At 31.9% G+C, this 115,343-nt stretch carries 110 protein-coding genes and 2 tRNA genes (1 of these 112 only partly in view); 54 read left to right on the plus strand and 58 right to left on the minus strand.

Annotated features, from left to right (window positions below; translation table 11 throughout):
- Nucleotides 1-94: 94 nt before the first annotated feature.
- Together BUC03_RS08210 and BUC03_RS08215 are read left to right on the plus strand one after the other, a co-directional pair.
- Entirely contained in the window at nt 95-862 is a 768-nt protein-coding gene (locus tag BUC03_RS08210) for an exodeoxyribonuclease III (RefSeq protein WP_073150239.1), read from the plus strand.
- A 6-nt stretch (nt 863-868) separates the two neighbouring features.
- On the plus strand, nt 869-1,831 hold the full coding sequence (locus tag BUC03_RS08215; RefSeq protein ID WP_073150242.1) for an OmpA/MotB family protein: 963 nt from the start codon (nt 869-871) through the stop codon (nt 1,829-1,831).
- Nucleotides 1,832-1,906: 75 nt separating this feature from the next.
- Here the strand turns inward: BUC03_RS08215 and radA are convergent, their stop codons facing one another.
- From radA to panC, 5 genes are read right to left on the minus strand one after another with little or no spacing between them, the layout of a single operon-like run.
- On the minus strand, nt 1,907-3,274 hold the full coding sequence (radA, locus tag BUC03_RS08220; RefSeq protein ID WP_073150245.1) for a DNA repair protein RadA: 1,368 nt from the start codon (nt 3,272-3,274) through the stop codon (nt 1,907-1,909).
- 5 nt (nt 3,275-3,279) lie between these two features.
- A complete protein-coding gene (locus BUC03_RS08225) occupies nt 3,280-4,428 on the minus strand; it encodes an alpha/beta hydrolase (protein WP_073150248.1) in 1,149 nt (382 codons plus the stop codon).
- A gap of 44 nt (nt 4,429-4,472) precedes the next feature.
- Nucleotides 4,473-5,393 (minus strand): lysylphosphatidylglycerol synthase transmembrane domain-containing protein, encoded by a 921-nt coding sequence (locus BUC03_RS08230; RefSeq protein WP_073151002.1) that lies wholly within the window; start codon nt 5,391-5,393, stop codon nt 4,473-4,475.
- A gap of 48 nt (nt 5,394-5,441) precedes the next feature.
- A complete protein-coding gene (gene panD, locus BUC03_RS08235) occupies nt 5,442-5,792 on the minus strand; it encodes an aspartate 1-decarboxylase (RefSeq protein WP_073150251.1) in 351 nt (116 codons plus the stop codon).
- A 24-nt stretch (nt 5,793-5,816) separates the two neighbouring features.
- Nucleotides 5,817-6,671, minus strand: a complete 855-nt coding sequence (panC, locus tag BUC03_RS08240) for a pantoate--beta-alanine ligase (RefSeq protein WP_073150254.1) — start codon at nt 6,669-6,671, stop codon at nt 5,817-5,819.
- Between the two features lie 113 nt (nt 6,672-6,784).
- Here panC and BUC03_RS08245 point away from each other — a divergent pair, with 113 nt between their 5' ends.
- The 4 genes from BUC03_RS08245 to BUC03_RS08260 all read left to right on the plus strand — a co-directional run bounded on the left by BUC03_RS08245 (nt 6,785) and on the right by BUC03_RS08260 (nt 11,471).
- A complete protein-coding gene (locus BUC03_RS08245) occupies nt 6,785-7,606 on the plus strand; it encodes a glycogen/starch synthase (RefSeq protein ID WP_073150257.1) in 822 nt (273 codons plus the stop codon).
- 53 nt (nt 7,607-7,659) lie between these two features.
- Nucleotides 7,660-9,507 (plus strand): glutamine--fructose-6-phosphate transaminase (isomerizing), encoded by a 1,848-nt coding sequence (glmS, locus tag BUC03_RS08250; RefSeq protein WP_073150260.1) that lies wholly within the window; start codon nt 7,660-7,662, stop codon nt 9,505-9,507.
- A gap of 126 nt (nt 9,508-9,633) precedes the next feature.
- Complete coding sequence (atpD, locus tag BUC03_RS08255; RefSeq protein ID WP_073150263.1) at nt 9,634-11,145, plus strand: F0F1 ATP synthase subunit beta; 1,512 nt, start codon at nt 9,634-9,636, stop codon at nt 11,143-11,145.
- A 47-nt stretch (nt 11,146-11,192) separates the two neighbouring features.
- Nucleotides 11,193-11,471, plus strand: a complete 279-nt coding sequence (locus BUC03_RS08260) for a F0F1 ATP synthase subunit delta/epsilon (protein ID WP_073150266.1) — start codon at nt 11,193-11,195, stop codon at nt 11,469-11,471.
- 61 nt (nt 11,472-11,532) lie between these two features.
- Here the strand turns inward: BUC03_RS08260 and BUC03_RS08265 are convergent, their stop codons facing one another.
- The 4 genes from BUC03_RS08265 to BUC03_RS08280 form a co-directional block, all read right to left on the minus strand.
- On the minus strand, nt 11,533-12,879 hold the full coding sequence (locus tag BUC03_RS08265; RefSeq protein WP_073150268.1) for a deoxyguanosinetriphosphate triphosphohydrolase: 1,347 nt from the start codon (nt 12,877-12,879) through the stop codon (nt 11,533-11,535).
- Between the two features lie 225 nt (nt 12,880-13,104).
- On the minus strand, nt 13,105-15,564 hold the full coding sequence (locus BUC03_RS08270; RefSeq protein WP_073150271.1) for a ribonucleoside-diphosphate reductase subunit alpha: 2,460 nt from the start codon (nt 15,562-15,564) through the stop codon (nt 13,105-13,107).
- Nucleotides 15,565-15,674: 110 nt separating this feature from the next.
- Entirely contained in the window at nt 15,675-16,652 is a 978-nt protein-coding gene (locus tag BUC03_RS08275; RefSeq protein WP_073151005.1) for a ribonucleotide-diphosphate reductase subunit beta, read from the minus strand.
- A 243-nt stretch (nt 16,653-16,895) separates the two neighbouring features.
- On the minus strand, nt 16,896-17,465 hold the full coding sequence (locus tag BUC03_RS08280; RefSeq protein WP_073150274.1) for a DUF3109 family protein: 570 nt from the start codon (nt 17,463-17,465) through the stop codon (nt 16,896-16,898).
- A 146-nt stretch (nt 17,466-17,611) separates the two neighbouring features.
- On the opposite strand from BUC03_RS08280, the gene BUC03_RS08285 reads away from it, so the two are divergent.
- Both BUC03_RS08285 and BUC03_RS08290 read left to right on the plus strand, forming a co-directional pair.
- Entirely contained in the window at nt 17,612-18,187 is a 576-nt protein-coding gene (locus BUC03_RS08285; protein ID WP_073150276.1) for a MarC family protein, read from the plus strand.
- The gene (locus tag BUC03_RS08290) at nt 18,188-18,385 is read left to right on the plus strand and encodes a hypothetical protein (protein ID WP_073150278.1); all 198 of its coding nucleotides are present in this window, start codon (nt 18,188-18,190) and stop codon (nt 18,383-18,385) included.
- Here BUC03_RS08290 and BUC03_RS08295 read toward each other — a convergent pair.
- Nucleotides 18,382-19,971 (minus strand): S41 family peptidase, encoded by a 1,590-nt coding sequence (locus BUC03_RS08295; protein ID WP_073150281.1) that lies wholly within the window; start codon nt 19,969-19,971, stop codon nt 18,382-18,384. The genes BUC03_RS08290 and BUC03_RS08295 overlap by 4 nt on opposite strands.
- A 6-nt stretch (nt 19,972-19,977) precedes the next feature.
- Entirely contained in the window at nt 19,978-20,427 is a 450-nt protein-coding gene (locus tag BUC03_RS08300) for a deoxycytidylate deaminase (protein ID WP_262493970.1), read from the minus strand.
- A gap of 53 nt (nt 20,428-20,480) precedes the next feature.
- On the opposite strand from BUC03_RS08300, the gene BUC03_RS08305 reads away from it, so the two are divergent.
- Nucleotides 20,481-20,828, plus strand: coding sequence for a hypothetical protein (locus BUC03_RS08305; RefSeq protein ID WP_073150284.1), 348 nt, complete (start codon nt 20,481-20,483; stop codon nt 20,826-20,828).
- 6 nt (nt 20,829-20,834) lie between these two features.
- Here the strand turns inward: BUC03_RS08305 and BUC03_RS08310 are convergent, their stop codons facing one another.
- The gene (locus BUC03_RS08310) at nt 20,835-21,419 is read right to left on the minus strand and encodes a HupE/UreJ family protein (protein ID WP_073150287.1); all 585 of its coding nucleotides are present in this window, start codon (nt 21,417-21,419) and stop codon (nt 20,835-20,837) included.
- Between the two features lie 197 nt (nt 21,420-21,616).
- Between BUC03_RS08310 and BUC03_RS08315 the strand changes: the two genes are divergently transcribed.
- The 3 genes from BUC03_RS08315 (at nt 21,617) to BUC03_RS08325 (ending at nt 25,907) form a co-directional block, all read left to right on the plus strand.
- Nucleotides 21,617-23,116 carry an ankyrin repeat domain-containing protein gene (locus BUC03_RS08315; RefSeq protein ID WP_073150289.1) on the plus strand — a complete coding sequence of 500 codons (1,500 nt, stop codon included), beginning with the start codon at nt 21,617-21,619 and terminating at the stop codon, nt 23,114-23,116.
- A 76-nt stretch (nt 23,117-23,192) separates the two neighbouring features.
- Nucleotides 23,193-23,699 carry a DUF2271 domain-containing protein gene (locus BUC03_RS08320; RefSeq protein ID WP_073150292.1) on the plus strand — a complete coding sequence of 169 codons (507 nt, stop codon included), beginning with the start codon at nt 23,193-23,195 and terminating at the stop codon, nt 23,697-23,699.
- A 12-nt stretch (nt 23,700-23,711) separates the two neighbouring features.
- Nucleotides 23,712-25,907 (plus strand): PepSY domain-containing protein, encoded by a 2,196-nt coding sequence (locus BUC03_RS08325; protein ID WP_073150295.1) that lies wholly within the window; start codon nt 23,712-23,714, stop codon nt 25,905-25,907.
- 61 nt (nt 25,908-25,968) lie between these two features.
- Here BUC03_RS08325 and BUC03_RS08330 read toward each other — a convergent pair whose 3' ends face one another.
- A complete protein-coding gene (locus tag BUC03_RS08330) occupies nt 25,969-27,384 on the minus strand; it encodes an MBL fold metallo-hydrolase (protein ID WP_073150297.1) in 1,416 nt (471 codons plus the stop codon).
- A gap of 232 nt (nt 27,385-27,616) precedes the next feature.
- Here BUC03_RS08330 and BUC03_RS08335 point away from each other — a divergent pair, with 232 nt between their 5' ends.
- From BUC03_RS08335 to BUC03_RS08350, 4 genes are all read left to right on the plus strand, one after another.
- The gene (locus BUC03_RS08335) at nt 27,617-30,061 is read left to right on the plus strand and encodes a TonB-dependent receptor (protein ID WP_073150300.1); all 2,445 of its coding nucleotides are present in this window, start codon (nt 27,617-27,619) and stop codon (nt 30,059-30,061) included.
- 4 nt (nt 30,062-30,065) lie between these two features.
- On the plus strand, nt 30,066-30,890 hold the full coding sequence (locus BUC03_RS08340; RefSeq protein WP_073151011.1) for a DUF4249 domain-containing protein: 825 nt from the start codon (nt 30,066-30,068) through the stop codon (nt 30,888-30,890).
- Nucleotides 30,891-30,976: 86 nt separating this feature from the next.
- Nucleotides 30,977-31,168 carry a hypothetical protein gene (locus tag BUC03_RS08345; RefSeq protein ID WP_073150302.1) on the plus strand — a complete coding sequence of 64 codons (192 nt, stop codon included), beginning with the start codon at nt 30,977-30,979 and terminating at the stop codon, nt 31,166-31,168.
- Between the two features lie 25 nt (nt 31,169-31,193).
- Nucleotides 31,194-31,676: a hypothetical protein gene (locus BUC03_RS08350; protein ID WP_143159163.1), complete on the plus strand. Its 483-nt coding sequence runs from the start codon at nt 31,194-31,196 to the stop codon at nt 31,674-31,676.
- Nucleotides 31,677-32,041: 365 nt separating this feature from the next.
- On the opposite strand, the gene BUC03_RS08355 is transcribed toward BUC03_RS08350, so the two are convergent.
- The 4 genes from BUC03_RS08355 to BUC03_RS08370 form a co-directional block, all read right to left on the minus strand.
- Nucleotides 32,042-32,914: a hypothetical protein gene (locus BUC03_RS08355; RefSeq protein ID WP_073150308.1), complete on the minus strand. Its 873-nt coding sequence runs from the start codon at nt 32,912-32,914 to the stop codon at nt 32,042-32,044.
- A 304-nt stretch (nt 32,915-33,218) separates the two neighbouring features.
- Nucleotides 33,219-34,100, minus strand: a complete 882-nt coding sequence (locus tag BUC03_RS08360; RefSeq protein ID WP_073150311.1) for a hypothetical protein — start codon at nt 34,098-34,100, stop codon at nt 33,219-33,221.
- A gap of 48 nt (nt 34,101-34,148) precedes the next feature.
- Nucleotides 34,149-35,090 (minus strand): hypothetical protein, encoded by a 942-nt coding sequence (locus BUC03_RS08365; RefSeq protein WP_073150314.1) that lies wholly within the window; start codon nt 35,088-35,090, stop codon nt 34,149-34,151.
- Nucleotides 35,091-35,256: 166 nt separating this feature from the next.
- Nucleotides 35,257-35,338, minus strand: a tRNA-Leu gene (locus BUC03_RS08370).
- Nucleotides 35,339-35,486: 148 nt separating this feature from the next.
- Here BUC03_RS08370 and BUC03_RS08375 point away from each other — a divergent pair.
- The 3 genes from BUC03_RS08375 to pth all read left to right on the plus strand — a co-directional run bounded on the left by BUC03_RS08375 (nt 35,487) and on the right by pth (nt 37,787).
- Nucleotides 35,487-36,428 carry a ribose-phosphate pyrophosphokinase gene (locus BUC03_RS08375; RefSeq protein WP_073150317.1) on the plus strand — a complete coding sequence of 314 codons (942 nt, stop codon included), beginning with the start codon at nt 35,487-35,489 and terminating at the stop codon, nt 36,426-36,428.
- Nucleotides 36,429-36,455: 27 nt separating this feature from the next.
- Nucleotides 36,456-37,088, plus strand: coding sequence for a 50S ribosomal protein L25/general stress protein Ctc (locus tag BUC03_RS08380; protein WP_073150319.1), 633 nt, complete (start codon nt 36,456-36,458; stop codon nt 37,086-37,088).
- Nucleotides 37,089-37,166: 78 nt separating this feature from the next.
- The gene (pth, locus tag BUC03_RS08385; RefSeq protein ID WP_073151014.1) at nt 37,167-37,787 is read left to right on the plus strand and encodes an aminoacyl-tRNA hydrolase; all 621 of its coding nucleotides are present in this window, start codon (nt 37,167-37,169) and stop codon (nt 37,785-37,787) included.
- 58 nt (nt 37,788-37,845) lie between these two features.
- Here pth and BUC03_RS08390 read toward each other — a convergent pair whose 3' ends face one another.
- Complete coding sequence (locus BUC03_RS08390) at nt 37,846-41,127, minus strand: zinc-dependent metalloprotease (protein WP_084112868.1); 3,282 nt, start codon at nt 41,125-41,127, stop codon at nt 37,846-37,848.
- 88 nt (nt 41,128-41,215) lie between these two features.
- On the opposite strand from BUC03_RS08390, the gene BUC03_RS08395 reads away from it, so the two are divergent.
- The 12 genes from BUC03_RS08395 (at nt 41,216) to mfd (ending at nt 55,138) form a co-directional block, all read left to right on the plus strand.
- A complete protein-coding gene (locus tag BUC03_RS08395; RefSeq protein WP_073150326.1) occupies nt 41,216-42,121 on the plus strand; it encodes a bifunctional riboflavin kinase/FAD synthetase in 906 nt (301 codons plus the stop codon).
- Between the two features lie 8 nt (nt 42,122-42,129).
- The gene (locus BUC03_RS08400) at nt 42,130-43,449 is read left to right on the plus strand and encodes an HTTM domain-containing protein (protein WP_073150329.1); all 1,320 of its coding nucleotides are present in this window, start codon (nt 42,130-42,132) and stop codon (nt 43,447-43,449) included.
- Between the two features lie 54 nt (nt 43,450-43,503).
- A complete protein-coding gene (serS, locus tag BUC03_RS08405) occupies nt 43,504-44,775 on the plus strand; it encodes a serine--tRNA ligase (protein WP_073150332.1) in 1,272 nt (423 codons plus the stop codon).
- Nucleotides 44,776-44,822: 47 nt separating this feature from the next.
- A complete protein-coding gene (locus tag BUC03_RS08410; protein ID WP_073150335.1) occupies nt 44,823-46,613 on the plus strand; it encodes a tetratricopeptide repeat protein in 1,791 nt (596 codons plus the stop codon).
- Nucleotides 46,614-46,645: 32 nt separating this feature from the next.
- Nucleotides 46,646-46,954, plus strand: coding sequence for a DUF4286 family protein (locus BUC03_RS08415; protein ID WP_073150337.1), 309 nt, complete (start codon nt 46,646-46,648; stop codon nt 46,952-46,954).
- Entirely contained in the window at nt 46,951-47,811 is an 861-nt protein-coding gene (gene rsmA / locus BUC03_RS08420; RefSeq protein WP_073150340.1) for a 16S rRNA (adenine(1518)-N(6)/adenine(1519)-N(6))-dimethyltransferase RsmA, read from the plus strand. Before BUC03_RS08415 ends, rsmA begins: the two co-directional genes overlap by 4 nt.
- Nucleotides 47,795-49,147, plus strand: a complete 1,353-nt coding sequence (gene mgtE, locus BUC03_RS08425) for a magnesium transporter (RefSeq protein ID WP_073150343.1) — start codon at nt 47,795-47,797, stop codon at nt 49,145-49,147. Before rsmA ends, mgtE begins: the two co-directional genes overlap by 17 nt.
- A 159-nt stretch (nt 49,148-49,306) precedes the next feature.
- The gene (locus BUC03_RS08430) at nt 49,307-49,708 is read left to right on the plus strand and encodes an acyl-CoA thioesterase (RefSeq protein WP_073150346.1); all 402 of its coding nucleotides are present in this window, start codon (nt 49,307-49,309) and stop codon (nt 49,706-49,708) included.
- A gap of 113 nt (nt 49,709-49,821) precedes the next feature.
- A complete protein-coding gene (locus BUC03_RS08435) occupies nt 49,822-50,763 on the plus strand; it encodes a 2-hydroxyacid dehydrogenase (protein ID WP_073150349.1) in 942 nt (313 codons plus the stop codon).
- Between the two features lie 79 nt (nt 50,764-50,842).
- The gene (locus tag BUC03_RS08440; protein ID WP_073150351.1) at nt 50,843-51,298 is read left to right on the plus strand and encodes a DUF1801 domain-containing protein; all 456 of its coding nucleotides are present in this window, start codon (nt 50,843-50,845) and stop codon (nt 51,296-51,298) included.
- Nucleotides 51,298-51,684 (plus strand): VOC family protein, encoded by a 387-nt coding sequence (locus BUC03_RS08445; protein ID WP_073150354.1) that lies wholly within the window; start codon nt 51,298-51,300, stop codon nt 51,682-51,684. Before BUC03_RS08440 ends, BUC03_RS08445 begins: the two co-directional genes overlap by 1 nt.
- Before the next feature lie 76 nt (nt 51,685-51,760).
- On the plus strand, nt 51,761-55,138 hold the full coding sequence (gene mfd, locus BUC03_RS08450) for a transcription-repair coupling factor (protein ID WP_073150357.1): 3,378 nt from the start codon (nt 51,761-51,763) through the stop codon (nt 55,136-55,138).
- Between the two features lie 112 nt (nt 55,139-55,250).
- Here mfd and BUC03_RS08455 read toward each other — a convergent pair whose 3' ends face one another.
- The 21 genes from BUC03_RS08455 to hemA all read right to left on the minus strand — a co-directional run bounded on the left by BUC03_RS08455 (nt 55,251) and on the right by hemA (nt 73,505).
- Nucleotides 55,251-56,513 (minus strand): porin family protein, encoded by a 1,263-nt coding sequence (locus tag BUC03_RS08455; RefSeq protein WP_073150360.1) that lies wholly within the window; start codon nt 56,511-56,513, stop codon nt 55,251-55,253.
- Nucleotides 56,514-56,578: 65 nt separating this feature from the next.
- Nucleotides 56,579-56,938, minus strand: a complete 360-nt coding sequence (locus tag BUC03_RS08460) for a YraN family protein (protein WP_073150363.1) — start codon at nt 56,936-56,938, stop codon at nt 56,579-56,581.
- 6 nt (nt 56,939-56,944) lie between these two features.
- Nucleotides 56,945-57,844: a S66 peptidase family protein gene (locus BUC03_RS08465; RefSeq protein ID WP_073150366.1), complete on the minus strand. Its 900-nt coding sequence runs from the start codon at nt 57,842-57,844 to the stop codon at nt 56,945-56,947.
- An 11-nt stretch (nt 57,845-57,855) separates the two neighbouring features.
- On the minus strand, nt 57,856-58,569 hold the full coding sequence (locus BUC03_RS08470; RefSeq protein WP_073150368.1) for a 3'-5' exonuclease: 714 nt from the start codon (nt 58,567-58,569) through the stop codon (nt 57,856-57,858).
- A 12-nt stretch (nt 58,570-58,581) separates the two neighbouring features.
- Entirely contained in the window at nt 58,582-60,309 is a 1,728-nt protein-coding gene (locus BUC03_RS08475; RefSeq protein WP_073150371.1) for a DUF4153 domain-containing protein, read from the minus strand.
- A complete protein-coding gene (locus BUC03_RS08480) occupies nt 60,309-61,451 on the minus strand; it encodes a serine hydrolase domain-containing protein (RefSeq protein WP_073150373.1) in 1,143 nt (380 codons plus the stop codon). Before BUC03_RS08480 ends, BUC03_RS08475 begins: the two co-directional genes overlap by 1 nt.
- A 36-nt stretch (nt 61,452-61,487) precedes the next feature.
- Nucleotides 61,488-61,961 carry a methylated-DNA--[protein]-cysteine S-methyltransferase gene (locus BUC03_RS08485; RefSeq protein ID WP_073150376.1) on the minus strand — a complete coding sequence of 158 codons (474 nt, stop codon included), beginning with the start codon at nt 61,959-61,961 and terminating at the stop codon, nt 61,488-61,490.
- A gap of 2 nt (nt 61,962-61,963) precedes the next feature.
- Entirely contained in the window at nt 61,964-63,052 is a 1,089-nt protein-coding gene (locus BUC03_RS08490; protein WP_073150379.1) for a CNNM domain-containing protein, read from the minus strand.
- 118 nt (nt 63,053-63,170) lie between these two features.
- Nucleotides 63,171-63,620 carry a hypothetical protein gene (locus tag BUC03_RS08495; RefSeq protein ID WP_073150382.1) on the minus strand — a complete coding sequence of 150 codons (450 nt, stop codon included), beginning with the start codon at nt 63,618-63,620 and terminating at the stop codon, nt 63,171-63,173.
- 117 nt (nt 63,621-63,737) lie between these two features.
- Nucleotides 63,738-64,100 carry a hypothetical protein gene (locus BUC03_RS08500; RefSeq protein ID WP_143159164.1) on the minus strand — a complete coding sequence of 121 codons (363 nt, stop codon included), beginning with the start codon at nt 64,098-64,100 and terminating at the stop codon, nt 63,738-63,740.
- Between the two features lie 48 nt (nt 64,101-64,148).
- Nucleotides 64,149-65,141: a porphobilinogen synthase gene (gene hemB / locus BUC03_RS08505; protein ID WP_073150387.1), complete on the minus strand. Its 993-nt coding sequence runs from the start codon at nt 65,139-65,141 to the stop codon at nt 64,149-64,151.
- A gap of 94 nt (nt 65,142-65,235) precedes the next feature.
- Entirely contained in the window at nt 65,236-65,367 is a 132-nt protein-coding gene (locus tag BUC03_RS15420; protein WP_262493972.1) for a hypothetical protein, read from the minus strand.
- 61 nt (nt 65,368-65,428) lie between these two features.
- Complete coding sequence (gene hemF / locus BUC03_RS08510) at nt 65,429-66,331, minus strand: oxygen-dependent coproporphyrinogen oxidase (RefSeq protein ID WP_073150389.1); 903 nt, start codon at nt 66,329-66,331, stop codon at nt 65,429-65,431.
- Entirely contained in the window at nt 66,328-66,732 is a 405-nt protein-coding gene (locus BUC03_RS08515; RefSeq protein WP_073150392.1) for a hypothetical protein, read from the minus strand. Before BUC03_RS08515 ends, hemF begins: the two co-directional genes overlap by 4 nt.
- A gap of 3 nt (nt 66,733-66,735) precedes the next feature.
- The gene (locus BUC03_RS08520) at nt 66,736-67,221 is read right to left on the minus strand and encodes a DUF6973 domain-containing protein (protein ID WP_073150395.1); all 486 of its coding nucleotides are present in this window, start codon (nt 67,219-67,221) and stop codon (nt 66,736-66,738) included.
- The gene (gene hemE, locus BUC03_RS08525; RefSeq protein ID WP_073150397.1) at nt 67,222-68,250 is read right to left on the minus strand and encodes a uroporphyrinogen decarboxylase; all 1,029 of its coding nucleotides are present in this window, start codon (nt 68,248-68,250) and stop codon (nt 67,222-67,224) included. It lies immediately after the preceding gene.
- The gene (locus BUC03_RS08530) at nt 68,243-68,893 is read right to left on the minus strand and encodes a uroporphyrinogen-III synthase (protein WP_073150400.1); all 651 of its coding nucleotides are present in this window, start codon (nt 68,891-68,893) and stop codon (nt 68,243-68,245) included. Before BUC03_RS08530 ends, hemE begins: the two co-directional genes overlap by 8 nt.
- Nucleotides 68,871-69,575 (minus strand): potassium channel family protein, encoded by a 705-nt coding sequence (locus BUC03_RS08535; RefSeq protein ID WP_073150403.1) that lies wholly within the window; start codon nt 69,573-69,575, stop codon nt 68,871-68,873. The genes BUC03_RS08530 and BUC03_RS08535 overlap by 23 nt, the downstream gene beginning before the upstream one ends.
- A 12-nt stretch (nt 69,576-69,587) precedes the next feature.
- Nucleotides 69,588-71,333, minus strand: coding sequence for a TrkH family potassium uptake protein (locus BUC03_RS08540; RefSeq protein ID WP_073150406.1), 1,746 nt, complete (start codon nt 71,331-71,333; stop codon nt 69,588-69,590).
- Complete coding sequence (gene hemC / locus BUC03_RS08545) at nt 71,333-72,247, minus strand: hydroxymethylbilane synthase (protein WP_073150408.1); 915 nt, start codon at nt 72,245-72,247, stop codon at nt 71,333-71,335. Before hemC ends, BUC03_RS08540 begins: the two co-directional genes overlap by 1 nt.
- 1 nt (nt 72,248) lies before the next feature.
- Nucleotides 72,249-73,505 (minus strand): glutamyl-tRNA reductase, encoded by a 1,257-nt coding sequence (gene hemA / locus BUC03_RS08550; RefSeq protein ID WP_073150411.1) that lies wholly within the window; start codon nt 73,503-73,505, stop codon nt 72,249-72,251.
- A gap of 198 nt (nt 73,506-73,703) precedes the next feature.
- Between hemA and BUC03_RS08555 the strand changes: the two genes are divergently transcribed.
- The 8 genes from BUC03_RS08555 to BUC03_RS08590 all read left to right on the plus strand — a co-directional run bounded on the left by BUC03_RS08555 (nt 73,704) and on the right by BUC03_RS08590 (nt 82,812).
- A complete protein-coding gene (locus BUC03_RS08555; protein ID WP_073150414.1) occupies nt 73,704-74,609 on the plus strand; it encodes an AraC family transcriptional regulator in 906 nt (301 codons plus the stop codon).
- Nucleotides 74,610-74,702: 93 nt separating this feature from the next.
- On the plus strand, nt 74,703-75,740 hold the full coding sequence (hemH, locus tag BUC03_RS08560; protein WP_073150417.1) for a ferrochelatase: 1,038 nt from the start codon (nt 74,703-74,705) through the stop codon (nt 75,738-75,740).
- The gene (locus BUC03_RS08565; protein ID WP_073151017.1) at nt 75,740-77,113 is read left to right on the plus strand and encodes an MATE family efflux transporter; all 1,374 of its coding nucleotides are present in this window, start codon (nt 75,740-75,742) and stop codon (nt 77,111-77,113) included. The genes hemH and BUC03_RS08565 overlap by 1 nt, the downstream gene beginning before the upstream one ends.
- Nucleotides 77,114-77,130: 17 nt before the next feature.
- The gene (locus BUC03_RS08570) at nt 77,131-77,685 is read left to right on the plus strand and encodes a CopD family protein (RefSeq protein WP_073150419.1); all 555 of its coding nucleotides are present in this window, start codon (nt 77,131-77,133) and stop codon (nt 77,683-77,685) included.
- A 53-nt stretch (nt 77,686-77,738) separates the two neighbouring features.
- Nucleotides 77,739-79,193, plus strand: a complete 1,455-nt coding sequence (locus BUC03_RS08575) for a sensor histidine kinase (RefSeq protein WP_073150422.1) — start codon at nt 77,739-77,741, stop codon at nt 79,191-79,193.
- Between the two features lie 3 nt (nt 79,194-79,196).
- The gene (locus BUC03_RS08580) at nt 79,197-79,979 is read left to right on the plus strand and encodes an enoyl-CoA hydratase/isomerase family protein (protein WP_073150425.1); all 783 of its coding nucleotides are present in this window, start codon (nt 79,197-79,199) and stop codon (nt 79,977-79,979) included.
- Between the two features lie 115 nt (nt 79,980-80,094).
- A complete protein-coding gene (locus BUC03_RS08585; RefSeq protein ID WP_073150428.1) occupies nt 80,095-81,663 on the plus strand; it encodes a hypothetical protein in 1,569 nt (522 codons plus the stop codon).
- 75 nt (nt 81,664-81,738) lie between these two features.
- Entirely contained in the window at nt 81,739-82,812 is a 1,074-nt protein-coding gene (locus BUC03_RS08590) for a PA0069 family radical SAM protein (protein ID WP_073150430.1), read from the plus strand.
- Here the strand turns inward: BUC03_RS08590 and BUC03_RS08595 are convergent.
- From BUC03_RS08595 to BUC03_RS08615, 5 genes are all read right to left on the minus strand, one after another.
- A complete protein-coding gene (locus tag BUC03_RS08595; RefSeq protein WP_073150433.1) occupies nt 82,809-83,465 on the minus strand; it encodes an HD domain-containing protein in 657 nt (218 codons plus the stop codon). The two genes, BUC03_RS08590 and BUC03_RS08595, sit on opposite strands and share 4 nt — an antisense overlap.
- 11 nt (nt 83,466-83,476) lie before the next feature.
- On the minus strand, nt 83,477-84,079 hold the full coding sequence (locus tag BUC03_RS08600) for an outer membrane beta-barrel protein (RefSeq protein ID WP_073150436.1): 603 nt from the start codon (nt 84,077-84,079) through the stop codon (nt 83,477-83,479).
- A gap of 96 nt (nt 84,080-84,175) precedes the next feature.
- Nucleotides 84,176-85,168, minus strand: a complete 993-nt coding sequence (locus tag BUC03_RS08605) for an acyl-ACP desaturase (RefSeq protein ID WP_073150439.1) — start codon at nt 85,166-85,168, stop codon at nt 84,176-84,178.
- A 10-nt stretch (nt 85,169-85,178) separates the two neighbouring features.
- Nucleotides 85,179-85,916 carry a lysophospholipid acyltransferase family protein gene (locus BUC03_RS08610; RefSeq protein ID WP_073150442.1) on the minus strand — a complete coding sequence of 246 codons (738 nt, stop codon included), beginning with the start codon at nt 85,914-85,916 and terminating at the stop codon, nt 85,179-85,181.
- A 174-nt stretch (nt 85,917-86,090) separates the two neighbouring features.
- Nucleotides 86,091-86,501, minus strand: a complete 411-nt coding sequence (locus BUC03_RS08615; RefSeq protein ID WP_073150445.1) for a BrxA/BrxB family bacilliredoxin — start codon at nt 86,499-86,501, stop codon at nt 86,091-86,093.
- A 212-nt stretch (nt 86,502-86,713) separates the two neighbouring features.
- On the opposite strand from BUC03_RS08615, the gene BUC03_RS08620 reads away from it, so the two are divergent.
- On the plus strand, nt 86,714-87,472 hold the full coding sequence (locus tag BUC03_RS08620; RefSeq protein ID WP_073150448.1) for a TerB family tellurite resistance protein: 759 nt from the start codon (nt 86,714-86,716) through the stop codon (nt 87,470-87,472).
- Between the two features lie 77 nt (nt 87,473-87,549).
- On the opposite strand, the gene BUC03_RS08625 is transcribed toward BUC03_RS08620, so the two are convergent.
- Both BUC03_RS08625 and BUC03_RS08630 read right to left on the minus strand, forming a co-directional pair.
- On the minus strand, nt 87,550-88,023 hold the full coding sequence (locus BUC03_RS08625) for a thioredoxin family protein (protein ID WP_073150450.1): 474 nt from the start codon (nt 88,021-88,023) through the stop codon (nt 87,550-87,552).
- Between the two features lie 97 nt (nt 88,024-88,120).
- On the minus strand, nt 88,121-90,481 hold the full coding sequence (locus BUC03_RS08630) for a TonB-dependent receptor (RefSeq protein WP_073150453.1): 2,361 nt from the start codon (nt 90,479-90,481) through the stop codon (nt 88,121-88,123).
- A gap of 92 nt (nt 90,482-90,573) precedes the next feature.
- On the opposite strand from BUC03_RS08630, the gene BUC03_RS08635 reads away from it, so the two are divergent.
- The 4 genes from BUC03_RS08635 to BUC03_RS08650 all read left to right on the plus strand — a co-directional run bounded on the left by BUC03_RS08635 (nt 90,574) and on the right by BUC03_RS08650 (nt 93,749).
- On the plus strand, nt 90,574-91,230 hold the full coding sequence (locus tag BUC03_RS08635) for a metal-dependent transcriptional regulator (protein WP_073150456.1): 657 nt from the start codon (nt 90,574-90,576) through the stop codon (nt 91,228-91,230).
- 2 nt (nt 91,231-91,232) lie between these two features.
- Nucleotides 91,233-92,057, plus strand: coding sequence for a ZIP family metal transporter (locus tag BUC03_RS08640; protein WP_073150459.1), 825 nt, complete (start codon nt 91,233-91,235; stop codon nt 92,055-92,057).
- A gap of 18 nt (nt 92,058-92,075) precedes the next feature.
- Nucleotides 92,076-92,486: a hypothetical protein gene (locus tag BUC03_RS08645; RefSeq protein ID WP_073150462.1), complete on the plus strand. Its 411-nt coding sequence runs from the start codon at nt 92,076-92,078 to the stop codon at nt 92,484-92,486.
- Between the two features lie 63 nt (nt 92,487-92,549).
- Nucleotides 92,550-93,749, plus strand: coding sequence for an acyltransferase family protein (locus BUC03_RS08650; protein WP_143159165.1), 1,200 nt, complete (start codon nt 92,550-92,552; stop codon nt 93,747-93,749).
- 113 nt (nt 93,750-93,862) lie between these two features.
- Here BUC03_RS08650 and BUC03_RS08655 read toward each other — a convergent pair whose 3' ends face one another.
- The 5 genes from BUC03_RS08655 to BUC03_RS08670 all read right to left on the minus strand — a co-directional run bounded on the left by BUC03_RS08655 (nt 93,863) and on the right by BUC03_RS08670 (nt 97,554).
- On the minus strand, nt 93,863-94,246 hold the full coding sequence (locus BUC03_RS08655; protein ID WP_073150465.1) for a VOC family protein: 384 nt from the start codon (nt 94,244-94,246) through the stop codon (nt 93,863-93,865).
- Between the two features lie 75 nt (nt 94,247-94,321).
- On the minus strand, nt 94,322-94,462 hold the full coding sequence (locus BUC03_RS15110) for a FeoB-associated Cys-rich membrane protein (protein ID WP_143159166.1): 141 nt from the start codon (nt 94,460-94,462) through the stop codon (nt 94,322-94,324).
- Between the two features lie 6 nt (nt 94,463-94,468).
- Nucleotides 94,469-96,568, minus strand: coding sequence for a ferrous iron transport protein B (feoB, locus tag BUC03_RS08660; RefSeq protein ID WP_073150468.1), 2,100 nt, complete (start codon nt 96,566-96,568; stop codon nt 94,469-94,471).
- Nucleotides 96,568-96,798, minus strand: coding sequence for a FeoA family protein (locus BUC03_RS08665; protein ID WP_073150471.1), 231 nt, complete (start codon nt 96,796-96,798; stop codon nt 96,568-96,570). Before BUC03_RS08665 ends, feoB begins: the two co-directional genes overlap by 1 nt.
- A gap of 78 nt (nt 96,799-96,876) precedes the next feature.
- Entirely contained in the window at nt 96,877-97,554 is a 678-nt protein-coding gene (locus BUC03_RS08670; RefSeq protein WP_073150474.1) for an SCO family protein, read from the minus strand.
- A 166-nt stretch (nt 97,555-97,720) separates the two neighbouring features.
- On the opposite strand from BUC03_RS08670, the gene rseP reads away from it, so the two are divergent.
- From rseP to asnB, 4 genes are all read left to right on the plus strand, one after another.
- Nucleotides 97,721-99,064, plus strand: a complete 1,344-nt coding sequence (gene rseP, locus BUC03_RS08675) for an RIP metalloprotease RseP (protein WP_073150477.1) — start codon at nt 97,721-97,723, stop codon at nt 99,062-99,064.
- A gap of 87 nt (nt 99,065-99,151) precedes the next feature.
- Nucleotides 99,152-99,225 (plus strand) — tRNA-Asn (locus BUC03_RS08680).
- A 381-nt stretch (nt 99,226-99,606) separates the two neighbouring features.
- Nucleotides 99,607-99,783: a hypothetical protein gene (locus tag BUC03_RS15185; RefSeq protein ID WP_159432709.1), complete on the plus strand. Its 177-nt coding sequence runs from the start codon at nt 99,607-99,609 to the stop codon at nt 99,781-99,783.
- 361 nt (nt 99,784-100,144) lie between these two features.
- Complete coding sequence (asnB, locus tag BUC03_RS08690; RefSeq protein ID WP_073150482.1) at nt 100,145-101,830, plus strand: asparagine synthase B; 1,686 nt, start codon at nt 100,145-100,147, stop codon at nt 101,828-101,830.
- Nucleotides 101,831-102,047: 217 nt separating this feature from the next.
- Here asnB and BUC03_RS08695 read toward each other — a convergent pair whose 3' ends face one another.
- Nucleotides 102,048-102,593: a hypothetical protein gene (locus tag BUC03_RS08695; protein WP_073150485.1), complete on the minus strand. Its 546-nt coding sequence runs from the start codon at nt 102,591-102,593 to the stop codon at nt 102,048-102,050.
- Between the two features lie 99 nt (nt 102,594-102,692).
- Between BUC03_RS08695 and metG the strand changes: the two genes are divergently transcribed.
- Genes metG through BUC03_RS08710 form a run of 3 tightly spaced genes read left to right on the plus strand, consistent with a single transcriptional unit; the run spans nt 102,693 to nt 107,132 of the window.
- Complete coding sequence (gene metG / locus BUC03_RS08700) at nt 102,693-104,771, plus strand: methionine--tRNA ligase (protein WP_073150488.1); 2,079 nt, start codon at nt 102,693-102,695, stop codon at nt 104,769-104,771.
- A gap of 9 nt (nt 104,772-104,780) precedes the next feature.
- Nucleotides 104,781-106,223 carry a hypothetical protein gene (locus BUC03_RS08705; protein WP_073150490.1) on the plus strand — a complete coding sequence of 481 codons (1,443 nt, stop codon included), beginning with the start codon at nt 104,781-104,783 and terminating at the stop codon, nt 106,221-106,223.
- Between the two features lie 6 nt (nt 106,224-106,229).
- Nucleotides 106,230-107,132, plus strand: a complete 903-nt coding sequence (locus BUC03_RS08710; RefSeq protein ID WP_073150493.1) for a histone deacetylase family protein — start codon at nt 106,230-106,232, stop codon at nt 107,130-107,132.
- 106 nt (nt 107,133-107,238) lie between these two features.
- Here BUC03_RS08710 and BUC03_RS08715 read toward each other — a convergent pair whose 3' ends face one another.
- The 3 genes from BUC03_RS08715 to BUC03_RS08725 form a co-directional block, all read right to left on the minus strand.
- The gene (locus BUC03_RS08715) at nt 107,239-108,081 is read right to left on the minus strand and encodes a ferritin-like domain-containing protein (RefSeq protein ID WP_073150496.1); all 843 of its coding nucleotides are present in this window, start codon (nt 108,079-108,081) and stop codon (nt 107,239-107,241) included.
- A gap of 42 nt (nt 108,082-108,123) precedes the next feature.
- Nucleotides 108,124-108,864, minus strand: a complete 741-nt coding sequence (locus BUC03_RS08720) for a ferritin-like domain-containing protein (protein ID WP_073150498.1) — start codon at nt 108,862-108,864, stop codon at nt 108,124-108,126.
- A 134-nt stretch (nt 108,865-108,998) separates the two neighbouring features.
- Entirely contained in the window at nt 108,999-109,331 is a 333-nt protein-coding gene (locus tag BUC03_RS08725) for a single-stranded DNA-binding protein (RefSeq protein ID WP_073150501.1), read from the minus strand.
- A gap of 174 nt (nt 109,332-109,505) precedes the next feature.
- On the opposite strand from BUC03_RS08725, the gene BUC03_RS08730 reads away from it, so the two are divergent.
- The gene (locus BUC03_RS08730; protein ID WP_073150504.1) at nt 109,506-110,282 is read left to right on the plus strand and encodes an amidohydrolase; all 777 of its coding nucleotides are present in this window, start codon (nt 109,506-109,508) and stop codon (nt 110,280-110,282) included.
- Here the strand turns inward: BUC03_RS08730 and BUC03_RS08735 are convergent.
- Both BUC03_RS08735 and BUC03_RS08740 read right to left on the minus strand, forming a co-directional pair.
- Nucleotides 110,269-111,885 carry an Ig-like domain-containing domain gene (locus BUC03_RS08735; RefSeq protein ID WP_073150507.1) on the minus strand — a complete coding sequence of 539 codons (1,617 nt, stop codon included), beginning with the start codon at nt 111,883-111,885 and terminating at the stop codon, nt 110,269-110,271. The two genes, BUC03_RS08730 and BUC03_RS08735, sit on opposite strands and share 14 nt — an antisense overlap.
- 37 nt (nt 111,886-111,922) lie before the next feature.
- A complete protein-coding gene (locus BUC03_RS08740) occupies nt 111,923-112,600 on the minus strand; it encodes a ComF family protein (RefSeq protein ID WP_073150510.1) in 678 nt (225 codons plus the stop codon).
- Between the two features lie 52 nt (nt 112,601-112,652).
- On the opposite strand from BUC03_RS08740, the gene BUC03_RS08745 reads away from it, so the two are divergent.
- Both BUC03_RS08745 and BUC03_RS08750 read left to right on the plus strand, forming a co-directional pair.
- Nucleotides 112,653-113,534: a hypothetical protein gene (locus BUC03_RS08745; RefSeq protein ID WP_073150513.1), complete on the plus strand. Its 882-nt coding sequence runs from the start codon at nt 112,653-112,655 to the stop codon at nt 113,532-113,534.
- A 50-nt stretch (nt 113,535-113,584) separates the two neighbouring features.
- The gene (locus tag BUC03_RS08750; RefSeq protein WP_073150516.1) at nt 113,585-115,123 is read left to right on the plus strand and encodes a glycine--tRNA ligase; all 1,539 of its coding nucleotides are present in this window, start codon (nt 113,585-113,587) and stop codon (nt 115,121-115,123) included.
- Between the two features lie 64 nt (nt 115,124-115,187).
- On the opposite strand, the gene BUC03_RS08755 is transcribed toward BUC03_RS08750, so the two are convergent.
- Nucleotides 115,188-115,343 carry the end of a toxin-antitoxin system YwqK family antitoxin gene (locus BUC03_RS08755; RefSeq protein ID WP_317041162.1) on the minus strand. It continues 198 nt past the right edge of the window, so the window shows 156 of its 354 coding nt (coding positions 199-354); its start codon lies off the right edge, out of view — the gene reads right to left on this strand; it ends in the stop codon at nt 115,188-115,190.

Raw genomic sequence — 115,343 nt, forward strand, 5'->3', positions numbered from 1 at the left:
ATGCTTTTAGCTTAAAATGAATTTATTTTTATGAATAATACCTAGTCAAGGTGAAGCTTATTAAAAAATTCTATTTTTGTTTAAAAAACAATTCATGGTAATTATCTCTTATAATGTTAACGGAGTTAGAGCAGCACTACGTAAAGATTTTGCAACCTGGCTTTCTCAAGCAAATCCAGATGTAGTTTGTCTTCAAGAAATTAAAGCCAATCCAGATCAATTTGATGAGTCTGTTTTTCACGATTTAGGCTATAAATATTGTTATTGGTATCCTGCGCAAAAAAAAGGATATAGCGGAGTAGCTATTTTAAGTAAAATTGAGCCAAACAAAGTAACTTATGGTACTGGGATAGATTATATGGATTTTGAAGGTAGAAATATTAGAGCAGATTTTGATGGCGTATCTGTAATGAGTCTTTATTTACCGTCTGGCACTAATATTAAAAGATTAGAGCATAAGCTACAATACATGGCAGATTTTCAAGAGTACATTAACACACTTAAAGTAGAAAAACCTAATTTGGTAATTGGAGGAGATTATAATATTTGTCACGAAGCTATAGATATTCACGATCCTGTAAGACTAAAAAACACCTCTGGGTTTTTACCTGTAGAAAGGGAGTGGATAGGTAATTTTATAGATAGCGGATTTGTAGATTCTTTTCGCTATTTAAATTCAGAAAAAATAGAATACTCTTGGTGGAGCTATCGTGCAAATGCGCGTGCAAATAATAAAGGTTGGCGTATAGATTATAATATGGTATCTGCTCCTTTACAAGAAAAAATAAAAAGAGCCGTTATATTACCAGAGGCATATCATAGTGATCATTGCCCTATATTAGTAGAATTAAATAATTTATAATAAATAATGATGAAAAAAGCTTTTATTATTCCTGCAGTTGCTTTTGCGTTAACCACTGCTTGTGTGCCAGCTAAAAAATATAAAGAATTAGAAGACCGTTTAGCAGTAGCTACAGAAGAAAACTCTAGTTTAAAAAATAATCTTAATGATTGTGAAGATGTAAATAATGTACACTCAGAAGAGTTAGCGGTGTTAGGAGAGCAATTAACAGAGTTGAAAAATGAATATGATAAATTAGCTAGCGCTAACACTTCTACACAGGCAAAATATGAAAACTTGCAAAATTCTTATAATGCTTTAGAGAAAAATAGCTCATCTGCATTGGCAGAAAACTCAAAGCAAAATAGAGAACTTCTTAAAGAATTAGAAGAAAAACAAAAGGCTTTAGGTAGAGAGAAAGAAGAGCTAGAAAGAATAAGTAAATCTTTACAACAAAAATCTAGAAGAATAGATGAGCTTGAAGCTATGATTGAAGAAAAAGAGGCAAAAATGAACTCTCTTAAAAACAGTCTTTCTGCGGCACTTACCAATTTTGAAGGTAAAGGTTTAACTGTAGAAAGAAGAGATGGTAAAGTTTATGTTTCTATGGAAAATAAATTATTGTTCGATTCTGGTAGTTGGGCTGTAGGTAGTCAAGGTCAGCAGGCAGTAAAACAGTTAGGGTATGTATTAGCAGAGAATAAAGATATAGATATTTTAATAGAAGGACACACAGACAATGTACCTTATGGAGGTAATGGTGCTTTAAGCGATAATTGGGATCTTTCTACTAAAAGGGCTACTGCAATTGTACATATATTAGAAGAAAACAAAGGTATAAGTCAAGAAAGGTTAACTGCAGCAGGTAGAGGAGAGCATAACCCTATTGCAACTAATGAAACTGCAGAAGGAAAAGCAAAAAACAGAAGAATAGAGGTGATATTAACCCCTCGTCTAGATGAAATTTCAAGACTACTTACAGAGCAGTAAGAGTATTCATATTAAAAAAAAGCCACTCATTTTAAGAGTGGCTTTTTTTATTTTATGTCTGTAAATATTTACTGCTTACCCAAATAAATATTCTACGACTTCTTCTATACGAGAAACTTTTTGAATATGAATATTAAAATTTTTCTTTGGAAGTTTAACTTGTTTAGAAACCATAATGGTGGCAAAACCTAATTTTTCTGCTTCGATAATGCGTTGGTCAGCTCTAGTTACAGGTCTAATTTCTCCTGCTAAACCTACTTCTGCAGCAAAACAAATATCTCGTGCTATAGAAATATCTTCATTAGAAGATAATATGGCGGCAATTACAGCTAAATCTATTGCGGGATCATCTACAGAAATTCCGCCAGTTATATTTAAAAATACATCTTTTGCTCCTAATCTAAATCCGGCACGCTTTTCTAATACAGCTAGTAACATATTTAGCCTTTTAGCGTTATACCCAGTGGTAGATCGTTGCGGAGTACCGTACACAGCGCTACTTACTAAGGCTTGAATTTCTATCATTAGAGGGCGCATACCTTCTAAAGTTGCGGCAATTGAAGTACCACTAAGTTCTTGATCACTTTTAGATATTAATATTTCTGAAGGATTGCTTACTTCGCGTAAGCCTTCTCCTTGCATTTCATAAATTCCTAATTCATTAGTAGAGCCAAAACGATTTTTGTGCGCACGCAAAATTCTATATACGTGATTACGGTCACCTTCAAATTGAAGAACAGTATCTACCATATGTTCTAAAATTTTAGGCCCAGCTATACTTCCTTCTTTAGTTATATGTCCAATTAAAAGAACAGGAGTATGCGTTTCTTTAGCAAATTTAATAAGCTCTGTTGTACATTCTCTAATTTGAGAGATACTACCAGGAGAGCTTTCAATAAAATCACTATGCAAGGTTTGTATAGAATCTATAATCACCACTTCTGGTTCTATTGTTTCTACTTGCCTAAATATATTTTGTGTTTTTGTTTCTGTAAGAATGTAGCAGTTTGCAGGGTTGGGGTTAATACGTTCTGCTCGCATTTTAATTTGCTGTGCACTTTCTTCTCCAGAAACATAGAGAGTTTTATGTTTTAAGTTTAATGATATTTGAAGAAGCAATGTACTCTTCCCAATACCTGGTTCACCTCCAAGAAGTGTTAACGAGCCAGGAACAAGCCCTCCGCCTAATACACGATTTAACTCATTATTATTAGTGTTTAAGCGAGATTCTTGCTCGTATTTAATTTCATTTACTAAAGTTGGTTTAGCAACTCGTTTAGCATTTGAGCTAGATGAGGATGCTTTCCAATCTTTCTTGTCTTCTTTTTGTATTACTTCTTCAGCAATAGTATTCCATTGTTTGCAAGAAGAACATTGCCCCTGCCATTTAGCATATTGCGCACCGCAATTTTGACAATAAAAAGACGTTTTAGTTTTTGCCATATATTTTATTCTCCGAAATCTGCTTTAATTTGATCCATTTTTTCAATCATAAAATCTTGGTTCAAAAATGCAATTTTTTCTTTAGAATAAGCGGCTTGGTATTCTTTTAATGCTTTTTTAGGTTTTCCTTCTTGTTCATAATAATATCCCATTAAATAATTACCTAACATAGTTTCACCGTGTTCTCTTTCTGCAACTTTAGATAAATCTTTTAATTGCTCCCATTTTTCTTTTTCTATAATTATGTTTGATATCCCTAAAATATCATTTGGTCTTACTTTTATACTTAAACCATACAAGTCCTGTATCTCTTTGTATTTATTTTCTAAAAAATTACAATACTCTGTTATTTTTTCATTTTCTCTTAGTTTTTTATAATCATACTGAGTAATAGGTCTGTATACAGAAAATATTTGCTCTAAAGACGAGGGGATAGCATTACCAACTAGATTGTAGTGGTTTTGGCCTTCAAAATCATCATAATAATAATTGACAAGGTCGTTATTTAAACCAGATAGTCTAGTGTTGAGTTTTGTGATGTCTGTTCTTAGTTTACCTACATCTTGGGTTCCCGTAGCGATGTAGTACCATATTTTTTCTTGAGAAGTTTCTAAGATATTGAAAATTCTATCATGCATTTCTGGTGCATAGTCAGGACTTAAGTTAATGTAGCCTTTAAATAATGGATTTTCTTTAAACAAATAGTAGTTTATAAAGTTTGCAGTAAGGTCATGGCCAATTGCAATAGAGAATTTTGCGGTTCTATACTCTTCATCTATCAATGGCATTAACTCCATCCCCAAAAATTCAAAAAAATTAGCACCTCCGTCTACAGGCAAGTAACTAGATTGATCGTATGTAGTATCGTCTAATCTTAATCCGTTTTGGTTAATACCTACTACAATAGCTTCAGGAATATCTTCCCAATAGCTATAATAATCTACGTTACCTGCCACGGGTTCGAATAAGTAATCACCGTCTAGAACATAAACTACAGGGTACGATTTTTTTGTATTGTAGCTGTAATTCCTTGGTAATTGTATTTTTATGTTTCTTTTTTGATTAAGTATTTTTGATTCAACAGATAAATATTTGGGCTGAGAAACAGCTAAAACTGGTATAGCCAGAATTAGCAAGAGTAGATATTTTTTCATAATATAAATTGCTTATTTCTTACCTAGCAATTTAAGAAAAATAATTATTTAATTTTGTTAAGAAGAGGCAAAAATAACAACGACAAACTACCTAAAACCACGTTTAAAAGGGTTTGAGAGCCCCATACTAGCCAACCAAACGCCTCGCCGTCTTGTTGAGGTACCTCAAAAAATATTAAAATAGCACCAATAGCAATTGGGAATACTCCAATACCGCCATTGGTTAAAGAAATTGCAAATGAGCCTACAATAAAAGCAATTAAAATATATGAAAAACTAAGGTTCTCTGTGCCTGGTACAGCAAATTTTATAATCCAAAACATGGCAATGTACATTACCCAGATAAAAACAGTATGTATTAAAAAAGCGGCAGTATTTTTAATTCTAAAAATACTAGTTACTCCTTCTAAAATACCATTAAGAAAGTTTCTTAGTTTAGCGAGTTTATTGCTTTTAGAGCCTTTAATTAGTTTAAGAGTGTATATGCCTATAAAAATAAGGAAGATTAAAGCAGTAAGACTTAAAATAGGATTGATATTGTACTCGTTAAAAAAGAAGAATAATAAATCATATTGAAAAAATAAAGCTAGCATTATAACTAGAAGTAACATGATTAAATCTGCAACTCTTTCAGAAATAATAGTTCCAAAAACTTTTTGAAAAGGTATATTTTCATAAGATGCTACTGTAGCACCTCGTAATACCTCTCCAGATCTAGGTATACCTAAGTTGGCAAGGTAGCCAGCCATCACAGCCATAAAGCTATTAGATAGTTTTACTTTATAACCAAGCGGTTGTAGTAAATATTTCCAACGGTAAGCGCGAGAAAGATGAGAAAAAACTCCAAAAATTAGAGATAAACCAATCCATAAAGGGTTAGCTTGTTTTATGTTTCTCCATAAAATTTGTCGTTCTTCTGGAGTGGCACTTTGAAAAGAATATATAACGAAAAAAACTCCCAGCATTAGTGGGAGTATAGTTTTTAATAGCTTTATTAATTTCTTTCTCTTCAATTAATTTAAAAGATTGTTTTCTTCATTAGGGAAAAGAATAGCTGGTTTAAATTTCTTAGCCTCTTCTATATCCATTATAGCGTAAGTAATTAAAATCAAAACGTCACCTTTAGCTACTTTTCTTGCTGCAGCACCATTAAGAGTGATTTCTCCACTATTTCTAGGTCCAGGAATAGCGTAAGTCTCTAAACGCTCTCCGTTATTGTTATTCACAATCTGAACTTTTTCACCTTCAACAATGTTGGCTGCATCCATTAAATCTTCATCTATAGTGATACTTCCAATATAGTTAAGATCTGCTCCTGTAACCTTAACGCGATGAATTTTAGATTTTACAACGTGTATTTGCATTTTCTTTTTTTTAAACTTTCGTTTTTAATTTAGTGCAATATTATCAATTAACCTTACATCATTTGCATATGCAGCAATAAATGCTCGGTATTTTTTATTACTATCAATAGTTTCTCCCACGGGTTCTAATGTGTTGGCATCAGAAATTTCAAAATATTCTAGCTTTAAAAAGTCTTGTTCACTTTTAAAAAGATTTTCTATCTCTTCTTTTAAAACTAGTGCATTTTTTGTGCCAAATTCACTTCTAGCTTTTTCTAGAGTTTTATAGATAAACGTAGCTTGGTCTTGTTCTTTAGAAGTAAGCCTTTTGTTTCTAGAACTTCTTGCTAAACCATTTTCTTCCCTGCTTATTGGGCAGCCAATAATCTCCACATCTTGCTGTGTTAATTCTATCAGTTTTTTTACGATTTGCAATTGCTGATAGTCTTTTTCTCCAAAAAATGCTTTATCTGGATTAGTGACGTCAAATAATCGTTTTAAAATTGTGCCAACACCATCAAAATGACCGCTTCTGTGTTTGCCTTCCATTTGAGTTTCTAGGTTTCCAAATTCAAACTTTTCAGAAAGAATATCGTTGCCATAAATCTCTTTTTCTGAAGGGGCAAATATGATTAAATCATTAAAATTTTGTTTCAGTAACTTTAGGTCTTCCTCTAAAGTTCTAGGGTATTTTTCTAAATCTGACGCATTATTAAACTGTGTTGGGTTTACAAAAATACTAATCACAACCTGATCACAAACATGTTTAGCTTGTCTAATTAGTGAGAGGTGGCCTTCGTGTAAAGCCCCCATAGTTGGTACTAACCCAACGATTTTAGAGTTTTTTTTAAACTCTTGAATAGTGCTTTGAACACCCTGTTTATCTTGATATACTTGCAAAACGCTTTATTTTAGCTCGGGCAAAATTAATACAATAGTGGCAAACTGCATAAATTTTTGTAATTTTGCCTGTTATTTATCGTTAATATTAATAATCAAGAGTACAACATTTTATGAAAGATAAGCGCATTTTGTACGTATCATCAGAAGTTATTCCTTATTTACCAGAAACAGAAATATCATCAATGTCTTTTGAGGCGCCAAGAATGGTAAACAGCCAAGGAGGTCAAATACGTATTTTCATGCCTCGATTTGGAAATATTAATGAGAGACGTCACCAATTACATGAAGTAATTAGGCTTTCTGGGATGAACTTGGTGATTAATGATTTAGATATGCCATTAATTATTAAAGTAGCTTCTATTCCAAAAGAAAGAATGCAAGTTTACTTTATAGATAATGAAGATTACTTTAAAAGAAAAGCCACTTTTACAGATGAAGATGGTAATTTGTTTGAAGATAATGATGAGAGAGCTATCTTTTTTGCTAAAGGTGTAATAGAAACGGTAAAAAAATTAAACTGGTCTCCAGATATTATTCACGTTCACGGTTGGCTTGCTTCTTTATTACCATTGTATTTAAGAAATTACTATGGTAATGAGCCATTATTTAAAAATTCAAAAATAGTAACTTCTGTATATAGTAAAGGTTTTGAAGAGACCTTAGATGAAGAAATGCAGAAAAAAGTACTTTTTGATGGTTTAGAAGATGATACTGTAGCGCATTTGGCAACACCAGATTATGTAAACATCATGAAAACAGCAATAGATAACTCTGATGCAGTAATACAAGGAAGTGAAGAAATTCCTGAAGAGTTAAAAACCTACATAGCAGGTCTAGATAAGCCGAGTTTAGAATTTAAATCTAAAGAAGAATTTGGGCAAGCTTACCAAGATTTTTATACAAGAGAAGTGTTAAATGAAGAAGTAGAGTAGTATTGTTTCATTATTGATACTACACATTTTACAGAAAAGAATAATCAAACAATATGTGCGGAATAGTAGGTTACATAGGTCATAGAAAAGCTTATCCAATAGTTTTAAAAGGATTACAAAGATTAGAATATAGAGGGTATGATAGTGCAGGAATTGCACTTTATGATGGAGAGCAATTAAAACTAAGCAAAACCAAAGGAAAAGTTGCAGACCTTCAAGAAAAATTAGAAAATGAAATCTCTACAGATGGTACCGTAGGTATTGGTCATACTAGATGGGCAACTCATGGAGTGCCTAACGATGAAAACTCTCATCCGCATTATTCAAATTCTGGAGATTTAGTTATTATTCATAATGGTATTATTGAAAATTATGATACTATTAAAAAAGAATTAATAAAAAGAGGTTACGAGTTTCATTCAGATACAGATACAGAAGTATTAGTAAATCTAATAGAAGATGTACAGGTAAAAGAAGGCTTAAAATTAGGAAAGGCGGTGCAAATTGCCCTAAATCAAGCAGTAGGTGCTTATGCAATAGCTGTTTTTGATAAGAAAAAACCAGACGAAATTGTGGTTGCTAGACTAGGAAGTCCATTAGCAATTGGAGTTGGAGATAATGAGTTTTTTATTGCATCTGATGCTTCACCGTTTATAGAATATACTAGTTCTGCTATTTACTTAGAAGATGGAGAAATGGCTGTAATTAGAAGAGGTAAAGAGATAAAGATTAGAAAAATAAATAATGACTCTCTTGTAGATCCATATATTCAGAAATTAAAAATTAATTTAGAGCAGATTGAAAAAAATGGTTACGATCATTTTATGCTGAAAGAAATTTACGAGCAACCAGATGCTATAACAGATACCTATAGAGGTAGAATGTTGGTAGATCAAGGCATTGTAAGAATGGCTGGAGTAGATGATAATATCTCTAAATTTTTAAATGCAAGAAGAATTTTAATTGTAGCCTGTGGTACTTCTTGGCATGCAGGTTTGGTAGCAGAGTATATTTTTGAAGATTTTGCTAGAATACCAGTAGAGGTAGAGTACGCTTCAGAATTTAGATACAGAAACCCAGTTATTTATAGAGATGATGTGGTAATTGCAATTTCTCAATCTGGAGAAACAGCAGATACCATGGCGGCTATTAAATTAGCAAAAGAAAAAGGCGCATTTGTATTTGGAGTATGTAATGTAGTAGGTTCTTCTATTTCAAGAGAAACTCATGCAGGAGCTTATACGCACGCCGGTCCAGAAATTGGAGTAGCATCTACAAAAGCATTTACAACACAAATAACAGTATTAAGCTTAATCGCTTTAAAATTAGCAAAAGAAAAAGGAACCATAAGTAATTCTGATTTTCATTTGTATTTAAGAGAATTAGAGCTTATTCCTAATAAAATCAAAGAAGCTTTACAGTCTAATGAGCACATTACAGATGTTGCTCGTAAGTATAAAGATGCTTCTAACTTCTTGTATTTAGGTAGAGGGTTCAACTTCCCTGTTGCTTTAGAGGGAGCTTTAAAACTAAAAGAAATATCTTATATTCATGCAGAAGGTTATCCAGCAGCAGAAATGAAGCACGGACCAATAGCATTGATAGATGAAATGATGCCTGTGGTAGTTATAGCAACACGTAAAGGGCATTATGAAAAAGTAATAAGCAATATTCAAGAAATAAAATCACGTAAAGGTAAAATTATTGGTATTGTTACTAAAGGAGACAAAGAAGTACGTGAATTAGCAGATTATGTAATAGAGGTACCAGAAACAGTAGAGGCATTTACTCCATTGTTGACAACCATACCTTTACAGTTACTATCATACCATATAGCATTAATGCTAGATAAAAACGTAGATCAACCAAGAAACCTTGCAAAATCAGTTACTGTAGAATAGGATTTTTGGATAAAAATTTTTTTCAAAAATTAGGAGAAATTATTTAAGAAAAATAACCTATCTTTGCAGCCGAAAAAAGTAAGTCCTTTTTTCTACATTACAAACTATAAATTAAACAATTAGATAATGTCTAAAGTTACAGGTAAAGTTGCACAAATTATTGGCCCTGTTGTTGATGTTGAGTTTAACACAGAGAATGCTGAATTACCAAAAATTTACGATTCATTAGAAATTAACCGTAAAGATGGATCAAAGCTTGTTCTAGAAGTTCAATCTCATATAGGGGAGAACACAGTTAGAACTATTGCGATGGATTCTGCTGATGGTTTAAGCCGTGGAGTAGAAGTAATAGCAACAGGAAATCCTATACAAATGCCAATAGGTGGTGATGTATACGGACGTTTGTTCAATGTAACTGGAGATGCTATCGACGGTTTAGGTGATTTACCTAAAACTGGTGAAGATGGACTTTCTATACATAGAGATGCTCCAAAATTTGAAGATTTATCTGTTTCTACAGAAGTACTTTTTACAGGTATTAAAGTAATTGACCTTATTGAGCCTTATGCAAAAGGTGGTAAAATTGGTCTTTTTGGTGGTGCCGGTGTTGGTAAAACAGTACTTATACAAGAACTTATTAATAATATTGCAAAAGGTCACGGTGGACTTTCTGTATTTGCAGGAGTTGGAGAACGTACACGTGAAGGAAATGACCTTTTAAGAGAAATGCTAGAATCTGGTATTATTAAATACGGAGACGATTTTATGCATTCTATGGAAGACGGTGGATGGGATCTTAAAAAAGTAGATAAAACTGCTATGAGAGATTCTAAAGCTACTTTCGTATTTGGACAAATGAATGAACCACCAGGAGCACGTGCTCGTGTGGCATTATCAGGTCTTACTATAGCAGAATATTTCCGTGATGGAGCAGGAGAAGGTCAAGGGAAAGATGTACTTTTCTTTGTAGATAATATCTTCCGTTTTACACAAGCTGGTTCAGAGGTATCTGCATTACTTGGGCGTATGCCTTCTGCAGTAGGTTACCAACCAACTTTAGCTACAGAAATGGGAGCTATGCAAGAACGTATTACTTCAACTAAAAGAGGATCTATTACTTCTGTACAGGCAGTTTATGTACCTGCAGATGATTTAACAGATCCAGCACCAGCAACAACGTTTGCTCACTTAGATGCTACTACAGTACTTTCTCGTAAAATTGCTGAGCTTGGTATTTACCCAGCAGTAGATCCGTTAGATTCTACCTCTAGAATTTTAACTGCAGATATTTTAGGTGACGCACATTACGATTGTGCTCAAAGAGTAAAAGAACTTTTACAGCGTTATAAAGAATTACAAGATATTATTGCTATTTTAGGTATGGAAGAATTATCTGAAGAAGATAAACTAGCTGTATCTAGAGCAAGACGTGTACAACGTTTCTTATCTCAACCTTTCCACGTTGCAGAACAATTTACTGGATTAAAAGGAGTTTTAGTAGACATTAAAGAGACTATCAAAGGTTTTAATATGATTATGGATGGTGAGTTAGATCACATCCCTGAAGCTGCTTTTAACTTAAAAGGTAATATTGACGAAGCGATAGAAGCTGGTGAAAAAATGTTAGCTGAAGCTTAAAAATTAATTAATACCCTTTAATTAGGTTATTATTTAACTCAAAAACTATGTATTTAGAAATTGTATCTCCAGAAAAGGTTTTATTAAGTGCTGAAGTAGACTCAGTAACTGTTCCTGCCATAGAGGGAGAGTTTCAAATGCTTAACAATCACGCTCCAATCATTTCTGTATTAGAAAAAGGAGTAATTAAGGTTGAAGGTAATATTGAAATTTCAAAAGATTTAAAAGAAGTTGTTAATAAAGCACAAGATGGAAAGTGGCACTTCCCTATAAAAGGTGGTGTGCTAGAAATGAAAAACAATAAAGCTATTGTTTTAGCAGATTAATACTTTAAATAATATCTAAAAAGCCCGTTATTTTCATAACGGGCTTTTTTTATAATTCTTTCTATCCTAACTTAGTTCCTGATAATTTTTGAAAGGTTCTTAAAGCATTGCCATCTGTAAGTGCAGCAACTTCAGAGCTTAATTGTATTAGCCACTCATAAGTACTTTTATTTTCGGTCTCAAAATCTTTTAAGAAACTCTGTAATATAAGTTTATCATAATTTGTGGTATTGCCGTGCACTGCATTTTCTATGGCTTTGGTATACGTATCTAATAATGTAGAAATCATTTTGTAGCCAGCAATCTCTTTTTCAATTACCTCTTGGCTTTGGTATATTTTCTCAATACTAAGGGTAATAATATCTTTAATTTGTGCGGTATAATTAGATCTGTCTAATAGAGAATCATGAAAATCTCCAGCTAAAATAGCCTCTTCATTTTCAATAAAAACTCTAGCAGCATCTTGTATTAAAGTGTTAATAGCTAGTGATCTTAGGTAGCTAACCCTACTTTCTGTATTGGTAAGTGAGTGAAATTTTTCTGTATTAATATTATCTTTTACTAACTTAATTAAGTATTCTAAGGCATAACTTTCATCAATTAAGCCAAGATTAATACCATCTTCAAAATCAATAATCGTGTAACAAATATCATCTGCCGCTTCTACTAAAAAAGTTAATGGGTGTCGTTTGTAATGTATATCTCCATCTTTTCCAGATTGTTCTAAGCCTAAGTCTTTAGCAATATCTCTAAAAACTTCTTTTTCACTCTGAAAGTAGCCAAACTTTTTATCTGCAATTTGCTTTGTAGGTTTATGTGGTAAAGACTCTTTTGGGTATTTAGTAAATGCACCTAGTGTTGCGTAAGACAAGCGTAAACCATCTAGATTGCCGTTTTTTGTTTCTGTAAGTAACTTAAAACCGTTGGCATTTCCTTCAAAATGAGTTAAATCATGATATTGTTTTTCAGATAAATATTCTTTAAAACGTTTCCCGTTTCCTGTTTTAAAATACTCGCCAATTGCTTTTTCACCAGAATGACCAAATGGCGGATTACCAATATCGTGCGCTAAAGCAGCTGCAGCAACAATAGCCCCAAAATCGTTAAAATGGTATCCGTGCGTAACAGAAAGTTGCGGATGTTTTTCAATAATTTTTTTCCCTACAATTCTTCCTAAAGACCTTCCCACTACAGAAACTTCTAAACTATGTGTTAATCTAGTGTGTACAAAATCTGTTTTAGAAAGTGGTATAACTTGAGTTTTATCTTGCAAGCTTCTAAAAGCAGAAGAGAATATAATTCTATCATAATCTACCTCAAAACCTAACCTGGTATCATCTTGGTCTGCGCGTAATCTTTTAGTAGTATCTCTGTATCTTTTTAAAGAAAGTAATTGTTCCCAATTCATGAATATTATTTTGAACGCTAAAAATAGTAAACCTGTTTTTAATGAAAGAGTAAATCTACTTGTCTTTTTGGGCGTGCCTTACTGGCCGCGCTATTCGCTTTATCTTTTTTTACCATATATCAAAGTAAAAAAAGGATGCCACTACTATCGCTCACGCAAAAAAAAAGGCTAGTTAATAAAATGATTTAGTTATTAACTAGCCAAAATTATATAATTAAAAATCTATTAAGACCCGCACATTAAGCAATCATCTCCCTCAGCTTCTTTAGATTGTTGTATAATAGCTTTTAATTCTTCAGGAGATAAAGAACTACTATCTGGAGCAACTGGCTGAGCAATTAACTCTTCATTTCTATTTTTAGCCATTAATGTTTCTGCAGCTTTGGCAGCAACTTGCTGTTGAGGTTCTAATTTTTTTTCATTTTTTAAAGTAAACTTAATGGCATCTACTGCAGATTTTGTTCTTAAATAATACATACCTGTTTTTAAACCACTTTTCCAGGCATAGAAATGCATAGAAGTTAATTTTGCCATCGTAGCGCCTTCCATAAATAAATTAAGTGATTGTGACTGGTCTATAAAGTAACCTCTATGGCGAGACATATCTATAATATCTTTCATAGACAGCTCCCAAACAGTTTTGTAAAGCTCTTTTAAATTATCAGGTATAATATCTATATTTTGTACAGATCCGTTGGCGCGCATAATAGCATCTTTCACTTCGTCTGTCCATAATCCTAAATTTACCAAATCTTCTAATAAATGCTTGTTAACCACGATAAACTCTCCAGAAAGTACTCTTCTGGTGTAAATATTAGAAGTATAAGGCTCAAATGCTTCGTTATTACCTAAAATTTGAGAAGTAGAAGCAGTAGGCATTGGTGCTAGCAATAAAGAGTTACGTACTCCATTTTCTTTTACTTTAGCTCTTAATTCTGCCCAATTCCATCTTCCGCTTAAATCTTCATCTTTAATTCCCCATAAGTTGTATTGAAACTCTCCCATACTAATAGGAGAACCATTATAGGTAGAATAAGGTCCCTCAATAGTGGCAAGCTCCATAGAAGCAGTTACGGCACCAAAATATAAGGTTTCAAAAATCTCTTGGTTTAACTTTTTAGCTTCGTCACTAGTAAACGGTAATCTTAGTTTAATAAAAGTATCTGCTAAGCCTTGTACACCCAAGCCAACTGGACGATGACGCATATTAGAGTTTTCTGCTTCTACAACTGGGTAGTAATTTCTGTCTATTACTTTATTTAAGTTTTTAATAACCCTTTTTGTAATTTTAAAAAGCTCATTGTGATCAAATTTACCATCTTTAATAAACATTGGTAAAGCAATTGAAGCAAGGTTACATACAGCTACTTCGTCTGGGCTAGTGTATTCTAATATTTCGGTACATAAATTAGAAGACCTTATTGTACCTAGATTTTTTTGATTAGACTTTCTGTTAGCCGAATCTTTATAAAGCATATAAGGAGTACCTGTTTCAATTTGAGATTCTAAAATTTTCTCCCAAAGTTCTCTTGCTTTTATGGTCTTTCTTCCTTTGCCTTCTGCTTCATATTTTAAATAAAGTTGGTCAAATTCTTCTCCGTGTATATTGTATAAATTCGGACATTCATTTGGGCACATTAGCGTCCAATTAGCATCTTCTTCTACACGTTTCATAAACAAATCTGGAATCCACATAGCGTAGAATAAATCTCTAGCACGCCTTTCTTCTGCTCCGTGGTTTTTCTTTAAATCTAAAAAGTCAAAAATATCTGCATGCCAAGGCTCTACATACATAGCAAAAGAGCCTTTACGTTTACCGCCACCTTGGTCTACATAACGAGCAGTATCATTAAATACACGTAGCATTGGTACAATACCATTAGAGGTGCCGTTGGTGCCAGAAATATAAGAACCTGTAGCTCTTACATTGTGAATAGATAAACCAATACCTCCTGCAGATTGAGATATCTTAGCGGTTTGTTTTAAGGTATCGTAAATACCATCTATACTGTCATCTTTCATTGCTAATAAAAAGCAAGAAGACATTTGTGGCTTTGGGGTACCAGAATTAAATAATGTTGGGGTGGCGTGCGTAAAGTATTTTTTAGACATTAACTCATACGTCTCTAAAGCAGCCTCTAAATCTTTTAGATGAATACCAATAGAAACCCTCATTAGCATATGTTGTGGTCTCTCTGCAATCTTGCCGTTTAGCTTTAATAAATAAGAGCGTTCTAGAGTTTTAAAACCAAAATAATCGTAGCCAAAATCTCGGTTATAAATAATTCTAGAATCAATAAAATCTTTATTTTCTATAATTACTTGGTATACGTCATCTGCAAGTAATGGTGCTTTTTTTCCTGTACGTGGATTAACATATTCATACAAATCTGTCATTACTTCAGAAAAAGTTTTCTTCGTGTTTTTATGAAGATTAGAAACAGAAATTCTAGCTGCAAGTTGTGCATAATCTGGATGAGAAGTAGTCATAGTAGCAGCAACTTCTGCAGCTAAGTTATCTAACTCGCTAGTAGTTACCCCATCATAAAGCCCTTCAATAACGCGCATAGCAACTTTGGTAGGCTCTACCAACGGATTAAGGCTGTAACATAGTTTTCTTACTCTAGCGGTAATTTTGTCAAACATTACCGGCTCTTTTTGTCCATTTCTTTTAATTACATACATGCTGCTACGGTTTTAAAGGTTGAGTGTTAGAAATAGTTTTACCTTTTTCTAATAAAAAATTGATTAGTGGTGTGTTTTATACTTAAAGTGATGAAGAGTTTTTAAAATGCTTAAAAATCTGCATCAAAACTTATTTTGTTATCATCTTTATCTTTATTCATTACCCCTGCTTTTTGATATTCTCCTACTCTTTTTTCAAAGAAGTTGGTTTTACCTTGAAGACTAATCATCTCCATAAAATCAAAAGGGTTAGCGGTGCCGTATTCTTTTTCACACTCTAATTCTACCAAAAGTCTATCGGTAACAAATTCTAGGTATTGAGTCATTAATTTAGAATTCATTCCTATTAAACTAGCGGGAAGAGATTCTGTAATAAACTCTCGTTCTATATTGAGTGCATCTACTATAATTTCTCTAATTCTTTCTTTAGGTACCTTGTTTACCAAATGATTGTTGTGTAAATGCACAGCAAAATCACAGTGAACGCCTTCGTCACGAGAAATTAATTCGTTAGAAAATGTTAAGCCTGGCATTAAGCCACGTTTTTTTAGCCAAAATATAGAGCAAAATGCACCAGAGAAGAAAATACCCTCTACTGCTGCAAATGCAATTAAACGTTCTGCAAAAGAATCTGACTCTATCCATTTTAAAGCCCAATCTGCTTTTTTCTTAATGGCAGGGAAATTTTCTATAGCGTTAAAAAGTTTATCTTTTTCTTGGTCGTTTTTTACGTAAGTATCAATTAGAAGAGAATAGGTTTCAGAATGAATATTTTCCATCATTATTTGAAAACCATAGAAAAATTTAGCTTCAGAGTATTGCACTTCATTAACAAAGTTTTCTGCTAAATTTTCATTTACAATACCATCAGAAGCTGCAAAGAATGCTAAAATATGTTTGATAAAGTATTTTTCATCATCATTTAATTTGTTTTCCCAGTCTGTAATATCTTGGTGCAAGTCTATTTCTTCCGCAGTCCAAAAACTAGCTTCCATTTTTTTGTACCACTCCCAAATATCTTGGTGCTGTATAGGAAAAATTACAAAACGGTCTTTATTTTCTTGAAGAATAGGTTCTACTTGCGCCATTATTTTAGTCTTTTGGTTAAAGTTCTCTAAGTGAGCTTCTAACAAAGATGTAAAATAAAAAGCCTACTTGTTAAAAAAAGAGTTTTGTGTTTTCAACAAGTTTTTAACATCGTTTTTAAGCAAGTAAAAATAAGGGCTTGCTTAAAATTGGGGTCGCTTTTTTATCACAAAATATGTGATAAAAGCAGAATTTATAATAAGAATTTTAATAAATTTTGAAGGGAAATATTCTAGACAGAAACATTACTTTTTATAATTTTCTGCAATCTTTTCTAATTCTATATACCAATCTTCTCCAAATTTTTTAATGAGTGCTTCTTTAACAAATTTGTAGATGGGAGTTTGTAATTCTTTCCCTAAGCTACAGGCGTCACTACAAATAGGCCATCGGTGATAATTAACTGCAGCAAATTGAGAGTAACTTTGTACACGAACAGGGTAAAGCTCACAAGAAATAGGTTTTTTCCAGTCTATTATACCAGCTCTGTAAGCACCTTCAATTCCGCATAAAGCAGTGCCTCTATCATCAAAAGTTACATAAGCACACTCGGCACCATTTACTAGCGGTGTTTCAAACTCACCAAAGTCGTTTTCAATATGTGTGCCTTGTTCTTCTATAGCGCGAATACCTTCTTCTCTTAAAAAAGGTTTTACCTTGCTATAAATATCTTTTAAAATATTTATTTCTTCTTTTTCTACGGGAGCTCCAGCTTCTCCTTCTACGCAGCAAGCGCCTTTACAAGCAGAAAGATTACAAGCAAAATCTTTCTCAATAATATCTTCTGAAACTATGGTTTTTCCTATCTGAAACATTTGACAAAGGTAATATGATTTTTTTGTAAGTATCAAAAATTAAAGCGACAATCTTATCTGAAATTTTTAGAAAATATTTTATCATAAAATTATTGCAAAGGTTTGAAAATTAAATACTTTTGACCGCATTTTGAAAATTATTGGTTATGGGTTTTGACTTGAAAGAAATTTTTACTGCCGGAATGATCCTTTTTGCTGTTATAGATATCATAGGAAGCATCCCGATTATTGTTGATTTAAGAAAAAAAGTAGGGCATGTAGAGAGTGAAAAAGCCTCTGTAGTGGCGGCTATTTTAATGATTTTATTTCTATTTGTTGGAGAAGAAATTTTGAATTTAATTGGGATAGATGTTAACTCTTTTGCGGTTGCAGGATCATTTATTCTATTTTTTTTAGCTATAGAAATGATTTTAGGTATACAACTTTACAAAGATGATGCTCCAGAAACTGCAGCAATAGTACCGTTGGCTTTTCCATTAATTGCGGGAGCTGGTACCATGACTTCTATACTTTCTTTAAGATCAGAATACCATACTATAAATATTATAATAGCTATTTTAGTAAACATTATAATTGTTTATTTGGTTCTAAAATCTTCAGGAAAAATAGAAAGAATACTAGGAAAACAAGGAATTAATGTGATACGTAAAATATTTGGTGTAGTTTTGTTAGCCATTGCAGTAAAGTTATTTGCTGCTAACATTCAAAACTTGTTTAATTAAATGAAGTATTTTATTTATTTTTTGATGTTATCTGCATTGGGATTATTAATCTACAACATCACTCTAATCGATTTTAATGACATTATGGGAGAAAACAGTAAAATTGCTGTTGCTTGCGTTCTGTCTTCTCTTTGTGTAATAGTGCTTATGCTAATTTTGCTTATTTCTAGAGAAATAAAAAAGAAAACAGAAGCTTAGAGATTGTCTAATTCTATAATTTTTTGAATCATTAAATCATCTTCGCTTATGATTTTTTGATATGCATTGCTGCCAAAAAGTTGCTCTGCTACGGTTGCTTTTAGATACTTTTTGAGTAAATATTTGTAATTTTTTGTTTTAAAGTCAAAATTAAACTTCATTAAGTAATCTATAAAATCGGTTAAAATTTGATCTGTAATAATTTCTTGCTGATTAAATTCTTCTAACGATAAGTTATTGTAGTAATCTCTGTCTTCTTCAAGAATATTAAAAATAAACCTATCCATTACTCCGCCTTTAAGCATGTAGTTTAGGCTTTCTTTTTCATAATCTGTTACTTTGGCTACAAATACATCTGGAATAATACCACCACCACCATATACAATTTTACCTTTTGGGGTTTTGTATTGCAAAGAGTCGTTAACACTTATACTGTCTTTACTCAATAACTCCCCATTATTATATCTGGCTAGATATTCTTCAAAATATTTGTCATTGCTACCATGAGAATATGGTTTTTGGATAGACCTACCGGTGGGAGTGTAGTATCTAGCAACGGTTAACCTTACTGCACTGCCATCACCTAAATTCATTTCTCTTTGCACTAAGCCTTTACCGTAAGATCTTCTACCTATAATAGTACCCACATCGTTATCTTGTAAGGCACCTGCTACAATTTCACTTGCAGAGGCTGAGTTTTCATTAATAAGTACAAATACTTTTGTGTTTTCAAAACGCCCTTTTTTACTAGCAAAGGTTTTATTAATTTCTCCAGATTTATTTTTTGTAAATACTATTAATTTACCTTCTTTTAAAAATTCGTCCGCTATTTTAACCGCTTGATCTAGGTAACCGCCACCGTTATCCCGTAAATCTAAAGCAAGTTCTGTAGCTCCCTGTGCTATTAAATTGGTAATAGCTTTCTCAAATTCATTATAAGTTGTTTCTGCAAACCTATTTACTTTTACGTAACCAAGTTTATTATTAAGCATATATGCTGCATCTACACTTTTTATAGGAATAAGGCCTCTCTTTACGGGAATATCTAATAAATTTTTAACGCCGTTTCGTTTAATTTTTAAATTTACCGTTGTGTTTATTTCGCCTTTTAGTAAAGAAGAAAGAGAATCTGTATCTATTTCTTTTTGAGCTAGCTCTATTCCGTTAGCATATAAAATTCTATCTCCAGCTTTTATTCCTGCTTTTTCACTAGGTCCGTCTGCTAAAGGTTTAATTACCGCTACGGTATCATTTAAAGTATAAAAACTCACGCCAATTCCTACAAAATCACCTTTCATGTTTTCTGCAAGAGCGTCGTATTTTTGTTTAGGAATATAAGTAGAATGCGGATCTAAATCTTCTAAAATACTATTTACCGTTACATCTACTATGCTATCTGTATTTACATCATCTACATATTCATAGTCAATATAATCTATAAGCCTGTTTAATTTTTCTTTTTTGGCATTTGCAGTAAATAAACCCTCAGAAGAGTCTGAGAAATCTAATGCAGAGCCAATAAAAACACCAATGGCACAAGCAGCACCTATGATGAGGGGTAAATATTTTTTAGAGTAGCCTTTCAAGAATTTTTATTCGTTTAATTCTGTTATTTGTTCAATTTCTACTCCAGCTTTTTCAAGAAAAACGAGACCAGAATCATCTTTATATCCATTTTTATACACTACACGTTTTATGCCAGCTTGATGAATTAGTTTACTACATTCTTTACAAGGAGACATAGTAATGTATAAAGTAGCGTCTTGGCAAGATTGGGTAGAGCCAGCAACCTTTAAAATAGCGTTAGCTTCTGCATGTAAAACATACCATTTAGTATAACCCTCTTCATCTTCACAACAATTTTCAAATCCGCTTGGAGTGCCATTGTATCCGTCAGAAATAATCATTCTGTTTTTTACAATAATGGCACCAACTTGTTTACGTTTGCAATGAGATAATTTACCCCATTCTACAGCCATTCTTAAGTAAGCTTTATCAAATTTTAATTGCTTATCTGGGTTTTCTTTAGTTGAAGTATTCAATTTTATACATTAAAGTTTATATTGTACCAAATTAATAAAAATCAAGGTATTTTATGGAAGTACTTAGTTTATTCTTTGTATCTAATTTACAGTATATCTTAATTGTTGCTATTCTATTTGCTTCTTATCAACGCTTCCGTGATAATTCTAGTGTAATTGCAAAAATTAAATTTGGTAAGTTTTTATATTTTATAATAACAATCTTAAGCATTGCAGTAGCATATACATTACTATCTACTAAACCTGGTTGGCTGTTTTTGGCATTACTTTTACCTTTAATTTTAACCAGCTTTTGGTTTTATTACCAATTTTACAAAATTAAAAATAGCATACAAGAGTTTATTTACCATACGTGTTTTTACGGTATGGCAATAACTGCTATTTTCTATTTATATAAATAGAAAGTTTTAAAATATATTGTTTGCTAATAGTATAGGGATAACTAAACCAATAACAATAGAAGAAACAACAAGCACCCAATCTCTTTTAGAGAAATTAAATATTGACTGAAAAATTAGCGCAAGAATTAATACACAAGTAACTACAATTGCTTGCGCAGCTTCTATACCTAAGGCAAACTCCATTAGCCATACAAATTTATCTTTACCAGAACCAACAGACCCCATAAAGAAAGAAGAGAAACCAAGACCGTGTATTACACCAAAAAATAAGGTAGTAACTATTAAAATACTCACACCTCCTTCTTTGTTAGATTTTCCTGCTCTAAATATGTTGTAAAGTGCGGTAATAAAAATGGTTATCGGTATTAATAGTTCTACATAAGTAGAATTTACTCTAACAATATTAAAAGTAGCAAGAATTAATGCTAAGGTGTGACCTAGAGTGAAGGTGGTTACTAACCAAAAAACTCTTTTCCATTCTAAAAAAGTATAAGAAGCTACAAGAACAATTAAAAACAAAACGTGATCGTAAGCATTCCAATCTAACACGTGACTTAATCCAAGATTAAAATAGATTAAAAATTCATTCATAAAAATAGTGGTTAGCGATTATTCAAAATTACACTTTAACAATTATAACAAAAAGCAACGGAATAAAACAAGTTGTTATACACGGATATTTCATTCTGAAGCAAATTTATTTAAAATAAATCTAAATAAGTTTTATAATTTCTAATCTGTTATTATTTTTGTCATTCAATTAAAAACTAAGTCTTAACTAAACTATAATGAAAAAACTATTAGTCACTTTTACTCTAGCTTTATTTGCTTCAGGTTTATTTGCACAAGAAAACGTATTTCTTACTCGTGATTTTTGGGGAGAAAAACCATCTGTAGAAGATGTAAAAGTAAAAATAAAAGAAGGGAATGACCCTTTAGAGTTTAATCGCTCTCACTTTAATGGTATTGCTAACGCTATTTTAGCTAATGCACCAACCAAAACGATAGAATATTTACTTTCTTTAGAAAATGTAGATATTAATTTACGTACTCACGATGCAAGAACTTACTTAATTTGGGCTGCATATTCAGGTAATTACCCAATTGTAAAATATTTAGTTGATCACGGAGCAGATGTAAATTTAAAAGGGAGTCACGGTTTTGGCGCTATTACTTTTGCAGCTTATGCAGGAGTAGAAGACAAAAAAATATATGATTACTTAACTAAAAACGGACTTTCTATTGATCAAGAAGCGTTAAATGGAGCAACAGCTATCTTGTTAATTATGCAAAAATTACAAGACCTAAGCATGATTAATTATTTTGAGAAAAAAGGTCTAGATCTTCATAGTAAAGACGAAGATGGTAATGGCGCATTTAGTTATGCTGCTAAAGGAGGTAATTTAGAAGTAATGAAAGCCTTAATTAAAAAAGGTGTAGATTATAAATCTAAAAACAAATCAGGGGGTAATGCTATTTTAACCGCAAGTGAAGGTATTAGAGGAGCTACACCTAAATTAGAGACTTTTAAATTTTTGGTAGAAAAAGGAATAGAGCCAAATATTGTTAATAAGGCAGGAGAAACTCCAGTGATTTTGTTAAGTAAAAATAACAAAGACGCAAGTCTAATTCAGTTTTTCTTAGATAAAAAAGTTGACGCAAATCTTGCTAACCAAGAAGGAAATAACGCATTAATGAATGCTTCAGCAGGAAACTCTTTAGAAATAGTAAAACTATTAGAAGAAAATACTAAAAATATTAACCATCAAAATAATAACGGAGAAACGGCTTTAATGATAGCTGTAAAAAGTAACTCTACAGATGTAGTAGCCTACTTAATTAAAGAAGGAGCTAAATTAAACCTGCAAGATAAAGATGGAAATAATCTTGTGTATTATTGGGCAAATTCTGGAAAACGTGGAAGAAACGGAAAAGCAACTCCTCCAAGCAAAGAAACTTTAAAGTTATTAAAAGAAAACGGACTAGAAATTGCAAAAGCACAACCAAACGGTAATACTTTATTACACGTAGCAGTACAAAACAATAACTTAGGTTTAGTGCAACAAGCTATTAAATGGGGAGTAGACGTAAATGCTAAAAATAAAGATGGAAATACAGCTTTGTTAATAGCGGCATTAAACTCTAAAGACGAAAAAATATTAATGTACTTGGTTGAAAATGGAGCAGATAAAACTATAACTACAGATTTTGAAGAAAGTGCGTATGATTTAGTGAAAGAAAATGAAGTTCTTTCTAAAAACTTAGATGCATTTCAATTTTTAAAATAAATTGATAGTTACATTTCTTTTTATTTAACCATGAATAGCTTTAGTGGTTTTTGATTTAAATTAAATTTTATAAAAGATGAAAAAATATATTATAAATACCCTAGCTGTATGTCTAACAGTATTTGCTTTACTGGCATTTACCTCACCTAAAGAAGAAAATAATGCAGACACAGCAACTGTAAAATGTTTATTACAACTAAAAAACTATACGGGTAAAAAACCTTATGTGGTAGTATCTATAGTAGATAAAGATGAAAAATACCAACAAACATTGTACGTACAAGGTCAAGATGAAGAGTGGTATAACACTATAAAAGAGTGGTATGCACAATTAGGTAAAGATGGTGGTGAAAATATAGATGCTATTAGCGGTGCTACAATTAACCCTGGTGCAAGAGCGGTAATAGCTTTTGAAATACCTACAGATAAAATAGGAGGAGATTATAAACTTCGTTTTGAGAGTGCAGTTGAAGATCAAGAGTATTATAAAAAAGATCTTGAAGTTGCAATAACAAAAGAAAACCTTAAAGGAAAGTTTGACGGTACAGGTTACATCCGTTACGTGAGACTAATTGCCAACTAAAATCATTTTTCAATGATTATTTCTTTCTGGAGATACAGTCACTTAGCTTTGGCTGTATCTTCATTTTTATTTATTTTAACTGCTTCTCTAACCGGAATTATATTGGCATTTGAGCCAATTCAACAAGAAATAGAAAGTCCTGTTTTTGCTGTTGAAGAAATTAATACCGCTACATTAATTACCAGTTTAAAAGATAATTATCTGGAGGTTTTTGGAGTAAAAGTAGATAATTATCACCGTGTTTCTGCTTCTGTAATTACAGAAGATGGAGATATGGCAGAATTTTACATTAATCCAGCAACTGGAGAGAAAGTAGGTGATATAGCTCAAGAATCTTCTGTTTTTCAATTTGCAAGAAGCTTACATCGTTCTCTCTTTTTAAAAACTACAGGAAGATTTTTTGTAGGCTTAACCTCGTTCTTTTTACTTATAATAAGTATTACGGGGCTTGTTTTATTACTTAAACGTCAACAAGGGTTAAAAAACATTTTTTCATCAATTATAAAAGAAAACTTCTACCAATATGGTCACGTATATTTGGGCAGAATTTTTTTAATTCCTATTGTTATAATTAGTTTTTCTGGTGTCTACTTGTCTTTATTTCAGTTTAATATTTTAAATCATGCTATTTTTAATGCAGAAATTGATTTAGAAAAGATACAAGCATCACCAGAAATTTCTATTGCAGAATTTCCCATTTTTAAAAATACGCCAGTTTCAAAAGTTAAAGCAATAGAGTTTCCTTTTTCTACCGAGGTAAGTGATTATTATTTGGTAGAACTTCAAGACAGAAACCTAGCGGTTAATCAATTTACAGGAGCTATTTTAGATGAAGATCAATCTTCTGTAACTAATCAAATTTGGCAATATAGTTATGTACTTCATACTGGAGAAGGTAATTTAATTTGGGCATTTGTTTTACTATTATCGTGTGTAAGTATTTTGTTTTTTATCTACTCTGGGTTTAAAATTACCTTGAAGAGAAAAGCTTCTAAAATTAAAAATAAATTTAAACAGGCAGATTGTACACATCTTATTTTGGTAGGGTCTGAAACGGGAAGCACTTTAAGTTTTGCTGTTTGGTTTCAGCAAGAGTTAATAAAGCAAGGAAAAAAAACTTTTATAGCTCAAATGAACGAGTTTAGCTACCATAAAAACCTTCAGCATTTAATAGTATTTACAGCTACTTATGGTGTTGGTGAGCCTCCTACCAATGCAACCAAATTTGAAACCAAATTAAAGAGTATAGAGTTTATTAATAAAATAAATTATAGTGTACTTGGTTTTGGCTCATTTGCATATCCAGATTTTTGCAAGTTTGCTTACACTACAGAAAATTTATTAGATCAAAAAAATAATGCAGATTGCTTTTTGTCTTTACATACAATAAATAATAAGTCTGAAGAATCTTTTAATCGTTGGTTGGCGCAATGGGGAAGTTTAAGCGAATTAAACTTTCCGAAGTTTGAAGGCGAATTGCTTTCAGAAAAACGTAAGAAAAAAACCTATCAAGTAGTAAATAAAACTCCAATTTTAGCCAATCACCATACGTTTATGGTAGAGTTAAAATCGGTTAAGAAACAAAATTTAAAATCTGGAGATTTATTAGCAGTAAGCCCAGGAGAAAACCACCACGATAGATTATATTCTTTAGGTGTTTCTTCTGCAAATACTATTTTGTTAAGTGTGAAACTGCATGAGAATGGTGTATGTTCTACTTATTTAAATAATTTAAATGTTGGTGATTTAGTTCAGGCATCTAGATTAAAAAACAAATCATTTTACTTCCCTAAGAAAGCTAAAAAAGTAATAATGATTGCAACAGGTACTGGTATTGCTCCATTTTTAGGAATGATTACTCATAATACCAAAAAGAACCCTGTAGATTTATATTGGGGAGCTAGAGACCATAAAGCGTTAACCCATTACCAAGCAATTATTAACTCAGCTATGGAGAATGATAGATTAGAGCGTTTTATTCCTGTTTACTCTAGAGAAGATAAAAAGCATTACGTGCAAAACCAATTGCGTGAAAATATACCACAAATAGTAGAGTTATTTAAAAATGGCGGTGTAATTATGATTTGTGGTTCTATTTTTATGCAACAAGAAGTATTGGCTTTGTTAACAGAAATATGTGAAGACAATGCATTAAAAAGTTTGAGTGCATACCAAAATAAGGGGCAATTACTAATGGATTGTTATTAATATTAAAGGCTATTTAAAAAATATATTCAAATAGCCTTTAATATTATTTGGTGCTTACCTATTACAACAAAGTATTAGGGCATACGTATTTTGTAGTATTTACGCTGGTTTCTTTAATAGCTTTAAAACCTCTTATTACATCTTTAAAATTATCATAACCACGTTGTTTTAAAATAGAGCTAGCAATCATACTTCTGTAACCGCCAGCGCAAAAAACCACAAAAGGTTTGTTTTTAGGTATTTCGGCTAAATGTTCATTTAATTGATTAAGCGGTATATTTACACTTCCTTCCACGTGTTCTGCTTCATATTCACTTTTTTTGCGTACATCAATTAGAGCGGTATTCTTTTCAGCATAAATTTTTTCAAATTCTTGTGCAGTAATCCGTTGGCATGAGTCTATTTCTTTACCAGTATTTATCCAGTTTTCTATACCGCCGTTTAAATAACCAGAAGTATAATCGTAACCTACTCGAGCTAATCGAGTTGTAGCTTCTTCTTGCCTGCCTTCTGGAGTTACTAACAATATTTCTTGCTCAATATCTTTAATAAGTTCTCCTACCCAAGGGGCAAAACTGCCGTCTAAGCCAATATTTATACTATTTGGAATAAAGCTTTTAGCAAAATCATTAGCATTTCTTGTATCTAAAATAAGCGCTTGAGACGCATTTGCAAATGCTTCAAAATCACTAGGAGAAAGCGGATTATTAGCATTATGTTTTACGTTATCAAAACTTTGATACCCTTGTATATTCATTAAAACATTTTTAGGGAAATAACCAGGAGGCGCAGTTAAGCCATTCAGTAATTCTTTAATAAATTCTTCTTTAGACATATCTGCTCGTAGCGCATAATTGGTTTTTTTTTGATTACCAAGCGTGTCTGTTGTCTCTTTACTCATTTTTTTTCCGCACGCAGAACCCGCACCGTGATTAGGGTAAACAATTAAATTATCATTTAAAGGCATTATTTTATTTCTAAGAGAATCAAAAAGATAACCCGCTAGTTTTTCTTCTGTTAAGTCTGCTACTACGTGCTGCGCCAAATCTGGTCTGCCTACATCTCCTATAAATAGAGTGTCACCAGTAATAATTCCGTGTTCTTTATTATGTTCGTCTATAAGTAAATAAGTAGTACTTTCCATTGTGTGACCAGGGGTGTGAATTGCTTTAATTTTATAGCGGCCTACTTTAAAAACTTGATTGTCTTCTGCAATTACAGCATTGTAGTTAGGTTTTGCTCCTGGGCCAAATACAATTTGTGCATTTGTTTTCTTTTGTAAATCTAGATGTCCACTCACAAAATCTGCGTGAAAATGAGTTTCAAATACATATTTTATTTGTGCCTGGTCTTTTTTAGCTCTTTTTATATAGGGCTCTACCTCTCTAAGCGGATCAAAAATTGCTGCTTCTCCATCATTTTCAATATAATAAGCTGCGTGAGCCAAACATCCGGTATAAATTTGTTCTACTTTCATAATTGTAAGATTTAAATGGTAGGTAAATTTAATTTTGATTTACAATAAGTTATGTAACTATAGTTGCAAAACTTACACAATAAAACTTACTAAAAAATGACATTTATCAGTCTTTAAAACACCCATTTAATGACGAAGGTTTTTTACTTTTAAAATTAATTTTAGTTATGTTTTTCTCTTGTTGGTGCAGTAATTATCTTTACTACCTAACTGAAAACAAAATTGACTTCATATGAAGCAACTACTTTCTGTCTTGCTAGTAAGCAATGCTCTACTTTATATGATGGTGCCAACTATTAATTTAAGAGGAGACTCTTCTCGTTTAAATAAAGCACTTGCTGAAGAAAATTCAGTAAAAAATGAAATTCAGCAAAATTATAAACTATCGGGTGTTGTTACAGATGCTAGTGGTGTGCCTTTGTTGGGAGCAAATGTATATGTAAAAGAAGCGCAGACGGGAAGTACTACAGATGAAAATGGAAAATTCTCTTTGCAGCTTTCAGAAGGTACTTATACACTTATGGTAAGTTACATAGGCTTTTCAACAATAGAAGAAGAAATAGAGCTTTACAATAATATAAACTTAGCTTATACTTTAGAAGAAAGCGGAGAAAGTCTAGATGAGGTGTTAATTACTCAAAACGCAAAAGCGGTAGATATTAAAAAACCGCAAATGAGTGTGAACAGTTTAGATATGAACGAGATTAAACAAATACCTGTCGCAATGGGAGAGCCAGATCCCTTAAAATCTTTACTAACGCTACCAGGTGTTACTAATGCAGGAGAAGGTTCTTCTGGTTTTAATGTTAGAGGAGGTGCAGCAGATCAAAATTTAATTTTGTTAGATAACACTCCCATTTATAGCGACTCTCATATGTTTGGTTTTTTCTCTGTTTTTAATGCAGATATAGTAAGTGGTTTAGAGTTGTATAAAGGAGGTATACCGTCTCAATTTGGTGGCAGAGTTTCTTCTGTATTAGATGTACATCAGCACACCGGAAGTGATCAAAACTTTAAAGCAACTGGAGGTATAGGTTTAATTTCTAGTAAATTGATGCTTGAAGGACCATTAAAAAAAGAAAAAGGATCTTTTATGATTGGAGGTAGAACCTCTTATGCGCACTTATTTTTAAAGTTAGCCGATAATGAAAATTCTGCTAAATTCTATGATATAAATACCAAGTTGAATTATCGTTTAAATGATAAAAACTCATTAAGTTTCTCAGGTTATTACGGTATTGATGTGTTTGATATTAGCGATAACTTTTTAAGTTCTTACGGTAATACTATGGGTAATTTAAAATGGAGGCATCGTTTTAATGAAGATATATCTACTAGCTTGTCTTTGTTTTATAGTGACTATAAATTTAACTTAGAGTTAACTTCTCAAAATTTTAAATGGGATAGTTCTATTAAAAGTTACGGATTAACGTATGACTGGAAACATTATGTTTCTGAAGCAATTCAGCTTAATTATGGAGTTCAAGGTGTTTATTATGAAGTAAATCCTGGTACACTAGAGCCGAGCAATGCAGAGTCTTCTATTAACTTTATGCAACTAGATAAAAAATATGCCTTAGAGTCTGCTGCATATTTAGATGTGTCTCATCAAATTTCAGAAAAATTAAACCTTCGTTACGGTTTGCGTTTTAGTACATTTTTTAGATACGGGCCTCAAGAAGTGAATATTTATGAAAATAATGAGCCGGTAGTTTATAATCCAGATTTTAATATTTATGAAGAAGGTACTCCTGTAGGAAGCACTAGTTATGGTAAAGGTGAGGTTATTAGTGATTTTAATAATCTAGAACCTCGAGCTTCTTTATCTTATGCTTTAAATGACGATACATCTATAAAAGCAAGTTATAATAGAATGGCGCAATACCTTCATATTATATCCAATAGTCAATCCCCAACTCCAGTAAATATTTGGACACCAAGTGGACCATTTATTAAACCCCAACTTTTAGATCAATATGCGTTGGGATATTTTAAAAACTTCAGCAATAAAAAATATTCACTAGAAACAGAGGCGTTCTATAAAAATATTCAGAATAGAATAGATTATGTAGATGGAGCTAATCTAATAGCAAATAATAATATAGAACAAGTATTGCTTAACGGTAAAGCAAGAGCATACGGTTTAGAGGTTCTTTACAGAAAAAATACTGGAAAACTTACCGGTTGGGTAGCTTACACCTTGTCTAGGGCAGAACAAAAAACAACAGGAAATACAGCAGAAGATCCGGGAATAGCAAATGGAGATTGGTATCTTTCTCCGTATGATAAACTTCATAATTTAAGTGTAGTTGGTAATTATGAGTATACTAATAAGTGGTCTTTTAGTGCTAATTTTAGCTTACAATCTGGACAGCCAGTTACTTACCCTAACGGTTACTACGAGATAGGTGGCCTGCCAGTGCCTAATTATTCAGATAGAAATGAAAACAGGCTTCCTGCGTATCATCATTTAGATGTGGCGGCAACTTACACACCAAAGCCAGATAAAAAGAAAGGATGGCAAAGCTATTGGGTATTTAGTATTTACAATATTTATAACAGGCAAAATGCAGCGTCTATACGCTTTACTACTAATGAAGATACGGGAGCAAATGAAGCTAGGCGTTTATCTATTTTCGGCATTTTACCAAGTGTATCTTATAATTTTAAATTTTAACTCTATGCATTCTATAATAAATAAGATAAAATATGCATTTCTATTAGCTGTTGCTTTGTGCCTTGTTTCTTGTGAAGAAGTGGTAGAGGTAGATTTAGATTCTAGCAATCATCAATTAGTAATTGATGCAGAAATTCTTTGGGATACAGATACTTCAGGAAATACACAGCACATATATTTGAGTAGGTTAACCGATTATTATGAAGAAGAAACGATTAAAGTTTCTAACGCAACAGTTTCTATTACCAACACATCTGGAGATCAATTTATATTTTTAGAAACAGCAGAATACGGTACTTACGAGTCTACAGATTTTATTCCAGAACTAGGAGAAACTTATACCTTAGAGGTTATTGTAGAGGGAGAAATTTATACTGCGGAAGAAACAATGGTTGCTGTACCAGATATTACTAGAATTGAACAAGATGACGAAGGTGGTTTTCTAGGAGATGAAATAGAAGTAAGTTTTTATTTTGATGATCCTGCAGAAGAGACTAATTTTTATTTGACAGATTTTGAAACCTCTTTTTTGATTTATCCAGAGTATGATTTGAGTGACGATGATTTTTTTAATGGTAACGAGATGGATGCAGATTTCTCTGATGAAGATTTAGCGGTTGGGGATGCAATACAAATAAATTTTAGAGGTATTTCGGAAGAGTTTTATAATTATATGAGCCTTATTTTAGAGAGTACAAGTGGCAATCCGTTTAGTACGCCTCCTGCAAATATTAGAGGAAATATTATTAACCAAACCAACCCAGAAAATTATGCTTTTGGTTATTTTAGTTTATCTCAAGCGCATCAATTTATTTATATAGTAGAATAGAGAAAGCCTACTGAAAACTGATTTTTTAAGATAGGAATTGTCACTCGTCAGAGACGAGCGCTAGCGGGGGATCTTAAACTCAATTTATGTTTTCGTATTCTGACGGTGAGAAAGTATCCGTAGACCGTGTAGAAACCGATGATGTTAATTCAAAAGCTAATGAAATACTTGATAAAAACTTTAATATTGACTCGGTAGTGTCAAAGGCTTATTATTATTCTCCATTACGCTTAACCGGTAATGAAGGAACAGGAATAGACAGCACATACGTAAGATAAAAATAATAAAACAAAAAATAATTTTATGAAGAATAATTTTCTCTTTTATTTCTTTACAATGGTTCTACTTTTTTATAGCTGTAAGAACAAAGAAGAACGGAAAGTAATAATTAGTATTCAATTAGCAAAAGACACCGTTAAGGTGGGTAATTATGTTAAGTCTATAGCCTATTTAGAAAAGCCTTTCTATGAAAATAAAAACTCCAAAATAGTTTTGTTTCTTGAAGCAGACGAAAACAAGAGGCTAAAAAGAAACTTATCTAACAGGAATAATATACCGATGTACGCATTCCATAATCTATCAATAGACACCTTTAATAGAAAATGGTCTCGTGGGTATGAATATGATAACACTGTGGCTTTCACAGCAAAATTTGACAAGGTAGGAACTCATAGTTTAAGAGGGTTTGTTGTTGAGTATTATGATAAAGATCCTTTAATAGACTCTATTATACAGGAAGATAAAATAAAAAGGTATTTCTTTGAAAAAAATGTTTATGTGAAATGATGCTTAGCAATATAAATGGATATTAACCCTCGCTGGCGCTCGTCTGCGGCAGTTAAATAACGAAAACCTTAGTGGCCTTCAAATTATAAAAAGCCTTACAGCAATGCAGGCTTTTTTTACAATAAATAATTATTTTCTAGTATTGAAGAGGTAATTTATAATTGTACATTAAACAGTTATTATTATGAATTATCTTTTATTTAACACCCCGCTAGCGCTCGTCTGCGACGAGTGAAACAATGACAGCTTAGTAGCGTTTAAATTATAAAAAATCCTTGCAGTGATGCCTCACACTTCCGAATAAACTGGATTTTGTATAAAAACCCAGCTAACTTGAAAACTTATCTTTTACGGAGGGCTATTGATTATTTGACAGTTTCAATATAAACAGCCGGAACAGATTCTAACTTTTTATATTTCTCTATGTAATTTATAGGTTTCCATTTTTTATTTATTTCATAATATGAATTTTCAAAATAAGCAGGTGGATTTTCTAACTTTCTATTATAAACTACTCCATACTCTAGAGATCCCTGCAGATTTATAAAGCCTATGTATAAATATTTATAATCTTTCAGGATAATATTTTCATTATCTAAATCAACTTTTAACCAATCGTTCTTAATACTTTTAGTATTAACAATCAATTTATTTGGAAGTAAATTTATTATGCTGTCATTGGGGTTTTTTGAGTTAGATTGAAATATGAGAAATTGAATATTTTTATTTTGACTCCGATGTTTATTTCCGTAAAAACCAGTAAAACCTTTTTTGATATATAGGTTAATATTTTTCACCTTTGCATTTACATATTCTTCAGCATTTAATTGAATTAATTTTCCAGCGACTGTACCACCACCAAAACCATTTATTTTTCTTTTTTCCTTCCTAATCCCTAGTATTTCATAATTCAGTTTCTTCTTAATGATTACTTCTTCTAAATGCAAACTTTTATCTAGAATTATTGAATTTTTTTCTAATTCTGAAAGTTCTAATTTTTGCGAATAGAAACCATCATAATGAATAAATAAAGAGTCTAAATTTTTCTTTTGACTTTTATGAATTATTAATTTATTAGAATTGTTATTGTAAAGAACTTCTGTAGAATCAGGATAGTATAGAAATAGTTGATATTCTTTTATTTCAGCTTTACGTTCATCAAAAAGTTGAATTTCATTTTCTTGACATATTGCTGAAAGTGAAAACAACAAGGAGAACATGGTAATGATATATTTCATTAGAAATATTGTTATTTTAATTAGAAACGTATAAATGTATTAAATTAACTGAATAAAAAAAGCCTACTGAAAATCAGTAGGCTTTTTTTGTGTACTCAAGGTGGGAATCGAACCCGCACTTCCGAGGAAATCTGATTTTGAATAAAAACCCAGCTAACTTGAAAAACTTAAACCGCTTATAGTGAATAACTTAAATTTGATGTTTGTCATTGACAATATACTAATTATGGCTCGCTTTATGGCTCTATAAACTATAGTATTATTTTCTTATTCCTAATTTGAAATTTTAACTTTAACGAAATTTTTATTTGACAGTTTCAATATAAATAGAAGGGACTGATTTATACTTATCATTAATATAATTTGGACTGGTCCATTTTTTATCTGAGATGCCACGTAATGCTCTTCTGTAATATCCTTGTGGAGGTTTGTCTAATTTACTATATCTTACGATCCCATATTCTAGAGAAGCATCTAAATTGCGAAAACCAATAAATAAATACTCTAAATGAAGTAATTTTATATTTTCATTTTTTAAATTAATTTTTAACCATCCTTTATTAGCGTTTTCTGTGTTAATAATAAATTTGTAAGGTAATAAGCTCACAAGTGGATCATTTGGATTTTCAGAATTGGACTGAAATAATAGAAATTCAATATTTTTGTTTTTGCTTGAATGCTTTTTACCGTACAAATCTCTAAAGCTATTTAAAAGAAAAAGATTAATACTTTCAATTTTAGAGTTTATATCTTTCTCCTTTAATTTTATAGTAACTAAATGTTCTTGAGCAACTGTACTAGCTGCAGAGTTCATCTTTCTCTTTTTTGTTTTAAAACCTAAAATGTCACGATGAATTTTTTTAGATATGAGTACTTCCTCTAAATGTAGACTTTTATCTAGAATTATTGAATCTTTTTCTAATGCTGAAAGTTCTAATTTTTGCGAATAGAAACCATCATAATGAATAAATACAGAGTCTAAATTTTTCTTTTGATCTTTATCAATTATTAATTTATTAGAATTACTATTATATATTACATCTGTGGAATCAGGATAGTAGAGAAATAGTTGATATTCTTTTATTTCATTTGTAAAGCTGTCAAAAAATTTTTTCTCTTGACTTTGAGAAAAAATTTCATTGTTGCTTCCAACTATTAAAAATAATATAATAAGGTATCGAGTCATTTAATTTTGATTGATAGTTATTTTATTGTAATTATAAAAAATAATTTATTAGTTAATTTTTACATTTAAAGGTCCTGTCCAGCTTGTGCGACTGCCATCAATACAAACCGTTCTAACATAAAAATCATATTCTGCATTTGGCGTTAATTGTAGATAGGTAATTTGCGTGCCATAATCCTCTCTTGTATCTATAGCAGAAGATTCTGGAGATTGATTATTTCCTACTAGATTAAACTCATAGGTTTTATTATTTCCGTCATCATTCCAACTAATATTGGCACCAACAGGATCTCCAAAGAAATTATATTCAGTATAATAGCTTAGGTTGTAAGGCTCTAAACATACGTTAGAGTTTTCTTCGGCATAATAAGAAACAGGCCCAACCCATTCACTAAACCCAAGATTATTATTACAATAAGCTCTAACATAAGCGTCGTAAGATTTACCTTGTTCTAGACTTAAGTCACTAGAAAACTGATTATTAGTTTGAAGAATATCTCCTTCACCTAACTCAAAACCTTCTACGCCATATTGAATTTGAAAATAAGAAGCTTCCGTTTCATTATTATAATAACTCCAAGATATATAACCATTAAAATCGATATCGTAAACATCTTCACAGTAAGAAGAAATATCTACTGCTTTTGGTCCAAACCATTCTGAAGTGTTACCGTTACTGTCTATGCCTCTAATCCAAAACAGCCAAATATTATCGGTAAAAAGATATAACTCGCTAATAGGTTTACTTAGTGTGTTGGATTCTAGGGTGGTAAACCTATCAGAGTTATCAGGGTCGTTAGTATTTGTGCTTAGGTTGTAAGCAATCTCATAATATTCAAAATCTGATTCTGCATTATAATTAAATACTAATTGAGAAGAACTTTGCTCGACAGTAAATTGGGTTATTGCTGCGATATTTTCATTATCAGCATCATCGGTAGAGCAGGATATTGCAATTATTAAAACAAAAAAAAGTAAAAATTTTTTCATTATAGAGGTTTTAATGTTAGATTAAATTCTAGCGAATATATTTATTTTATTGTTAAGTAGTGCGAGAGACTTTGTAGAAACGGGTTTCTCAATAACTGCAGTTACTTTTTATTATGTTTAGAAAAATAAAAAAAAAGCCTACTGAAAATCAGTAGGCTTTTTTGTGTACTCAAGGCGGGAATCGAACCCGCACTTCCGAAGAAACTGGATTTTGAATCCAGCGCGTCTACCAGTTCCGCCACTTGAGCAATTTTGGAGCTGCAAAATTATAAAATAATTCCATATTTCAGTAAAAATAAGTGATAATATTGCTTTCGTGCTGAAAATAAATTTATAAATTTGCAGCTTATTTAAAAGAAAAACGTAAATCTCTAGTTTACAAAACTTTATTAAATTATGGCCCTACCTACAACAGATGCAAAACTTTTTGCTTGTTCACAAAGTACAGAATTAGCTAATAGCATTGCATCGTATTACGGTATTCCTTTAGGAAATGTAATTACCTCTACCTATAGTGACGGAGAGTTTCAACCATCTTTTGAAGAGTCTGTAAGAGGGGCAAGAGTTTTTATTATTGGTTCTACCCACCCAAGCAGTGATCATTTAATGGAAATGCTTCTTATGTTAGATGCAGCTAAAAGAGCATCTGCAAGACATATTACCGCAGTAATGCCATATTTTGGTTGGGCAAGACAAGATAGAAAAGATAAACCTAGAGTGCCGATTGCAGCAAAACTAATAGCTAAAATGTTAGAGGCAGCAGGAGCAACTCGTATTATTACGATGGATTTACATGCAGATCAAATACAAGGATTTTTTGAGCGTCCTGTAGATCATTTATTTGCTTCAACAGTATTTTTACCACATTTAAAAGCTCTAAATTTAGATAATCTAACTATTGCATCTCCAGATATGGGAGGTTCTAAAAGAGCATACGCATACTCTAAAGCATTAGAGAGTGATGTAGTAATTTGTTATAAACAAAGAGCTAAAGCTAATGTAATTTCTCATATGGAATTAATTGGTGATGTAACTGGTAAAAATGTAGTATTGGTAGACGATATGGTAGATACTGCTGGTACTCTTACCAAAGCTGCAGATGTAATGATGGAGCGTGGCGCATTGAGTGTAAGAGCAATTTGTACACATCCAGTATTGTCTGGCAGTGCTTATGAGCGAATTCAAAATTCAAAATTAGAAGAACTTATTGTTACAGATTCTATTCCGTTAAGAGAGAAATGTGATAAAATTAAGGTAGTTTCTTGTGCAGAGCTTTTTGCAGATGTAATGCGTAGTGTACACGAGAACGCTTCTATTAGTTCAAAATTTTTAATGTAAATTTTTATTAATTTTATATATATTTAAATGAAGTCAATTACGATCAACGGATCTAAAAGAGAAAGCGTAGGCAAGAAAGCAACAAAAGCCTTACGTAATGCTGGACAGGTACCTTGCGTATTATACGGAGGAGAACAGGCCATTCATTTTTCAGCACCAAGCGTGTCTTTTAACAGCCTTATCTACACACCAGATGTACATACAGTTGTTTTAGAGTTTGATGGAGCAAAGCATAATGCAGTCCTTCAAGACATTCAATTTCACCCAGTAACTGATGAAATTCTACATATGGATTTTTATGAGTTTAGTGATGATCAAGAAATTAGCATGGAAATCCCTGTACATACAGAAGGAGTTGCTAAAGGTGTTAAAAACGGGGGTGTTTTACGTTATAACTTACGTAGATTAAAAGTAAGAGGTCTTGCTGCTAATTTACCAGATTATATTGTAGCAGATGTTACTTCTCTTAAAATAGGAAACAAATTATACGTTACAGCTGTACAGAGTGAAGATTACACAATACTTCACCCAGATAACACAGTAATTTGTCAAGTGAAGACATCTCGTAACATGGTGGTTGCAGATGACGACGATGATGATGATGTGCCATCTACAGAAACTAGTGATGAGGGTGCAGCAGCAGCTTCAAACGACGCATAGTAGATAAAATAATTTATTTTAAAAGCATCTTGATATTGTATCAAGATGCTTTTTTTATTTTTACTGAAATATAAAGTTATGTTATCATTTTTTGCAAGAATTTTAACTAATAAGAAAACAGAAAAAATTGATCCAATGAAAAAGTTTTTAATTGTAGGGCTAGGTAATATTGGCCCTAAATATGAAGAAACAAGGCATAATATAGGGTTTAAGGTTTTAGATCAATTAGCTAGAGAACAAGACGTTATTTTTGAAACAGCAAAACTAGGAGATAAAGCAGAGTTTAGGTTTAAAGGAAGAACATTTATACTAATTAAACCTTCTACTTTCATGAATCTTAGCGGGAAAGCTGTAAATTATTGGTTACAAAAAGAAAAAATTCCGCAAGAGAATCTATTGGTGGTTACAGACGATTTAAATTTACCTTTTGGTACTCTTAGAATAAAAACTAAAGGGAGTGATGGAGGTCATAATGGTTTAAAAGATATTCAAAGCTATATTACCGCCAAATACAATAGATTTAGGTTTGGTATATCTGATAAGTTTTCTAAAGGAAATCAAATAGATTATGTTTTAGGGGAGTGGGATAATGAAGAAATGAAACAGATGCCAGAGCGATTGAAAAAAGCAGCAGAAGCAATTAGATCTTTTGGTACTGCAGGGATCACTAATACAATGAACGAGTTTAATGGAAAGTAAAGTACAAAAAAAGCGAAAGGTTTTCCCTTTCGCTTTTTTGTAAAATAGTTATTATTTTTTAATCTATAATAATTTTTTTGGTAGAGGCTTGGCTCCCTACTTGCACCATTACAAAGTAAACACCTGCCTGTACGTTATTTAAGCTAACAGACTGTTCAAATTTACTTTGGTTGTTATACCTTTTTGTGTAAATTCTTCTTCCAGAAATATCGTAAATATTTACGTTGATATTGTCTTGGCTTTGCGTTTCTAAGCTTATAGTAAATTGCCCGTTAGATGGGTTAGGCCAAATAACAAAATCTTCTAACTCTGCTTTTGTAGAGACGGCTAATTCTTCATCAATAATCACAGTATAATCTTCAACTTCTCCATCAAAAGCTAATTCACAAGAATCTGCCATCCCGTTTAGTTTAGTAGAAACTCTCATAATTGTTTCACCTAATTCTGCGGTAGTAGGCACTGTGATATTTAAAGTAGATAGGCTTGTTGCTGCATCGTTTACATTTTGCGCTGTACCTAAATCATACATTTCATCTGTTCCAAAAATACAATCTTGATTCCAATCTATCCATACTACAGTATTGGTTGTAAAGTTTCCGTCTGTATTTACATTAATAGAAATAGGGTAACTTTCTCCTTGTTGAATAGTTGTAGATAAAGTGGTAAAATCACTATAACCCGTGGTCTTAGTAGAAGCGGTAACATTATTAATGGTGTTAAAGCTTACTAATGTAGTTGTAATGTTAGAATCTAAACTTCCCTCTGAAGCACAAAGAATACAATCGAAAAAGGTAAATTGAAACTCGGTACTATAATTAGATTCTGTACAATAGTTATTTGCTTTCACTCTCCAGTAATATGTTTCGTCATAAACAGCAGTAGTAAAGTCGTAAGAAGATTCTGTAAGTTGCTCTTCAATTAAAATATTACTAAATGTTGCTGTGTCTGAAATTTGAAGAGTATAAAAACTCGTGTTTGTAGATTCGTCCCAAGTTAATATAGGGTATGTACTATCGTCATCAGAATTGTCTGCAGGAGATAATAACGTAGGGACAATAATATTGTTATCGTATTTATTTATATAGATTTTATTTTCTATTTGTAAGTTACTTGTGGTTGTGCCTAATAATGTTATTTCATAAGAACCTACAGCTAAAGATGAAACACCTGTAATATTTAAGTTAACCGTAGTGTTATCTGTTGATGCTGTATTTGGAGTAAAAGTAGCTGCAAGACCAGTAGGTAAATTAGGAATAGAGAAAGTAGTAACCTCATTAAACCCTTCATTAGTAGTGTAAGTAAAATTAAAATCTGCGTTAGTTTCATTACAAATCTCAACCACCTCATCTGTGAAGTTTAAAGTGTATGGAGGAACTACGGAAAACTTCTTAGTATTTAATGCGTAAAAAATATTATCAGAAGCTTTTACCATGATTCGAGCACTGTCTGTATTAACGTTACTAGGTACTGTTATTGTAGTACTTCCGTTATTGGTAACATTTGAGGCTAATAATATGTCAAAGGTTAAGCCTGCGTCGTCGCTCAAATAGATATCAACCTCAGTAGCGTTTATAGGAGCAGCGTTAGTGTTAGCAACATCCCAAGTTATAGTTTTTGTTTGACCTTCGTACCAAACAATATTAGAAGTGCTTTGAGAAGTAACAGTAAAAGGTCCTGCGCTATCATCTACAGTAACTGTCATTAAATCAGAATCTGTTTGACCTATCCCTTCGGTATAACCGCTACCATTATCTCTAACTACAAAAGAAAAATTTAAAATTCGAGATACAGAAGGGGTTACCTCCCAAGTTGGAGTTAAATCACCGTCAACAACATCTTCTAAGCTTGGTAAATATCTTTTTGGGCTATCTGTAGGTAAAATAGCTCTGTATAAAGGACCTTGAGTCCAAGTGGATTGCGGAGAACTGTAGCCTGGAGCTTGTTCTGGGTCGTTTTGAGACCAATTGTAAGTTAGTGTAGAGGTTCCATCAGGGTCTGTTGCACTTCCTTCTAATACAAATGCTGTAGAAATAGGAATTGTATAATCATTTCCTGCATCTGCGGTTGGGGGTAAGTTAGAAAGAGTTGTTAATTGAGCACAACTACTACTTGTTCCAGATTTAACATTGTCTAAAATGTCTCTAATATTAACATAGTTAAAGTGAGCATCACTGTTAGATTGTACGTTTGTACTACATATACCAGCATAACCCATAATAGAGCTTCCGCTAGCTGGTTCAACTTCTGTATATCCGTTACCGCTTCTACTACAAGTATTCATCGTGTGGTATCCACCAAATTGGTGTCCCATTTCATGAGCTACGTAGTCAATGTAAAAAGCGTCTCCAACGGGGTTAGAGCTACCGGTGAAACCAGAACCTTTAGAGCCGTCAATACAAACACAGCCAATACAACCAGCACTGCCGCCTCCAGAAGTATTAAAATTATGGCCAATGTCATAATTGCTACTTCCTATAGTGCTGTCAATGGTATTTTGTGTGGTAGTGTTATATTCATATGTCCAAGGGTCACTGTTAGTACTTCCGTAATATATTAAGCTGTCGTTATTATCTACAAAAACTAAGGTGATAGCTAAATCTCTTTCGTATATTTCATTTACTCTGTTAATTGTAATAGCCATTTGAGCTTGAATATCTGCTACTTCTGTACCTGCATTGGTAGCAAAAATATTACCATATTGAGCGGTGCAAGACTGTGCTAATCTATAAGTTCTAAGAGTGCTATCGTCTGCGTTATAAACAGTGTTACTCACTTTGTCTTCTAACGAAGGTAAAATATCATTTTCTGTAGTACACTCAAACTCTTGTGTCGCGTTTCCTAAGTTAGATCTGTTAAAAACAATATAGTTTTCACTATCTTCTGTGTAAGGGTCAATATATTCTGCATTTCTTTTTCCAGATAAACTAAATGTATGCAGACCAAATTGGGTAACGCTAAATCTCATAGTTGCCGTAGGGTCATCAATCCCTATAGCTTTATAAGTTTGAATTTCTGGATATTTTTCTTGTAATCCAGGTTCCATAATAGAAGATTTGGTAACCCTAAATTTTTGGTATTCGCCATTACTCATAGGGAATTCTACTATAGTAGATGAAATCCCTTTTGCTTCTTTACTTGGAGCATCACTTAAAACAGATTTAAATAATTCTAAGTCTAGGTTAAAAAGTTGATATTTCTCTGGAAAAAAACTTCTATCCATTACATTTGAATAGCCTATTTTTGATTCGCTGGTGTTTGTCCAATAACTGTTTTGTGCAGTAAGCGAAAAACTGCATAAAATGATAAAGGATACAATAAGATAAGTTAACTTTGTTTTCATATAACGTGGGGTTTAAGACTCTAAAATTATGTATTTTTTAATATTTAATTACATAATTATTAAGGTTTATTAAAAAAACTTAAAAATAATGATAGATAAAAAGCCAAAAGTAGTAACTATTGGTACTTTTGATGGCGTACATATTGGTCATAGAAAAATTATAAAAAGGTTGGTAGAATCTGCTCAAAATTTAGGGTTAGAGTCTGCAGTGCTTACTTTTTTCCCTCATCCGAGAATGGTTTTGCAAAAAGAATTAGGTATCCAGCTAATTAATACAATTGAAGAACGTAAAGAAATTATATTAAGTACAGGGGTAGATCATTTGTGTGTTCACCCATTTACAAAAGAATTTTCTAGATTAACAGCGCAAGAATATATTGAGCAGATTTTAGTCAAAAAACTACAAGCAAAAAAGGTGATTATTGGTTACGATCATCGTTTTGGTAGAAATAGAAATGCAGATATTAACGATTTAAAAGCTTACGGAAAGCAATACGGTTTTGAGGTAGAAGAAATTTCTAAACAAGATGTAGACCAAGTAGCTGTAAGCTCTACAAAAATTAGAGTAGCGCTAGAAGAAGGCGATCTAGAAAAAGCAAATACTTATTTAGGAAGTCAGTTTTTATTAACAGGGACTATCGTTAAAGGCAAGGGACTAGGCAAAGGTTTAGGTTTTCCTACTGCCAATCTAAAAATAGAAGAAAACTACAAACTTATACCTAAAAATGGAGTTTACGTAGTGAAATCTTTTATAGATAATGAAGAGGTTTTTGGAATGATGAATATAGGCTATAACCCCACTGTTGGAGGTTCTACAAAAACTATTGAAACCCATTTTTTTAATTTGAATAAAGATTTATATGGAAAAAAACTTTCCATTAAAATGTTGAAAAGAGTTCGAGATGAAAAAAAGTTTGAGGGTGTAGAGCAGTTAATTGATGCAATGAAAAAAGATCAGCAGTTTTCTTTAAATTACATCCGTCAAATCAAATAATACAGTTTGTGATTAATAAATTACTTTTTCAGAAGGTAGATAACAGCTCTTTAATTGTTTTTAGAGTGATTTTTGGTACTTTAATTACGTTAGAAGCTTGGGGTGCAATTTTTACAGGTTGGATTAAGCGTGCGTTAATAGAACCTCAGTTTACATTCAACTTCATAGGTTTTGATTTTTTGCAACCCCTACCAGGCAACGGAATGTATTTTTATTACATTATAATGGGTGTGTTTGGTGTATTTGTAACCATTGGTTATAAATATAAATGGAGTATTTCTGCTTTTACAGTAATGTGGACGTGTGTTTATTTAATGCAAAAGTCTAATTACAACAACCATTACTACCTACTTATACTTATATGTATATTCATGATGTTGGTGCCTGCCAATAAATACTACTCTGTAGATGTAAAACAAAACCCTGCAATTAAAGAAATTGCTATGCCACGTTGGGTGCTACTTTTTATCATCTTGCAGTTATGGATTGTTTATACCTACGCTTCTGTAGCAAAATTTTACCCAGATTGGTTAAATGGTACTGTTCCTCAAATGTTAATGGAAAGAAAAAAAGATTATTGGTTGGTAGGGCAAATTCTGCAACAAAAATGGACACACACCTGCGTGCTCTATTTCGGAATTTTATTTGATTTGCTAGTAGTTCCATTAATGCTGTATAGAAAAACAAGGTTGCCAATGTTTATTGCAGCAATATTTTTTCATCTTTTTAATAGCTATGTTTTTAGAATAGGTATTTTTCCATACCTCTCATTAGCATTTTGTTTGTTTTTCTTTTCAGCAGAAATTGTTCATCGTAAATTTTTAAAAGAAAAACCTTTTTATAATAAAAAAGAAGTAGAAATACCAAGGTATAGCAAATTGCTGAAAGCTTTTTTTGTGGTTTGGTTTATATTTCAAATAGGTATGCCTCTTCGTCATTGGCTTATAAAAGGAGATGTTTTATGGACAGAAGAAGGGCACCGTATGAGTTGGAGAATGATGTTACGTAGTAAAAGCGGAGTTACATCTTACAAAATTGTAAACAAAACTACAGGTAAAACAAGCTTCTTAAAAAAAGGAGATTACTTAACCAAAAAACAAATAGGTAGTGCCTCTAGTAAGCCAGATGTTATTTGGCAATTTTCTCAGCGTATAAAAAAAATGTACCAAGAAAAAGGTGAAGAAGTAGAAATTTACGTAAATGCTAAAATTAGCGTAAATAAAAAGCCAAGAAAACAATTAATAGATCCTGAAGTGAATATGGCAGAAGCAGAGTATAACTATTTCTTTCATAATGATTGGATTTTACTTCACGAAGATGAAGATTAGTTACGCGTAAATAATTAACTTTAGCCCTTTATAAATAAATAAATTTTTTACCCAATGTTACAGGTAGCTCATATTAGAGAGAACAAAGAGGTTTACATTGAAGCTTTAAAGAAAAGAAATTTTGAAGCAGAAACCGTTTTTGGAGAAGTTTTACAGTTAGATGAAGAAAGAAGATCAACTCAAGCAGAGTTAGATAATACTTTAGCAGAATCTAACAGACTGTCCAAAGAAATAGGGATGTTGTTTAAATCTGGTGAGCACGAAAAAGCAAATACGGTAAAAAAACAAACAGGTGATTTAAAAGAAAAATCTAAAGAACTTTCAGATAAATTAAATGAAGTTTCTGCAAAACTTACAGAGCTTCTTTATACCATACCTAACATTCCTCATCCATCTGTTCCTGCAGGTAAAGATGAAGAAGACAATGAAGAGGTTTTTAAAGAAGGTGATATTCCTGTCTTAGCAGAAGGAAGTCTTCCGCACTGGGAGTTAGCTAAAAAGTACGATTTAATAGATTTTGAACTTGGTAACAAAATTACTGGAGCAGGTTTCCCTGTGTATAAAGGTAAGGGAGCAAGATTACAACGTGCTTTAATTACCTATTTTTTAGATAAAAATATAGAAGCAGGATATACAGAATATCAAGTTCCTTTAGTAGTAAATGAAGAGTCTGGTTACGGTACAGGTCAACTACCAGATAAAGAAGGGCAAATGTATCATATCCAAAATGATGATTTGTATTTAATCCCAACTTCAGAAGTACCTTTAACCAACATGTTTAGGGGAGATTTATTAGAAGAAAAGCAATTACCAATTAGTTGTACTGCATTTACTCCTTGTTTTAGAAGAGAAGCAGGATCTTATGGGGCGCACGTAAGAGGGTTAAACCGTTTACATCAATTTGATAAAGTAGAGTTAGTAAACTTAGTGAAGCCAGAAGACTCTTACGAGACTTTAGATAAAATGGTAGAGCACGTAAAAGATATTTTAAGAGAATTGAAGTTGCCATACAGAGTTTTAAGACTTTGTGGTGGAGATTTAGGGTTCACTTCTGCGCTTACTTTTGATTTTGAATTATTTTCTACCGCACAAGATCGTTGGTTAGAAATTTCTTCAGTTTCAAATTTCGAAACCTTCCAAGCAAATAGACTAAAGGTTCGTTACAAAAACAAAGACAATAAAAAAGAATTGGTACATACCTTAAACGGAAGCTCGTTAGCATTACCAAGAGTAATGGCAGGTATTTTAGAAAATTACCAAACAGAAGATGGTATTAAAATACCAGAAGTTTTAGTACCATACACAGGCTTTGATATGATTAAATAAAAGCTGAATACATTAAATTTAAAAACGCATTTTGCTATCTTAGCCAAATGCGTTTTTTTATTACCATAATACTAGTATTCTTTTTTTCAAAACTAAGTTTTGGACAGTCTGTGCAATTGGCTCAAAATTATTTTGAGCAAGGCGAGTACGAAAAATCTAAAACCGTTTACCAACAACTATTTAAAAAAACTAGTGGTAGTTATTCTTATTTAATGGGGGTAGTTACTAGTTTACAGCAACTTCAAGAGTATGAAGAAGCAGAAAAATATTTGTTAGATTTTTCGGCTAAAACAAAAGTGTATCCTAATCTATTTGTAGAAATAGGTAATAATTACCAACTGCAAAACGAACAAGAAAAAGCAAAAGAATATTACCAATTAGCTATAAAAGAGGTAGAAAGAGTACCTAACTATATTTACTCTGTAGGTAATGCATTTCAAAAATATAACCTATTAGATGAGGCAGAGTTAGCCTATAAAAAAGCATTAGAGAAGCAGCAAAGTCCTAATATAATTGTACAGTTGGCAAGTGTATATGGTTCACAAGGTAAGCTAGAAGAAATGTTTAGCACCTACTTAGATTTAATTAAAGAGAAGCCAGAATATTTTTACGCAGTTAATAGAAATTTCTCTGCATTTATTAAAGAAGATGCTCAAAATGAAGCAAATCAAATTCTAAGAAAATTACTGTTAAAGAAGATTCAGCAAAATCCAGATTTGTTTTATAACCAAATGTTGAGTTGGTTATTCACACAGCAAAAAGATTATAAAAAAGCTTTTATTCAAGAAAAGGCTATATACCAACGTTCACCACAACAAAATCTAAGAAAAATAATAGAGCTAGCTAGTATAGCTAATGAAAACGGAAATATAGATACTGCAAAAGAAATTTTAAACTATACCATAGAAGAGGCTACATCAGAGCAACAAAAGCTCAACGCCTATGAGTTACTTTTTGAAATAGAGATAGCACAGATTGCCTCAGAAAAAGAAAAGCAAGATCTCTACCAACGTTTTCAAGAAGTGTTTGCTAATTATGGTTTACAAAAAAACAGTTTAGCTTTACAATTGCAGTATGCAAAATTTTTGGCTTTCAATTTAGAAGATAACGAAGAAGCAAAAAATACATTATACAAAGCTTTAGAATTGCCACTTAATAAGTTTGAAGAGGCAAGAACAAAAATGGTTTTAGCAGATGTTTTAGTTTACGAAGAGAAATTTAATCAGGCATTAATATACTATAGCCAAGTACAAAATTTAGTGCAAAACAACCAATTAGCACAAGAGTCTACATTTAAAGTAGCAAAAACTAGTTATTATAAGGGTGATTTTAAATGGGCGCAAACTCAATTAAAAGTACTTAAAAAAGCGACTAGCCAGTTAATCGCAAATGATGCGCTGCAGTTAAACCTACTTATTTCAGATAATTCTTTAGAAGACTCAACGCAAACAGCTTTAAAATTATTTGCAAAAGCAGATTTGTATACTTTTCAGCATAAAAACAAAAAGGCACTTGTGGTTTTAGATAGTATTTTACATAACCACAAAGGAGAGAAGATAGAAGATGAAGCGCTTTTTAGAAAAGCAAAATTATTTGAAAAAGAAAAACAGTTTCAGCTTGCTAAAGAAAGCTATCAGCAAATTATACAATTTTACGGTCAAGATATTTTAGCAGACGATGCTTATTTCTATTTGGCAGAATTGTATAATAACCAACTAAACTTACCAGAAAAAGCCAAAGAAAATTACGAACAAATTATATTTAACTTCTCAGATAGTATTTTCTTTGTAGAAGCAAGAAAAAAATACCGAATACTTCGTGGAGATCAAATAGAATAATGCAATTTTTGCATTACCTTAAAACCTGATTCATGATTATATATAATGTAACCATTAATGTGAATGAAGCTATTCATGTAGAGTGGCTTTCTTGGATGAAAAATAAGCACATCCCACAAATGTTAGCAACCGGCAAATTTACCAATGCTTTAATGACAAAAGTACTCGTAGAAGAGCCAATGGGTGGGGTTACTTACTCTGTACAATACAAAGCAGAAAGTAAAGAAGTACTAGAGAAGTACTACCAAGAAGATGAAGAGAATTTAAGAGAAATGTCTAAAAGGTTTAAAGACCACGTAGTTTTTTTTAAAACCGAATTAGAAGTAATTACAGAGCAATGAAAAAATCGTTTTCAAATAAAAAAAAGTATTACAAACAGCCACCAGAAGCGCAATCTCCTGTGAAGGCAAAAAAGCATTTGGGGCAACACTTTTTAAAAGATGAAAACGTCGCAAAAAATATAGGAGATACATTAACCTTACAAGGGTATAATAATGTGCTAGAAATTGGCCCTGGTACAGGAGTACTTACCAAGTATATTTTGCAAAAAGGTAAAAAAGTAATTGCTTTAGATCTAGATACAGAGTCTATAGAGTACTTAAATACTTCTTTTGCGTTAGATCACCCCAATGTACCTACCAAAGATTTTAAAATTATAGAAGCAGATTTTCTAAAACAAGATTTAGAAAAAATGTTTAACGGTGAGCCTTTTGCTATTACAGGTAACTTTCCGTACAATATTTCTACACAAATTGTTTTTAAAGCAATAGAAAATAGAGATTTAGTACCAGAGTTTACAGGGATGTTTCAAAAAGAAGTAGCCCAAAGAATTTGTGAAAAAGAAGGGAGTAAAACTTATGGCATACTCTCTGTACTTACTCAAGCATTTTACGAGGCAGAGTACCTTTTTACCGTTCCGCCAACGGTGTTTAACCCGCCACCAAAAGTAGATAGTGGGGTGTTAAGACTTATCAGAAAAAAAAATACAGACCTACCCGTAGAGGTAAAACTATTTTTTAAAGTGGTAAAAACAGCTTTCCAGCAAAGAAGAAAAACGTTAAGAAATAGTTTAAAAACATTTAACCTTAGTCCAGAATTAAGAGAAGATCATATCTTTGGTCAAAGACCTGAGCAATTATCTGTTCAGCAATTTATAGAACTTACCCAAAAGATACAAAACGATGCAGTTTCAGATTAGTAGGGAGTTTATAGAAAAAATAGAAGCTCTTGTTGAAAGTAAAAACAACAAAGAGCTTTTGGTGCAGTTAGAAGATATGCACCACGCAGATATTGCAGAAATTTTAGAAGAACTAGATCTAAACGACGCTACCTATGTAATTAAACTTCTAGAAAGTGACAAAACAGCAGAGGTTCTTTTAGAGTTAGATGATGAAGATAGAGAGAAAATCTTAGACAATCTTTCTGCTAAAGAAATAGCAGGAGAGATTGAAGAAATGGACACCGATGATGCTGCAGATATTGTAGGTGAGCTTTCTCCAGAAATTAAAGAGTTAGTAATTGCCAATATAGAAGATGAGCAACACGCAGATGATATTGTAGACCTTCTTCGTTATGATGAAAACTCTGCAGGAGGTTTAATGGCAAAAGAGCTAGTAAAGGTAAATGAAAACTGGAGCGTTACCGGCTGTATGAGTGAAATGCGTGATCAAGCAGAAAACGTAACACGAGTACATTCTATCTACGTGGTAGATAACAGAAATAAATTAAAAGGTAGACTCTCTTTAAAAGATTTAATCACCGCACCAAGTACCTCTCAAATTAGTGATGTTTATATAGACAAAGTAGATTATGTAACCGTAGACACTAAAGGAGAAGAAGTAGCTAGAATTATGCAAAAGTATGACCTAGAAGCAATCCCTGTAGTTAATGAGATGGGAAAACTGGTAGGGCGTATCACCGTAGATGATATACTAGATTTTATAAAAGACGAAGCCGAAAAAGATTACCAAATGGCAGCCGGTATATCTGAAGATGTAGAGGCAGATAGTAGCATTTGGCAACTTACCAGAGCACGCTTACCTTGGTTGGTACTAGCATTGTTAGGTGGTTTTATAAGTGTAAATGTACTAGAAACCTTTGATGGCGCTATGGAAAAACACGGAGCCTTATTCTTCTTCGTGCCATTAATTGCCGCCATGGCAGGTAATGTAGGGGTACAATCTTCAGCTATAGTACTGCAAGGTCTAGCAAACGGTAGTTTACGAGGTTCACTCATAAATAGATTATTTAAAGAAGTATTACTAAGCCTCTTTAATGGGTTTGTATTAGCAGTATTATTAGTACTGGGTGGTGTATTTTTACTCAATTTAGACTTTGATTTTGGTCTAACTGTAGCCATTTCTCTAATTTCTGTAATAGTAACCGCGTCTTTAATAGGTACATTTGTACCAATAATTTTAGACAGACAAGGCATAGATCCCGCTATGGCAACAGGCCCTTTTATTACCACAAGTAATGATATTTGCGGTATTTTAATTTACTTCAGTATCGCCAAAATTATTCTAGGTTTTTAATATATAGCGTGCCGTATCCGGCCGTGCTATTCACTAAATCTTTTTTTGCCACTTATCCAAGCAAAAAAAGGATACCGTTACTATCACTCACGCAAAAAACAAGAGATAGACTTCACCCACACATTTTTAATAACTAAATTTGAAAAAAAAAATTAAAGCATGACCCCTATTCCATTTCAATATGAAATTGAAGTTCAACCAGAACACATAGACGATCTTAACCACGTAAATAACGTAGCATATTTACAATGGGTGCAAGACGTGGGAGAAAAACATTGGAATTTAAAAACCTCAGAAGAATTAAGAGAAAAAGTAGGTTGGGTAGTGTTAAACCATTATATAGAATATAAAAGTCCAGCATTTTTAGGGGATCAATTAATTTTAAAGACCTGGATACAAAAACACGAAGGTGTAAAAAGTGAACGCCGTGTAGAAATTATTAGAAAAAAAGACAATAAAATTTTAGCACAAGCAAAAACACTTTGGTGTCATATAGAAAAAAAGAATTTTCGCCCCACACGTATCACTCCAGAAGTTACTGCACCTTTTTTTAAAGAATAGGTTAGTTCTGATTTCACCTTGAGCGGAGTCGAAAAGGTCTTCCCAATCTCGACTCCGCTCGATTTGACAAATGAAATTTAAAATATGCTAAAACTTCAATAACAATATTAAAAATGAAAGTACTTCATCTAGATATCAACCACCCGTTAATTATAGAACAACTACAAGATTTAGGTTTTGTAAATGAAGAAGACTACACCTCTTCTAAAGAAGAAGTAATAGCTAAAATAGCAAACTATGATGGGATTATTATTAGAAGTAGATTTAAGCTAAATAAAGACTTTCTTTCCGCAGCAAAAAACTTAAAATTTATTGGTAGACTGGGTGCTGGTTTAGAAAATATAGACGTAGAGTTTGCCGTTGCTCAAGGTATTCAATTATTTTCTGCACCAGAAGGTAATAGAAATGCAGTGGGAGAGCACGCTTTGGGTATGTTACTTTCCCTTTTTAATAAACTCAACAAAGCAGATCATGAGGTGAGAAATGGCAAATGGTTGAGAGAAGAAAATCGTGGAGTAGAACTAGAAGGCAAAACCGTAGGGATTATTGGGTATGGTAATATGGGAAAATCATTTGCTAAAAAACTACAAGGTTTTGATGTTGAGGTTTTGTGCTACGATATAAAAGAAAATGTAGGAGATCAATTTGCAAAACAAGTAAGTTTAGCAGAGTTTAAAAACAGAGTAGAGGTTCTTAGTTTACACACGCCGCTTACACCTTTAACTCAAAATATGGTAGACCGTGAGTTTATCAATTCATTCAAAAATAATTTTTGGTTTATTAATACAGGTAGAGGGCAAAGTGTAATTACTACAGATTTGGTAGAAGCTTTAAAATCTGGAAAAATTTTAGGAGCAGGTCTAGACGTGTTAGAATATGAAAAAACATCTTTTGAAAACTTATTTTCTTCTAAAGATGCTATGCCAGAGGCTTTTCAATACTTAATTAAAGCAGAAAATGTGCTACTTTCTCCGCACGTTGCCGGTTGGACAGTAGAAAGTAAACGAAAACTAGCACAAGTAATTGTAGATAAAATTAAAGCTAACTTCCAGTAAACATTAACGCTTTAACCAATAGAGTTTTGCTAAATTTGTGAAGGTTGGCTTAGTCAATTTTTTTAAAAACTATACAATTATGCAAATTCAAGCAGACTCAGTAGCAGATTATCTAGCAAATGTACCCACAGAAAAAAGTGGAGCTTTTGCTAAGTTAAGAAAATCTATAGTAGAGAATTTACCTTCAGGTTTTAAAGAGTGTTTAAGTTACGGTATGGTAGGTTATGTAATACCCAAAAGTATCTACCCTGCGGGTTACCATTGTGATCCATCTTTGCCGTTACCCTTTATGAGTATTGCTTGCCAGAAAAATTTTATTGCACTTTACCACAGTGGTATTTATGCAAACCCAGAGTTGTTACAATGGTTTCAAGAAGAATATCCTAAACACGTAAAAACGAAGTTAGATATGGGTAAAAGCTGTATTAGATTCAAAAATGTAAAAACTATTCCGTTTGAGCTAATTGCAGAGCTCACTAAAAAAATGACTCCAGAAGATTTTATAGATATTTACGAATCTAATTTGAAAAAATAATGAAAAAAAGAGTAACAGGTTTAGGTGGTTTTTTCTTCAAGTCAGAAAATCCAGATGCAGCAAAACAATGGTATAACAAACACTTAGGTTTAGATACAGACCAATACGGTTGTACTTTTTGGTGGAAAGATAAAGAAGGGAAAGATGCCTCTACGCAATGGAGCCCGATGGATGAAAAGACCAATTATTTTGAGCCCTCTCAAAAACAGTTTATGATGAATTTTCGAGTAGAAAATTTAGACGAATTGCTAATTGCTTTAAAAGAAGAGGGAGTAACTATTGTAGGAGAACCAGAAGAACATAGCTACGGTAAATTTGGTTGGATTTTAGATCCTGAAGGAAATAAAATAGAACTGTGGGAGCCTAAAGATGAAGCTTTTCTGTAATGCACAAATGTTTTCATAAAGTTAAAAATACAAAACACTATTGTAGGTACTAATTACAGCGATTATATTTGCCTTAATGAGTACATCTACAATTGTTCAGAGCTTTGCACAATCCCCGCAGCAGCAGGAATTGAGAGAAACTATTGCCGTTTCTCCAGAAAATAATACTAAAATACACGTAAAAGGCCTTGTTGGTTCTTCCCTTTCATTTGTGGTAGCCAATGCTTTTAAAGATGCAGATCGCCCTTTTTTATTAATTTTAAACGATAAAGAAGAAGCTGCTTATTACCTTAATGATTTGGAGCAGCTCATTGGTGAAAAAGATGTGTTGTTTTATCCGGGTAGTTATCGTAGACCTTATCAAATAGAAGAAACAGACAACGCCAATGTTTTGTTACGCGCAGAGGTTTTAAACCGAATAAATTCTCGTAAAAAGCCCGCTGTAATAGTAACTTACCCTGATGCTTTATTTGAAAAAGTAGTTACAAGAAAAGAATTAGATAGAAGTACCCTAAAAATAAAATTAGGAGATAACCTTTCTATAGATTTTGTAAACGAAGTATTGTTTGAATATAAATTTAAACGAGTAGATTTTGTTACAGAACCAGGAGAGTTTTCTGTACGTGGTGGGATTATAGATGTTTTTTCTTTTAGTAACGATGAGCCTTACCGTATAGAGTTTTTTGGTGATGAGGTAGATAGCATTAGAAGCTTTGATGTAGAAACACAATTATCTACAGATAAGGTGAATAAGGTTTCTATCATGCCTAATGTAGAAAATAAAAAGCTAGATGAGGTAAGAGAGAGTTTTCTAAAATATGTAGCCAATAACACGTTACTGTTTATTAAAAACCTAGACCTTTTTACTGCCCAACTAGATAAATTATTTAGCAAAGCAGAAGAAGCTTTTTCAAAACTTTCCGCAGAAATAAAACACAGTGAGCCAAAAGAACTTTTTTGTACTTCAGAGCTTATAAAAAAACAGATATTAACTTACTCGGTAATAGAGTTAAGTAATCAAGCATATCTTAGCCCAGAGAAAGAAATAGTCTATTTTGTTTCTCCACAGCCTTCCTTTAACAAGCAGTTTGATTTGTTAATAGAAAACTTAATTTCTAATCAAGAAAAAGGCTATACCAATTATATTTTTTGTGTAAGTGAGCAGCAGGCAAAACGTTTTCATGATATTTTTAATGATCAAGATCAAGAAGTAAAATATAAAACCGTGGTATTATCCATGTTTCAAGGTTTTATAGATGAGCAAGCTAAAAATGTTTGCTACACAGATCATCAAATATTTGAGCGTTACCATAAATTCAGTTTAAAAAATGGATATGCCAAAAAGCAAGCTATTACCATTAAAGAGCTTACTAATCTAGAAGTAGGAGATTATGTTACTCATATTGATCACGGTATTGGTAAGTTTGGAGGTTTACAAAAAATAGATGTAGAAGGAAAAAAACAAGAAGCCATTAAATTAATTTATGGCGAAAGAGATATTTTATACCTCAGCATTCACTCTTTACACAAAATATCTAAATACAACGGTAAAGATGGTAAAGAGCCAAAAATATACAAGTTAGGAAGCAACGCTTGGAAAACTTTAAAAAAGAAAACCAAAGCGCGCGTTAAGCACATTGCCTATAATTTAATTGAATTATACGCCAAAAGGAAACTACAAAAAGGTTTTGCTTATGGGCCAGATTCTTATTTACAACATGAGTTAGAGGCTTCTTTTATCTATGAAGATACACCAGACCAAAGTACAGCGACAGAGGCGGTAAAAAAAGATATGGAAAACGAACGACCAATGGATCGTTTAGTGTGTGGTGATGTAGGTTTTGGTAAAACAGAAGTCGCAATTAGAGCTGCATTTAAGGCGGTAGATAATGGCAAACAGGTAGCTGTTTTAGTACCAACCACTATTTTGGCTTTTCAGCATCACCAAACTTTTTCTGAACGTTTAAAAGATTTGCCAGTAACGGTAGATTATTTAAATAGGTTTAGAACCGCTAAAGAGCGTAGAGAAACTTTAGCAGATTTAGAAAATGGAAGAGTAGATATTATTATTGGTACGCACCAATTGGCTAGTAAAACCGTAAAATTTAAAGATTTAGGACTGTTAATTGTAGATGAAGAACAGAAATTTGGAGTAGCGGTAAAAGATAAGCTAAAAACGATTAAAGAAAACGTAGATACGCTAACCCTAACCGCGACACCAATACCGCGTACGCTTCAGTTTAGTTTAATGGCGGCAAGAGATTTATCTACCATCACCACTCCGCCACCAAACCGTTACCCAATTGAGTCTAATGTAATTCGTTTTTCAGAAGAAAATATTAGAGATGCTGTTTTGTATGAAATACAGCGTGGAGGGCAAGTATTTTTTATTCATAATAGAATAGAAAATATCAAAGAAGTAGCAGGAATGATTCAGCGACTAGTGCCAGATGCCAAAGTAGGTATAGGTCACGGGCAAATGGAAGGTAAAAAGTTAGAGAAACTAATGCTAAGTTTTATTGATGGTGAATTTGATGTGCTAGTTTCTACAACGATAATCGAAAGTGGTTTAGATGTTACCAATGCCAATACCATTTTTATTAATAACGCTAATAATTTTGGACTGTCTGATTTGCACCAAATGCGTGGACGTGTAGGAAGAAGTAACAAAAAAGCATTCTGTTATTTTATTACTCCGCCTTATTCTGCTATGACAGATGAAGCCCGTAAACGAATGACAGCTTTAGAGCAATTTTCAGATTTAGGAAGTGGTTTTAATATTGCTATGAAAGATTTAGAAATTCGTGGAGCAGGAGATTTATTAGGAGGTGAGCAAAGCGGATTTATAAATGAAATTGGTTTTGATACCTACCAGAAAATTTTAGCCGAAGCTATTGAAGAGCTAAAAGAAAATGAGTTTAAAGACCTTTATGCAGAAGAAAATAATATAGAAGATAGAGATTTTGTAAAAGATACGCAGATTGATACAGATTTTGAGATACTTTTCCCAGATGATTACATCAATAACATAACAGAGCGTTTAAACTTATACACAAAGCTTAATGAGCTTAAAAATGAAGAGGAATTAGGGGTATTTGAAAAAGAATTAATAGATCGTTTTGGAGAGTTGCCAATACCAGCGGTAGATCTTTTAAATAGCGTTAGAATAAAGTGGATCGCTTCAAAAATAGGTTTAGAGCGTATTATCTTAAAACAGAATAAATTTGTTGGTTACTTTATATCAGATCAGCAATCAAGTTTTTACCAAACTGCAAACTTCACAAAAGTTTTACAATATGTACAGTCACATCCTGGAGCTTGTAAAATGAAAGAGAAGAAAACAAGAAACGGTTTAAGACTGTTGTTAACGTTTGAGAAAATTAATTCTATAGAAAAAGCACTTCACGCTTTAGCTCCGTTAGATTTTAGAAAGAAAAAAGAAGAGGCTAGGTAATGGTAAAAAAAAATGAATTTAGATAAAGTTTATAATTAGTGTAATTAATATGTTCCATTTAAAATCTTTTCAATTTTTATTAAGAAGATTTTAAATGGAACATATTATATAATTAAAACAGGGTATAGCCTAAAATAAAACTCGTGGTAGCTTGTTTTAAACTAGTACCACTAATTTCATTATTTAGGAAATCAATTTTGCTATTAAGTCTTACTTCTGCTCTAAAATTTTTATAATTAACTCCTCCACCAATACCAAAGCTACTATCGTTAGAAAGATTATATCTATAAAGTTCTTCATTGTTATCATCATTATAAGCAGTTAATAAAGAGTTTCCTAAGTTGGCATTAAAAGAAAATAAGCCATTAACGAATACAGAAAAGTCATTAGAGATAAAAAAACGACGTCTAACTCCAAGTGAATTTTGAAGATATTTATTGTTAACTTCAAATCTTCTATAATCTCCAGAATATTCATGGCTAAAATCTTCATAAAGAGTTTCATTATCTAAGTTTTGATAAAGACTTTCTACAAATACAGACCATTTGCCTCCATTATACGGAAAAATAATTTCAAATTCGAGACCAAAAGAATAACTATTTGTTGAATTAAAGGAAATGGTTTCTACAGCTCTATATACATCTTGATGGTCTATATTGTGACTACTTGCTCCTACTTTAAAAGTAAAATTGAAAACATTTTTAAGATTTCCCTCTTCATCTTTGTTTGTTTCATAGGTATTGTAATTTTCGTATTTACACTCATGGTAATCTTCAAAAATAGTTATTAAATCTTCTTTATTATAATCTAATTTTGTAAAATCAGATTCAGATAAACCATCACATTTAAGAACGTTAGCTAAATCATTTTTATAACGGTTATTTTCTTTAACCCCATTTGATTGAGAAGCAGACGATATGAATTTCTTGTAAATAAGTGGGATGAAATTAGAACTTTTATTTTCTTGATAATAAAAATAAACTAAATTATCATTTTGGTATTGATATAAACTTATTTGACCTTCTATTAAAGTATTTAAAAAAAGAACTTTATTTTGTAATATAGCTCTTCTTTCAACACTTAAATTATTAATCTCATTAGAATTTAAATCAATATCAACACTTGCTTTTATATATTTAAAAGTTTTTTCATTATCTCCAAAACCCTGAATAGTATTTAAGTTACCTGTAATAACGTTTCCATTTTCAGAAAATTTGTATTTGATAGTTTCTGGAGAGTATTGCCAATTTTTGTTTTCAATTAGACAACTAATTTTTTTATTATTAATTATAACATAACCTGGCTCAAATTTAATTTGAGCAATTGTGGTTATAAAACTTAATAAAAGTAAGCTAGTAGAAAATAATTTTTTCATCAAATAAATGGGTTAGTTTAATACGGTTGTAAATATAAAAAATCAAATGATAATCAAAACTATTATTAAAAATATAGAAATGCATCCTCTAAATGTTCTATACGAGTGCCGAGTTTATTTTTGATAATCGCCACAATATCAAAACGTAGTTCTACATCCAGATCATTTTTTGTAATATAAAAGTCCATTGCTTTTACTAGTTGCTGAATTTGTTTTGGTTTTACAAACTCTTGCGGATTGCCAAACTCTGGCGTACTTCTAGTTTTTACCTCTATAGCGCAAACTACCCCAAGATGCTGTGCAATAATGTCTACTTCTGCTTTTTGAAATCTGTAATTGCGTTCTAAAATGGTATAACCTTTCTGTTGCAAAAAATCAACGGCTAGTTGTTCTCCTTTTTTACCAAGTTCGTTATGTTGAGCCATAGTCTATTATTTTAGATACGCTAAGGTAGAGGTGCTTTCTGTTACTTCAAGATTAACTTTTTTACCGAGTATAATGGCTTGGTTATTTTCTATATGTCCTGCCGGAAAATTAAATGCTACTGGGTAATTATATGCTTCTACAGTTTCATAAATAATCTCTTCTGCTGTTTTGCCAAACGGTATCGTATTATCATTCATATCACTCATCCCACCAATTACTAAACCGGCAAGATTTTCTAACATACCGTTGCGTTTTAGGTTTTGCATCATTCGATCTATATGGTACAAGTATTCATCTAAATCTTCGATAAATAAAATTTTCCCGTCTGTATTTATAGCAGAATTACTTCCGCAGAGAGAAAAAAGTACCGATAAATTACCACCAACAATTTCGCCTTTTGCAGCACCTGTTTTATTGTAGTTTGAAAATGGAAATTTATATTGAATAGTTTCTCCAAAGAGAGCTTTTCGTAATGTCTCACGACTTACTTCTGTTTTAGTTTCTACGCCTATGCACATTTGAGCGTGAAGTGTAACAATATTAAGATTATGTATGTGAGAGTGTAAAGCGGTAACATCACTATAGCCAATAATCCATTTCGGATTTTCTTTAAATTTTGTAAAATCGAGTAAATCTAAAATTCTAACGGTACCATAACCGCCTTTTGCACACCAAATAGCTTTAATTTCTGGATCGTCTAATTGTTGCTGAAGGTCTTTAGCACGTTCTGCATCTGTTCCTGCAAATTGATGATCTTCTAGACCAATGCTAGTGCCAATTATAGGTTCTAAATCCCAATTTTTTATATGTTGAAGTGCTTCTTGTAAATCTTTTAAGGTAGCTTTTCTTGCGGTTGCTACAATAGCAATTTTATCTTTCGGTTTTAAAAAGGAAGGGGTTTTCATAGATATAAATGCTAAACGGAAACTATTTCAGGTTTTTGTAAAAGTTCTTCTTGTCTAAATTTTAAAATAATTTGTGCAATTGCCACTACATCTCTTTCACAATAAGAGACAATTCTTTTAATACTTTTTTCTACGTAAAAAGCATCTCGTACTTGAGAGCCATCTATATCTTCTTTAGGCGAAGGGATTCCTAAAATATGAGTAAGTAATTTTAAAGAAGTAAAGTTTTTATAATCGCCAAACTTCCACATTTCTAAAGTGTCTAGATGAGGTACTTCCCAAGGTTTTTTACCAAAAAGATTTAATTTTTCTGGCAATGCAATACCGTGAATTAACATTCTTCTAGCTATGTAAGGAAAATCAAACTCTTTACCATTATGTGCACATAAAAGGTGAGCAGGTTTGTTAAAATAAGTACCCAGCAGGTTTTTAAATTCAATTAGTAGTTTTTGTTCTTCTCCCTGAAAAGTAGTTGTTCTAAAAGTTCTTTGCTGATTTTTAAAAGTAAAATAACCTACAGAAATACATACTATTTTGCCAAATTCTGCCCAAATGCCTGCACGATTGTAAAATTCTGCAGGAGTAAAATCTTCTTTTCGTTGGTATTTAGATTTGTCTTCCCAGAGTTGTTGCTTTTCTTTACTTAATTCTTCAAATTTTTCATATTCTGGAACGGTTTCTATATCTAGAAAAAGTATGTTTTCAAGTTTTAGTTTTTTAAGCATAGTTCCAGCATTTTAAAATTTTTTGTAACTGATGAAAACGTAGGCTTTTAAATTATAAATTTCTAACGCTTTATTATTTTTTCTACTACCGTTTATAGATTTAATAATGAATTTAAATTTACCAATATCGTTAGTAATTTCATATTCAAAACTTTCTTTAGAAGCTTCATTTAAGTTAGAGTGTACTTTTAATTTAGCTTTAATGTCTTCAATAATATTATATCTAAACAATTCACTATCAGAATAATTTAAAATAATAAAATCTTCTTTAATGTCTAAAAAATATTTTTCATCACGAGTGTTTGAAGTATTAACTATTACTAATTTATCATAGCCTTGTACATTAAGCTCCTCGTTATAGGTAAAATCGTTATAATAGAAACTAAGATAATCATTCGTATTGGGTAATTTATATGCTTTGTTACCATAAATTGAATCTAACAATTTACTGCCAGCTGAATAAGTATTTTCTATGTAGGATGTAGAAAAACCAAGATTATTTTCTAAAAGATACAGTTTATCTTTTTCTTTTAAAAACCTAGTAGAACTTTTAAATTGATTTACTTCTTCTTCAGATAAAATATGCTCTCCCTTATCTGTTTTCAAAATTAATTCTGAAAGTCTATTTACTTGAGATTTAATAGATACTTGATGAGCACTCCAAGGTCCATAAATACTTATTAAACAAAGTAGAAACAAGCTTATTGGTAAAATAGACAACACTTTCTTTTTACTCAAAAGCACATATAAAGTTATACCAATTATCCAAGCTGTAAGTACAGATAAAAAATATCTATTTTCTGTAAAACCATAATCATTTACTCTTGTATATATGGCTATGAAGAGTAATATAAATAATGGGAAAAGTAAAAAATAAAAGACAGGGTAAAACTTACGGATGATAAGATTAGGGTGTTTTTCTCTTATAGGTTCTATAATTAAATGAATTATAAAACCAACTATAGAAAGTATGGTGATTAGATAAGACACCCAACCTTGCGGTAACTCCCAAGTTATTATAATTTTTATAGAATACGCGTAAACTATTACTAAATACAAAAGCAAAATAGGAATTAAAATGTATTTAAGAAGTACATCTAAAGCTTTTGAGTAGTGTATCTCTTGCGTATGGTGAATTTGCTTTGGAAAATCTGATAGGTAAATAAAGGTGTTTACAATACCTAGACATATAATAAATAGATCTCCATAAATTTTAGAAGAGAAATTAATTGAAAATAAGTTTTCTATAGCTAAAAGAGCAAGAGATAAGCCTGCATACATAATTATAGAAAATAGAGCACTTCTACCAATTGCGGTAATAATAAGTTTTAGATAATTCCAATAATCTATTTTATTCCAACGGGTAGCAAAAGGCGCAAAAAAAACAAAAATATGTCCAGCGAGTAATAATATGAAAGACCTTGTATAGGAAATGCTATTGGCATCATCATTATTAGGTAAAGTGATATAAAATATAAATAAGCCAATTAAAATAAGACTTTTAATAAGCCAACCGATTATTTTATTCTGTAGATTTTCTTTTAAAAATCGAGCTCCTATTAGCCAACTTACGCCTATACTTAGCACGGTTAATTCAGAAAAATAGTTATCAAACCAATTGTACCCATCGTTTATAATATAAATTGTAAAAAAGCTTCCTAAAATTACCCATAGTAAAGTAATAGGGAACCTCATGAAAGCAACTTTCATTTTAGAGGGTAATTCTTTAAAATAACTCATTAATCTTGGTTTAGCATATGGTAACTCTCCCTAATATAAGTAAAAAAATCTTCATTGTAATTTTCTCCTTTTACTCTTTCTCCTCTTTGGTGGCCTAATCTTACAATAATTAAATTGTCTTCTGGTATGCTAATTACATATTGCCCTAAAATACCGCGCATTGTAAAAATTTCTTTATCCATAAAATTGCTTAGCCAAAAGCCATAACCGTAAAAAGGAGTTTCTTTAAACTTAGGCTTTGTAGAAGTTGCTACAAAACTAGAATCTACTAACTGTTGTCCGTTCCATTTACCATATTGGCTATAGAGCTTACCAAATTTTGCAAAATCTCTTGCATTACTAGCAATACAGCAATAAGCTTTTTCCATACCACTTTGTTCACTATCTAATTGCCAAAGTGCTTCTTGGTGCATTCCCATTGGTTGCCAAAAACTTTCTGATAAATATTGAGATAGATTTTTTTTGGTAGCTTTTTCTATTACTAGGCCTAACAACTCTGTATTACCACTTAAATATTTAAAAGATTTTCCTGGTTGTTCAGTTACTTTTAAGTTTAATATTAACGATCTAATATCTTCATCTAAATAAGCTTGAGCAGTCATTCCAAAAGGATTGTAATAATCTTCTTTCCAATTAAGGCCGCTAGACATAGAAGATAATTCGCCAATGGTTAGCTTTTTATCAAACTGCGGAAAAAAATTAGAAACAGGTTGGTTTAACCCTTTAATATACCCATCATTTATGGCTTTTCCTAAGAGAGCAGAGGTAATACTTTTTGCCATAGAAAAAGAATTAGTTTTAGAATCTGCAGAATACCCGTCTGCATAATTTTCATACCAAATACTATCATTTTTAATTATAAGAAAGGCAACTGTCCCTAAGTCTTTATTGGTTTGTTGAAGAGCTTTGGTAGCAGAAACCGAGTTATAATTTTTGTGTAGAGCCCAGGGTTGTGCAGTACCTGCTTTTATTGTTCTATTATCAAAATTAGGGTAATCATCTATATACGCAGTTTTGTGGCCTTGTAAATAGGTAAAACTAATCCCTTTTAAAATATAGCCTTTATCAAAAATAAATAACAGCGCTATGGCTAGTACAAGAATAGCTACTATAGCTAGTACGAGTTTTTTAATAATTTTCATATAAATGTTTTTTATACAGAATTAAATTGGGCAGCGTTAAAACAATTTTTGTTGTGGCGACGGACTTTCGTGTTCTAACAGCCACTTTTTTCTCCATAAACCACTAGCAAAACCTGTAAGAGAACCATCACTGCCAATTACTCGGTGGCAAGGTACCACAATAGATAGCGGATTTTTACCATTGGCACTTGCAATTGCTCTAATTGCTTTGGTGTTACCAATTTTTTTAGATTGCTCTAAGTAAGAAGTAGTTTTACCAAACGGAATTTCTAAAAGTGATTTCCATACTTTTTTCTGAAATTCTGTTCCTTTTAAATGAATAGGGAAGGTGAATTTTTTTCTGCTACCATCAAAATATTCTTGTAATTGTTTTACAGCTTCTGCCAATACATTTGGAATTTTAGTGCTAATTTCTTCAGAAATATTTTTTGTAGAAATACTGCTAACTCCCAAATGGTCGCCTTCAATTAAAGTATTACCTAGCGGTGTTTTTATAATTACTCTCTCCATTTTTAATTATTGCCTTCTTCGTCTTCATTTTGTGGGTGAGAGATAATACCCAAACGTTTGGCGCGACGCTCCCAGTTTTTTCTAGCTAAGTGTTGCATATCTTGAATGCTATCACTTTCATCCATAATTTCTAGGCCTAATAAAGTTTCAATAATATCTTCCATAGTAATTAAACCAACCGTGTTACCAAACTCATCTGTTACCATAGCTAAGTGCGCTCTTTTTTCAATAAAAAAATCAAATAGATGAGGTATGGGAGTGTGAGACTGGGTAATTAAAACTTCTCTTTTTAAACTTGCTAAAGGCTCATTTCCTTTTTTATTAATAATTTCTTCAAGAATATTATCTTTTAAAACAAAACCGGTAATGTTACTAGACTTGTCTTTATAAATAGGAATACGTGAAAATTTTAAATTTTTATGTGTTTCATGAAACGTTTGTATGCTGGTAGACTCATCTTCTGTTACCGCAACAGAAAAAGGCGTCATGACATCTTTTGCTAGAATGGATTTAAACACCAATAAGTTTTTAATAAACGTAGATTCACTTTCTTTAAAAACCCCTTCTTTTTGGGCAGCATCTGTAAGTGCCATAAATTCTTCTTTACTCATTTGGTTGGCGTGAGCAGATTTACCTATAAGGCGAGTAAATAACATTAAAATCCATAAAACTCCTGTATATTTTAAAGGAAATAATATTAATGTCAATGCCTTTGCTGTAAAGTTTCCTAGAGATTTCCAGTAATTTGCTCCAATTGTTTTAGGAATAATTTCTGATACTATTAAAATTAAAGCTGTCATTATTGCAGAGACGATACCTACAGAATTATTTCCGCTACCAAACGTTTTTTCTGCTTGTACACCTACCAAAATTGCGCCTACCGTATGCGCAATTGTATTTAGCGTTAAAATAGCAATGAGCGGTTGGTCTACATTTTTTTTAAAGGCAGCTAGTTGTTTGGCAAAAGATTTACCTTCTTTAATTTTTATTCTTATGTATGTAGGGGTAACACTAAGAAGAGCGGCTTCTAAAATAGAGCATAAAAAAGAAATGAAAATAGAAAGTATGGCGTAAACTAGTAAAAGAGTCATTTAGCAATGTGATTAATTCTACAATTTAAAAATTAATCAAAAGCCAACGTCTTAAAAAGTAATTAAATTTTGAAAAGAAAGGACTCCTCGTGTGGGGTACTCGAGGAGTCTCTCTTCGTTAAGCTTTCTCTATATAGCCTAACCATTTTTTTGCAGTGTTTAAATAGATTGCAGCATCTGCAGAAATATCTTCGTCTTCTTTATAAAAGTCTATTTGTTTGACTCCAAAAGCGCCAGAAAGTTTAATTTTAATTTCTTTTATATCTGCAACATTAGTTGCAGGAGAGACTAATTGTGCGTGACTCATTTGAGAAATATCTATAACTTCTAGATTTTCTGGTTCGTTAATATTACCTATTACGAGTTTTTTTTCATTTTCATCTAAACCCAAAAACGACCAATAATTTACTTCTAATAAATTGAAGTTTAAATTGTTATCTTGACCAAATTTTTTAAGTTTTTGTTGGTATTTTTTCTGATAATTGAATTGTTTTAGGCTCACCATAACTAAGGGAACCATAAAAAGTAATAAGAAAAATATTCCTATTAATATTGAAGATGTATCCATGATATATAAGTTATAGCATAAAATATAGTAAAGGCTTATTTATGCTTTTTTAATAAAAAATAATTTAAAACCATCAGTAACCGGTTGGGTACTGATACACTGAGATGGATATATTCTTCAGAAAAAGAAATGAAAAGGATAGATAAATTGAAGTATACGCTTTCTTCTATCTTCTGTATGAGTTGACTTTTTAGAAAACTTAAATAGAGAAATATTTGCTACTTCGTAAGTATAAAAAAGAGGATAACCTAAAAGGTCATCATGCTCATAATCAGGTAGATTTTGTGAGCTAAAATTAAAGTGACTTACATCTTCAACAAAAAGATTTTGCTGAAAATGAGCACTAGATAATTTGTAGTTGCTTTTAGAAGTGTCAATTAAATTATCTGTACCTACACGGTTTTGTATGGTAGCCAAACTTGGTAACCATACAAAACAACTTAATAGGAGTAATAACTTATATTTAATTATTTGTTTCAACTTCTTTTTTTAGTTAGAAAGTACTTATCTAATTGTATGCCATTTTATTTATGAAATAAGTTTAGCTGCATATTTGGCAAAATAGGTAGATATTAAGCTAGCACCAGCTCTTTTAATGGCAGTTAATTGTTCTAAGATGACAGCGTCGTGATCTATCCATCCTTTTTCTGAAGCAGCTTTAATCATAGCATACTCTCCAGAAACCTGATAAACAGCAACAGGTACATTTACGGCATTTTTAACTTCTCTAACAATGTCTAAATAGCACAAACCAGGTTTTACCATTACAATGTCTGCACCTTCTTCTACATCGTGTATTGCTTCTTTAATGGCTTCTGTACGGTTGGCATAATCCATTTGGTATGTCTTTTTGTTTTTTGGCACTTTTACTTTGCTATCTTTTGGTGCAGAGTCTAATGCATCACGAAAAGGACCGTAAAAAGCAGAGGCGTATTTAGCGCTATAGCTCATAATACCTACATTATGAAAACCGCTTTCTTCTAATCCGTTTCTAATGGCCAAAATACGACCATCCATCATATCGCTAGGTGCAACAAAATCTGCTCCTGCTTCTGCGTGGCTTATGCTCATTCTTGTGAGTGCATCGTTAGTAGCATCGTTTACAATTTGCCCGTTTTCAATAATACCATCGTGCCCATAAATAGAATAAGGGTCTAGTGCTACGTCTGGCATCACAATCATTTCTGGTACGGCATCTTTAATTGCTCTAATGGTTTGTTGCATTAGGCCGTCTTTGTTCCAAGCTTCTTTACCAGTATTGTCTTTTAAATTTTCACTTACTTTGGTATATAGGTTTACCGCTTTTATACCCAAATCCCACAGTTCTTTTACTTCTTTTACCGTACCATCTAAAGATTGACGGTAAACTCCTGGCATAGAAGGAACTTCTTTTTTTACATTTTTTCCTTCAGCAATAAACATAGGGCACATAAAATCTTGCGGACTTATGCTTGTTTCTCTAACTAAGCTTCTAATAGACTCGTTGGTTCTTAATCTTCTATTTCTTTGTAGTGGGAACATAATATTTTTTTTAATTAACAGTAGATAGTTTTAAGTGTACAGTGAGACTCAAAACTTGTCATAATGTTGTTTTTATTTTTCTAATTAATGAAGCTCACATTTTCTTTATTTCTACTATTTCAGGCAATAAAATATCAGCTTCTGTTTCTTCAATATATTTTTCTGAATCAGGATACGAGTTAGTAGTTGTATAAATTTTAAAACAAGTGAATGTGCTTTTTGCCATACTTTATAATTTTTATAATCTACCATACAGTGAACTGTTTACAGAAAACTTAGAACTTACATTAAACCCAATCTTTAGGATTTTCTAATACGTTAATTAGTTTTTCTTCTTCACTGCCTTTTTCTGGAGTTTGATTGTAAACCCATTGCACGTGAGGTGGCAAACTCATTAATATGCTTTCTATTCTTCCGTTAGTTTTTAGTCCAAATAAAGTGCCTTTATCGTGTACCAAATTAAATTCTACATAACGTCCTCTTCGTACTTCTTGCCAATCTCTATTTTCTTTGGTAAAAGGTAAGTCTTTTCTTTTTTCAACAATAGGAATGTAGGCAGTTAAAAAACTATTACCTACTTCGGTTACAAAATTATACCAATCTTGCATACTTCTTTCTTCAGAAGCTTTTAAATGATCAAAAAATAAACCACCAATACCACGAGCTTCATTACGATGAGCGTTCCAAAAATATTCGTCACATTTCTTTTTATAATCTGTATAAAAATTAGAATTGTGTTTGTCGCAAGCATTTTTAGAAGTCTGGTGAAAATGTACAGCATCTTCTTCAAATAAATAATACGGAGTTAAATCTTGGCCGCCTCCAAACCATTGGTCAATAATATTGTTTTCTTTATCATACATTTCAAAATAACGCCAATTAGCATGTACGGTAGGAACCATAGGGTTTTTAGGGTGAATAACAAGACTTAAACCACAAGCAAAAAAGTTAACATCTCCTACGTTAAAGTATTTTTGCATTGCTGGAGCCAACGGGCCGTGTACTGCAGATATATTAACGCCGCCTTTTTCAAAAACATTACCATTTTCGATAACGCGAGTTCTTCCGCCACCGCCTTCTTCTCTGTTCCAGATATCTTCATGAAATTTTGCTTTGCCGTCAATCTCTTCTAGTTTTTGGGTAATACGGTCTTGAAGGTTTTCTATGTATGAATAAAATTGATCTTTCATTTTTGATGAAGGTATTTTGTGGTTTCGCTTATTTTTTGAACTAAATTAAAAGAGAAGGTTTTACTTTCTTCTTGTGCGGTTTTATAAATAAGTATAATTTTTTCAGCTAAAAAAGTTTGATTTTCTGGCGCTTCTAAAGTAATTATTTGCTGAAGAAGGTCTGCTAATTTCTCATACATTTCAAAATCAAAATTCTTTTGCTGGAGTGTATTTATAAAAATATTGGTTTCAGTAGAAATGATTTCATCCAAATTAAAACCAAGTATTTGTTGTATTTTTTTACTGATTTGATCTCGTTGTTGAGCATCCCAATTCTGCGGAATAAAGTCCCAAGTGAGCAAAGAGTTTAGAGCTTTGTCTACTTCTTCTTTCTTTTCGTCTTTAAGTCCTTTACTTAACATATTTTACATGGTTTTAATAAAGACTAAATTGTTCTGGTAGGCAGAAATTTCTTGTGCTTGTTGTACAAGTTTTGCACTTTTCATCATTACTTGTAGTTTTTTTATAATTTCTTCGGAAGAGATTTCTTGTAGAAAAAGCTGTCTGCCAATTTTATTATTATGCAAATCCATAGTTTGTGGCAATGTAGGATTTGGAGATAAACGTTCGTGTAAGTTAGTAATTTCTTCTGCCCAAGCTATTGCTTTATCTCTTTGTTTTACCTGCGGAAGTGATGCTTCTGCTATTTTAAAATTCCAAAGGGCATGTCTAAAGGCATTTGTTTTATTGTCTTTATGATGCGCTTTGCCAAATAAATTATTGCAAATTTTAACGGTGTTTTTGGTTGCTTTGTAAGTAGGTAAAATTAATCTGGGCTTAAATAAAAAGGTTTTAGCTAATACAAAAAGTTGCGAAAGCTCTAGTTGTTTTATTTTAGCCCAGATTGCCATTTATCTTGGTTGATATTCTTTTACCGCTTCTACAAAAGCTTTGGCATTTTCTACTGGAATATTTGGTAAAATACCGTGACCTAAGTTAACGATGTATTTATCTTTACCAAACTCATTGATCATTTGGTGAACCATTTTTTTAATTTCTTTTGGAGGAGAAAACAACCTAGAAGGGTCAAAATTACCTTGTAAAGTAATGTTACCTCCACTTAAATAACGTGCGTTTGCTGCAGAACACGTCCAATCTACACCTAATGCAGATGCTCCAGATTGGCTCATTTCTTTTAATGCAAACCAGCAACCTTTACCAAAAGCAATTACAGGAATTTGTTCTTTTAACGCATCAATTATTTGTTGCATATATTGCCAAGAAAATTCTTGGTAATCTACAGGAGAAAGCATACCTCCCCAAGAATCAAATAATTGTACCGCATCTACACCAACTTCTACTTTACCTTTTAAGTAAGCAATAGTAGTATCTGTTATTTTTTGCAATAACATATGTGCTGCAACAGGATTTGTAAAACAAAACTCTTTAGCTTTATCAAAGTTTTTAGAACCTTGACCTTGTATTAGGTAGCAAAGAATTGTCCACGGTGAGCCTGCAAAACCAATTAATGGTACTTCATTATTTAGTTCTTGCTTGGTCATTTTAATAGCTTCATACACGTAGCCTAATTCTTCATACACATTTGGTACTACAATATTATCTACTTGTGCAGAAGTTCTAATTGGAGTAGGAAGCCAAGGGCCAACTCCTGGTTTCATTTCTATTTCTATTCCCATTGCTTGTGGGACAACTAAAATATCACTGAATAAAATTGCAGCATCTGTACCCACTTGTTTGATAGGCATTACCGTAATTTCTGTAGCTAGTTCTGGAGTTTGGCAACGGGTAAAGAAGTCATATTTTTCTTTTAACTTCATAAAATCTGGTAAATATCTACCTGCTTGGCGCATCATCCAAACTGGTGGGCGCTCTACCGTTTCTCCTTTTAAAGCTTTTAAAAATAAATCGTTTTTAATCATGTTTTAATTCTTTAACCACCTGAACAATTACGTTTTCTATAGTGGGTTTATTTGCAATTTTTATCTTTTTAATATGTTTTTTAGCCTCGTTTGCTGTAGTGTTGCCAATGCAGAAAGCAATTTCATTTCTGTTTTTGTTTAATTGAAAAAAACTTTTTACGGCACTTGGACTAAAAAATAAAATCCCGTCAAATTCTTGTTGAAATTTTTTTGGTTTTAATAATGTAACGTAAACCTCTATTTCATTACATATAATTTGTTGTTTTTCTAATGCTTTTGGTAACTCGTTTCTTCTTTTATTTCCGCAGAGAAAAGTAAAAGATTTTTCTGAGTGTTTTGCTATAATTTGATTGGCTAACTCTTTGGCACTATTTGCTTTTTCAATTATAGTGATATTTGCTTTTTTTAATAGTTTTTCTGTTTTGCTGCCTACTACAAAAGCTTGTTCTATTTTAGTTTTGTTTTTTACTGCTTTCCACGCATTTTTACTAGTAATTACAGCATATTTTATATTTTTAGGAAGCTGTACTTGCGCTTTAATTTCTGTTTTAATAGCGCTATAACTAACCCAAGAAATACTAGCGTTAAATAACAACGACTCTTGACTTTTTGTAAGAAGTTTAGTTGTTAGTACTGTTGGCATCTTCTTTTAGATATTTTTGAATATCGCTTTTTTTACCAAAAACGACTAATACATCATTTTTATGAAATACAGTTTCAGGTTTTGGCATTCCTATAACTTCTTTCTTGCTAGATTTTCTACCAATAATGTTGGTGTATTCTTTTTTGCGTAAAATAGTAATTATATTAAGGTTGAATTTGCTTCTAAAATTAGATTTAATCAAATCTTTACCAATTAACTCATCACAAACAGCTACTTCAGAAACTAAATATTCATCATCTATTTCAAAATTATCAATACTTCCTTTAAGGTTTATTTTTTTGGTAAGTCTCTCTGCAAATTCTTGCTCTGGATGTATAATTTGATCTACACCCATAGCCTCTAAAATGGTATCTTGTATGGTAGAAGAAGATCTGGCAACTACTTTTGCATCTGTTATTTTTTTAATTATAGCGGTACTCATCATGGCTGCGCCTTCTTCGCTTCCTATAGCTACTATGGCAATGTCTGTACTTTTTAAAGGTAAAGAGTGGTATGCATTCTCATTAGTAGCATCTATGGCAACTGCATGAGATACTTTATCTTTAATCAGTTCAATTTTTTCAATATCTCTATCGGCCGCAATCACTTCATTACCAGAACCTGCTAAATGTACCGCAAGTGCCATTCCAAAATTTCCGAGACCAATAACTACTATTTTCATAGTTGCAAAATTTTAATTGATTAAAATATTTTCTTTTGGATAAGTATACTCTTTAGTATTTACGTTTTTTAAGATACCAATCATTAAATTGATTAGACCTATTCTTCCAAAAAACATTAAAAATATAACGATGTATTTTCCTGCTTCATTTAACTCAGGAGTAATTCCTAATGAAAGGCCTACCGTGCTAAAAGCAGAAAATACTTCAAAAGAGATTTCTAAAAATGTAAACTGCGGATTAAAAATAAGCAATAATAATACACCGGCACCTATAGAAGCTAATGAGATAGCAATTATAGCAAAAGCCCTTAAAACAGACTCTTTAGCAATTCTTCTTGTACCTATTTCTATATTAGATTTATCTTTTGCTATAGAAAAAATGTTTAACGTAGCAATAGCAAACGTTGTGGTTTTTATACCACCTCCTGTAGAGGCTGGAGAAGCACCAATCCACATTAAAAATATCATAAATAATATACCAGGAATAGTAAAATTACGCATATCTACCGTATTAAAACCGGCAGTTCTAGAGGTTACAGAAGAGAACATGGCAGTGGTAAATTTGCCAAAAACGCTTGTGTGCTCTTTTAAAAATGTGTTTTGTTCAGAAAAAAGGAAGAAACCTGTACCTGCAATAATTAGTATAAGAGTTGTGTAAATTACAATTTTAGTGTTAAGTGTAATTACTCTAGATATAAAAACTTTATTGTTTCGATTAAATAAATTATACACAAAATGTTGTAAATACTGTATAAAGTTAGAAGCGATATTGTACCCTAAACCACCTAAAATTATTAATAACATAACCACCCATTGCATAGGGTAATTGTAACGAAGAGTTTCTTCATATAATCCGTTTGAAGAGATAGAAAAACCAGCATTACAGTAAGCAGAAATGGCGTGAAAAACAGCAAAAAATCCTCGGTCTTTAAAACTATTTATATCCTCTAAAGAAGAGTAAATAAGTATTGCACCAACAGCTTCTAACACCAAAGTAAAAACTACGATGCTCATGGCAACACGCATAATGCTACTTAAATTATCTTGCCCTAAAATATCTTTCATATATAAGCTTTCTTTAAAAGAAGCTCCGCTTTTAAAAAAATATGCAAAAAAAGAGGTGAAAGTTAACATCCCTAATCCGCCTATTTGAAAAAGAAGCATAATTATAGTTTGCCCAAATGGGGTAAAATCTTTTGCGGTGTCTAAAACAATTAAGCCGGTTACAGCAGTTGCGCTTGTAGAGGTAAATAAAGCATCTATAAAAGTGATGCCATTGGTAGTAGCGGCGGGAAGCATTAATAAAAAAGAACCACCTAGGGCAATAATGGCAAAACTCCCCACAAATAGAATGGCCGGATTAAAGTAAATGCTATAAATACGGCGCATTAAAAATGTTAATCGTGTAAAGAAGTAAAAAAGTAAGCCATACTCAATAATAAATCTTTCTTGAAAAAAAGTATCTAAAAATGAATTTTGATAATTGGTAATTATAGAGAAAAGCTCTAATACAATAAGTAGAGAAAGTAGTATTAAATTTACTCTAGCTGTTTTTCTTATTTTTAAGGTACTATTTAAACTTTTGTATTTAAATAGATTAAAGGCAATTAAAGAAACCAATAATGCAGGAAGAGCAATAAGTTTATACACCCGAAAGTCTTTAAAGTTTTGAAAACCGAAATCAAAAACTAAAAAAGCAATTAAAAACAGGTCTAAAAACCAAACAATAATATTAGATCGGGTAAACTTTTTTTGCATTAGCCATTCAATTTAGCTTTGATGGAAGCCATCAATTCTTTTCCGCCATTTGAAAGTATAGATTTTGCTACTTTTTCTCCTTGTTTTTTGTAATTATTTAAAGGGAAAGATGTTTTTTCTTCTAATTTAATTTTTCCGTCTAAGCTAAATAAAGCACCTGTAAATTCTACCGTTTCTTTATTTATAGTAGCTAATGCGCCAATTGGAGCAGTACAACCACCTTCTAACACTTGTAAGAACTCTCGTTCTATTTCTACACAAATAGCCGTGTTTTCATCGTTAAGTTTTGCTACTGCACCTCTACAAAATTCATCTTGTTCTTTAGCTACAATTAGCATTGCGCCTTGTGCGGGAGCAGGAATCATCCAACTTAAATCAAGAAAATTTTCTGGTTTTAAATTAATACGCTCTAAACCGGCAGCGGCAAAAATAGCTCCGTTCCAATTATTATCTTCTAGTTTTTGGAGTCTAGTATTTACATTTCCGCGTAAATTCTCAACTTGATGAGTTGGGTAACGGTTTAACCATTGTGCTTTTCTACGTAAACTTCCTGTAGCAATGGTTCCTTGTGCAGAAAGAAAATCTACACCTTTATGAATAAGAATGTCGTTTACATTAGCTCTAGGTAAAACGGCACCCTGCACAATTCCGTTAGGTAATTTGGTAGGGACATCTTTCATCGAGTGTACAGCAATATCTATTTGGTCTTTTACCATTGCCACATCTAGTGTTTTGGTAAAAATACCGGTGATGCCCATTTCATATAATGGTTGGTCTAAATTTAAATCGCCCGTAGATTTTACAGGAAGTAATTCTGTTTTATAGCCTAAGGCTTCTAATTTAGATTTAACGGTATTAGCTTGCCATAATGCCAATTCACTATCGCGGGTTCCTATGCGTATTGTTTTGCTCATGTTATTTAGAAACTTCGTCTAGTTGAAAAACCTTCTGAATAAGTTCTAGGCTTTCATCGGTAGAGTTTGAGCCATTTTTTAGATGGCTTGCAAATTGATTCATGATTTTTTGAATAATGCGATTACTTACAATCTCTGCATGTTCATTATTAAAATCATTTATTTTTTTACTTTGAAAATCTAACTCAGCATCTTTCATTTCGCCAAGTTTTTGCTTTAGTGCTTGTATGGTAGGAGCAAATTTTCTGGTTTCTAACCAAGCATTAAAATCTGCTTTTACTTCTTCTATAATCTCTTCTGCCTGCGGAATGTGTTTTTTACGGTTTTCTAGAGTTTGATCTGTCATTTTAGAAAGATCATCTAGGTGTACAAGAGTTACATTCTCTAATTCTGCCACATCTGCCGCTACATTTTTAGGTATAGAAAGATCTAAAATTAATAGCTCTTTCTTACAATATAATAACTCTTTAGAAACCGTAGGGTTTTGCGCTCCTGTGGCTACAATTAAAATATCTGTATTTCTAATCTCTGCTTGAAGCTCTGCGTGGTCTTTTACAATTAAATTAAACTTACCTGCTACTTTTTCTGCTTTATCTTTGGTACGATTAATAAGCGTAATATGCTCGTTTTTGGTATGCTTAATAAGGTTTTCACAAGTGTTTCTACCTATTTTTCCAGTTCCGAAGAGTAAAATATTTTTTTCTGAAACATTTTCTACTTCATTTAAAATATATTGTACAGAAGCAAAAGAAACAGAAGTAGCTCCAGAAGAAATTTCTGTTTCATTTTTAATGCGCTTGCTTGCTTGTATTACAGAGTTTAGTAACCTCTCTAAAAGCGGAGTAGTCATCCCTAAATTTTTAGAAAGAGCAAAGGCATATTTTAACTGACTTATAATTTCAAAATCACCTAAAATTTGACTGTCTAAACCAGTACCTACTTTAAAAATGTGTGCTATAGCTTCTTGAGATTTATATACATAGGCAACTTTTTCAAACTCTTCTACCGTACCTCGGGTATGTTGGCAAAGTAGTTTTATTAATTGAAAAGGGTGCTGTGCAAAACCATAAATTTCGGTTCTATTACAAGTAGAAGTAATTAAAATTCCGGTGATACCTTCTTTTTTAGCATCTTGTATTAAAGCTTTCTTCTGCTCTTCATCTAAACTAAAGTGTCCTCTAATTTCAGCGTCTGCTTTTTGATAGCTTAAACCAATTGCGTAAAATGTTGTATGTTTAAGTGTATGTCCGTTTAACATTAAATATAAAACCGTGATTCGGGTACAAATTTAATAGCTTATGTCTCTTAAAAGTATCGCGAAAAGTACTTTTATTGTCGTTAAAAGTTATTTTTAATTGTAAATCACTATTTTTGTACGGATTAGCCTGTTTTTAAAGGGTTTTCTAAACTTGTTAAATCGCCATTTTAGAACGATTCTAAATAAATTATTGAGATTATGAATACGAATATTGACAAAATAAATACCGCTCAAGGTGCTTTAAAAAAAGTTACGATAGAAGATAGTTTTAAGATATTAACCTATCAAAATAACACTTCAGAAGTAGAGATTTTAACAGAAGAAACACACCGAGATTTTATTCAATTTCATTTTTGTTTAAAAGGGCATGTTAAATTTAACTTTAACCAAGGAAGCTATGCTTTAAATCTAGAAGATGAAAAAGCATTACTGTTATATAACCCGATAAAAGATTTACCATTAAATGTAGAAGTGTCTGCAAATTCTTGGTTGGTAAGTGTTTTGGTATCTATTAAAAAATTGCACTCTCTTTTTTCTGAAGAAGCAGATTATATACACTTTCTTACAAAAGAAAATATGGGCAAAAAGTATTATCAAGAATTAAACATAAGTCCATCTATGGCGGTAGTACTTAGCCAAATTTTAAATTTTAACTTACATCCTTCAGTAAAAAAAATCTATCTAAAAGGAAAAGCATACGAGTTAATAGGTTTGTATTTTAATAGACCAGAAGAAGCAGATATAGAACAATGTCCGTTTTTAGTAGATGAAGATAATGTAAGAAAACTAAAAAAAGCTAAAGAAATTGTAATTAACCGTATGGCAGAGCCGCCATCTTTACAAGAATTAGCAGATGAAATAGGTTTAAGTTTAAAAAAATTAAAAGAAGGTTTTAAAGAAATTTATGGAGAAACTGTTTTTGGTTTTTTATTTGATTATAAAATGGATTATGCTAGAAAATTATTAGAAACAGGGCAACATAATGTAAATGAAGTAGGAGAAAGAGTAGGTTATAGTGCAGCTAGCCATTTTATAGCCGCGTTTAAAAAGAAATTTGGCACCACACCTAAAAAATATATTTTATCGTTGCCAATATCTAACTAGAAAAATGTAAATAGAAATATAGAAAACTATAATAGTACTTCCATTTTAGGCTTAAAATATAGTTGTATTTTTGTAGTCGAAAAAGAAAAGAATATGAGTAAAGGAGTTTTAATGGTGAATTTGGGTTCACCTAAAAGTACCAGTCCAAAAGACGTAAAAAATTATCTCGATGAGTTTTTGATGGACGAGCGTGTAATAGATGTGCCTTGGTTATTAAGAGCATTTATTGTAAAAGGAATTGTTTTAAATACAAGACCTAAAAAATCTGCAGAGGCTTACCAACGTATTTGGTGGGATGAGGGTTCTCCATTAATTGTTCTTTCGGAGCGTTTACAAGAAAAAGTAGATAATTATACAGGTGTACCTATTGCGCTGGCTATGCGTTACGGAGAGCCAACTATAAAACAAGGTTTGCAAGAACTGGCAGATAAAGGGGTAGATGAAGTATTACTAATGCCGTTATACCCGCAATTTGCAATGGCCACTACAGAAACTATTTTGGTTTTAGCAGAAGAATTAAGACAAGAATTCTTCCCGCAAATGAAATTTACTACGCTGCCCCCATTTTATAATCACCCAGACTATGTAAATGTACTTTCTAGAAGTATTGGAGAGAAATTAGATGGAGTAGATTATGAACATTTATTATTTAGTTATCACGGAGTTCCAGAAAGGCATATAAAGAAAAGCGATATTACAAAGTCTCATTGTAAAATAGATGGTACATGTTGCAAAACCGCATCTCCGGCGCATCAATTTTGTTACCGCCATCAATGTTTAGAAACTACAGAGCAAGTAGCAAAAACACTTCAATTAAAAGAAGGCACTTATAGTACCTCGTTTCAATCTAGATTAGGTTTTGACCCTTGGTTACAACCTTATACCGATAGAACTATAGAGAAATTTGGTTTAAACGGAATGAAAAAAATGGCTATTGTATCTCCTGCTTTTGTGTCTGATTGTTTAGAGACATTAGAAGAATTAGGAATGGAAGGTAAAGAAATTTTTGAAGAAAACGGAGGAGAAGAATTTACTTTAATACCATGTTTAAACGACCGTGAAGATTGGATTAAAACACTTAGTCGCTGGATAGACGAGTGGGCTATGCAACCAAAAACGCAAAATACTTAATGCCAAAAGTAGACTCGGCAGCTTTAGGAAAAGAACCAATAAGCAAACTGTTAATTCAACAATCTGCTCCTGCCTCTATAGGTATACTGGTAATGTCTTTAAACATTTTAGTAGACACTATTTTTGTAGGAAACTGGATAGGCTCCACTGCAATTGCTGCAATAAATGTGGTTTTGCCAATTTCATTTTTTATAGCCGCTTTAGGGATGTCTATAGGTATTGGAGGTTCTTCTATCATCTCTAGAGCCCTAGGTGCAAATAACCACAAGAAAGCTCTTAAAACTTTTGGAAATCAAATTAGTTTAACTGTTCTGCTAACCACTTCTTTTGTAATTGCAGGTTTATGGTTTATAAATGATTTAATTCCTGCTTTTGGAGGAAAAGGAGACATATTTGAACCAGCAAAAATTTATTACCGTATTGTTTTGTATGGCGTACCCATTTTAGGATTAAATATGATGGGCAGCAATGTTATAAGAGCAGAAGGTAAACCCAAATTTGCAATGGCAGCAATGATTTTTCCTTCTATAGGTAATTTAATTGCAGATTATTTTTTTATCAATGTATTTGATTGGGGAATGGCAGGGGCAGCTTGGGCTACTACAGGTTCTTATTTTGTATGCTTTTTATATATTTTTTGGTTTTTTCTTTCCGATAATTCAGAATTAAAAATAGCACTTCATCATTTTCAACTAAAACTAGATATTTTAAAAGAAATTGCTTCTCTAGGTTTTGTGACTCTCGCGAGGCAAGCCGTAGTAAGTGTTACCTATTTATTAATGAACAATATTTTATATAAACTAGGAGGAGAAACCTCTGTTACGGTTTACGCTATTATTGCTAGAATGCTTGTTTTTGCATTATTTCCTGTATTGGGGGTTACACAAGGGTTTTTACCAATTGCAGGTTATAATTATGGAGCCAAGCAGCCAGAAAGGGTAAGAGAAACTATTAATAAAGCAATTTTGTATGCCAGCATTTTGGCTTTAATGGTATTTTCTTTGATTATGTTTTTTCCGCAAGAAATAGTATCTGTTTTTACAAACGATAAAAGTATTTTAAAAGAAACTCCAATTGCTATGCGTTGGGTTTTTGCAGCCGTACCAATAATAGCGTTACAATTAATAGGTTCGGCGTACTTTCAAGCAATAGGTAAAGCTATGCCAGCATTTTTACTTACGTTAACACGACAAGGATTCTTTTTTATTCCTCTAATTTTAATTTTGCCTAAATACTTCGGCATATTAGGTGTTTGGATATCTTTTCCGTTAGCCGATGTGATTTCAACTATTGTTACAGGTTTTTTCTTGAATAGAGAAATTAGGCTTCATTTAAAACCCAGCGAAATGAAATCTACTTCTGCAAAATATTAATTACTTTAGCTTTTATTATGGCTGAATATTATAACTACATCAAATCGCTTCATCTTATTTTTGTAATTACCTGGTTTGCTGGGTTGTTTTATATTCCGCGGTTATTTGTTTATCAAATTGAAGCTTTTTATAAACCTTCACCAGATAAAGAAATTTTAGGAAAACAATTAAAATTAATGGCCAAACGTTTGTGGTTTATTATCACTTGGCCTTCTGCAATTTTAGCTACTATTTTTGCTTTTTTACTTTTAATTATTCAGCCTATTTGGTTGCAACAAGGTTGGATGCATATTAAGCTCACCTTTGTAGTATTACTATTTGCATACCATTTTAAAACGCATCATATTTTTAAACAACTACAACAAGATGTGGTAAAATGGTCTTCTAGTCAAATGCGTTTATGGAATGAGGGCTCTACTCTTATTCTTTTTTCCGTAGTATTTTTAGTAATTTTAAAAAATTCTATTAATTGGATTTTTGGAGTTGTGGGTATTTTTGTTCTAGCTATTTTATTAATGTTAGGTTTTAAAATATATAAAAGATACCGAGAACGTAACTCAAAGCAAAACTAGCTTTTAAAGAGGTTCAGTTTTTGTTGGGGTAGAATTATTATAAAAAATCAAATATGAAATTTTTTAAACGCTCCTTAAGAACTCGCATTTTTTTAAGCATGATTTTCTTAGTATTAGGAGCATCTATTCTTATAGCTGGGGTTACCATAATTCAATATAAAAATGAGGCAAAAGTTTATCAAGAAGATAAATTAAAACGGAAAGAGGCTTCTATAAGAGCAAGTATTAATTATGAAATTATACACACCACTTACCCTGTAGATACTAAGTATATTCCGTTAATATTTAAAGACAAAATATATGAGTTACAAAACATTCACGGTACAGAAATAAATATCTACAATTTAAACGGTAAGTTGCTAAAATCTTCTAAAGCTACTTTTTTTAGAGACAGTTTAAGCACAAGAATGCCAGAAGATGCTTTAATAGGCCTTAAAGAATCTCAAAGTAATCGTTTTGTACAAAACCACATAGATAAAAACAACCAAGACTATCAATCGTCGTACAGTTACATAACAGACCAGTATTTTAAGCCTCTAGCTATTTTAAATCTTCCGCATATAGAAGACGATGGCTTTGTAGATACGCAATTAAAAAGCTTTTTATCTATTTTAGGGCAGGTGTACATTGTAATGATTATTGCCGCTATTTTACTTTCTTATTTTCTTTCAAAATATATTACCTCTTCTTTAAAAACGGTAAGTGAAAAAATATTAGCTACTCGTTTAGACCGTAAAAATAAACGTATAAAGCTTAAAGACACTTCAGAAGAAATTAGATCTCTAGTAAAAGCTTATAACTCTATGATTGACGAGTTAGAAGAAAGTGCTGTAAAATTAGCTAGAAGTGAGCGAGAACAAGCTTGGCGAGAAATGGCAAAACAAGTAGCACACGAAATTAAAAATCCGCTTACCCCAATGCGGTTAAGTGTTCAAAGTTTTGAGCGTAGGTTTAATCCGCAAGACCCAGATAGTAAAGAAAAACTTAAAGAATATAGCTCTACACTTATACAGCAAATAGATACCATGAGTTCTATCGCTTCTGCATTTTCTAATTTTGCAAAAATGCCAGCCCAACAAAATGAAGAGTTAAACGTTACAAAAATTGTAAAATTAGCACTAGATATTTTTAATGAAAGTTACATTTATTTTGAAGCCGAAGCAGAAGAAATTCTTGCAAAATTTGATCGTACACAACTTATAAGAGTAGTAACAAATTTAGTAAAAAACGCTATTCAAGCTTCAGAAGAAGTAGAGAATCCAAAAATAGAAGTAGCTGTAAAAACAGATGACTCTAATGTTATTTTACAAGTAAAAGATAACGGTCAAGGTATTTCCAAAGAAAATAAAGATAGAATATTTGAGCCTAAATTTACTACCAAATCAAGCGGTATGGGCTTAGGGCTTGGTATTATAAAAACGATTATTGAAGCCTACGAGGGCGAAATAAATTTTATATCTCCAGAGGGAGAAGGCACTACATTTATTGTTAAATTTCCAAAAAAATAACTTATGAGTTACAATAATATTTTAATAGAAACAGAAAATTTTATTTCTACATTAACCATTAACAGACCAAAAAAGTTAAATGCGCTAAATAGAGAAACTTTAGAAGAAATACACCAAGCTTTTGTGAAATTAGAAAAAGATGAAGACACAAAAGTTATTATTATTACAGGAAGCGGAGAAAAAGCATTTGTAGCTGGAGCAGATATTTCTGAATTTGCCAATTACTCGGTAGAAGAAGGTAAAGATTTAGCAGCAAGAGGACATCAAGAAGTGTTCGATTTTATTGCAAATTTTAAAAAACCGGTAATAGCCGCAGTAAATGGTTTTGCTTTAGGCGGAGGCTTAGAGTTAGCGATGGCAGCACACTTTAGAATTGCTAGTGATAATGCAAAACTAGGATTACCAGAAACATCGTTAGGAGTAATACCTGGCTACGGAGGTACACAGCGTTTACCACAATTAGTGGGTAAAGGTAGAGCAATGGAAATGATTATGACTGCCAGTATGATAGATGCCAACCAAGCTTTACAGTACAACTTAGTTAACCACGTTACTACAGTAGAAGACTTAATGAGTTTAGCTGAAAAATTAGCAGGAAAAATTTTAAGAAACTCTACCGTAGCGATTGCGCAAGCTATAGAGGCAGTAAACGCAAATTACGAAGATGGTGTAAATGGATTTGAAAAAGAAATAGAAGGTTTTGGTAAAAGTTTTGGTACCGAAGATTTTAAAGAAGGAACCACTGCATTTTTAGAAAAACGTAAAGCAGAATTTCCAGGAGCGTAAAATATAGGATTATATTTTTTAAACCGTTACTATTACAAGTAACGGTTTTTTTTATGTAACAAGTTAAAATTTTAACAAAATCTATGTATATTGCTTAAAACTATAAACTTAATCAATGAAACTAAAATTACTTTCCTTAGTAATGCTATTTTTAAGCATTAGTCTAAGTGCGCAAATTAGTCCAATTCAAATTCAAAAAAGTGAAATTGGTAAAGATCAAAAAAAAGATACAAAACTTAGTTTTACTGCAGATGATGGCAATGGCGGGTTTGTTTCTGCAAGAATGTATTATAACGGCTCAGGAAAAGCTAGAGGCTATTATTTAGAGCATTATGATGCTAGTTTAGAATTAGTAAAGGAATACGATTATGAGATAGACCACAGCAGTATAAAAAATTTGTTTATAAAAGATGGTCAATTACATATCATAGAATATAAGCGCAACAGAGAAGATAAAACAAATGACTATAATTTACTATCTTCCTCATTAGCAGACTTTAAATTTACGACAAAGAAAATCTTTTCAATATCAAGAAAAAAAGTAAAAAAACCTTTTTATTTACCCATTGTTTTTGGTATTACTAACGCTAGTAAAATAGATCACGATCCTACAGGAGAAGTTTACCTGTCTGATAATAGAAAATTTATAACTTTTAATTTTGATATTAAAGACGATAAAGAAGAAACACACTTAGTAAAAGTGTACAATAATGATTTAGAACTGGTTTTTGAAAACGAATTTAAGCAAGATGGTGTGAAAGATGCATTTTTTAACTATAATTCTTTAACTATAGATAATAATAATGGTGATGTATTTTTCTTAGGAAAACAATATGAGGGTAAGGCCAGAAAGAAAAAAGGAAAAGCTAATTATAAGTATAAACTTTATAAATTGAATGCAAAAGGGACTAAAGAGTTATCTTTTAATACAGAGGAAAATTTTGTAGGGTCGATGGAATTGATTAACGATGATAACAATTTGGTAGGAGTGGGCTTTTACTCAGAAAAAAATGATTTTCGTTATAAAGGTACTGTCTATTACAATATTAATAAAGAAAACTTTAGCATTCAAGCCTCATCATTTAATCCGTTTACAAAACAATTTATGATAGATAAATACGGAGAAAAAAGGGGAGAGAAAGTATCTAAAAAAGGAAAAGAATTATCTAACCTTACCTATAGAGGTTTGCATATAGATGATAATGAAAATGTATATTTTACAGCAGAAGAATATTTTGTTCAAGCACACTCTACAAAATACGGTACTACATACACTTATCATTATAACGATATCTTAGCTTGTAAAATAAATAGTTCTGGTAAGATGGAGTGGGCTAGAAACATCAATAAAAAACAAGTTACCCAAGGTAAAGCTGTAGACTATTACTCATACTTATCTACAGTTAAGGATAATAGAGTTATCATTTTATTAAACGGATCAGATAAAGTTAAAAAACTAAAAGATGATCGTATTCGGTTTGACGATAAACGAGTTAAGAAACTTAGTTTATATCTAGTTGAAATTTTGCCTAACGGCGATTTTAATTATGAACAATTGGTTAATAATGAAGAGTCTAAGGTGACTTATAAGGTGTCTGAAGGAGTGGTAACAGATGATTTTAATGCTGTTGTTTTAGAAGGAAGTAAGGGTAAAAACACAAGAATGATAAAATTAACATTGTAGGATGAAATCCTAAAACAAGTAATATATCCAATAAATATAATTAACTTTGGTTCTGTAAAGAGCCAAAGTTTTTTTATGCTTTCGAATGAATTTTTAAAAGGAAGAGGGGCGCAACAAAATGTGCACAATAAGTTTGAAGAAATGAAGCATACTACAGATGCCGAGTTTCTAGAATACTGTTACCAAGAAGGTGAAGAAGCACAAGATTTAAAAACTCGTTTTCAAGAAATTTTCCCAAAAACTATTGTTAATAAAGTAAATAGTCCCGATGTTGGGATGGAGTATTCTGTAAATCCGTACCAAGGTTGTGAGCACGGTTGTATTTATTGTTACGCACGTAACTCTCACGAATATTGGGGTTATAGTGCAGGCTTAGATTTTGAAAAACAGATTTTAGTTAAAAAAAACGCACCACAATTATTAGAAAAAAAACTTCAGCAAAAAAACTGGGAGCCAAATACCATTGTTTTTTCAGGTAATACAGATTGTTACCAACCCATAGAAAAGAAACTGCAAATTACAAGGCAATGTCTAGAGGTAATGCTGAGGTACAAACACCCAACTGGTATAATTACTAAAAATAGTTTAGTGCTGCGAGATCTAGATATTTTAAAAGATTTAGCTAAGCTGAATTGTATAAGAGTAAATATCTCTATTACATCGTTGCAAGAAGAAACTAGACGGTTGTTAGAGCCAAGAACTGCTAGTATAAAACAACGTTTAAAAACGGTAGAAGAACTATCTAAAAACGGAATACCAGTAAATGTGATGGTAGCGCCAATTATACCATTTATTAATAGTCATGAAATTTTACCAATAGTAAAAGCAGTGAGTGAGGTTGGGGCAATTTCTGTAGGATATACGGTGGTAAGATTAAATGGAGCTATTGCAGATATTTTTTCTGATTGGATAAAAAAAGCAATACCTAATAAAGCTAACAGGGTTTTACATCAGATAGAAGCTTGCCATGGTGGGAGTTTAAATGATAGTCGTTTTGGAACAAGAATGAGAGGTGAGGGAGAGTTTTCTAATCAAATAGCTCAGCAATTTAAAATTGCAAGGGCAAAATTTCTTCCAAATAAAAAGCAGTCGGTTTTAGATACTTCGCACTATTTACAATTAAAAAATCCGCAGTATAAGTTATTTTAAATCTTACCTTCCCATTCTTTATAAAACTGTTCTAAAAATTTTTCCATAAACAAATGTCGCTCTTCTGCTAATTGTCTTCCTTTTTTTGTGTTCATTTTGTCTTTTAGAAGAAGTAATTTTTCATAAAAATGATTAATGGTAGGGTTGTCTCCTTTTTTATATTCTTCTTTAGTCATATCTAGTTTAGGAGCAATATCTGGATCATAAAGTTTACGATTTTTAAAACCGCCGTAATTAAATGTTCTAGCTATACCAATTGCACCAAGCGCATCTAAACGATCTGCGTCTTGCACAATATCTAGCTCTTTAGAATGAAAATCTTGTTTAAAATTACCTCCTTTAAAAGATATATTTTCAATAATTTTTATCACGTGTTCAATTATATGAGATTCAGCGTTTACAGAAGTTAAAAACTCCTTTGCTTTTTGTGGTCCAACAGTTTCGTCTCCACCATAAAACTTAGCGTCTGCAATATCATGTAGCAAAGCTCCTAAAGCTACAATTTCTAAGTTTACAGGTTCATCTTTAGCAATAAGCATAGCATTTTTATAAACTCGCTCTACGTGAAACCAATCGTGTCCGCCTTCTGCATTTTCAAGTTCGTTTTTTACAAATGCTTTGGTCGTTTTTATAATAGGAAGTTCTGTATTCAATTTTTTCTTTTTTAGTATCTAAACGTATAAGCAGCACTTAGTGTTAGCCAATTTTTCTTTAGATTTTGTTCTGGATATTTACTTATGTTAGTTACTCCGAGATTATATTTTAAGTTAATATCTATATTATCTGCAATAATATAACCAACTCCAAAATATATACTTGCATCAAAAAGTGTTATATTATCTTGAATTTCAAATGAATCATAAAATGAATCTGCGTTTTCTAAGCGAGGATCGGTACCAAAATAATTTGTGCCGAGTTCCCCTCCTACAAAAGCTTGATATTTGTAGTCTTTTATATAATTTAAGCCTAAAGGAAAATTAATAGAATGTAGTTGAAGAGGTTCATCATACCCTTCAATATGAGCGCCTAAACTATTGTAGGTGGTCCCTGTTCTTATAGCAAAACTGTCACTAATTTCTGTATAAACTAAAAAGCCTAAGTAAAAACCAGTTTTTGCGGAAGATTTGTCTAATCCAGATATGTTAGAGCTTATGCCTCCTACTTCTATAGAAGTGTAACAATCATAACAAAAACTACCATAAAATTGAGAATAAGAAGAAATAGAGATAAAGCAAGTAAATGCAACAAGAAGTAAAAGTTTTTTCATAAGATTGGTTATATATATAATAGTTAATAAAAATGAATAAAAAAATCCTGTTTTAAAACTTTAAAACAGGATTTTTTTATGAATGGGTTATCATTTTTATTTCACCATTGCAGGATTTACCCACTTAAAGTGTGTGATCTTTTCAGAAATTTTTATTCTTTGATTAATACGTTCCATTCTAGCAGGAAGACTCATTACAAAATCACGAGCTTTTTCTGCTTCATCTGTAAGACCTGTAATCTTTTCTATATCCCAACGTACAATAAGTTTTTTCATAATGTCAATATAATCTTGACCTGTATAAACTCCAATACGTTGTGCTGCGTTAGAAAACTCATCAAAAGCATCACCTATACTATCTCCAGATTCTCTTAAAAACATAGCAGGCATTACAATTTTATGCTTCATCATATCTTTAAAAGCAATCATCATTTGGCTTGGATCTATGCTAAAAATTTCTTTTACAAATGTGCTGTAGGCATTATAGTGCCTCATTTCATCTCCAGAAATAATTTTACACATTTTAGATAATGATTTATTACCGTGTTGTCTTGCTAATTTAGCTACTCTATTGTGAGAAATGTAGGTAGCCAACTCTTGAAAACTAGTATATACAAAGTTTTTGTAAGGGTCTCTATCGGTACCAATATCAAAACCATCGTTAATTAAGTGTTGGGTGGTACGCTCTACCTCAATCATATTTACTCTACCAGAAAGATAAAGATATTTATTAAGTACATCTCCGTGTCTATTTTCTTCTCCTGTCCAATACCTTACCCAACGGGACCAAGCAGTACCTCCGTCGTGTTGGTTAACTCCTTCTACATCCATTAGCCAAGACTCATAGGTTGGTAGGGCTTCTTCAGTAATGGTATCGCCAACTAAAACTACCCAAAAATCGTAAGGTAATTCTTTAGCTAATTCTCTAATCTCTGTTACTTCATCGTAAAAAGTATCTGCTTGAGAGTTTGGCAAAAAGTCTGTTGGTTGCCAAATTTTTTCTACAGGAATTAAAAATTCATCAATAAATCCATCAACTTTAGACTCCAGTTGCTGCATTACTTCCAATCTCACATTTTTTTCAGCCATAATATCTAGTTTATTGAGTAATAATATCTTTTTTAATTTCTTGTTCTATTTTTTCTACTAATGTTTCCGTATCAAATTTATTAACTAATATAGGTTCTTGTACGGTTAGTTTTACGTGAACACCTAAATTTAAAGGAAAAGATCCATACTGAACAATTTTCCAAGAATTGTTAATAGTGATAGGAACAATTACTGCATTTGGGCAGTATTTAAATAACATTTTTAAACCGTTAGGAGAAAATCTTTTTGGTACTCCTGTTTTACTGCGTGTACCTTCTGGGAAAATAACGGCAGCTCTATTGGTTTTATTTAAATATTCTGCAAAATTTTTAATTGCAGGTAAAGATTGTCTAGAGTTTTTTCTATCTATTAATATAGAACCTCCATTTCTTAAGTTGTAAGAAATACTAGGGATACCTTTACCTAGTTCTTTTTTACTAATAAATTTAGGGTGAAGCTTTCTTAAATACCAAATTATTGGTGGTATATCATATGTACTTTGGTGATTAGCCACAATTATATGTGGTACGCCTTCTGGTAATTGATATGTATTTTCAAAAGTAATTCTAGTTCCTAAAATATTTAGACATCTAATTAAAAAGAAGTTTAAAACATCTACACTTTTTTTATGTGCTTGGTAACCAAATACATTGTAGCAAACCCATTGTATTGGGTGAAAAACTACAAGAGATAGCCCGAAGCATAAATAGTATATAACAGAAACGGGATACGAAAAAAATTTCTTCATTAAAAAGCAATTAATAGCACAAAAATAGTTTTTAAAAGCCACTATTTTTAATAATTGTTCTAAAACAAGTATGCGTGCATAGTAAATATTATTTTAGAAGAAATAATATTCATTTTTTTGATTTAAAAAAAGCCACTATAATAGTGGCTTTTAAAATGATTTTATATTTAAGTATTAGCAATACTCGTTATAAGCATCTCTTAAGTTTTCTGCAATCATCTCTGCTGGTCTTCCTTCAATATGGTGACGCTCCAACATGTGTACTAATTCGCCATCTTTAAATAAAGCCATAGATGGTGAGCTAGGAGGGAAAGGCACCATAAGAGATCTAGCTTTATCTGTAGCTTCTCTATCTACTCCTGCAAAAACAGTTACTAAATTATCTGGTTTTTTACTATTATCTAAAGACATTCTTGCTCCTGGTCTAGCATTAGCTGCAGCACAACCACAAACAGAATTTACAACTACAAGTGTAGTTCCTTCTTTTTTCATCGCCTTTTCTACTGCTTCAACATCGTGTAACTCTTCAAAACCAACGGCAGTTAATTCTGCACGCATAGGTCTTACTAAATCTGCTGGATACATATTTTTATTTTTTTTGAATATTAATTTTAATAATAATTTACAAAGATATTAAATAAGTAATTGCTTATACAGTATAACCCAATATACTTTAAATAGCTTTCTTACATATAAGGTCGAGAAAACACCAAAAGCATTACAATAAAACGATAAATGTCTTTAAACCTTATTAAGCTGAGCTAAGCTTTTTATATTTGTACCTCAATTACATAATTATGGTGAAATGGGTTTTGGCGGTATTGGGTTTAATTTACATGAAATTTCCTGGTGCAATTTTAGGATTTTTGTTGGGAACATTAATCGAGTTTTTTATAAAACAAGGCGGTGGGGCACATAGAAGTGTTTCTAAAATGTTTGGGCAAGATGAAGAAGTTTCTATGGGAGATTTTGAGCTCAATTTACTGTCTCTCTCTACCATTGTAGTAAAAGCAGATGGTAAAGTTAACCAACAAGAGCTAGACTATGTAAGAAGTTATTTTGTAAAAGCCTACGGTAAAGAGCGTGCCAATGCAACTTTTAGAACCTACAATGAGGTTGTAAAAAACAGACAAATAGATGCAGGTAGAATTTGTGCCTATTTACATATGCGTACCACTTACGAGGTAAGACTACAAATTTTACATTTTTTGTTTGGCATAGCGCAAGCAGATGGAAATGTTTCTTATGGCGAATTAAATGAATTGGCTAAAATAGCGGGTTCTCTACGGTTAAGTCAGCAAGATTTTGAAAGTATAAAAGCCATGTTTACAGTTTCTGGTAGCCAACCAGGAGATACTTCTAACGCATATAAAATTTTAGAAATTGATAAAAGCGTATCTGATGCAGAGGTAAAAAAAGCATACCGTACAATGGTGAAAAAATACCATCCAGATAAATTACAACATATGGATGAGGTTTACAGAAAAGGGGCGCAAGAAAAATTTAATAAAGTACAAGAAGCTTACGAGCAAATACAAAAAGAGCGCAAATTTTAAAAGGGCGTTCCCTAACGGTCGGGCTTTTGTTACAATCTTTGGCTCATAAAATTGCCAAAGGATTTTCACGACAATCCCTAACGCTTATAATTTATAAACTTTATTAATTGAGAAGAAGTTAAGTAAGTAAACTTTCTATTAATTACTTTAAAACTTTCATCTAATAATACTATAGCAGGTAAGGTAAATGGTTTATCTGTTCTACTCGCTAATAGTTTAGCAAGTTGATGGGTAGGGTTTCTTTTTATTTCTACCTCTTTATTATAAAAAGTAGACCCATCAAAAGTAATAGGTTCTGTGGTTTCTGCATTCATTTTCACTACATAAAACTCACGGTTTAATTGTTCAATTACCCCTTTGTTTTTAAAAGCGTTTTGTTCCATTTTTTTACAATAAGCACACCAATCTGCATAAAAAAACAATAAAACAGGTTTGGTTTCTTGTTGTAAAGAGGTTTCTAACTGCTCAAATCTTAACCAATTTACGGTAGATTGAGCAAACGTACTTGTAGAGCAAAGTAACAATAGAAAAAATATTTTTTTTGTTAGCATAACAAATCTTACTTATTTAAAGGCGAACACCTTCTAGAAAAAGAAGGTGCTCTTGAACAACCAAAAAGCTTTAGATCAACAAAACTTATTGGGGTTATTATTGATTATGTAGATTACCAAATTTTATTCCAAAGAAAAATGTTCTTGGCTGTGCTGGCCCATATACGTAATCAGAATCTCTTGTAGCACCGGTATCAAAATCATCTTGGTAACTATTAAAGATATTTTTTACTCCTCCAAAAATATTAACTTGAAGGTTTTCTGTCAAATCAATATGATGATTCAGTTTTAAGTTTATATCGTAAAAAGGATTACTCTCATTAAGTCGTAAAAACCCAGTGTCACTTACAACTAAAGGCACTGTCATTTCTCCGGTATAAGTACCTGTAATATCAATACTAGACTCTTCTAGAACCGTAATATTTGTATTTAAATAACCGTATATATTTGGGTTTCTTACAAAATCTTTTATCAAAATATTAGTTTCATTAGGGTTGCTTCCATCGGCTTCAAAAAGAAGTTGGTCTTCACTATATTTAGACTCTTGTATAGTCCCTCCCATTTGAAATGCAAATTTAGAAGAAGGGGAAATACCTATTTCAAAATTAGCTCCTGCTACGTGTGCGCCACTACCGTTTCTTACTTCTTCTAAAATAGACCCGTTTGGTAAACTAGAACCTGTACTTACGGTGGTAAACGGGTTTTCAAGATTTGTGTAAAACCCTTCTAGTAAAAAGTTAGTCTGTAGTTTTTTAAAATTTTTAGAGTAATTTAAAGAAGCAGTAAAAGCATTAGAATATTCTGTTTCTAAATCTTCAGACAAAATGACAAACTGAGGCTCACCTCCCACAGAAGAAATATGTAAATCTTCATTAAAAGCTTGCGGAGCTCTAAAACCACGAGCATAACCTCCACGTAAACGCCAATTTTCTGCAAAAGTATACATCATTGTTAACCGCGGACTTAGTACTGCTTGGTCTATATTAGAGGTTCTATTTACATTTTGTACGCTGTAATTTCCTTCTACGTTTACATAATCAAATCTACCACCTATCAATGCAGAAAATTGTTCTATTGGTTTCCATTCATATTGAGCAAATGTTCCTAATGAGTATACTTCTTGATCTATAAAACGATTGTAACCCGCAATATCATCTTGGGTGTTATTTAAGTTATACTCGGTCCCAACGGTTAGTATATCGTTATTTTTAAAAAACCTAGTGTATTGGCCACCAAACAATAAGGCCAAATCATCTGTATTACCATAAGCATTAGCAGCAATTATAGAGTCTTGCGCAGTTCTGCCACCACCTAAACCGCCATAATAACTTTTTCTGTCTGTATGCTGTCCAGATGCATAGACAGAAAAATTATTAGTTTTCTCATCATTACTAATTTCATAAGTAAGTCCTCCCATAAGTGTGTTATGGTCTAATTCTTCTGTAATGTCTGTTAGGTGGGGTGCTAAATCTAGTTTGTTTCCTCCACGTCTATATTCCTCAATAGCAGTTATGTCTAAACTAATTTTGCTATTATCATTTGGTTTAAAAAATGTTTTAGTACCTAAACTTGTATTGGTTAGTTCTGTTAATTCGGTAAAACGATCTCCGTTAGCATCATAACTATCACGATCTCTTTTCATACCGTAAACGGTAATACCGCTTCTTAAATCTTCACTCACTACAGTAGCGTTAGCATTAAAAGTTCTGTCTGGTACTTCTCCATCTATTAGTCCAAAATTAGAAGATACTTCCCAAGAATTTAAAATAGGGTCTTTAGTAATTATATTAACGGTTCCTGCAATTGCATTAGAGCCATACAGAGCAGAACCACCACTTCTTACTACCTCAATTCTATCTAATATAGAAGTAGGTATTTGCTCTAAACCGTAAACACTATTTAATGCACTAAAAACGGCACGACTGTTAATTAGTACTTGTGTGTAGCTTCCGTCTAATCCGTTAAGTCTTACTTGCGTAAAGCCACAATTTTGGCAATTAGTTTCTACACGAACTCCAGGCTGATAATTTAAACTTTCTGCCACAGCAATAGATTGTGTTGCATTAAATAGCTTTGGACTCAAAACATTTACTACCACAGGTGTTTTCTTTACATTAACTCTGTTTCTAGTTGCGCTAATTACTACATCTTCTAAGCCTAACATATCTTTTTGTAGTTCAATATTTAGATTTTTTGATTGGTAATCTGCTGTGGTAAAAGTGATAGTTTCTGTTTTAAACCCTACGGCTTGAATTTTAAAAGTATAAGTACCAGGTGCAATCTCTAAATAATACTCTCCATCTAAATCTGCAGAGGTTCCTTTTGTGGTTTGTGTAATAGTAATATTAGCAAATGGGACGGGGTTTCCTTCAGAAGTTACTTTTCCTTTTAAACTAGTCATTTCTTGTGAAAAGCCTACTATGGAGAAAGTTAAAATTAAGAGTTGAATTATTTTCATTAAGATTTGTTTTGTGTAAATTAATTTTTAGACAAATCTAAAAATTTGTTTTTAAATAAAAAAATGTATTTTTGTGGAAGTAAAAAAATGAGATGACACTTTCTGAAGAGAATTATTTAAAAGCAATTTTTAACCTACAACAAGAAACAGATAAAGGGGTTTCTACTAATGCTATTGCAGAGTTTATGGACACAAAGGCTTCATCTGCAACAGATATGATTAAAAGACTTTCTGAAAAGAAACTTCTTATATATAAGCCTTACCAAGGAGCCAGACTTACAGATAAAGGAAGAATGCACGCGGTTAAAGTAATAAGAAAGCATAGGCTTTGGGAGACTTTTTTGGTTGAAAACTTAGAATTTTCTTGGGATGAAGTGCATGAAGTAGCAGAACAATTAGAGCATATAGACTCTGATAAATTGATAAAACAGCTAGATAAATTTTTAGGCTACCCTAAAAATGACCCGCACGGAGATCCTATTCCTGATGAGAATGGAAATATTGCAACCATAGAAAAGAAAATATTAGCTGAATTACAAAAGAATGATGAAGGTATTTGTGTAGGAGTAGACGATTCTTCTTCTGCATTTTTAAAATATTTAGATAAATTAAATATTTCTTTAGGAAATAATATAAAAGTAATAGAGAAAGAAGCTTTTGATAATAGTATGTCTATAGAGGTAGATGGAAATAAGCTTACTATATCTAGCTTGGCTTCTAAAAATATTTACATTAAAAAAACAAAATAATTATGTACGATAATCTGGTGGACTATTTAGGATCTATAGATCCTGTACTAGCAGCTTTTTACGCTACTCTCTTTACTTGGGGGCTAACAGCTGTAGGAGCTTCTTTGGTTTTTTTCTTTAAAAAAATGAACAGAAAACTTTTTGACGGTATGCTGGGCTTTACTGGAGGTGTGATGGTGGCTGCCAGTTTTTGGAGTTTATTAGCGCCTGGGATAGAAATGAGTCCGGGAGAGGGTTTTGTAAAAACAATACCTGCTCTTGTTGGTTTTGGGATGGGAGCTCTTTTTATTTTTTCATTAGATAAAGTATTACCGCATTTACACGTGAACTTTAAGATGAGTGAAAAAGAAGGAATAAAAACTCCGTGGCATAAATCTGTATTACTAACCTTAGCAATTACGCTACATAATATACCAGAAGGTTTGGCTATTGGTGTTCTTTTTGGTGGTGTAGCTGCTGGTTTTGAGGGGGCAAGTATAGGTGGAGCAGTAGCATTAGCTATTGGTATTGGAATTCAAAATTTTCCAGAAGGTTTTGCAGTGGCAATGCCTTTACGCGGACAAGGTTTAAGCCGTTGGAAAAGTTTTAATTACGGTCAACTTTCTGCAATTGTAGAACCTATTGCGGCTGTTATTGGAGCTTATGCCGTGATGACTTTTCAGCCAATTTTACCTTACGCATTGTGTTTTGCAGCAGGAGCGATGATTTTTGTAGTAGTAGAAGAGGTAGTGCCAGAATCTCAGCAAGATAAATACACAGATATTTCTACATTAGGTTTTATTGGTGGTTTTATGGTCATGATGGTTTTAGATGTTGGTTTAGGATAAAATATATTATATTTAAGAATGAAAAAAATCTTATTTATACTTACTATGTTCTTTTTTTTAGGGAGTTACGCTCAAGAAAAAAAAGAAATAACAACACCTGTTTTAACTGTTAAATTGTTAAAAGGCGAGGCTTATAGCTGGGATAACTACAGTATCTTGTTTAAAGAAGTGGTAGCAGATTCTAGATGCCCTAGTGATGTTACGTGCGTTTGGGCAGGTGAAGCCAAAATAAATATAACATTAACCCAAAATGGAAAGCTAATAGACTCTCAAGAAGTGGTACTTGCTAACTCTGAGAAAAACGTAACCTCTTTTTATTTAGCAGAAAAATCTTTTCGAGTGTATGGTTTAATGCCTTACCCAACTACCCAAATGAAAAAAGAAAAAAATATTGATTATTCTATTCGTTTAGAAATTCCTTCAGAATAATTGTTTATATACTACTGTATACAAGTTGATAATTGGGACGCTTACTGAAATTTAGAAATATAATTGAATCAACAAAAGAATAAAACTGAACGAATACACTCATTAGACTCTTTGCGTGCGATAATGATGCTTTTAGGGTTAGTTTTGCATTCTGCATTGACTTACAACATAACAAACCACGGAAATGCTTGGGGAATTAAAGACCCTAAATCAAATTATATTTTGACTGACTTTCTTGTTCTTTTTATACATTCTTTTAGAATGCCAATTTTTTTTCTTGTTGCTGGTTTTTTTGGTTCTATGCTATTTTATGAAAGAGGTGTTGTTAATATGCTGAAAAATAGAGTATGGAGAATAATTTTTCCTTTTATTATCTTTTTATTTTTACTTTCACCAATAATATACTTTTCCTTTAGTTATACGAATGCTGTTTTTGAAAATCAGGAAAATCCATTTATTACTACAATTCAATTGTTCTCAAATATTGTAGTTTTTCTACCAAAAACAACTTCTCATTTGTGGTTTCTTTACTATTTAATTTTTACTACTTTAATTTCAGTATTACTTGGTTTGTTATGTGAAAAATTAAAAATAGATAACAGAATAAGTAATACTTTTAATTGGCTAATTCAAAAACCTGTAATACGTGTATTGTTTTTTTCAACTTTTACATTTTTTATTTTAAGCTCGCTGGAAACTTCAATGATAAATGCTTCAGTTTCTTTAATACCAGATTTAAGTACATTCGTGTATTATTTTTTCTTCTATATCATAGGTTGGATACTTTTTAAATCAAAAAACCTTTTGAACAACTTTATGAAATATGATTGGCAATGTACATTTTTAGCAGTTACCCTTGTAATTACCCAAGGCTTACTAATTCAATATTCTGGAATGAAATTGAACCCAAATTCAAATTCTACAATATTAATTTTATTCAATTCTTTAATAGTTTGGTTGTTTATATTTGGTATAACGGGACTATTTATTAGGTACAGCAGTAAACACTCAAAAATAATGCGTTATATTTCTGATTCTTCTTACTGGGTTTATTTAATTCACTTGCCATTAACCGCAATCATTCCTGCATTTATTTGGGAATTGCCAATTCCTGCTTTAGGTAAGTTTATAATTGTACTTGTATTAACCACTTTAATTTGTTTTGTGACTTATCACTATTTGGTAAGAAGTACTTTTATTGGAAAATTTTTAAATGGAAAAAAATATCTGAAAAAGAAAAAACCAGTGGGCAACATAGTATAATATCACATTTACAGCTTTTTGCCTTGCGGAAGCAACCGTGCAAGTATTAAAGTATTAGTTTTTAATCAAACTGCACAGATTAGTATATAAGCTCTATTTATAAAATAAAGTATTTAGATATTGTTGTTTACTTCTATCCAATATCCGTCAGGGTCTTGAAAGTAAACTTGTAAAATGCCATCTTTACGAATATAATCTTTGTTGGGAGAGTTAATCCAATCTGAGTATTGAATGTTTAATTTATTTAAATGGTCAATAAATAAATCTAAGTTTGGAGTAGCGAAAGCAAAATGAACCGCTTTATTTGTTTTTATTTCGGCATCTGGACGCGGAATAAGATGAAGCTCTTTCTTCTCATTTATAGAAAGCCATCTAGTTTTAGAGTTTGAAGCTGTGTTTTCAATTTCTTCAAACTGAAATATTTCTTGATAAAATTTAAAAGAGTTGTTTACATTTTTAACAGATAAGGCTATATGATTAAAAGAAAAAGTAAACATTATATTTTAATTTAAAATGAAAAATCTAAAAACATGGCAGTTTGTAAATTTAAAAAATTGAAAATAAACATTTTTTTAATGGCAACCACAATCAGATTTTCCACAAGCACTAGCATTATTTTGAGTTGCTTTTTTAGGTGTTTTCCAGAAAAACTTTTTAATTAAAAACCCTACAGCAATTAAGAATGTAATAAAAACTAAAATTTCTTGTATCATAATTTTTTATTTTAAAAATTGAAATGCAGCTAATGCTGCTACGTAAGCTATACCAGACATGAAAATTAATTGCAATGCAGGCCATTTCCAAGAATTGGTTTCTTTCTTTACAATAGCTAGCGTACTCATACATTGCATTGCAAAGGCGTAAAATAATAGTAAGCTTATTCCGCTAGCGAAATTAAATAAAGGTCCGCCTAAAATAGGGTTTACCTCTGCCGCCATTCTATTTTTAATGGTTTTTTCTTCATCACTACCTACGCTGTAAATAGTAGCTAAGGTACCTACAAATACTTCTCTTGCAGCAAAAGAACTAACAATGGCTATACCAATCTTCCAATCGTAGCCTAAAGGTTGAACAATTGGCTCTATTCCTTTCCCCATAATACCTATATAGCTATTTTCTAGCTTTACAGAGGCTACGTGGTTTTCAAATTCTTGCGTAGAAAGCTCGTTGCCAAATTGCTCTGTTACAATCTTTTCAGCATTGTTAAAATTATCACCAGGTCCGTAACTAGCTAATACCCATAATACAATAGAAATTGCAAGTATTATTTTACCAGCACCAAAAACAAAGGCTTTTGTTTTTTCAATTACTGTAATTGCAACGTTTTTAAAAAGTGGCAATTTGTAATCTGGCATTTCTATTACAAAGTAGTTTTTGCTTTTTATTTGCAAGATTTTGTTTAAAACCCAAGCAGAAAAAACTGATGCGCCAAAACCTAATAAGTATAATAGCATTAAAGTGATGCCTTGTAAATTAAAAATACCAAGAAAACGCTCGTCAGGTATCACAAGGGCTATAATTATAAGATAAACAGGAAGTCTTGCAGAGCAAGTGGTAAAAGGAACCACTAGTATGGTAATTAAACGTTCTTTCCAGTCTTCTATATTTCTAGTAGCCATTACTGCAGGGATTGCGCAAGCGGTACCAGATACTAATGGCACTACACTTTTACCGCTTAAGCCAAATTTACGCATCACTCTATCCATCAAAAATACAACTCTACTCATGTATCCGCTTTCTTCTAAAAGTGAAATAAATAGAAATAGAAATGCAATTTGTGGTATAAAAATAACTACACCCCCTAAGCCTGGTATAATTCCTTCAGAAATTAGATTGGTGAACATCCCTTCTGGTAAAATAGATTTAGACCATTCTCCTAAAAATGCAAAGGTGCTGTCAATTAAATCCATTGGGTAGCTAGACCAATCATAAATTGCTTGGAACATTAACAATAAAATTCCGAAGAAAATAAAATAGCCCCAAACTTGATGGGTAAGTATTTTATCTAGTTTAGATCTTAAATCTGTAGCTGCGTTAATATCTTTTTTAAAGGTTTCTTTTAATACACCGTTAATAAATTGATATCTAACTATAGTTTCTTTTTGCTGAAGCCTTTTTAAGTCACTTTTCTTTTTGGTTTCAAAGTCACTAGCTTTTTCTATTTCAATACGGTTAAGGTTTCCAAAATTTACATCTTGTGTAATTACCAACCATAATTTATAAAGAGATTGGTTAGGGAAAGCTTTTCTTAAAGCATCAAAATAATCTGGTGCAATAGTAGATGCGTTTACGCAAGGCTCTAAGGTGATGTTTCTGTAGTTAACAATTAACTCTTTTAACTCTTCAATACCTGTTTTTTTGCGAGCACTAATTAAAGCTATTTTGGTTTTTAGGCGTTTTTCTAGAAGTTCTACGTCAAGAGTAATCCCTTTACGCTCCATTCTGTCTGCCATATTTATCACTAAAATGGTAGGAATACCTAAATCTTTAATTTGTGTAAAGAGAAGTAAATTTCTTTTTAAATTTTCTACATCACTTACTACTACCGCAACGTCTGGAAAATCTTTATCATTTTTATTAAGTAATAACTCAATAACAATATTTTCATCTAAAGAAGAGGCGTTTAAGCTATAAGTTCCTGGAAGATCTAAAATATGAGCTTTTAAATTTCTAGGTAATTTGCAAATACCTTCTTTTTTTTCTACGGTAATTCCTGGGTAATTCCCTACTTGTTGGTTTAAACCGGTTAAGTGATTAAATACAGAGGTTTTACCTGTATTAGGGTTTCCTATTAAGGCTACATTTATTTGTTTTGGCATTACTCTACAACTTCAATTTCAATCAACAGTGCCGTTTCTTTTCTAATCGCTAAATGACTTCCGTTTATATTTAGGTACATAGGGTCTCTAAATGGTGCAGTTTGTACTAATTCTAATTCGTTACCAGGTAAGCAGCCCATTTCTAATAATTTTAGTGGAATATCATCATTAGAGAATTTTTTAATAATTCCCTTTTGTCCTTTTTGTAAAGAGGCTACTGTAAACTTCAAACCTTATTTAGATTAAATTGAAACAATACAAAAATAGAATAAATTATACTCTTAGAAAAGCTTGCGGAGTGAAAAGACTTATTTGTGGTTTTCTAGTTTTTTTAAGATTTCAACATCTTCCATTAGTTTTTCAATAGCTTCAGGGTCTGTGCCATCGTAAAAACCTCTTACTCTCTTTTTTTTATCAATTAAAGCAAAGTTTTCTGTGTGCACCATATCATATTTACCACCATCTCCCTGTGATTTTGCTACTAAATAAGATTTTCTAGCTAAATCATAAATTTGCTTTTTATCTCCGGTCACTAAATTCCATTTACTATCAATTACTCCTTTCTTTTTTGCGTAACGTTTTAATTGTGCCACGGTATCAATTTCTGGAGTTACTGTGTGTGAGAGCAGCAAAATTTCAGAATCATTTTTATAGCGTTCTTGAATTTTTGCCATATGGTCTGTCATAATAGGACATATACTTTGGCAGGTTGTAAAGAAAAAATCTGCAATATAAATTTTGTCTTTATAGGTATCTTGAGTAATTGTATCTCCATTTTGATTTACTAATTTAAAATCTGAAATAGTGTGATACTTTCTTATATATTGTACGGTGGTGTCTACCAATTCTGTATTCACCATACTAGGCTGGTAAACGGGTAAAGAAGGTTTTGGTTTTAAAAGTTGGTAGATAATAGAGATAATAATTGCAGAAAGTACAAAGAGTACAATAGCAAAAAACTTATATTTTTTAAAAAACTTGAGCATAACACCTGTAACATTTATTACAAAATTACAACCTATTCTCTAGAAGAAGTTTTTTTTGGTTAAATATTTGCTATGAAAACGGATATTGAAAGAGATTTTTTTCTAGGCAAATTTAAAAGTTTACTTTTGTGCGATTTTTCACAACAAGAATATTGAAATAAAGACTATGAGTCCATTTTTTATAAAAGCTATTCAGCTAATTTTAAGTTTATCAATTTTAATTGTATTACACGAATTGGGTCATTTTATTCCGGCCAAATTATTTAAAACTAGAGTAGAGAAATTCTATTTATTTTTTGATGTCAAGTTCTCCCTTTTTAAAAAGAAAATTGGCGGTACAGAGTATGGTATTGGTTGGTTGCCTTTAGGGGGGTATGTAAAAATATCAGGAATGATAGATGAGAGTATGGATAAAGAGCAAATGGCAAAACCACCACAACCGTGGGAGTTTAGAAGTAAGCCAGCTTGGCAACGATTAATTATAATGATTGGTGGGGTTACTGTAAATATTATTTTAGGTTTTCTTATTTACATGATGGTGCTTTTTGTTTGGGGAAGCCAAGAGATGAGTAATGATGGTATACCTGACGGTTTAATTGTTTCTGAAACGGTAGAGAAATACGGATTTAGAAATGGAGATAAGATCACCAAAATAAATGACGAAGAATTAGATAATATTCTTTCTATGAATGGTGGTTTAAAAATAAACCGTTATTTAATGATGCGTGATGTAGAAACAGTAGAAGTTTTACATGCAAACGGAAATAAAGAAACTATTCAAATTCCAGAAAATATAGGAGAAGAACTTTTTAAAGCAGGAGATATGTCTCCTTTTGGTTTAAAAGTAGATCCTCTGTTAAGTGAAGTAGAAAAAGGAACCCACGCAGATAAAGCAGGTTTAAAAGCAGGAGATAGAATTGTAGCCTTTAATGGTACGCCTTTAGCTACTTGGCAAGAATTTGAAGATCATAAAAAAGAAAACTTAGATAAAGAATTTACTATAGAGGTAGAGACAGCAAATAAAGAAAGAAAAGAATTAGTGGTTTCTACAGATTCTACTGGCGTTTTTGGGGTAAGAGTAAATCCGTTTAACAGAATTACACCAAATGAAAAAGAATATTCTTTAGGAGAGAGTTTTGTAGAAGGGTTTGATTATGCGTATTGGACACTTCATGATTATGTAGCACAATTTAAATATGTATTTACTAAAAAAGGAGCTAGCCAAGTAGGTGGTTTTGGTGCTATTGGTAATATGTTTGCTCCAGTTTGGGATTGGCATAGCTTCTGGATGACAACAGCTTTAATATCTATTATATTAGCTTTTATGAATATTTTACCAATACCTGCATTAGATGGGGGGCACGTAGTATTTTTACTCTATGAGATTATTACAGGAAGAAAACCTAACGATAAATTTATGGAGTATGCACAAATGGTTGGTTTCTTTATTTTAATAGCTTTAGTACTGTATGCAAACGGTAATGATTTGTACAGATATATTTTTGATTAAAAAAAATTAAAAAAAAGTTTTGTGAATTGTAAAAAGTGATTATATTTGCAACCGCTAAGCAATTAAAACGCAAAGCAAGACATAAACTCCTCTTTAGCTCAGTTGGTTAGAGCATCTGACTGTTAATCAGAGGGTCCTTGGTTCGAGCCCAAGAAGAGGAGCGAAAATTAAAAGCCTTACAGAAATGTGAGGCTTTTTTTATGCGTTATATTTTTTTTTCTAGTTATAGGTGAATAATAGTTAAAAATGACATTAAACTTTTTTAAAGATGAGTTTCTAGATCTTTTGCATTTTAATCTATGTTCTTGTTACGCTTTTAATATACAACAATCAGAGTTATTTAAGGAAATGCTAGATTGGACTCAAATCTTCTCTAATCAAATGATAGATTAGAAGTTTCTAAAGAAAAATAGAAAAGCAAATAAGAATGTAACTTTAGGAGTTTTATTTCCTAAACGAGCAGAATTACCAAAATGTCACTATAGTTTTAATTATGAAATTTGTGAGTGTTCTAGTAGAAATTGGTATAATGAAAATTGGGAATGAGAAGAGGTTTATTGCGAAATGATTATTTTTTATCATTAGAAAATCCAGATTTTGATTGGATTATGAGGCAGATAGTAAATTCTATTAATGAAGAGATGTTAGCAGATTTATTACTTAAAAATTATGGAGACAATAACTTATTAATCTATAATGATATAATATTAAAAAACTAAAATTATAAAAATAAAAAACCGCTACTCCTAGCGGTTTTTTGTTAGTTGTAAAGTGGTATTAAACACTTTGGTAAATGCGTTATGAAAGCATTATCTACTTCATAAAGATACTTAAAAATAATGCTAAACAAAATTTCAAAGGTGTTAATAATTGACACTGTTGTTTTTCGTAATTAAAACCCTGTTTATTGAAAAAAAACAAATTAAACCCTTGTTTTGTTAAGGTATCTTTAATAGTTAGGGTTGATGTGAAATAAAGGGTGTCTTGTAAAAAAAAAACTCTATATTAGTTAATTCAACAAAGTCAACTCTTAAAAGAGAGTTGATTTTTTATTTACTAATTTTTTAAAACGTAACTATTATGTGCGGAATTGTTTGTGCTTTCGATTTAAAGGAAGCCTCTGAAACATTACGACCTCAGTTACTGGAAATGGCGAAATGTATTCGTCACCGTGGTCCAGATTGGAGCGGTGTGTACAGTAACGAGAAGGCCATTATGGCGCATGAGCGCTTGGCGATTGTAGATCCTACTTCAGGAAAACAACCTTTGTTTTCTGAAGATGGTAATTTGGTACTTGCTGCCAATGGTGAAATTTATAATCACTTAAATCTACGAAATCAGCTAAATGGTAATTATAATTTTCAGACCAATTCTGACTGTGAAATAATTTTAGCACTTTATAAAGAAAAAGGAGTTAATTTTTTAGACGATTTAAACGGTATTTTTGGCTTTGCGCTTTATGATGCAGAGAAAGATGAATATCTTGTTGCTCGTGATCATATGGGGATAATCCCGCTTTATATTGGTTGGGATGAAAACGGAACTTTCTATGTAGCTTCAGAGTTAAAAGCGCTAGAAGGAAAATGTATGAAGATTGAATTGTTTCCTCCAGGGCATTACCTATCTAGTAAAGAAGAAGGTTTCCAAAAATGGTATGAGCGTGATTGGATGGAGTATGATAATGTAAAAGATAATGAAACAAATATTCAAGAATTGCGTGAAGCTTTAGAAAAAGCAGTACACCGTCAATTAATGAGTGATGTCCCTTACGGAGTTTTATTATCTGGAGGTTTAGACTCTTCCATTACTTCAGCTTTAGCAAAAAAATATGCGCAAAAGCGTATAGAAAGTCAAGATACAGATGAGGCTTGGTGGCCACGTTTGCACTCATTTGCTATCGGGTTAGAAGGTTCGCCAGATTTAGCAGCAGCTAGAAAAGTAGCAGATCATTTAGATACCGTACATCACGAAATTAAATTTACCATACAAGAAGGTTTAGATGCTATAAAAGACGTAATTTATCATTTAGAAACTTATGATGTTACTACCGTAAGAGCCTCTACCCCTATGTATTTAATGTCTCGTGCTATTAAAGCAATGGGTATAAAAATGGTACTTTCTGGAGAAGGTTCAGACGAAATTTTTGGCGGTTATTTATACTTCCATAAAGCACCAAATGATAAAGAGTTTCATGAAGAAACTGTACGTAAGTTAGATAAACTACATATGTACGATTGTCTACGAGCTAACAAATCTCTTTGTGCTTGGGGTATAGAAGGTCGTGTGCCATTTTTAGATAAAGAATTTATGGATGTTGCTATGCGTATAAACCCAAAAGACAAAATGATTAATGGGGAGCGTATGGAAAAATGGGTGCTTCGTAAAGCTTTTGAAGATTATTTACCAGAAAGCGTAGCTTGGCGCCAGAAAGAACAATTTTCTGACGGTGTAGGTTATAGCTGGATAGATACCTTAAAAGAAATGGTTAATGAGAAAGTAAGCGATGAGCAATTAGCCAATGCACACTTTAAATTTCCAATACAACCACCAAGTAGTAAAGAAGAATATTACTACCGTTCAATTTTTTCAGAACATTTCCCAAGTGATGCTGCAGCTATGTCTGTGCCATCTGTACCATCTATAGCTTGTAGTACACCAACAGCATTAGAGTGGGACGAGTCTTTTAAAAACATGAACGATCCTTCTGGTAGAGCAGTAGCTAATGTACATAGCGATGCGTACAAAAAAAACCAAGAAGTAGAATAAACTTTCTCATTCAAAATATAAATCCCTAAAGGCATTTAGCTTTTAGGGATTTTTTTATGGCGCTACCACAAGGGTCGGGCTGTACGCTATATCTTTTTTTGCTACCGCATAAAAAAGGATGCCGCTGCCATCCCTAGCGCAATTGTCAATTAATATTGTAGCAAAAAAAAGAGGAAAGTAATTAACTTTCCTCTCTGTAAAATTTATTATGCTTTGCTTAGTTAGTAATAAGACTTCCTCTATAAAATAAAGAAACCTCGCTACCATCTTCAGTAGTTCCTTCAAAAGAAATTTCATAAGTACTACCATTTTCAGAAATAACTACATCTCCAGAAATTATTTCATGATAAGAATCTGCGTCTCCATTTTCAATATTATAGTTAATCTCAATTTCCCCATTAGTATATGTAAATGCATCAGAGTCTGCAGTACCTTCATAGCTATAAGTTCCTGTAGATAAATCATCAGCATTATCAGACCATAATTCAAAATAAACAGTGTTAAAAACCGTATCTTCTGGAGTTTGTACTCCATCTTCACTTGTAACAACATCTGTATCGGTTAAAATAATATCAAAATTGTAAGATCCGCCTTCGTAAGAAACACCGTAATCGTAAATTACACCTGATTCAAGTTCGTAATTTACTCCGTCAATCATTAAGTAGTTGTCATCAGAGGTGTTACCGTTGTCGTCGTCACTATCACAAGAGATAGAAGAAATTGCTACACATACAGTTAATAGCATTAAGTAAATGTTTTTCATAATGTTAAATGTTAGATTATTTTCTGCGAATATAATCTATTGTTCTATATATAGAAACTAAAGCGCTTTTATTACCTTTACGCCTTTAAAAATCAAAACATGAGTACACCAAAAAGATATACAATTACAGCAGCATTACCTTATACTAACGGTCCAATTCATATTGGGCATTTAGCAGGAGTGTATGTACCAGCAGATATTTATGCAAGATATTTAAGGCAGTTAGGTAAAGATGTGGCATTTGTTTGCGGTAGTGATGAACACGGTGTGCCAATTACTATAAAAGCAAAAAAAGAAGGTATAACACCTCAAGATGTAGTAGATAAGTATGATGGTATTATTAGAAAGTCTTTTCAAGATTTTGGAATCACTTTTGATAATTACTCTCGTACCTCTTCAGATATTCATCACCAAACTGCATCAGATTTTTTTCAGAAATTATACGATGAAGATAAATTTATAGAAGAAGTTACTCAACAACTTTATGATGAAGAAGCGCAGCAATTTTTAGCAGATCGTTTTGTGGTAGGAACTTGCCCTAAATGCGGTTTTGAAGAAAGCTACGGAGACCAATGTGAAAAATGCGGAACTTCACATAATGCTACCGATTTAATTAATCCGAAGTCGGCAATTACCGGAGCAACGCCAGTTTTAAAAGAAACACGCCACTGGTTTTTACCTTTAGATCAATACGAGCCATTTTTAAAAGAATGGATTTTAAAAGAACATAAAAAAGATTGGAAATCTAATGTATACGGTCAATGTAAATCTTGGATAGATGATGGTCTTCGTGCTCGTGCGGTAACTCGTGATTTAGATTGGGGTATACCTGTGCCCGTAGAAGGCGGAGAAGGTAAAGTGCTTTACGTTTGGTTTGATGCACCTATCGGGTATATTTCTGCCACCAAACAATGGGCAGAACGTGAAGGGAAAGATTGGGAACCTTACTGGAAAGATGAAGATACTAAGCTAGTACATTTTATAGGGAAAGATAATATTGTCTTTCACTGTATTATTTTTCCAGCAATGCTAAAAGCTCACGGAGATTATATTTTACCAGACAATGTACCGGCAAATGAGTTTTTAAATTTAGAGGGTAACAAACTTTCTACTTCTAAAAATTGGGCAGTTTGGTTACACGAATATTTAGAAGACTTCCCAGGAAAAGAAGATGTGTTGCGTTACGTGTTAACTGCCAACGCTCCAGAAACTAAAGATAATGATTTTACGTGGAAAGACTTTCAGCAGCGTAACAATAGTGAATTGGTAGCCATTTTTGGTAATTTTATAAACCGAGTTGTTGTTTTAACTAACAAATATTACGACGGTAAAGTGCCAAGCCCGTCAGATTTATCTGAAATAGATCAGCAAACTTTGGCAGAGCTAAAAGCCTACCCAGCAGTAATTGCTAGCTCTATAGAGAAATATAGATTTAGAGAAGCTCAAGTAGAGTTGATGAATGTGGCTAGATTAGGTAATAAATATTTAGCCGACGAAGAACCTTGGAAAACTTTTAAAACAGATAAAGAACGTACACAAACTGTAATGTATGTGGCGCTTCAAATAGCTTCTGCTTTAGCAACTTTAAGTGAGCCATTCTTACCGTTTACTTCAGAAAAGTTGAAAAAAATGCTGAATCTAGACGATGTAGTCACCTCGAGCGGAGTCGAGAGGTCTTGGAATGATATTTCAACAGATAAAATTTTGTTACCAGAAAATCATCAAATAGGTAAAGCAGAATTGTTATTTGCCAAAGTAGAAGATGATGAAATGCAGAAACAACTAGATAAGTTAGAAGCTACTAAAAAAGCAAATGCTACAGAAGTAGCAGAGGTTGTTCCGCAAAAAGAATTTATTGAGTTTGACGATTTTACCAAACTAGATCTTCGCGTAGGTACTATTATTGAAGCTGAAAAAATGCCGAAAGCCAAAAAACTTTTAATATTAAAAGTAGATACAGGGATAGATAAAAGAACCATTGTTTCTGGTATTGCAGAGCATTTTAAACCAGAAGAAGTTATTGGTAAAAAAGTTAGTGTGGTTGCTAACCTAAAACCTATTAAACTTCGTGGTACTTTAAGTGAAGGAATGATTTTAATGACAGAAAATGCTGAAGGAAAATTAGTTTTTGTAAATCCAGACGAAAACGGAGTAACTAGCGGAACCGTAATTTCTTAAACCATATTTATGCGAATAATTTTAGCCTTTATTGCAAGCCTTATTTTTCAAATTTCTTTTGCTCAAGAAGAAGTTTATAAAGAAAGTACAACTCATAAGATCGATGAGATTATTAGTGTTGTAGATGAAGAAACGGGGCAAACCGTCCTGTTAAACTTCCATTCTAATGGCATTCAGGCTAACTTATTTAATTCAGAGTTTAAAAAATTAAAGTCCATAGAAGTAAGAAGTTTGCCTTATAAGTATTCAGCTTTAATAGGTTTTCAGCTTCAAGAAGAAAAGTTATTGGTGTTAATGACCAACGATAATCGTCGAAATTATGCTTTTGCAACTTTTGATTTTAATCACGGAATTCTTTCTACAAAAGAATTAGATTTTAAATTAAAGCGAGAGCATTATTTAGCCACTTTAAGTAGAAATAATAAGATTTATATGGTAAGTGCGGCTAAAAAAGGTTCACAAATGAATATTTATGAGTTTAACGCCAACCAAGCTGAACCATTTAAAAATGAAATTAAATTTCCTGAAGATACCTTTATCGATCGTTTCGACAGATCGGTAGATTTTTATGATGTGTTGCGTGGTAGTGAGAACAATACTATTGATCAAGTTATTTCTGAGCCGGTGGTAATTAATAAAGAAATACCAAGTAGTATTGAAGAGACGCAAGTGCCATTTAAACTTTACCCTCATCAAGATGGTTTTAAACTTAGTATTGATGCGGGTATCGATTATACGACCATTGTCGATGTTTCTATCAAACAAATGAGTGCCAAAGCGCAAAAGTTTGATTACGAGATGCCGGAAGAGAAATTTGGTACACGCATGAAAACCAATAGTTTTATTTATGAAAATAAACTATTTCAGTTTTCTTTAGATACAGAAAAGGCAAAACTAAAGCTTATTGATTTAGATAGCGGAAAATTATATAAAGAGTTAGTTTTTGATCGAGAAGACGAATTAAAAATTGCCAATACACCAATCGTTCAGTTGGGCGGAAATGGTTTTAAACAATACCGAGAATTAGAAACCGCCAATCAATTCTTTAGAAAAACTTTAAATGATGCAGAGCTTGGGATTGGCGTGATCGAACGTGATGGTCTTTATGAAATTACCTTCGGAAATTTTAAAGCAATCGAATCAAATTATTTCTATATGTATAATGGAAATTCATTACTTGGTGCTGCAATTGCCGGTGGTTTATCGGCTTTAGCTAATCAGTTTTTAAATTATAGAGTTACCAAATCGGTTCAGTTTACAGGACTTTTTACTAAAGAGATGACTCACGCTGAAGGAGAAGTAAAAGCTAATATTTTTGATGAAATTTTCGATTTTTCTGAAGAATTTAGAATTGATGAAGAAACCTTTTTTCAAATAAAAGATCATTACTACTACACGTATTTCGATAAAAAGCAAGGCTTCTATTCGGTTTATAAATTTCCTTTGAATTAGTCGTAAATGCTCAAAATCGCATTTCATCCCAGTTATGTATATCCGTTGCCGCCAAAGCATCGGTTTCCGATGGAAAAGTATGAGTTGCTTCCGCAGCAATTATTGTTAGAAGGTACTTGTGATGAAGCTAATTTTTTTGAGCCTGAATTGCCCAACGATAAATACATTTGTGCGGTTCACGATCCCGATTATTATTACAATTTTCTTAATTTAAAACTATCTCAAAAAGAAATTAGAAGAACTGGTTTTCCGCTCTCTCGTGCTTTAGTAGAACGGGAACGCCTAATTGCTGGCGGAACAATAAAAGCATCTGAGTATGCCTTACAATACGGAATTGCCTTTAATATAGCTGGTGGTACGCATCACGCCTATACTAATCGAGGTGAAGGTTTTTGTATGCTGAACGATCAAGCAATTGCGGCAAAATATCTTCAGCAGCAAAAATTAGCTGAAAAAATATTGATAATAGATTTAGACGTGCATCAAGGCAACGGAACAGCAGAAATTTTTGAAGACGACGATTCGGTATTTACGTTTTCAATGCACGGCGAAAAAAACTATCCTTTTAAAAAAGAAAAATCAGATTTAGATATAGGTTTGCCAGATGATACAAAGGGAGAAGAATATTTAAAAATTTTAAAAGAAACGCTTCCGCAGTTATTAAAAGAAGTAAAGCCAGATTTTGTATTTTATTTAAGCGGTGTAGATGTGCTTGAGACAGATAAATTAGGTAAACTAAGTTTAAGTATTAAAGATTGTAAAGAACGTGACCGTTATGTTTTGCAGACTTTAAAAGATTATAAATTACCTGTGGAGTGTAGTATGGGTGGTGGTTATTCTGTAGAAATAAAACATATTGTAGAAGCGCACGCTAATACTTATAGATTGGCACAAGAAATATTTTTTTAAAAGTAAATACATTATAAAAAATACTTTTTCAGGTATTTGTAAAAGAAAAAATAAAAAGAGTGCTTTTGTGGGGAGCACTCTTTTTGTTTGCAAAAACTAATGCTAATTAAGATACAATAAATAGACTAGCAATTGCTACAGACTCATCTCCAGTTAAAATTTCGTCATAAGCTTCTGTAGCGGCATCTAAGGTAAAAGGTGACCCATCACCTAAATCTGTAGTGATTATGGTAGCTTGATCAATATTTTCTTCTCCATTATAAACGGCTTGTGTTGCTTCTGGCATTCCTGCTCCTCTTTGGTTTTGAGTAATCCACCCTTTAAGACCTCTTAACCTTCTAATTTCTGAAGCGTGTCTTGCTTCTACAGAGTGTATTTGTAAAGCAGCAGTTAATAAATCATCATTACCCATTAATGCACCTGCTTGTCCTTTGTAAGCTCGTACACCTGTATCTTCAAAAGCTTGTGCTAGTGCTAGTAATTGAGCATAAGATGTAGCCGCATCTCCTTGCGTATTAAAAGGGTCAAAAGCTCCTCCAGCTGTAAAATCAAAAGTAGGTTCTGCTACAGGTGTTTCGCCTAAACTTACTAATGTATCTTCTAATAAAGTTACGTGAGCAGATTCATGCATAGAGATTTGCTCGTATATAGCGGTAGACATACCTGTGTTATCTTGGTCTAGCACATTAGAATTTAAAGCTTGTAAATAAAAACTAGCTTCTAAATATTCTAAAGTTAACGCTAATTGTAATGCATCTACCGCTTCATTGGTTTGAAACATAGTTGCGGCTTTAGCTTTGTTAGATAAAGTAGCCAAACCAAAGGGAACAGCAGCTATAGCAGCTTTTTTTCCTAAAGAAGAAAAAGTACTAAATGCGTCTCTTCTAGAAGCTCCTTTTTGAGTTAGATTTTCTGAGGTAAATTCGTCTAAAAATTTTATAATATTCATAGTGTTTTGTTTAAAATTATTGAAAAAAGTAAGTGGTTTTAATTACGGTAATTGGTTAGCTGTAAACGGAGTAACAATAAATCCGCCAGCAGCATTAATAATTACAGATGGGTTTTCTGCTCCATCTAAACCTGTGGTTGGGTCTACAGCGTCATCTCCTGCAAAAAGTTTAAAATCACCCATATCTCCACCTATAATACTTCTAATAGCAGCTGCATGTCTTGCTTCTACAGATACAATTTTACCTGCAATAACCAAGTATGCTGCTGTTTCAATAATTTTACCAGCACCATTATATGCTTTTACTCCCGTATCTTCTAAAAGTTGTGCAGTAGCCAGTACAGAATCTCTGCTTGAAAAATCTACACTAGAAAAATCAAATTCTAAACTTTCTGGTAAAACTAATTCTGCATCAAAATTTGCATTTAATGCTGTCTTAAAAAACTCTCTATGGTTAATTTCGTGGTTATAAAGGTCTTGAAGAATTTCTTTTTCTTCTGCTACTGCTCCAGACCAGTAAGAGCCATTAACCACCTTAGTATAAAAATCTGCTTCTAACTGTTCTAAAGCGTAAGCATAATTTAGAACTCCTAAATCTCCCCCGCCTAAATCAAAAGTTGTTGGGTCTGGATCTGTTGTTGGAGTAGAAAAATCATCATCATCACTACAACTTAAAATTAAACCACTACCTGCAATTGCAAGTCCGCTCATCTTTAGAAACTGTCTTCTTTTATTACCTTTTCTAGTAATAAGATGATCTACTTTTACATTTTTGTTCTTCATAATAAATAAGTTTTGTTGATCTATGCAAAACTTACGTAGGTAAAACAGTTGTGGTTTTTGTGTAAAAGTTAAAGTTTTGTTAGTAAACTAAAAAAGCTATCTAATTGCAAGTGATTATTTGATGTTTTCTGTAATTATTTATTAATCATTAAAAGTTCTTGTGCTATAATTTCTGTGATATACTTTTTCTCTCCAGTTTGTGACTCATAGCTTCTAGTAGCCAGTTTACCCTCAATAATTACTTCTTTACCTTGAGACAAGTAATTTTCTACAATTTCGGCAGTTTTACCCCAAGCAACTATATTGTGCCATTGTGTGTCTGTTACTTTTTCTCCATTACTTTTTTTGTAAACCTCATTAGTTGCTAAAGAGAATTTAGCTAGTTTTTTACCACTTTCTAAATTAATGATTTCTGGATTGTTCCCTAGATTACCAATTAACTGTACTTTGTTTCTTAATGCATTCATAATTAAAAATTTTTATATGCTGAATTTCATTAGTTCCATTCAGTGAGGCAAAGATGAGAAGAAGAGCAAGTGGTAGTTGGTTAATAAGTATTTACTTGCGTTTGTTTTCGTTTTTAAACGTTTGTAAACGGATATTCCTCTTAGAAATCAAATAAATTTTTTACATTTAATCTTATGGAAAATCTTACTGTTACAATAATTCAAGAAAATTTAATTTGGGAAAATTCAGAAGCTAATCTTAATTTGTTTTCAGAAAAAATAAACCTTCTAAAAGAAAAAACGGATTTAATAATTTTACCAGAGATGTTTACTACAGGTTTTTCTATGAATGCTGAAGTTTTAGCAGAAGAAGAGCAAGGTAAGACTTTAGCTTGGTTGCAAAAAACAGCTACAGAGCAAGAGGCAGCTATTACTGGTAGTGTAATTATTAAGGAAGAAGGTAATTATTATAACCGTTTATTTTTTGTTTTTCCTAATGGTGATTATAAAGTCTACAATAAAAAGCATCTTTTTACATTAGCTAAAGAGCAAAATACTTATTCTGCTGGCAGTAAAAGGTTAGTGGTAGAGTATAAAGGATGGAAAATTTGCCCGCTTGTTTGTTATGATTTACGTTTTCCTGTATGGGCTAGAAATACAGTAGATTTTGATTTACTCTTGTATGTAGCAAATTGGCCTAAAAAAAGAGTAGAAGCTTGGAACACGTTACTTAAAGCTAGAGCTATAGAAAATATGTGTTATTTAGCAGGAGTAAATAGAGTTGGTTTTGATGGAACAAACCACGAATATTCAGGGCATTCTGTGGTGTATGATATGTTAGGAAAACAATTATCTACTTTGAAAAATGATATAATATTTTCAGAAACTTTACATTTAAATAAATCTCATCTTTTAGAAACCAGAAAACGCTTTGCATTTTTAGATGATAGAGATAGTTTTACTTTAACCTAAACTGCTCTACCACATCCCAATTTGCCCTTACTTCAATTTTACCAGGATAATAAATAATTTCTTCAGGTTGTACACCTTTCAAGTAATTACCAGTATCCCATTTAGCATTATTATTATTGTCGTAAATAACTCTTAAAAGGTATTCTGCAGGTTTTATATAAGTGAAGTTAAATACATTTCCATCTTCTTCTTGATGAATAATTTCTTTATACAGCTCTCCTTTATCATTAGTTAATTGTACAATAACGGGATAAGATTTAATGTTAGTTACGGTTATGTTTAAAGCTCCCAAATCTGCAAAATCTGGAGTTTTTACTCTAAAATTTAACGTGTCATTTGTGGCGTTATAAAAATCTGTTAAGGCTCCAGGTAAAAGCTGAATATTAAAAATTTGTTTTTCTTCTTTTGGGAAATTTATACTATATGTATTTTTTCTCTTTTCAAATGAATATTCAAAATTTAAAGGGATAGAGTCTTGGTTTATTATATTAACGTATGAAGTGTCTAATTTTGTTAAAGGTATATTTGCTGAAATTTTAAAAGGAGTATCTACATCTATTGTACCTTTAGTAATGGCACTTACTGTTAAAGAGTCTCTTTTCATATCTTTAATCTTGGTAAGAACGGTATCTACGTATTTTTGGTTAGTAACTTGAAATACTAAGCTATCTACTTCCATAAAAGGTTTGTACCAATAATGTAATGTATCTTTTTCTGTGTCTTGTAAAATACGATATTCAAAATCTGGCGTGGTTTCAGAAATTACATTTATTTTAGTACTGTCTGCATTACCTTGATAACCAAATATTAAATGATTTTTAGAAATCTGTTTAGGTCTTTCTGCCTTATAATTTAAAACTTCTTTAAAAATAGAAGTGTTGTATTTTTTTGAAGAAGGTATAGTGATAAGGCTATCTAGAAAACCTATTTTGTCATTGCTAGGGTCAAATTTATAATTTTGGTTTTTGTCTAATAGAGCTACCATTTTGTAAACGCCAGCCTTCATATTATCTACTGTAAACGTATTTACAGTATCTTGTGTAGAAGATATATAGGTTGGCAGTTTATTATAAACAACAGAATCGTTATAAGTGGAGTCTACTTCATAAAGCATAATAGAAACAAACTCGTCTGTTTTATTGCTATAGGCATCTTTTATAGAACCACTAACAGATAAAGAATCTATATAACTACCTGTAGAAAATACATATTTGTAAAAAGATAGTGGGTTTCCTTCATTATTATCTTGTATACTATTTCCAAAATTTATTGTGTAAGTAGTGTTTTCTAAAAGAGTATCTGTAATTTTTATTTTCACCTCTTTGCTAGCAGAACTTAAAGGATACGTTTCTGCTTTAGGATCCATAGGTGGAGATATAATTATTTGTTTTTGCGCATTATTAAGTTTAATGTACTCATTAAACGTTATTATAATTTCATTTGCTTTAAAATTAGTAGAGAAATTTTCAGGATTAGCTTTAATTACTACAGGAGGTATAGAATCTATTGGTCCGCCTTGTGGCATTCCTCTTTTAGCACAATTAAAAAAGAAAGTAAAGCTAATAAGTAATAGAAAAGTATAAATAAAGCGTTTAAGGTTCATCTGCTAAAATTTACTGCAAAGAAACAATTATTTTTAATTATGGAGTGTACGCTATACTAGCAATACTTAGTTTTATATTTTTGGCGGTAAGTAATATTTTACCGCAAGATGTAAGTGTAGAGCCTGTGGTAATAATATCATCTACCAATAAAACATGTTTACCTTCAATTAAATAGTTGTTTTGTAAACTAAAATAATTGGGTTTTATTTCTTCTCTAGCTAATTTACTTTTAAAAACTTGTGTTTTAGTAGCTTCTTTTTTTATAAGCACATTATCTAAATATGTTTTATTAAAATTATGTGCAAGAGTTTTTGCAAAACCTTCTACTTGATTATAACCTCTTTCTTTAAATCTTGTTTTATGTATAGGTACGGGAATAATAACTTCTATATCTCTCATAAAATCAGTTTTATTTAAGTAAGAGCTTAACCAATCTCCAAAATAAGCACTTAATTCTGGGTGGTTTTTATATTTTAAATTATGAAATAAGTTCTGGGTAATTCCCTTTTTGTAATAATGTAAAAGAGTTGTTGCGTTAGTTATTGGTATTTTATTAGCAAATACTTTTTTTAGTGTATTTTCGTTATCTAAATATGTATTAGCAACTGGTAGTTGATGTATACAAAAAGCACATATCAAATCTTTGTCTACAATATTATTGTTGCATGCTAGACATTTTTGAGGAAAAAATAAAAGTAATAAATCTCTAAACAATTCATTATTAATTTCTTAACAAGTTAATAAAAAAAACGTAGTTTTTTAATTTATGAGTGAAAAGAAAAAAGAAAGCATTCTAAAAATACTTATAATAGTTTTATTAGCTGGGTTATTAGTAATGGTAACCTATACATTTAATTTTCATAGAGAGAAAAATGAAAATATAAAGTATTTAGAAGAAGAGAAATCTTATTTAAAAAGTGAGCTTTCTCAAATTCAAACAGCTTATGATAGTTTAAACGTAGATAATGTTTCTATTAAAAAAAGCTTAGAAAAAGAAAAAAAGAGAATAGCAACACTTCTAGATTCTATAAAAACACTAGAAACTAATTACGGACAATTAAAAAAATATAGGTTACAAGCAGACCAATTAAAAATGGAAAAACAACGCTTGCTTAACCATATAAGCATTTTAGCTGAAGAAAATAAAAATTTAAAAACAGCAATAGATAGTACCAATCAAATCTTGCTTTCTGCCAAACAAAAATCAGACTCTTTAAATTTAAAAAATGAAGAACTTCAGAAAAAAATTGACGAAGCTTCTATTATAAAAATTTCAGATATAGTTGGAGAGGGAGTTTACTTAAAAAATAACGGAGAAGTGGTAAGCACTAAAAGGCTTAAGCAAATAGAAAATATTAGACTATGTTTTGAAGTAAATGAAAGTAAAATTGTACCAGAAGGAGAGAAGAATCTATATATACAAGTTATAAACCCCAATAATAATTTAATAGGAGAAAGAAAAAAAGAAAGTTTTAACGATAAAGAACTTTACTACAGTGTAAAAACTCTTATTAGTTACCACCAAATAAATTTAAATGTTTGTGCATTAATTCATCTAGAAGAAAGCCAGACGGTAAAAGGGAAATATATTGTACATATTTTTGATAATGATAAGTTATTATCTTCTGCATCATTTCTTATAGAATAAAAAATCATCTTAATTCACATAAATTAAAGTCGGTTTTATATTTTTGCTATATGGCAAAACAACAAGATAAATTTAAGCAGGTAATAGCTCACGCTAAAGAGTACGGTTATATATTTTCTTCAAGTGAAATTTATGACGGGCTTAGCGCAGTTTATGATTACGGTCAAAACGGAGCAGAGTTAAAGAAAAATATAAAAGATTATTGGTGGAAAAGCATGGTGCAACTGCACGATAACATTGTAGGTTTAGATGCAGCAATTTTAATGCACCCAACCACTTGGAAGGCTTCTGGCCACGTAGATGCTTTTAACGATCCATTAATTGATAACAAAGACTCTAAAAAGCGGTATCGCGCCGATGTTTTAGTAGAAGATTATGCTGAGAAGATAAATCAAAAAGCAGAAAAAGAAATTGCTAAAGCACGTAAACGTTTTGGAGACGCTTTTAACGAAGAAGAGTTTGTAACTACTAACCCGCGTGTACTTAAATACAAAGAGCAACAAAAAGAAATACTAGAGCGTTTAGCTAAATCTCTAACAGAAGAAAATTTAGCAGATGTTAAATCTTTAATAGAAGAATTAGGTATTGCTTGCCCAGAGTCTGGATCTAAAAACTGGACAGATGTTAAGCAGTTTAACCTGATGTTTGGTACCAAACTAGGTGCCTCTGCAGATAGTGCTACAGATTTATATTTAAGACCAGAAACCGCACAAGGTATTTTTGTAAACTTTGCAAATGTGCAAAAAACCGGAAGAATGAAAATTCCATTTGGTATTGCACAAATTGGTAAAGCTTTTAGAAATGAAATTGTAGCAAGACAATTTATTTTCCGTCAGCGTGAGTTTGAGCAAATGGAAATGCAATTTTTTGTACGTCCAGGAGAAGAACTTACATGGTTTGAAAAATGGAAAGAAACTCGTCAACAATGGCATGCTTCTCTTGGTTTAGGGGAAGAAAACTACCGTTTTCACGACCACGAAAAATTAGCACATTACGCCAATGCTGCAACCGATATAGAATTTAATTTCCCGTTTGGTTTTAAAGAATTAGAAGGAATACACTCTCGTACAGATTTCGATTTAAAAGCACATGAAGAGCATTCTGGTAAAAAATTACAATTTTTTGATCCAGAAATGAATAAAAATTACGTGCCATATGTAGTAGAAACTTCTATAGGTTTAGATCGTATGTTCTTAGCAGTGTTCTCTAGCTCATTGCAAGAAGAAGAATTAGAAGGTGGTACAACTAGAACTGTTTTAAAACTTCCAGCAATTTTAGCTCCATACAAGGCGGCAATTTTACCATTAGTTAAAAAAGATGGATTACCAGAAATTGCAAAACAAATTGTAGATGATTTAAAGTGGGATTTCAATATAACTTATGATGAAAAAGATGCAGTAGGTAGAAGATACCGTCGTCAAGATGCTGCTGGTACACCATTTTGTATAACTGTAGATCATGATACCAAAGAAGACCAAACGGTAACAGTAAGAAATAGAGATACTATGGAACAGAAAAGAGTTTCTATTAGTGAGTTAAAATCTCTTATTCAAAAAGAAGTAGATTTTAAAACTTGGATGGACAAGTAGAAAAATTTAAACATAAAAAAAGCTTCTCGGTGAGAAGCTTTTTTTATATAAAGTAACAAGAAAATTATTCACTAACCGCAAGAGAATTAGAATTTTCCCAAGTAGTTACGTCAGCAATAGTGTTATTTTGGTAATCTACTTCTACCAATTCATCTTTCTTCCAAAAAAACCATTTTCCAGTTTTTACACCATTATTATATTCACCAATAGCAGTTCTTTT

It is taken from the genome of Mesonia phycicola, assembly GCF_900141885.1.
In the GTDB taxonomy this organism is placed as follows: Bacteria; Bacteroidota; Bacteroidia; order Flavobacteriales; family Flavobacteriaceae; genus Mesonia; species Mesonia phycicola.

What these genes read in the sequence shown, in the direction of transcription:
- BUC03_RS08270 (WP_073150271.1), bottom strand. Translation starts at nt 15,564, where the DNA reads ATGTATGTAATTAAAAGAAATGGACAAAAAGAGCCGGTAATGTTTGAC.
- BUC03_RS08395 (WP_073150326.1), top strand. Translation starts at nt 41,216, where the DNA reads ATGATAGATAAAAAGCCAAAAGTAGTAACTATTGGTACTTTTGATGGC.
- BUC03_RS08620 (WP_073150448.1), top strand. Translation starts at nt 86,714, where the DNA reads ATGGTGAAATGGGTTTTGGCGGTATTGGGTTTAATTTACATGAAATTT.
- BUC03_RS08225 (WP_073150248.1), bottom strand. Translation starts at nt 4,428, where the DNA reads ATGAAAAAATATCTACTCTTGCTAATTCTGGCTATACCAGTTTTAGCT.
- BUC03_RS08590 (WP_073150430.1), top strand. Translation starts at nt 81,739, where the DNA reads ATGCTTTCGAATGAATTTTTAAAAGGAAGAGGGGCGCAACAAAATGTG.
- hemA (WP_073150411.1), bottom strand. Translation starts at nt 73,505, where the DNA reads ATGTTAAACGGACATACACTTAAACATACAACATTTTACGCAATTGGT.
- BUC03_RS08565 (WP_073151017.1), top strand. Translation starts at nt 75,740, where the DNA reads ATGCCAAAAGTAGACTCGGCAGCTTTAGGAAAAGAACCAATAAGCAAA.
- BUC03_RS08730 (WP_073150504.1), top strand. Translation starts at nt 109,506, where the DNA reads ATGGAAAATCTTACTGTTACAATAATTCAAGAAAATTTAATTTGGGAA.
- hemB (WP_073150387.1), bottom strand. Translation starts at nt 65,141, where the DNA reads ATGTTCCCACTACAAAGAAATAGAAGATTAAGAACCAACGAGTCTATT.
- BUC03_RS08310 (WP_073150287.1), bottom strand. Translation starts at nt 21,419, where the DNA reads ATGAATGAATTTTTAATCTATTTTAATCTTGGATTAAGTCACGTGTTA.
- BUC03_RS08275 (WP_073151005.1), bottom strand. Translation starts at nt 16,652, where the DNA reads ATGGCGCAAGTAGAACCTATTCTTCAAGAAAATAAAGACCGTTTTGTA.
- BUC03_RS08735 (WP_073150507.1), bottom strand. Translation starts at nt 111,885, where the DNA reads ATGAACCTTAAACGCTTTATTTATACTTTTCTATTACTTATTAGCTTT.
- BUC03_RS08440 (WP_073150351.1), top strand. Translation starts at nt 50,843, where the DNA reads ATGCAAATTCAAGCAGACTCAGTAGCAGATTATCTAGCAAATGTACCC.
- BUC03_RS08635 (WP_073150456.1), top strand. Translation starts at nt 90,574, where the DNA reads ATGACACTTTCTGAAGAGAATTATTTAAAAGCAATTTTTAACCTACAA.
- hemH (WP_073150417.1), top strand. Translation starts at nt 74,703, where the DNA reads ATGAGTAAAGGAGTTTTAATGGTGAATTTGGGTTCACCTAAAAGTACC.
- feoB (WP_073150468.1), bottom strand. Translation starts at nt 96,568, where the DNA reads ATGCCAAAACAAATAAATGTAGCCTTAATAGGAAACCCTAATACAGGT.
- pth (WP_073151014.1), top strand. Translation starts at nt 37,167, where the DNA reads ATGTTATCATTTTTTGCAAGAATTTTAACTAATAAGAAAACAGAAAAA.
- BUC03_RS08340 (WP_073151011.1), top strand. Translation starts at nt 30,066, where the DNA reads ATGCATTCTATAATAAATAAGATAAAATATGCATTTCTATTAGCTGTT.
- BUC03_RS08640 (WP_073150459.1), top strand. Translation starts at nt 91,233, where the DNA reads ATGTACGATAATCTGGTGGACTATTTAGGATCTATAGATCCTGTACTA.
- BUC03_RS08625 (WP_073150450.1), bottom strand. Translation starts at nt 88,023, where the DNA reads ATGCTAACAAAAAAAATATTTTTTCTATTGTTACTTTGCTCTACAAGT.
- BUC03_RS08610 (WP_073150442.1), bottom strand. Translation starts at nt 85,916, where the DNA reads ATGAAGAAATTTTTTTCGTATCCCGTTTCTGTTATATACTATTTATGC.
- BUC03_RS08375 (WP_073150317.1), top strand. Translation starts at nt 35,487, where the DNA reads ATGGCCCTACCTACAACAGATGCAAAACTTTTTGCTTGTTCACAAAGT.
- BUC03_RS08265 (WP_073150268.1), bottom strand. Translation starts at nt 12,879, where the DNA reads ATGAATTGGGAACAATTACTTTCTTTAAAAAGATACAGAGATACTACT.
- BUC03_RS08750 (WP_073150516.1), top strand. Translation starts at nt 113,585, where the DNA reads ATGGCAAAACAACAAGATAAATTTAAGCAGGTAATAGCTCACGCTAAA.
- BUC03_RS08325 (WP_073150295.1), top strand. Translation starts at nt 23,712, where the DNA reads ATGATTATTTCTTTCTGGAGATACAGTCACTTAGCTTTGGCTGTATCT.
- BUC03_RS08515 (WP_073150392.1), bottom strand. Translation starts at nt 66,732, where the DNA reads ATGTTAAGTAAAGGACTTAAAGACGAAAAGAAAGAAGAAGTAGACAAA.
- BUC03_RS08745 (WP_073150513.1), top strand. Translation starts at nt 112,653, where the DNA reads ATGAGTGAAAAGAAAAAAGAAAGCATTCTAAAAATACTTATAATAGTT.
- BUC03_RS08245 (WP_073150257.1), top strand. Translation starts at nt 6,785, where the DNA reads ATGAAAGATAAGCGCATTTTGTACGTATCATCAGAAGTTATTCCTTAT.
- BUC03_RS15110 (WP_143159166.1), bottom strand. Translation starts at nt 94,462, where the DNA reads ATGATACAAGAAATTTTAGTTTTTATTACATTCTTAATTGCTGTAGGG.
- BUC03_RS08710 (WP_073150493.1), top strand. Translation starts at nt 106,230, where the DNA reads ATGCTCAAAATCGCATTTCATCCCAGTTATGTATATCCGTTGCCGCCA.
- BUC03_RS08285 (WP_073150276.1), top strand. Translation starts at nt 17,612, where the DNA reads ATGGGTTTTGACTTGAAAGAAATTTTTACTGCCGGAATGATCCTTTTT.
- BUC03_RS08410 (WP_073150335.1), top strand. Translation starts at nt 44,823, where the DNA reads ATGCGTTTTTTTATTACCATAATACTAGTATTCTTTTTTTCAAAACTA.
- hemF (WP_073150389.1), bottom strand. Translation starts at nt 66,331, where the DNA reads ATGAAAGATCAATTTTATTCATACATAGAAAACCTTCAAGACCGTATT.
- BUC03_RS08485 (WP_073150376.1), bottom strand. Translation starts at nt 61,961, where the DNA reads ATGGAGAGAGTAATTATAAAAACACCGCTAGGTAATACTTTAATTGAA.
- radA (WP_073150245.1), bottom strand. Translation starts at nt 3,274, where the DNA reads ATGGCAAAAACTAAAACGTCTTTTTATTGTCAAAATTGCGGTGCGCAA.
- BUC03_RS08230 (WP_073151002.1), bottom strand. Translation starts at nt 5,393, where the DNA reads ATGCTGGGAGTTTTTTTCGTTATATATTCTTTTCAAAGTGCCACTCCA.
- BUC03_RS08655 (WP_073150465.1), bottom strand. Translation starts at nt 94,246, where the DNA reads ATGTTTACTTTTTCTTTTAATCATATAGCCTTATCTGTTAAAAATGTA.
- glmS (WP_073150260.1), top strand. Translation starts at nt 7,660, where the DNA reads ATGTGCGGAATAGTAGGTTACATAGGTCATAGAAAAGCTTATCCAATA.
- BUC03_RS08380 (WP_073150319.1), top strand. Translation starts at nt 36,456, where the DNA reads ATGAAGTCAATTACGATCAACGGATCTAAAAGAGAAAGCGTAGGCAAG.
- BUC03_RS08580 (WP_073150425.1), top strand. Translation starts at nt 79,197, where the DNA reads ATGAGTTACAATAATATTTTAATAGAAACAGAAAATTTTATTTCTACA.
- BUC03_RS08355 (WP_073150308.1), bottom strand. Translation starts at nt 32,914, where the DNA reads ATGAAATATATCATTACCATGTTCTCCTTGTTGTTTTCACTTTCAGCA.
- BUC03_RS08705 (WP_073150490.1), top strand. Translation starts at nt 104,781, where the DNA reads ATGCGAATAATTTTAGCCTTTATTGCAAGCCTTATTTTTCAAATTTCT.
- BUC03_RS08260 (WP_073150266.1), top strand. Translation starts at nt 11,193, where the DNA reads ATGTATTTAGAAATTGTATCTCCAGAAAAGGTTTTATTAAGTGCTGAA.
- mgtE (WP_073150343.1), top strand. Translation starts at nt 47,795, where the DNA reads ATGCAGTTTCAGATTAGTAGGGAGTTTATAGAAAAAATAGAAGCTCTT.
- BUC03_RS08725 (WP_073150501.1), bottom strand. Translation starts at nt 109,331, where the DNA reads ATGAATGCATTAAGAAACAAAGTACAGTTAATTGGTAATCTAGGGAAC.
- serS (WP_073150332.1), top strand. Translation starts at nt 43,504, where the DNA reads ATGTTACAGGTAGCTCATATTAGAGAGAACAAAGAGGTTTACATTGAA.
- BUC03_RS08460 (WP_073150363.1), bottom strand. Translation starts at nt 56,938, where the DNA reads ATGGCTCAACATAACGAACTTGGTAAAAAAGGAGAACAACTAGCCGTT.
- BUC03_RS08600 (WP_073150436.1), bottom strand. Translation starts at nt 84,079, where the DNA reads ATGAAAAAACTTTTACTTCTTGTTGCATTTACTTGCTTTATCTCTATT.
- BUC03_RS08475 (WP_073150371.1), bottom strand. Translation starts at nt 60,309, where the DNA reads ATGAGTTATTTTAAAGAATTACCCTCTAAAATGAAAGTTGCTTTCATG.
- BUC03_RS08570 (WP_073150419.1), top strand. Translation starts at nt 77,131, where the DNA reads ATGGCTGAATATTATAACTACATCAAATCGCTTCATCTTATTTTTGTA.
- hemC (WP_073150408.1), bottom strand. Translation starts at nt 72,247, where the DNA reads ATGAGCAAAACAATACGCATAGGAACCCGCGATAGTGAATTGGCATTA.
- BUC03_RS08335 (WP_073150300.1), top strand. Translation starts at nt 27,617, where the DNA reads ATGAAGCAACTACTTTCTGTCTTGCTAGTAAGCAATGCTCTACTTTAT.
- BUC03_RS08360 (WP_073150311.1), bottom strand. Translation starts at nt 34,100, where the DNA reads ATGACTCGATACCTTATTATATTATTTTTAATAGTTGGAAGCAACAAT.
- BUC03_RS08555 (WP_073150414.1), top strand. Translation starts at nt 73,704, where the DNA reads ATGAATACGAATATTGACAAAATAAATACCGCTCAAGGTGCTTTAAAA.
- BUC03_RS08605 (WP_073150439.1), bottom strand. Translation starts at nt 85,168, where the DNA reads ATGGCTGAAAAAAATGTGAGATTGGAAGTAATGCAGCAACTGGAGTCT.
- BUC03_RS08390 (WP_084112868.1), bottom strand. Translation starts at nt 41,127, where the DNA reads ATGAAAACAAAGTTAACTTATCTTATTGTATCCTTTATCATTTTATGC.
- BUC03_RS08645 (WP_073150462.1), top strand. Translation starts at nt 92,076, where the DNA reads ATGAAAAAAATCTTATTTATACTTACTATGTTCTTTTTTTTAGGGAGT.
- BUC03_RS08215 (WP_073150242.1), top strand. Translation starts at nt 869, where the DNA reads ATGATGAAAAAAGCTTTTATTATTCCTGCAGTTGCTTTTGCGTTAACC.
- BUC03_RS08290 (WP_073150278.1), top strand. Translation starts at nt 18,188, where the DNA reads ATGAAGTATTTTATTTATTTTTTGATGTTATCTGCATTGGGATTATTA.
- mfd (WP_073150357.1), top strand. Translation starts at nt 51,761, where the DNA reads ATGAGTACATCTACAATTGTTCAGAGCTTTGCACAATCCCCGCAGCAG.
- hemE (WP_073150397.1), bottom strand. Translation starts at nt 68,250, where the DNA reads ATGATTAAAAACGATTTATTTTTAAAAGCTTTAAAAGGAGAAACGGTA.
- BUC03_RS08415 (WP_073150337.1), top strand. Translation starts at nt 46,646, where the DNA reads ATGATTATATATAATGTAACCATTAATGTGAATGAAGCTATTCATGTA.
- metG (WP_073150488.1), top strand. Translation starts at nt 102,693, where the DNA reads ATGAGTACACCAAAAAGATATACAATTACAGCAGCATTACCTTATACT.
- rsmA (WP_073150340.1), top strand. Translation starts at nt 46,951, where the DNA reads ATGAAAAAATCGTTTTCAAATAAAAAAAAGTATTACAAACAGCCACCA.
- BUC03_RS08490 (WP_073150379.1), bottom strand. Translation starts at nt 63,052, where the DNA reads ATGACTCTTTTACTAGTTTACGCCATACTTTCTATTTTCATTTCTTTT.
- BUC03_RS15185 (WP_159432709.1), top strand. Translation starts at nt 99,607, where the DNA reads ATGAGAAGAGGTTTATTGCGAAATGATTATTTTTTATCATTAGAAAAT.
- BUC03_RS08365 (WP_073150314.1), bottom strand. Translation starts at nt 35,090, where the DNA reads ATGAAAAAATTTTTACTTTTTTTTGTTTTAATAATTGCAATATCCTGC.
- BUC03_RS08630 (WP_073150453.1), bottom strand. Translation starts at nt 90,481, where the DNA reads ATGAAAATAATTCAACTCTTAATTTTAACTTTCTCCATAGTAGGCTTT.
- BUC03_RS08670 (WP_073150474.1), bottom strand. Translation starts at nt 97,554, where the DNA reads ATGCTCAAGTTTTTTAAAAAATATAAGTTTTTTGCTATTGTACTCTTT.
- BUC03_RS08445 (WP_073150354.1), top strand. Translation starts at nt 51,298, where the DNA reads ATGAAAAAAAGAGTAACAGGTTTAGGTGGTTTTTTCTTCAAGTCAGAA.
- BUC03_RS08210 (WP_073150239.1), top strand. Translation starts at nt 95, where the DNA reads ATGGTAATTATCTCTTATAATGTTAACGGAGTTAGAGCAGCACTACGT.
- BUC03_RS08540 (WP_073150406.1), bottom strand. Translation starts at nt 71,333, where the DNA reads ATGCAAAAAAAGTTTACCCGATCTAATATTATTGTTTGGTTTTTAGAC.
- BUC03_RS08470 (WP_073150368.1), bottom strand. Translation starts at nt 58,569, where the DNA reads ATGCTTAAAAAACTAAAACTTGAAAACATACTTTTTCTAGATATAGAA.
- panD (WP_073150251.1), bottom strand. Translation starts at nt 5,792, where the DNA reads ATGCAAATACACGTTGTAAAATCTAAAATTCATCGCGTTAAGGTTACA.
- BUC03_RS08575 (WP_073150422.1), top strand. Translation starts at nt 77,739, where the DNA reads ATGAAATTTTTTAAACGCTCCTTAAGAACTCGCATTTTTTTAAGCATG.
- BUC03_RS08350 (WP_143159163.1), top strand. Translation starts at nt 31,194, where the DNA reads ATGAAGAATAATTTTCTCTTTTATTTCTTTACAATGGTTCTACTTTTT.
- BUC03_RS08280 (WP_073150274.1), bottom strand. Translation starts at nt 17,465, where the DNA reads ATGTTTCAGATAGGAAAAACCATAGTTTCAGAAGATATTATTGAGAAA.
- BUC03_RS08495 (WP_073150382.1), bottom strand. Translation starts at nt 63,620, where the DNA reads ATGGATACATCTTCAATATTAATAGGAATATTTTTCTTATTACTTTTT.
- BUC03_RS08455 (WP_073150360.1), bottom strand. Translation starts at nt 56,513, where the DNA reads ATGAAAAAATTATTTTCTACTAGCTTACTTTTATTAAGTTTTATAACC.
- BUC03_RS08305 (WP_073150284.1), top strand. Translation starts at nt 20,481, where the DNA reads ATGGAAGTACTTAGTTTATTCTTTGTATCTAATTTACAGTATATCTTA.
- BUC03_RS08345 (WP_073150302.1), top strand. Translation starts at nt 30,977, where the DNA reads ATGTTTTCGTATTCTGACGGTGAGAAAGTATCCGTAGACCGTGTAGAA.
- BUC03_RS08480 (WP_073150373.1), bottom strand. Translation starts at nt 61,451, where the DNA reads ATGAAAATTATTAAAAAACTCGTACTAGCTATAGTAGCTATTCTTGTA.
- BUC03_RS08720 (WP_073150498.1), bottom strand. Translation starts at nt 108,864, where the DNA reads ATGAAGAACAAAAATGTAAAAGTAGATCATCTTATTACTAGAAAAGGT.
- atpD (WP_073150263.1), top strand. Translation starts at nt 9,634, where the DNA reads ATGTCTAAAGTTACAGGTAAAGTTGCACAAATTATTGGCCCTGTTGTT.
- BUC03_RS08585 (WP_073150428.1), top strand. Translation starts at nt 80,095, where the DNA reads ATGAAACTAAAATTACTTTCCTTAGTAATGCTATTTTTAAGCATTAGT.
- BUC03_RS15420 (WP_262493972.1), bottom strand. Translation starts at nt 65,367, where the DNA reads ATGGCAAAAAGCACATTCACTTGTTTTAAAATTTATACAACTACTAAC.
- BUC03_RS08535 (WP_073150403.1), bottom strand. Translation starts at nt 69,575, where the DNA reads ATGAAAATAGTAGTTATTGGTCTCGGAAATTTTGGAATGGCACTTGCG.
- BUC03_RS08530 (WP_073150400.1), bottom strand. Translation starts at nt 68,893, where the DNA reads ATGCCAACAGTACTAACAACTAAACTTCTTACAAAAAGTCAAGAGTCG.
- asnB (WP_073150482.1), top strand. Translation starts at nt 100,145, where the DNA reads ATGTGCGGAATTGTTTGTGCTTTCGATTTAAAGGAAGCCTCTGAAACA.
- BUC03_RS08520 (WP_073150395.1), bottom strand. Translation starts at nt 67,221, where the DNA reads ATGGCAATCTGGGCTAAAATAAAACAACTAGAGCTTTCGCAACTTTTT.
- rseP (WP_073150477.1), top strand. Translation starts at nt 97,721, where the DNA reads ATGAGTCCATTTTTTATAAAAGCTATTCAGCTAATTTTAAGTTTATCA.
- BUC03_RS08315 (WP_073150289.1), top strand. Translation starts at nt 21,617, where the DNA reads ATGAAAAAACTATTAGTCACTTTTACTCTAGCTTTATTTGCTTCAGGT.
- BUC03_RS08320 (WP_073150292.1), top strand. Translation starts at nt 23,193, where the DNA reads ATGAAAAAATATATTATAAATACCCTAGCTGTATGTCTAACAGTATTT.
- BUC03_RS08435 (WP_073150349.1), top strand. Translation starts at nt 49,822, where the DNA reads ATGAAAGTACTTCATCTAGATATCAACCACCCGTTAATTATAGAACAA.
- BUC03_RS08695 (WP_073150485.1), bottom strand. Translation starts at nt 102,593, where the DNA reads ATGAAAAACATTTACTTAATGCTATTAACTGTATGTGTAGCAATTTCT.
- BUC03_RS08430 (WP_073150346.1), top strand. Translation starts at nt 49,307, where the DNA reads ATGACCCCTATTCCATTTCAATATGAAATTGAAGTTCAACCAGAACAC.
- BUC03_RS08715 (WP_073150496.1), bottom strand. Translation starts at nt 108,081, where the DNA reads ATGAATATTATAAAATTTTTAGACGAATTTACCTCAGAAAATCTAACT.
- BUC03_RS08615 (WP_073150445.1), bottom strand. Translation starts at nt 86,501, where the DNA reads ATGTATCCAGCAGATTTAGTAAGACCTATGCGTGCAGAATTAACTGCC.
- BUC03_RS08465 (WP_073150366.1), bottom strand. Translation starts at nt 57,844, where the DNA reads ATGAAAACCCCTTCCTTTTTAAAACCGAAAGATAAAATTGCTATTGTA.
- BUC03_RS08330 (WP_073150297.1), bottom strand. Translation starts at nt 27,384, where the DNA reads ATGAAAGTAGAACAAATTTATACCGGATGTTTGGCTCACGCAGCTTAT.